Genomic DNA, 113,010 nt, shown 5'->3' with positions numbered 1-113,010 from the left:
GCCATCGCCAACGGCCTGACCATGATTGCGCCGGCATTCAGCAAAAACAAATACGTTTTAGGCGACGAATTTTCGATGATCGACGTTGCCCTTGCCCCGCTGCTGTGGCGCTTGGATCACTACGAAATCAAACTCGGCAAATCCGCTGCCCCGCTGCTGAAGTCTGCCGAGCGCATTTTCCAGCGCGAAGCCTTTATCGAAGCGCTGACGCCGGCGGAAAAAGCGATGCGCCGCTGATACAGCCCCCGACACCCAAAGCAGCCTGAAAAGCCGGATATCGGTTTTTCAGGCTGCTTTTATCTTGGCGCAGTTCATCATTCGGCATATCCCGGATGACAAAAGAAAAGGCAGCCTGAAAAGTTTTCAGGCTGCCTTGCAGCGTTGTGTCTGCCGGGTTTAGTGCACGTCTTTCCAGTATTCCTTTTTCAGGAAGTAGGCCAGCGGCAGCATAATCGCCAGCAGGAAAATCAAGACGCCGTAGCCGATACGTTTGCGCTCGAGCTGGGCGGGCTCGCCCATATAGGAAAGGAAGTTCACCAGGTCGCGGGCATAGTTGTCGTATTCGGTGGTTACGACATTGCCGCTTTTGGTCATGCGGGTCATCGAGCCGGTGCTAACCCAGTAGAGATCAGGCACATGACCGCCGTGACCGTCGTCTTTCATTATCGGCATGCCTTTGTTGTCGAGCTTGACGGCCTGAATGCCCTGCTGCTCCCACAGCGCGTGCGGCATACCGACTTTGTCAAATACTACGTTGTTCCAGCCGGTGGGACGGGTCGGATCCTGATAGAAGCCGCGCAGGTAGGCGTAAAGGTAGTCGGTGCCTTTGGAACGGGCAATCAGGGTCAGATCGGGCGGCGCAGCACCAAACCATTTTTTGGCGTCTGCCGGGCTCATGTGTGCCTGCATCACGTTGCCGACTTTATCGGTGGTGAACATCAGGTTTTTCTTGATTTCGTCTTCGCTCAAGCCGATGTCGCGCAGGCGGTTGTAACGCATGGCGGAAGCGGAGTGGCAGGACAGGCAGTAGTTGACGAAAATCTGCGCGCCGCGCTGCAGGCTGACCTGATCGCCGTGGTTAAGCTCGACATGTTCGTAGTGGCCGCCGCCTGAAGCGGATGCGAAGCCGATGGGTGCCGCCAGCAACAGGGCAGCAAGGTGTTTTTTCCAAGTTTTTTTCATTTTTGCTGCTCCCTTACACATTGACTGCAAACAGATAGGCACCAATCAGGGTAATGGCCGTATAAACGAAGAACAGAATCTTCTGTTTGGCAGTACCCATGGTTACGCGGGTCGGTACTTCGAGATCGCGGTTCCATTTGTCCAAGAAGGGGGTGGCGGCAAAAAATACGGTGTATAGCAGGATAAAGCCTTTCACCAGCCAGTCGCCGAATTTCCAAGTTCTGGGTTCGAAGCCGCCGATGGTGTACAGCAGTATGGCGCAAATAGCCAGAAGCAAGGCGTAAGTGGCGATTCGGGCCAAGAAAACCAGCAGGTTTTTCTGGTCTTTCATCCAGCCTGAAACGGTATAGAGCGGCATACCGAGGAAGAACAGGAAGTAAAAGCCGCTGAAAGCACGTGCGAAGCTGGTGCGCAGATCGTCGGCCACCAAGGCACCGAGAATGCCCAAACCGATAAAGGACACCAAGAACAGCACCAGCATTACTTTGAATGTGGTATTACGGTAGCGCACCGATTTCACCGGAGAGCGATCCAGCCATGGCAGCAGGGCAATCATCACTACAGCGGCGCCCATGCCGATTACGCCCCATACCTGGGTACCCAGGAAAGAGGGAATCGCGCGCAAAATGGCGTAAAACGGAGTGAAATACCATACCGGTGCGATGTGCGGCGGGGTTTTCAGCGGATCGGCCGGTTCAAAGTTCGGCGCTTCCAAGAAGTAACCGCCGCCTTCGGGGGCGAAAAACAGCACCGAGCAGAACACAATCAGGAATACCACCACGCCGAGAATGTCTTTTACGGTGTAGTAGGGATGGAAAGGAATGCCGTCGAGCGGAATGCCATTTTCGTCTTTCAGTTTTTTGATTTCCACGCCGTCGGGGTTGTTGGAACCGACTTCGTGCAGGGCGATCAGGTGGGCAACCACCAAGCCGAGTAGCACCAGCGGCACGGCAATTACGTGAAGGGCAAAGAAACGGTTGAGCGTGGCATCGGAAACGTTGAAGTCGCCGCGTATCCAAGTGGAAAGGTCGGGGCCGATTACCGGAATCGCACCAAACAGGTTAATAATCACCTGCGCGCCCCAGTAGGACATCTGCCCCCACGGCAAGAGATAGCCCATAAAGGCTTCGGCCATCAGCGCCAGGAAAATCAGCGCGCCGAAAATCCACACCAGCTCGCGCGGTTTTTTGAACGAACCGTAAATCAGGCCGCGGAACATGTGCAGATAAACGACGATAAAGAAGAAGGACGCACCGGTGGAATGCATGTAGCGGATAATCCAGCCGCCGGAAACGTCGCGCATGATGTATTCGACCGCGGCAAAAGCCACCGGCAGGTTTTGCGCATTGGTGGTGCCATCGGGCTTGAAGTTCATGGTCAAAAAGATGCCGCTGACAATCTGAATAACCAGCACTAACAAGGCCAGCGAGCCGAAGAAATACCAGAAGTTGAAGTTTTTCGGCGCATAGTACTCGCCGACATGCTCCTTATACATCTTGGTCAGCGGGAAGCGTGCGTCTATCCAGCCGAGCAGCGCTTTTGCTTTGGAATGGTTTTGGTTTGCCATAGGTGTGCCCCTAGTTTTATTCGTCGCCAATCAGAATCAGATTGTCACTCAGATATTTATACGGCGGAACGACCAGATTCAACGGTGCCGGTACGCCTTTGTATACCCGTCCTGCCAAATCGAATTTCGAGCCATGGCAGGGGCAGAAAAAACCGCCCTTCCAACTGCCGCCGCCCAAATCCGCCGCACCAACGTCGGGACGGTAGGTGGGCGAGCAGCCCAAATGGGTGCAGATGCCGATGGCAACCCAGATTTTCGGTTTGATGGCGCGGGCGGGGTTTTGGCAGTCTTTCGGCTGCTGATCCTGCTCGGATTTCGGATCGCTCAGCTGGTCGTCCAGCGTGGCGAGATCTTTGAGCTGCTGGTCGGTGCGGTTGAGCACGAAAATCGGCTTGCCCTGCCATTCTGCGGTAAGTAGCTGGCCGGATTCGATTTTGCTGACATCCACTTCAACCGCAGCACCGGCCGCTTTGGCCTTTTCGGACGGAAACCAGCTTTTGACAAAAGGAACTGCTACGCAGGCGGCGCCCACGGCACCGGCACCGGAAGTAGCAAGAATGAGAAAGCGGCGGCGTCCTTGATTGATTTCTTTATTATCCATTTATTCAGTCATCCGATTATTTAGGAGAGATGAACCATTAAACCCGCAAATTTTACCCGATTTTTATCCGCTTATTAAAGCACTATTTAAAATCAGGTAAAGTTTTTTTGGCGAAAGTTTGATTTTATGTAAGAAAGGATTACGAAATGATAACAATTAACATAAATTAGCGGCTTAGCCGCCAAGCCTGGCGCATAAAAAACGACCGCGGAAAACTCCGCGGCCAGAGTCTGAGCGGCAGATTAATGCAACAGCTGTTCGGCTTGGAACAAAGAGCGGCGGCAAATCGCCAGATTGGCGGTTTTACGATCGGCAATCAGGTAGATCAGGGCATTTTCCTTGCCGCGCGCCGGACAAATCAGATGGTATTGGCTGCTGAGGTTGATTTGGATGTCGTGGATGCTGTCGTTCAGGCCGGTCATCTGCAATACGCGCAGCTTGGCATTGAGGATATTGACGCAGCCGGCGGCCAGCACTTCCAAATCCAATTCGGGGGCATTGCAGCGGCCGCTCATAATCATGCCGCTGCCGTAATCGACAATGGCGGTGGCGAGCACACCTTTGACCCGCGCCAATCCGTCTGCGATTTCGTCTAATGTCATTATGTTCCCTTTTATTAGTTTGTTTTCACTGCGAAAAACGCTTTCAGGCTGCCTGAAAGCCGCTTCGCTACCATTTTACCCAACCGGCCCAATAAGTCAGCAGTATCACCCCGCCGAACACGATGCGGTAATACGCAAACGGCACATAGTTTTTGGCCGAGACAAATTTCAAAAGCGCCCTAACCGCCAGCAGGCCGGCAACGAAAGCGGCGCAAAAGCCGACGGCAATCAGGCCGATATCGGCCAGCGTAAACAGCGCGCGGTGCTTGAACACATCGTAAGCAGTAGCCGCCACCATTACCGGCACGGCAAGAAAAAACGAAAATTCGGTGGCGGCTTTGCGGCTGATGCCCCACCACATGCCGCCCATAATGGTGCTGCCCGAGCGCGAAGTGCCGGGTACCAGCGCCAATACCTGCGCCAAGCCGACCACCAGCGCATCGCGGATACGCATATCGTCAACGCTCTGTACCCGCGCTTCAGTGCGGGCGCTGCGTTTTTCCACCCACAAAATCACCAAAGCACCGACCACCAGCGCCACGGCCACGCTTAGCGGATTAAACAGCTTTTCTTTAATCTGTTTGCTAAACAGCAAGCCCATCACCGCTGCGGGAATAAAGGCCACCGCCAGATTGAGCACAAAGCGGTTGGCCGCCGCATCCCTGCCCAAACCCTTCAGCACCGAAACAAAGCGCTGGCGGTATTCCACCACCACCGCCAATACCGCGCCAAGCTGGATGGCGATTTCAAATACCTTGCCTTTGCTGTGAAAATCCAGCAGCGATTCAAACACTATCAGATGCCCCGTGCTGGAAATCGGCAGAAACTCGGTCAGCCCTTCGATAATGCCCAGCAGCAGCGCTTTCAAAAAAATCAGTACATCCACAATCCAACCGTTCCGGCCGCCTTGCGCAGCCAAGCAATCAATATGCCGAAACCGCTGCGACAGCGGCTTCAGACAAACCGATGCAGCCTGAAACGCACCGGCGTTTTTCAGGCTGCTTCAGTAGGTGCAAACAGCAAAACCGTTAGCGCGCAGCTTCTTTAGACAGGCTCAGCCCTTTGCTTTTGTAGGCGCCTTTGGCGGCCGGCTCGGGCATATTGCGCTCCTTGCGCACTTTGGCGATCAACTCGTCCATGGTTTGCATGCTTTGCTGGGTCAGACCGTGCGAAAACAGCATTTTGTATTTGCCGCCGATGATTACGGTCGGCGTGCCTTCGATATTGTATTTGGTGGTCAGTTCGGCCATCTGCTTGGCTTTGGCGGCATTGCCGCTGTCCTGATAGGCGGCGAGCAGGCGCTTGCCGAAACGCTGGCGGCCGATCCATTCGACGGCGGTGGTCGGATTCCACAGCTCGATATGCTTGTCGAACACCGCAGAGAAAATCGCCGGATTGGCCTGCTGTTTCAAGCCGGACTGGTTCACCGCTACCGCCAGCCGCGCCAAACCGGCATGGCGTGGCGACCACACCACCTGCTCGGTGCGGAAATAAGTGTCCGAAGGCAGCGAGCGCACGTGTTTGAGCAGAATCGGATCAAGATTTTTGCAGTGGATGCAATCGTAGCTGAAAAATTCGACGACTTCGATTTTGTCCTGGTGCAGCGCTTCAACCGGCTGTTTTACCACTTCGTAATCGGTGCCTTCGGTCAGGGCGTGAGCGGAGCCGAAAGCCAGTGCCAGCAGGCCGGTGAACAGGGTGGTTTTGAATTTCATGCGGATTCCTTCAAGTGTTTGCTGTGGATGGGATGATTAGCGGCTCTGCACCGCGATGCCGTTGCTCTGCAACAGTTTGCGCGTGCGTTCGGCTTCTTTGCTGTCCAGCGCGCCGGTTTCTACGCGGTACACGCGGCGGCCTTTGACTTCGGCTTCGACTACGCCGGTGCGCACGCCCAAAAACGCGGCGCGGGCGCGCTGGTCGTCGGCGGCCTGGCGGCTGGAATAGGAACCGAGCCGCAATCTGCTGCGGGCGGCTTTTTCAGGCTGCCCTTCTTCGGTTTTGGCTTTGGCATCGCTTTTCGCTTCGGCTTTGTCTTTGGCGGTTTTGGCCTGGCTTTCGCGTTTGGCGGCCTGCTCGCGCTCAAACTTGCGGCGGGCTTCGCGGATGGCGGTTTCGCGGGCTTTTTCGATGCTGCCGCTTTCCAAAATCTGATCGGCGCTGGGTTTGACCGTTGACGGGTCAAAACGTTGTTCGGCTTTATCGGCTTTTTCCGCTTTATCGGCTTTGGCTTTGCGCTCCTGCTCTGCCCTGTCGGCTTTGGCGGCGGCTTCGCGTTCGGTTTTTTCTTTTTCCCGCTCGCGCCGGCGTTCGCGCTCCTGCTCGCGTTCTCTTTCCGCCTGCTCTTCGCTTAATTCGTCGCGTTCGGCTTTTTCAGGCTGCCGGCGTTTGTCGCGGATTTCTTCGTCTTCCGCTGCGGGGCGGGTTTTCTTTGGTCTGTCGTCCAATATAGTTTCATCGAAACCTTTTTCAGGCTGCCTGCTTTCAGGCTGCTTGGGCGTTTCGGGGCGGAAAGCGGATTCGCCGCGCGCCTGCTCGGGCTGCAGCGCTTCGGGCTTGAGCACCTCGGTGCGGGCGGCTTTGTCGCTGCGCTGACCGGCGGGCTGCTTGAAATCGTGCTGCTTGTTGTTGTTGATGACAAACAGCACGCCAGCCACGGTAATCAGGCTGACGATGGCGCCGATCATAAAGCTGAGCAGGCCTTTGCCGCGCTGGGTGTCGGGATACATAGGGAACCTTTGTCGGATGGAATCGGTGCGCGCGGCTGCCGGTTGCGGCGGCTGTGCGGCGAAAGCGGCGCATTTTAGCAAATCTGGCCGCCGAAATGAATATTGCCGGTTTTGCCTTGCGCCGCCGCCATCGGAAACGCCGCTGCCGCAGGGTTTTCAGGCAGCCTGAAAACCCTGCGACGCCTTAAGCGCCCTCTTCTGCCGCTTCGTCCAGACTTTTCAGCCAGGCCAGTTTTTCGGCAATTTTGCTTTCCAGGCCGCGCGGCACGGGGCGGTAGAAATCCGGTTCGTCCAGGCCTTCGGGCATATAGGTTTCGCCGGCGGCGTAAGCGTGCGGTTCGTTGTGGGCGTAGCGGTAGTCGCGGCCGTAGCCGAGTTCTTTCATCAGCTTGGTGGGGGCATTGCACAGGTGCACGGGTACTTCGGTGCTGCCGGTTTCGCGCACGAAGGCGCGCATTTGGTTGTAGGCGCTGTAGCCGGCGTTGGATTTAGCGGCGGCGGCCAGATACAGTACCGCTTGGGCGAGCGCCAGTTCGCCTTCGGGCGAGCCGAGCCGCTCGTAGGTTTGGGCGGCGTCGTTGGCGATGGTGAGCGCGCGCGGGTCGGCCAGGCCGATGTCTTCCCAGGCAAAACGGACGATGCGGCGGGCGAGATAGTGCGGGTCGGCGCCGCCGTCGAGCATGCGGCAGAACCAGTACAGCGCGGCGTTGGGGTGCGAGCCGCGCATGGATTTGTGCAGGGCGGAGATTTGGTTGTAAAACTGGTCGCCGCCTTTGTCGAAACGGCGCAGCTGGGTGCCCAGGCTTTGGGCGGCAAACTCGGCGCCGATGTCGTTGAGCCCGCTGGTTTTGGCGGCTTGGAGCAGCTGTTCGAGCAGGTTGAGCAGGCGGCGGGCGTCGCCGTCGGCCGCCTGAACCAGCAGGGTGCGGGCTTCGGCGGCCAGTTTGACGCCTTGGTTTTCAGGCAGCCTGAAAACCTTGTCGGCCAGTTTGGCCAGATCGTCGGCAGACAAAGGTTTGAGCGTGTACACCTGGGCGCGGCTCAACAGCGCGGAATTGACTTCAAACGACGGATTTTCGGTGGTGGCGCCGATAAAGGTGATCAGCCCGTTTTCCACATGGGGCAGAAAGGCGTCCTGCTGCGATTTGTTGAAACGGTGGACTTCATCGACAAACAATATGGTGCGCCTGCCCTGCTGCCAAGCCAGCTCGGCCTTCATCACCGCCTCGCGGATTTCCTTAACGCCGGAGAACACCGCCGAAATCGGCAGAAACTGGGCGTCGAAACCGCGGGCGATAATCCGCGCCAGCGTGGTTTTGCCGATGCCCGGGCTGCCCCACAGCAGCATCGAATGCGGCACGCCGCCTTCCAGCGCCACCCGCAGCGGCTTGCCCTCGCCGATCAGGTGCTGCTGGCCGAGTACGTCGTCGAGCGACTGCGGGCGCATCCGTTCGGCCAGCGGGGCTTCGGGCGGGGCGGTAAAAAGATCTTGCATGGCAGGCAGCCTGAAAAGGGAAAAACGGGATTATAGCGGTAGATAGCAAAAAGGCAGCCTGAAAACGGTTTTCAGGCTGCCTTGCTTGTTGGCAAACGCTGCTTTGGTTGATAATGGCGGCCTTAACCAAAACCAAAGGAAACGTGATGAAAAAAGCCGTAGTGATTTTAAGTGCCGCCCTGTTTGCCCTGGGCGGCTGTGCCGAAACCGGCGGCCTGCTCGGCGGCGGCGCGGGGGGCGGCAGCTTCGGCGGCAACCTGATTAAAGCCTATGTGAAAAACCAGTGCAGCGCGGAGTTGAACAAACGCAAAGAATGGCGCCTGATTACGCTGGCGATGAGCGAGCGCCAGCAGCAGGATTGGGAAGACCGCATCTGCGGCTGTGCCGCCGAAGAAGCGCCGCAGCAGATTTCCGCCGCCGATTTGGGGCAGCTGGTCAGCGAAGAAGGCCGCACCCGCGTGGTGGCGGAAGTAACCGCCAAAACCGTTACCGCCTGCTTCAAGCGGCTGTACCGCGACCGCTGATGCCCCGTCAGGCAGCCTGAAAACTTTTCAGGCTGCCTTTTCGCCGCTGCCAGCCAATATTCAAAGGAATCCCCATGCAAACCCGCTCCGGCGACCTGATCGCTTTGGCCAAGGCCGGCGAATTTGATGTGATCGTTCACGGCTGCAACTGCCAGTGCGCCATGGATGCGGGCATTGCCAAACAGATTAAGGCCGAGTTCCCCGCCGCCTACGCCGCCGACTGCGCCACGCCCAAAAGCGCGGACAAACTCGGCCAGATCAGCACCGCGCAGATCGATTGCAACGGCCACGCGCTTACCGTTGTCAATGCCTACACGCAGGCGCACTGGCACGGCAGCGGCGTGCTGGCAGACTACGACGCCATCCGCCTGGCCATGCGCCGGATCAAAACGCAGTTTTCCGGCCGCCGCATCGCCTACCCAAAAATCGGCGCCGGCCTGGCGCGCGGCGATTGGGCGCGCATCGCCCGGATTATCGACGAAGAACTCGCCGGCGAAACGCACACGCTGGTGCTGTACCAGCCGTGTTAAAATTTGTTCAGGCTGCCTGAACGCATCAAACGCACCCAGGCAGCCTGAAAATCCGTCCAACTCCCAACCCGAGACCCCGCCATGAAATACATCAGCACCCGCGGCCAGACCGCACCCAAAACCTTTAGCGAAGTCCTGCTTATGGGGCTTGCGCCCGACGGCGGCCTGATGATGCCCGAAGAATACCCCGCCGTTAGCGAAACCATGCTCGAGCGCTGGCGCGGCCTGAGTTATCCCGAGCTGGCTTTTGAAGTCATCCGCCTGTTCGCCACCGACATCCCCGAAAACGACCTGCGCGAAATCATCAATAAAAGCTACACCGCCGAAGCCTTCGGCAGCGACGACATCACCCCCGTACGCAGCCTGAAAGACGGCATCAAAATCCAAGGCCTTTCCAACGGCCCCACCCTTGCCTTCAAAGACATGGCGATGCAGTTTCTCGGCAATGCCTTTGAATACGTGCTCGAGCGCGAAAACCGCAGCCTGAACATACTCGGCGCCACCAGCGGCGACACCGGCTCGGCCGCCGAATACGCCATGCGCGGCAAACGCGGCATCCACGTTTTCATGCTTTCGCCCGAAGGCCGCATGAGCCCCTTCCAGCGCGCCCAAATGTACAGCCTGCAGGATGACAACATCGTCAATATCGCCGTGCGCGGCATGTTCGACGACTGCCAGGACATCATCAAAGCCGTCCAGTCCGACGCCCGCTTTAAAGAGCAGTACCAAATCGGCACCGTCAACAGCATCAACTTCGGCCGCATCGCCGCCCAAATCGCCTACTACTTCGCCGGCTACTTCCGCGCCACCGAAAGCAACCGCGAAACCGTCAGCTTCTGCGTGCCCAGCGGCAACTTCGGCAACGTCTGCGCCGGCCACATCGCCAAACAAATGGGACTGCCCATCCGCCGCCTGATTGTTGCCACCAACGAAAACGACGTGCTCGACCAGTTCTTCAAAACCGGCGCCTACCGCCCGCGCACCACCGAACACACCTACGTAACCTCCAGCCCGTCGATGGACATCTCCAAAGCCTCCAACTTCGAGCGCTTCGCCTTCGACCTGATGGCGCGCGACTGCGACGCTATCCAAGCCCTGTGGGCGGAAGTCGCCAGCGGCAAAGGCTTCGATCTGCATTTCAAGCTCCAAGAAATCCGCGACGACTACGGCTTCGTTTCCGCCAAATCCACCCACGCCGACCGCCTTGCCACCATCCGCGCCGTCTATCAGGACGGCGACGGCCTGATCGACCCCCACACCGCCGACGGCGTCAAAGCCGCCCGCGAACTGCGCGAGCCCGGCGAAACCGTCGTCTGCCTCGAAACCGCCCTGCCCGCCAAGTTTGAAGACACCATCCGCGAAACGCTCGGCAGCAGCGTCGCCGTCCCCCGTCCCGCCAAACTCGAAGGACTGGAAAGCCTGCCGCAGAAAGTGCTGACTGTGCCCAACAACGCCGAAGCGGTGAAAACCGTGATCCGCGAAAAACTGGCTTAAATATTTTCAGGCTGCCCCGCACTCCGGGGCAGCCTGAAAAGCCAAAGGCAGCCTGAAAACCGGTTTTTCGGTTTTCAGGCTGCCTGCGCCGCGCCACACCAACCATAAGCACAAGGAACACACCATGACCGCCACCCTGCCCTATGCCGAGATGCTGGAACAGATGACCGATTCGATCGTCTATGCCGACTGCGAAGGCATCATCCGCTTTTGGAACCGCGCTTCGGAAGTAATGTTCGGCTTCAGCGCCGGCGAAGCGCTCGGCCAAAGCCTGGACATCATCATCCCCGAATACCTGCGCGCGCCGCACTGGCGCGGGTTTTATGCCGCCATCGAATCGGGCGCAACCAAGCACGGCGGCAAAGCCACGCGCACCAAAGCGCTGCACAAAGACGGCAGCTTTATCTACGCCGAAGTCAGCTTCTGCGTCATCATCGGCGATGACGGCAAAGTCTGCGGCTCGCTGGCTTCGTCCCGCCCCGCGCCACCCAAGCAGGCATAAGCCTGAGCCGGCAAACGTGCCAAAGGCAGCCTGAAAGCCGGTTTTTCAAACTTTCAGGCTGCCTTTGGGCAAATCCAATGCCTGCCAAACTGCCTAAGCCTGCCGGCGCCTGCCCGTCCGTTTTCAGGCTGCCGGCAATGATTGAAAGAACCCCATGAGCAAACCCTTCGTTCTCCACGCCGCCCTATTGACCCTACTGCTGGCCGCCTGCCGGCCGGATGCAACGGGAAGCGGCACCGCCGTCGCCGCATCATCCCAAGCCCAACCACCAAGCTGGCGCGTGGTTTTGCTGGGCGACGAAAGCCGCAAAAACGTACTGCGCGAGTGCGTCGCCCGAAATGTCTGTCCGGCCGGCAGCGAAACGGCGTTTGCACTGCCGCCCGAACAGGCGACCGCCGCCCAAACCGCCGATGCCGCGCAGCAGGCCACGCTCGGCGTGCTGGTGGTCGATTCCAAAACCGGTGCGCTGCCGGTTACCCGTGAACACATACTGATAGCGCGGCAGGCCGATGTGCCGGCGCTGGCAGTGTTGTTCACACAGAGCGATGCGCTGGATGACAAAGATCTGCTGGAACTCGAAATCATGGAAATACGCGATCTGCTCAACAGCTATGAAATGGACGGCGAGCATGCCCGTATCTATGTCGGCGATCAGGGTCTGCAGCAGCTGCTGGCCGATGCTGCCGCGCTGCTACCGCGGCCGCAGTCGTCCGGGCTGGCAGACAGCCGCCGCCTGCACGGCTATATCTACAACCTGAGCCGCGCAGAAGGCGGCCATGCTCTGTCGGCCGGCGACAGTATGGACATCTGGATAGGCGGGCAGACGAGGCGCTGCAGGCTGGTCGCGCCGCAAAGCGTGGCCGCCGGCGAAACGCCCGAAGTGTGGCTGGAAACCGAGATGCTGACGGCGGCCGCCGGCCAGCGCTTTTTGCTGCAGCAAAACGGCAGGCTGATTGCCGCCGGCGTGGTGGAAGACGCCGAATAAAGCGCGCCGACGGCAAAGCAGCCTGAAAACAATCAAGCGTTTTCAGGCTGCTTTCAACTTTCAGGCTGCTGTACCGCCAACTGCCGACGAACCAAATCATCGGGCAGCCTGAAAGGTTTTTCAGGCTGCCCGACGGTTTTTTACGCGCGTACTCAGCGCTTCATCGGCTGCACCGGATGCAGGCGGTGGCTTTGGTCGCGGTTGACGCCTACCACGCCGGCGATGGATGCGAAATGGCGCTCGGCTTCATCCAGGCTTTTGTGCGGCGGGATTTTCAGGGCGACGGCGTTCAGGCTCTGGTAGTTGTACAGCACTTCGGCGCCGTAGTCGCGGGCGGCGGCCAAGAGCGGGGCACGGTCTTTGGCATCGTTGAAAAACACAATCAGATTGTGCGGCTGCGGCAGGCTGTCGGCGGCATCGGGCGCCGGCGGCACGGCGCGTACGGCTTCGGGCGCGGTGCCGGTGCAGGCGGCCAGTGATGCGGCCAGCGCGGCGGCGGCCAGCAGTTGGGGCGTGTTCATGGTTTTATTCGGGTGAAAAATGGTTTTCAGGCTGCCTGCCGGTTCAAACCCTTAAGGCAGCCTGAAAGCCGTGGATGGTTTAGGGTTTGACTTCCTGGCCGTTGATGCTCACCGATTTGAGCGTCAGGTGGTATTTTTTGCTGCCGTCGATGTAGTTGATCACCGCCGGCACGTTGCCCAGCGCGGGGGCGAAGGCGTAGTTTACGGTGTCGTCGCCGCGTTGGACGGTAAACTGGTTGATCTGGGTTTTGCCGCCGGCGATGCTGATGGTTTTGCTGCCGGCCGGGCGCATGCCGCCGACGTTGTAGAGTTTTTTGCCGTTGGTGATTTTCAGGCCGGCGGGCAGTTTGCCGTCGTTAAACGCCAGCTGCCAAGAAAGGGTAAACAAATCCATCACGCTGCCGGCCACGGCTTCGGTATGGACGTCGCCGGCGCGGCCGTAGGTGGCTTTACCGCCGGCAAACTGGGCGGAGGCATAGACTTTGCCGTTGCGTACGTCGCGGTAGTAGCTGGGTTTGAGCTGGTTGCCGACGATGGTGCCGCCGCTTTCAAAACGGATTTTGTAGAGCGGCACGTTGATGTTGGCGCTGACGGTGTAGCTGTTGCCGCTGCGTTTGAAGGTCATGGTGGCGGGAATGCCGTAGCTGCCGCTGTATTTGAGGGTGGCGCTTTGCGGGATTTCGCCGGCCTGTGCCGACAATGCGGCGCAGGCCAGAAAGACGGCGGCGCCGAGTTTGCTCCATGCGTTCACGATTCGTTTCCTTGTTGCGTATTCGGTGAAAAAGCCGTTTCAGGCTGCCTGAAACGGCCGGTCAAAACGGGCGCGAATGTAACACGGCTGTTTGTTAAATTGCCGCCGCTTTTGGTAAGCCTGTGCGCTTTTGCCGCACTCAGTAGCCTAGCCGCTGGCAGATGGTGGAAACCAGGCCGGCCTGGTTCAGGGTGTAAAAATGCAGACCGGGCGCGCCTTCGTGCAGCAGGCGCGAGCACATTTCGGTTACCACATCCAGCGCTAGCGCTTTGATCGACGCGGTGTCGTCGCCGTAGGACTGCAGTTTCAGCCGCAACCAGCGCGGAATCTCGGCGCCGCAGGTATCGGCAAAGCGCGAGAGTTTGGAAAAACTGGCAATCGGCATAATCCCCGGCACAATCGGAATCTCCACGCCGCGGCCGCGCGCATCATCGACAAAGCGGAAATAGGCGTCGGCATTGTAGAAAAACTGGGTAATCGCCGAATCGGCGCCGGCTTCGACCTTGCTGACAAAATGGCGCATATCGTCTTCGGCGCTGCGCGACTGCGGATGGTATTCGGGATAGGCGGCCACTTCGATATGAAAATCGCGGCCGTAGCGCTCGCGGATAAAGGCCACCAGCTCGGCAGCATAGCTCATGCCGCCGCCGGAGAAACCAACGCCGGAAGGAATGTCGCCGCGCAGGGCAACGATATGGCGCACGCCCATGCTTTTGTATTCGTCCAACAGCGCGGCCACTTCGTCGCGGCTCATGCCGATGCAGGGCAGGTGCGGTGCCGCCGGCGTGCCTTCGGCAAGCATGTCGCCGATGGCCTGCAGCGTGCCGCTGCGCGTCGAACCGCCGGCGCCGGACGTGCAGGAAAAGAACGCGGGCTTAAACTGCCCGAGCTGGCGGCGGGTCAGCACCTGCTTTTCGCGCCCTTCGGGCGTGCGGGTGGGGAAGAATTCGAAGCTGAGTTTTTTCTGTGGAAACATGGTCGGACTCTGCGAAAAACGCCGGCGGCAAAAAAAGCGGCAACATAAACCCGCCGCCGCCGCTTGGCAAGGCGCAAAGCGCCCAGGCAGCCTGAAAAATATTCGGCGCCAAGATGAAAGATTTTAACGGCGGATTGCGGCAGCGTTCGGACGATAGCGGCAAACGGCATAGAAAAGGCAGCCTGAAAACCATACAAACCGGCTTTCAGGCTGCTTTTTAAGGACAAAAAAGGCTTTTCAGGCTGCCTTGCTGCCGTTTTGCCCGCGCTCAAATGCCGTTGCGGCGGTAGTGGACAAAATCAAAAGCGGTGCCGTCGGCGGACTGTTGGCTGCTGCGGCTCTCTTCGTGCCACAGGCTGCGCTCGAACGACGGGAAAAAGGCATCACCCGCCGGTGCCAGGCGCACTTCGGTCAGGCGCAGGTCGGTGGCTTTGTCCAGCGCCTGCCGGTAGATTTCGGCGCCGCCCATAACGATGATTTCGCGCTCGCCGGCGCAGGCGGCCAGCGCGGCCTCGAGCGATGGCAGCACTTCGGCGCCGTCGGCCTGATAGCCGTTCTGGCGCGAAACCACGATATTGCGCCGCCCGGGCAGCGGCCGGCGCGGCAGGCTCTCCCAGGTTTTGCGCCCCATCAGCACCGGTTTGCCAAGGGTGTATTGTTTGAAAAAGGCGAAGTCTTCGGGCAGGTGCCAGGGCATGGCGTTGCCGATGCCGATGCAGCCGTTTTCGCCGACGGCGGCAATCAGGGTAATGGTTTGCATAGCGGGTTTTCCAAGTATTGGGGGGACGGCGGCGCTGTTCAGGCAGCCTGAAAACAGCCTGAAACGGGTTGGCCGGCTTTCAGGCTGCCTACAGGCGCTCGGCGGCCACGCGCCAAAACAGCGGGTCGGCCAGCAGGGTGTTGTGGCCGGCGTCGGTTTCAAAGGCGGCGTCGCCCTGTTTCAGCAGCGCGGCCAGACGGCGGCTGTGTTCCACCGGAATCAGGGTGTCTTGGCGGCCGTGAACCAGGGTGATTCGGGTGTGGGCAGCGGCGCGCAGAAATTCGGCGGACGGAATGCGGTATTTGATTAAAAACGGCGGCACGAAAGGCACTTTTTCCTGCTGCAAAACCGCCAAACCCTCATAAGGCGCGGCCAGCAGCAGGCTGTCGGCCCGATACTGCTGCGCGGTGCGGGCGGCCAGCCCGCTGCCAAGCGAGAAGCCGACCACCACCAAACGCCCTTCGCCCTGCGCGCGCACATATTCGGCCATGCGCTCGGCATCGGCATAGAGCTGGTCTTGGTTGTCAATCTGCCCGCCGCTTTTGCCGTAGCCGCGGTAGTCGAACACATAGCTCTCGTAACCCAGCGCGGCAAAACGCTCGGCCACTTCGCCCCAGCTGTCGAGCGCGCCGGCGTTGCCGTGGAAAAACAGCAGCCGGCCTTTGGCGGGCGCGTCGGCGGCAAAATGCAGGCCGTGCAAAACGGTGCCGTCGGCGGCCGGCAGGCGGATTTCTTCAAACGGCCGCGCAAAGCGGAAAGCGTAGTTTTGCGCCAAGACTGCGGGGCGGAACAACAGCCGCTCCTGCGCAAAATACAGCGCCGCCAGCGGCAGCAGGACAAACACCACGGCCAGCGTAGCCAAAACGGTGAGCAGTTTTTTAATGCTGATCATCTTTCAGGCTGCTTCAAACAAAGGTTTTCAGGCTGCCCGCAGCGTGGCAGGCAGCCTGAAAAACGGGGTTTACTTCACGCGGCGCACGGGGGTGAAATACTCGTCGGGCGCGCTTAGGCTGTGCAGCCCTTCGTTGGGGCTGAGCTGGACAAACGAAGTGGCGCCGTCGGCGCAGCTTAAGGCAACAACGATACGCAGGTATTTTTTCTGCGGCTGGATCAGCTTCAGCGATTTTTGCAACGATTGGGCGTATTGTTTGTTCTCCTGCGGCGTGCTGAGACCATCGTCCGCATTGATGCTGTCGCGGATGTCTTTGGCCAGCTGTTTGCCGCTGATCCAACTCGCTTCGTGGACATAGCCCTGCTGTTTATTGCGGCAGCTGGCTTTGACCTTGGCGAATTCTTCAAAGCCGTGCTTGCCGATAAGGAATTTATCGACTCCCTTGCCCTGCCAAGTGCCGTAGCTGGCGCGGTGCGGATTGCCCTCGGCATAAACAGCGCCCGCCAGCAGCAGCGATGCGGCAAGCAGAATGGTTTTCATGCGGTTTGCGGTTTTCATGGTTTCTCCTTAAAACGGATACGGGTTGGCAATATTCAGGCTGCTTATTTGCGGCGACGGCGCTCGCCCGGCAGCCCCATATCCGCCCATTTGACGATATTCGCCACTTCGGCGGGGTTGAGTTCGTAAAACTGGCCGCGCTTTAGGCGGTTGGGCAGGCCGATCGGCCCGAAGCCGACGCGCACCAGACGGCTGACGGTGAGCCCGAAGTGCTCGAAAATGCGGCGTACTTCGCGGTTGCGGCCTTCTTTGATCACCACGCTGTACCATTTGTTGGCGCCCTCGCCGCCCTGCTCGAAAATGCGCTCAACTTTCGCCAAACCGTCTTCCAGCACCACGCCGGTTTCGGTGAGTTCGCGCATCTGCTCGGCCGTGATTTCGCCGAGCACGCGCACGGCGTATTCGCGCTCGACTTCAAAACTCGGGTGGGCGAAACGCTGCACCAGCTCGCCCGAAGTAGTGAGAATCAAGAGACCGCTGGTGTTGATGTCCAGCCGGCCGATGGCGACCCAGCGGCTGCTGGCGGCCTGCGGCAGGCGGTCGAAAATGCTCACGCGCCCTTGCGGGTCGTCGCGCGAGACGATTTCGCCTTCCTGCTTGTAATACAGAATGATGCGCGGCAGACGATCCGCCCATTTGAGCTTGATCACGCTGCCTTTTACCGTTACCTGATCGTCGGGCGTTACTTTGTCGCCCAGGCCGGCGGTTTTGCCGTTTACCTGCACCAGGCCGGCGGCGATCCATTCTTCCATTTCGCGGCGCGAGCCGACGCCCGACGCGGCCAGCACTTTTTGCAGGCGTTCGGGCTCGATGCGCGACAAATCGCTGCGCCGTTCTTTGAGTTCGCGCGCGCTCCATGATTTTCTGGTTGGGATTGCGCACGATGAGTTTTTTCGCCTTGGCGGCGCGCTGTTTGGGCGCGCGGCTGTCGCGGCGGCTTTCAGGCTGCCCCGCATCGCGGCCGGAAAAGCGGTTGCCGGCATCCGCGCCGGCACCTTTGCCGCGGCGCGGGCTTTCAATCTCGGCAGACTGGCGGCGGGCGTTTTCAGGCTGCCTGCGCTCGGGGCGGGTGCTCCATTCGTTTTCAGGCTGCCGCCCTGCCCTGCCGCTGGCGCGGCGGCTTTTTTCAGGCTGCCCTGAAACGGGGCAGCCGCTCCATTCGTCGGCACCGGCACGACGGCTTTCAGGCTGCCTGCGGCCGCCGCGCGGGGTTTTGGCAGGGGCGGCGGCAGCGCCGTCGCGCCATTGGCGTTTGCTGGTTTTTTTCTTCGGCATATCGTTCTCCTAACGCGCCTCCGCGCCGGGCGGCGGGCGGTTCTTCTGCGGTTTGGCAACGGCAGGGGGTGGCGGGCGGGGCGGTTTTCAGGCTGCCTCTTCCCAATAATCAACGTAAAGCTGCAGCTCGGTATTGCCGCGCCATTCGTTTACCGTGGGACGGTAAACGGTGCGGATTTTCGGCGGCAGGCGCTCGCTGCAGCGCCAGAACATCGCCTCGAAGCTGCGGCCTTCTTTTTGCAGCCAGGCTTTCAGGTGGCGGCCTTCGCTGCCCATGCTCTGCTGGCGCAGCACTTCGAATTCGTCGCTGAAGCTGGGCGGCGGAAAGCCCTGCCCCCACACCTGCAGCGACAGTGTGCGCGCGTGCTCGAGCGTGATGTCGGCGGCTTTCAGGCTGCCGTCGGTGATAAAGGTTTGCGCCAGCGTTTCGGCTTCGACCACCGCGGCGGCGGCTTCTTCAAAGGCAGCCTGAAAGCGCGTGAAGTCGGCCTCGGCAATGCTCAGGCCGGCGGCCATGGCGTGGCCGCCGAATTTGATGATCAGCCCGGGATGGCGCTTGGACACGGCATCGAGAATGTCGCGCAGGTGCATGCCGGGAATCGAGCGGCCGGAGCCGCGCAATTCGCCGTTGTCGGCGGGGGCGAACACGATGGCGGGGCGGTAGAAGCGCTCTTTCAGGCGGCTGGCAACAATACCGACCACGCCCTGATGAAAGTCCTCGCGGTACACCGCCAGCGTGGTTTGGCTCGGCGGCAGGGTGTCGGGGCAGGCGGCCAGCGCGTTTTCCAGCATGCCCTGCTCGATTTCCTGGCGCACCTGGTTCAGGCTGTTGAGTTCGCCGGCGATTTCCTGCGCTTCTTCCAGGCTGCCGGCCAACAGGCAGGCGATGCCGACCGACATATCGTCGAGCCGGCCGGCGGCATTGATGCGCGGCGCCAGCGCAAAGCCCATATCGAAAGGCTGGGCTTTGGCCGGATCGCGGCGGGCGACTTCAAACAGCGCGCGCACGCCGTGGCTCATCAGGCCGCTGCGGATGCGCTTGAGCCCCTGCGACACCATGATGCGGTTGTTATGGTCCAGCGGCACCACGTCGGCCACCGTGCCCAGCGCCACCAGATCTAAAAGTTCGCCCAGATTCGGCTCTTTCAGGCTGCCTTGCGGGGCGAAACGGCCGCGCTCGCGCAATTCGGCGCGCAAGGCCATCAGCACGTAAAACATCACGCCGACGCCGGCCAGATTCTTGCTGGGAAAGGTGCAGCCGGGCTGGTTGGGATTGACGATCAGGCAGTCGGGCAGCGTGTCGCCGGGCAGGTGGTGGTCGGTAACGATCACGTCCAAGCCCAGCTCTTTGGCGCGCGCCACGCCGGCGACGCTGGCGATGCCGTTATCAACGGTCAAGAGCAGCTGCGCGCCGCGCCCTGCTGCCTGCTCGGCCAGCGCCGGCGTCAGGCCGTAGCCGTCGGTAAAGCGGTTGGGAACGATAAAATCGGTGCGCGCGCCCAGTGCCTGCAAGCCTTTGATGCCGACCGTGCAGGCGGTGGCGCCGTCGGCGTCGTAGTCGGCGGCAATCAGGATGCGCTCGCCGTTTTCCACCGCGTCGGCCAGGCGGCGGGCGGCGGCGGTGCAGTTGGTCAATTCGGAAAAGGGAATCAGGCTGCTTAGGCGGTCTTCGAGTTCGTGCTCGCCGCTGATCGGGCGGGCGGCAAACAGCCGCGCCAGCAGCGGATCGGCGCCGGCCGCTTGAAGGCGGCGCAGCAGTTCGGGATTGACGGGACGGGTTTGGATGGCTTTGCTGACAGGCATATTCGGGGCTGATGCGGCTTTCAGGCTGCCTGAAAAAGGCAGCCTGAAAGCGCGAAAATCGGAAAAACGGAATCGGCCGCCATTTTATCCTGTAAGTGCCCGCATCAGAAAGGGCGGCGGCAAAATAAAGCCGGCCGCCCGAACACGCCGCCGGCCGCTGGTGCGGGCTTTTGGGCTATAATCCGCGCCGTTTTGCCCCAGCACTTTTTTTGCCGAAAGATCCGCCATGAGCCATCCGAAAATCCGCAAAGCCGTTTTTCCCGTTGCCGGCATGGGCACGCGCTTTCTGCCCGCCACCAAAGCCAGCCCGAAAGAAATGCTGCCCATCGTCGATAAGCCGCTGATCCAGTATGCGGTGGAAGAAGCGGTGGCCGCCGGCTGCACCGAAATCGTGTTTGTAACCGGCCGCAGCAAGCGCAGCATTGAAGACCATTTCGACAAAGCCTACGAATTGGAAACCGAGCTGCAGCTGCGCCACAAGGAAAAGCTGCTCGACCAGGTGCAGAGCATTCTGCCTGCGGGCATCACCTGCATGTATATCCGCCAGGCCGAAGCGCTGGGGCTGGGACACGCGGTGCTGTGCGCGCAGGCGGCGGTGGGCAGCGAACCCTTTGCCGTGGTGCTGGCCGACGACTTAATCGACGCGTCGCGCGGCGCCTTGAGCCAGATGATCGAAATCTACAACCAAACCGGCAGCAGCGTGCTGGGCGTGGAAACCGTCGATCCGGCGCAAACCGCGTCCTACGGCATTATCGAAACCACGCCCTGGCAGTCTTGGCAGCGCATCGCCAGCATTGTGGAAAAACCAAAGCCCGAAGAAGCACCGTCGAATCTGGCGGTGGTCGGCCGCTACATTCTCACGCCGCGGATTTTCGAACTGCTGCACACCGTCGGCCGCGGCACCGGCGGCGAAATCCAGCTTACCGACGGCATCGCCAAACTTTTGGAATACGAGCCGGTGCTCGCGCACGCTTTTGACGGCACGCGCTATGACTGCGGCAGCAAAATCGGCTATCTCGAAGCCACGCTGGCTTTCGGTCTCAAGCACCCCGAAACCGGCGCCGCCTTTAAAGAACTGATCCGGCGCTACGCGGCAGCCTGAAAACGCCGCCCGCCGCGCCAAACCAAGCCCAAACAGGCAACCCAAACAGGCAAACGGTGCGCAGTGCGCACCCTACACCCCTTACCATCGCAAGATATTTTCAGGCAGCCTGAAACGCCGTAGGGTGCGCCCCGCGCACCGAATACACCCCCTTGCCGCCGCAAGATACTTTCAGGCAGCCTGAAACGCCGTAGGGTACGCACCGCGCACCGAATACGCCCAAACCCTACCATCTGCACCCGACACCAACTGCTATCATCGCCACATTCTTTCAGGCAGCCTGCGTAGCGAAGCTACACCCGCCCCGCCCTTTTCAGGCTGCCTTGCCCCGACCACGCATCCACACGCCCACGCCATGACCCAAGCCCGAACCCAAGCCGCCCCGCCCTCGCCCTATGCCGACAAACGCACGCTGACCATGCTGCTGTTGGGCTTTTCCGCCGGGCTGCCGATTATGCTGATTTTCTCCACGCTGTCGCTGTGGCTGTCGGAAGCGGGGGTGGAATTAAAGACCGTAACCATGTTCAGCTGGGCGGGGCTGGGCTATTCCTTCAAATTTATCTGGGCGCCGCTGGTGGACGCGCTGCCGCTGCCGCTGCTGTCGAAACTGCTCGGCCGCCGCCGCGCCTGGCTGCTGCTGAGCCAGCTGCTGCTGGTGGCGGCGATGCTGCTGATGGCCGCGTCCGACCCCGCCGGCGGCGCATTGGGCGCGATGGCCGCCGGCGCGGTGCTGCTGGGCTTCTCTTCCGCCACCCAAGACATCGCCATCGACGCCTGCCGCATCGAAATGGCGCCGGGTGACAGTGCCATGCAGTCGGCCATGTCCGCCACCTACACCGTCGGCTACCGCATCGGCATGATCTGCTCGGGCGCCGGCAGCCTGAAACTCGCTTCTTATCTCGGTTCGACCAAAGAACACTATCTCTACGGCGCCTGGCAACAGTCTTACTGGCTGATGGCGGCGCTGTCGCTGGTAGGCATCGCCACCACGCTGTGGATGCGCGAGCCGGCGGTCAACCAAACCGCCGCCGCGGGCAGCACCGCCGAAACGCAGCTTACCCGCCGCGCCGCCGCAGCCTTTGCCGCCGCCTGCGCCGCGGCAGCCGCCGTTTATTTCGCTCTGAGCACCGCTCTGAGTTTTGCCGGCCGCCACGAAGCCGCTATTGCCGGCGCGGCGGCAGCGGCGGCGATCGTGATGGCCGTTAGCGCCAAACGCGGCGGCGGCGGCAATACCGACGACAAACTGCGCCTGCTGCTGATGTTTGCCATCTGCATATCGCTGTTTGTGATGGTGTTCCGCGCCGTCGGCGCTGCCGGCAAGGATTTCTCGCCGCTCGCGCTCTTGGGCTGGGAATGCCTGCGCTTGGGCGCCGCGCTGGCCGCCGCTGCCGTTGCCGGCCGCCTGCTGGTGGCGCTGGGCGCGGTGCCGGCGCAGGCAGTCGCCGCCACTTGGATCGAACCCTTAACCGACTTTTTCCGCCGCTACGGCAAAAACGCGCTGCTGCTCTTGGCGCTGATCGGGCTGTACCGCATTTCCGATATCGTTGCCGGCGTGATTTCCAATGTGTTTTACAGCGACTTGGGCTATTCCAAAGACGATATCGCCAACGCGGTCAAAACCTTCGGCGTGGTGATGTCGATTGCCGGCGGCCTGCTCGGCGGCGTGATGGCGCAGCGTTTTGCGGTGATGAAAATGATGATGTTCGGCGCGGTGCTCGCCTCGCTGACCAATCTGTTGTTTGTGCTGCTGGCCAACTCCGGCCACGGCCTGCCGCTGCTGTATGCGGTGGTCGGCTTCGACAATCTGGCGGCGGGGCTGGCTTCTACGGTATTCGTTGCCTTTCTCTCGGCGCTGACCAATATCCGCTTCACCGCCGTGCAGTACGCGCTGTTTTCCTCGCTGATGACCCTGCTGCCCAAAACGCTGGGCGGCTATTCGGGCACCATCGTCGAGAAGGTCGGCTACGGCTACTTTTTCACCTTTACCGCCGCCATCGGCCTGCCGGTGCTGCTGCTGATCTGGCTGGCGCAAAAACGGCTGGCGGTGGGGCAGTCGCAGCCGGAGTGATGCGCCCGATCTGCTTTCAGGCTGCCTGAAAACTGCGTTTTGCGGATTTTCAGGCAGCCTGAAAGTTTGCACGCCAATAAAGCGAAACCCGAATCCCGGTATAAGTAACAAATTTACTGCTGAAAATTTATTTTTCAGAAAAATAATCCTGAATAAACTTTATCTTGTTAGCCTTACTCAGGCCGTGATGGCACTCCAAATACCGCTTTAATCCGGCAAATACGCCGTCAAGCAGATTGGTGGTGTTTGGGATGTCTAACTCGGGATGTTCCTCAAACACAAACAGATTACCCATGTTCCGTTTCAGGCTGAAATAGGCTTACAGAGATTCTTAGCACCTTTTTTGTTACTTATGCCCGACACTTATAAGAGTGTTGGAGATGAATTTGGAACTGTGCCGCAGCGCTTTACGCGGATTAGACCAGCCATTACTGCCGCTTGCCGATCCGGCTTTGCGCTGGGAAGTGATGGTGCAGGCGCAGCAGGAATATAAGAGCGAGAGTTTTAAATTTTTTATTTATATTTTATTGGGTAAGCACTTTTGTTGATAAACTGGGGGAATTCTTGTTTACAATGCCGCCGTTTTTCCCCGATTTAAGGAGCGTTCATGACCCAGCACCACCGCCTGATTATTCTCGGTTCCGGCCCTGCCGGTTATACCGCCGCCGTTTACGCCGCCCGCGCCAATCTGCAGCCCGCGCTGATTACCGGCCTGGCGCACGGCGGCCAGCTGATGAACACCACCGAAGTGGACAACTGGCCGGCCGATGCCGACGGCGTGCAGGGGCCGGATCTGATGGCGCGCTTTCTCGCCCACGCTGAGCGCTTCGGCACCGAGATGATTTACGACCACATCCACAGCGTTAATCTGCAGCAGCGCCCCTTCGTGCTGAAAGGCGATGCCGGCGAATACAGCTGCGATGCGCTGATTGTCGCCACCGGCGCTTCGGCCAAATATCTCGGCCTGCCTGCCGAAGAAGCGCTGGCCGGCCGCGGCGTATCGGCCTGCGCCACCTGCGACGGCTTTTTCTACAAAGGCCAAGACGTCGCCGTGGTCGGCGGCGGCAACAGCGCGGTGGAAGAAGCGCTGTATCTGGCCAATATCGCCGCCCACGTTACCCTGATCCACCGCCGCGACAGCTTCCGCGCCGAGAAAATCATGGTCGATAAACTGATGAAACGGGTGGCCGAAGGCAAAATCAGCCTGAAACTGAACGCCCAGATCGACGACATCCTGGCCGACGATGCCGGCGTGTGCGGCGTGCGCCTCAAAGGGGCGGACGGCAGCGAAGAAATTGCCGTCAAAGGCGTGTTTATCGCCATCGGCCACCAGCCGAACACCGATATTTTCAAAGGCCAGCTCGAAATGGACGAAGCGGGCTATCTGAAAACCCGCGGCGGCAGCGGCGACAACGTCGGCGCCACCAATATCGAAGGCGTATGGGCGGCGGGCGACGTCAAAGACCACACCTACCGTCAGGCGATCACCAGCGCCGCTTCCGGCTGCCAGGCCGCCCTGGATGCCGAACGCTGGCTCGACAGCCAAAACTGATGGTGTTTGCCCCCGCAGGCAGCCTGAAAACCTTTCAGGCTGCCTGTTTTTGCGCCCGAAGAAGCTGTTGCGCAAGATCTGATTGGCCGCACGGCAAGGCGCAAAACGCCGGCAATCGCGGCAAGCCGCGCGCCCAAGATGCGCTATCGGCGGCACAAACCGGCGCTAAGAGATGCACGGACGGCGGAAACAGGCTAGAATACGGCCTTAACAAAACCCAACACAGTTTGACAATGCAAAAAGTTCCCGACATCGGCGAGTGCATCGAGAAAAACCTCGCCCAGTATTTCCGCGACCTGCACGGCGCCGAAGCCGGCGGCGTGTACGATATGGTGCTTATGCGCGTGGAAAAACCGATGATCGCCTACGTGATGGCGCAGTGCAAAGGCAACCAGAGCAAGGCCGCACAGGTGCTCGGGCTCAACCGCAATACCCTGCGCAAAAAACTCGCCCTGCACGGCTTTCTCGACACCCCGTCTTCCTAATCCCGTTTTCCGTTCCGTCCGCCGCCCGCGCCGCCTCCGGCTTCGGGCGCTGCGTTTTCAGGCAGCCTGAAACGCCTTTTCCCGCCGCCGCCCATGTTCTACCAAATCACCGCCCTGTTTATCTGGAGCAGCGCCTTTGTCGCCGCCAAATACACCTACGGCATGATGGATGCCGTGATGATGGTGCAGATGCGGCTGGTCATTTCCGCGCTGGTGGTGCTGCCGGTATGCCGCCGCTATCTGGGGCGCATCCCGCGCCAAAGCTGGCGGCCGCTGGTTCTGCTCTCGTTTCTCAACTATATCGGCGTGCTGATGTTTCAGTTTGTCGGCCTCAAATACACTTCCGCCGCCAGCGCCATCACCGTTGTCGGCCTTGAGCCGCTGATTACCGCCTTTATCGGCCACTTCTTTTTCCGCGACCCCGCCCGCTGGTACCACTGGCTGTGCGGCCTGCTCGCCTTTGCCGGCGTCGGCCTGATGATTGCCGGAGGCAGCGAAGGCGGCGGCGACATCACCTGGTACGGCTGCCTGTTGGTGCTGCTGGGCGGCGCGGTGTTCTGCGCCACCCTGCGCCCCACCCGCAAACTGATCGACGACATCGGAGCACCCGCCTACACCTCGGTATCGCTGGCGCTCGCCGCCCTGCTGTGCCTGCCCTTCACCCTGCTGCTGGCGCAGGACTACGCCATCCGCTGGAGCGGCAGCGGCACCCTCGCCCTGCTGTATCTGGGCATCGGCGCCGGCTGGTTTGCCTACCTGCTGTGGAACCGCGGCATGAAGCAGGTGTCCGCCAACACCTCCGGCCTGCTGCTGCCGCTGGAGCCGGTATTCGGCGTGATTTTGGCGGTGCTGCTCTTGGGCGAACAGATTTCCGCCCTGTCGTGGAGCGGCGTGCTGCTGGTGATGCTTTCCACCGCCGCCGCCATCCTGCTGTCCGAAATGGCCAAACGCAAACGCACCAAAGCAGCCTGAAAACCATAAAACCGGCTTTCAGGCTGCTTTTGCCAAACCCTGATTTAACCCGATTTAATCCAACCCCACCCCAAAGGAAACCCATGTCCACCGCAAAAATCCAACGCGCCCTGATTAGTCTGTCCGACAAAAACGGCGCAGTCGAATTTGCCCGCGCCCTGCACGAAGCGGGCGTAGAAATCCTCTCCACCGGCGGCACCGCCGCGCTTTTGGCCGATGCGGGCATCCCCGTTATCGAAGTGGCCGACTACACCGGCTTCCCCGAAATGCTCGACGGCCGCGTGAAAACGCTGCACCCGAAAATCCACGGCGGCATTCTCGGACGGCGCGACTTGGCCGAACACACTGCAAAAATGGCCGAACACGGCATCGGCAACATCGATTTGGTGGCGGTAAACCTCTACCCCTTTGCCGCCACCATCGCCAAACCCGGCTGCACGCTCGAAGACGCGATTGAAAACATCGACATCGGCGGCCCCACTATGGTGCGCTCGGCGGCGAAAAACTGGAAACACGTCGCCATCGTTACCGACAACGCCGACTTTGCCGCCGTGATTGCCGAATTGAAAGATTCAGACGGCCTCAGCGACAAAACCCGTTTCAACCTCGCCCGCAAAGCGTTCAGCCACACCGCCCAATACGACGGCATGATTTCCAATTATCTGACTTCGCTGTCAGACGACAAACTCGCAGGCGAGCCCGAAATCGGCGAGTTTCCGCAGCAGTTCAACCAAAGCTGGCTTAAGGTGCAGGAAATGCGCTACGGCGAAAACCCGCACCAGCGCGCCGCGTTCTACCGCGACGTTTATCCGTTTTCAGGCAGCCTGTCGAACTACACCCAGCTTCAAGGCAAAGAGTTGTCCTACAACAACATCGCCGATGCCGATGCCGCGTGGGAAGCCGTCAAATCCTTTGACGCGCCCGCCTGCGTGATTGTGAAACACGCCAACCCCTGCGGCGTGGCCGTGGCCGACAACACGCTGACCGCCTACCGCCTGGCCTACGCCACCGACACCACCAGCGCATTCGGCGGCATCATCGCGTTTAACCGCGAAGTCGATGGCGAAACGGTGAAACAGATTACCGACAATCAGTTTATGGAAGTGTTGATGGCGCCCAAGTTCACCGCCGAAGCGCTGGAAATCGCCGCCGCCAAGAAAAACGTGCGCGTGCTGGAAGTGCCGATTGACAGCGGCGCCAACCGCTTCGAGCTCAAGCGCGTCGGCGGCGGCCTGTTGGTGCAAACGCCCGACATCCACCGCATCCGCCGCGAAGATTTGAAAGTCGTGTCCAAACGCCAACCCACCGAGCAGGAATGGCACGATTTGCTCTTCGTGTGGAACGTAGCCAAATATGTGAAATCCAACGCCATCGTGTTCGGCAAAGGCGGCCAAACCTACGGCATCGGTGCCGGCCAGATGAGCCGCGTGGATTCCACCCGCATTGCCGCCCGCAAAGCGCAAGACGCAGGCTTGGATTTAAACGGCGCGTGCGCGGCATCGGACGCCTTCTTCCCCTTCCGCGACGGCGTGGACGTGATCGCCGCGCAGGGCATTAAAGCCGTTATCCACCCCGCAGGCTCGGTGCGCGATGAAGAAGTGTTCACCGCCGCCGACGAACACGGCATGGCAATGGTGGTAACCGGCGTGCGCCATTTCCGCCATTAAACGCCCCGTCCAATGGCTTTCAGGCTGCCTTGTTAAACGACAAGGCAGCCTGAAAACGCAATCAGCCGTCTGAAAGCAGCCTGAAAACATGGCTGCTGAAATCGGTGCGAATGGAAAAACCGGCAGCGGCAAAAGTTTCAGGCTGCCATTTGTTCCAATGCCCGCAGCACCGGCGGCAGTTCGCTAAAGCCCTCGCGGTCGAGAAAATGGCCGCCGTTGGGGATAATGTGCAGGCGGCCGTCGAGCACTGCGGCCAGGCGGCGGGTGTTGTCGGGCGGCACGATGCTGTCGTTGTCGGCGGTAAACAGCTCGATATGCGGGCTCATGCGGCGGATAGCGGCAAAGTCGATATGGCAGCGGGCAACGTAGGCATCGACGTCAAAACCGTTGATTTCAGGCAGCGTCGGAATCGGCGCGCCAAAGGCGGACACCAGCACCAAGCCGCCGATACGTGGCGGATTGGCGGCGCTCAGATAGTGCAGCAGCGAAACCGTGCCCAGGCTGTGGGCAACGAAAAAATCGCGCGCGCCTGGCCGGCCGACATACTGCGCCAGCGTCTGCTGCCAGCGCGTAAAATCGGGCGCCTCGCTGTCGGGCAGCGGCACGGAAACGGCGCAGATGCCCTGTTTCCTTAATTGGGCGTGCAGCCACGGAAACCAGTGGTTTTCGGGCGTGGCGCCGTAGCCGTGGATAATGTAAACGGTTTTTTCAGGCTGCCCTGCCGTGCCCGCACAAGCGGCCAGTACGCCTGCCGCCGCAGCGGCGCAGAATTGTCGTCGGTTCATGTTTTGCCCCCGTGGGAAAAAAATGCCAGCATAGAGGCTGACACGCTGTCAGAGTCAAGAGCGGTGGCGCTTGCAACTCGGCTTATCCGGTGCCAATGGCGGCATAAAGATTGGGCGGCGCAAAATCCGCCGGCACCTTGAACAGCAAAATATGGAAAACAAAAAATGAAAATCGGCGATTTTTCGCAAAGCAGCGGCGTGAGCGTGCGGATGCTGCGCTTTTACGAAACGGCGGGCGTGATTGCGCCGCAGCGCACGGCGGCGGGCTACCGCGAATACGATGCGGCAGACGCGGCCTTTGTGCGCAAAGCGGCCATGCTCAACCGCGCAGGCGTGCCGCTCAAAGACCTTGCCCTAATGCGCGACTGCCTGCGCGACGAGCCGCAAGACTTCTGCCCCGAACTGCGCGGCCGCCTGCATGCCGTGCGGGAGAAGCTGGCGGCGCAGATTGCCGATTTGCAGCAGTCCGAACGGCTGTTGGCCGAACTGCTCTCGGCAGGAAACGGGCAGTAAACACAAAAAGCAGCCTGTAGCGAAGTGAAGTTGCGAAGCTAAAACGCGTTCGCCAGTTTTTGCAAAAGCAAAACCCAATCCCCCGAGTAACAACCATGACCCCCATCTACGATCTCCCCGCCCTGCAAGCCGCCTTCAAGCGCAAAGCCAAGCTCAAATACGTCTTCTTCTGGGGGCACACCCCCAAGCAACAAGGCATCGCCGACAAAGCCGTGTTCAGCCAATGGTATCCCGCCGCGTTTGAAGTAGACGGCGAACGCTACGCCACCGCCGAACACTACATGATGGCGGAAAAAGCCCGCCTGTTCGGCGCAGACGGTATCCGCCGCCAAATCCTGCAAGCAGGCAGCCCCAAGCAAGCCAAAGCACTCGGGCGGCAAATTGTCGGCTTTAAAGATGAAGTTTGGAACGCGCACCGCTTTGACATCGTTTGCCGCGCCAATTTTGCCAAATTTTCCCAACACGCCGATCTAAAAGCCTTTTTGTTGCAAACAGGCAATCGCATCTTGGTAGAAGCCAGCCCTGTGGACAGCATCTGGGGCATCGGCTTGGCGCAAGACGACCCGCACGCCGAAAATCCGTTGCAATGGCAAGGCTTAAACCTGCTGGGCTTCGCGCTGATGAAAGTGCGCGACCAAATGCAGGCAGCCTGCAACACACCGGCATCAAAACCCATATTGCCAAACTTTCTTTATTAGGAGACAAAAATGACCGACGCACACAAAATCTACACCGCATGGACACAGATGTGGAACGGCCATCTCGATATTGCCGACGAACTGTTGTCGCCCCATTTCAAAGCGCACCTGACCGCCGACTCCACCCCGCCGCCCGCGCCCGTTACCGACATCGCCAGCGCGAAGGCTTGGATTGCCACCATCCGCGCCAAAGCCGATTTGCATTACGAACTCGTGCTCGGCCCATTTTGCGACGGCGACATGATTTCCGCCTATTGGCGCGTTACCGCCACGCTCGGCGGCAAAACTGCCGTCAAAGTCGGCACGGATTTCCTGAAAATCCAAGACGGCAAAATCACCGACTGCTGGACGATGAACAACAACGCCGCATAAAGCGAAGCCTGATGGGTTTCAGGCAGCCTGAAACCATGTTCAGGCTGCCTTCCAAACATCAAAAGCAGTCCGCAGGGCGCGCACCAACCGCCATAGTGGATTAAAAGTGTTACGGCGGCTTTTGCGCTGGAAAGCGACATCTGCCGCGTTGCAAATCCTCGCAAGGTGTCCAACCTTGCTGCGGTTTGCGCCTTGCATCTGTCGCTTTCCAGCGCAAAATTCGCTTCGTAAACCAAATGCAAACAGACCCTAAACCTTCTGGGCTTCGCGCTGATGAAAGTGCGCGACCAAATGCAGGCAGCCTGAAAAGGAAATCGGCAAAAAAGCAGCCTAAAACCGTAAAACCAACTTTCAGGCTGCTTTGCCTGAGATGATGTTTGGTTTCAACGGGGGAAATAGCGGCACTCGGGCGCCGCTTTGGCGATAAAGGGGAAATCGGGCGTGATGCAGTTCCAGCCGAAGATAGCGCCGCTGGGAACATCCACATCGGGAATCAGGCTGACGCTGCCTTTGAGCCCGTCCGCGGCAAAATGCAGCACGATGCGGCCACCGGCACTGATTTCGGCTTTGGCCACTGCCGGCGGCGGTGTCAGGCCGTCGATGGCCAGCTCGCCGATATCGGCAGGCAGGCGGCCGTGTTCGGCAAGAAACACCGCTATCTCGGTGCGCAGCACATGGGAAAAGCCGATGCCATCGCGCAGCTGCTGCTGTTGGCGCAACTGCTCCACGCTTGCCTGCGCGTCTGCCGGTGCCGGCGCTGATACGGCGGCAGACGCGGTACTTTGGCTGCTCTGCGGCGGGTCGGATGCTTCGCGCGCCAGCGGCGGCACAGCGCTCTGTTGCTGCACCTGCTGTTCGATTTCGGCGATGTGCGAGCGTTCTTGTTCGGGCAGCACAAACAGGAAATAGCCCGCCTGTCCGATAACCAGAACGGCCAGCACGGCGATAATCCATGTTTTAACGGGGGTTTGCTGTCGGGGCATGGCGGTACTCCGATAAGGTTTGGGGGGTATGAAACAGGAAAACTGCACGGCGCAGCTGCCAGGCTAAAGCCTTTACGGCAGGGCTTTCAGGCTGCCTGCCTAACGCGGCAGCCTGTGCAGACGGACGCTAAAGTCCTGCGTAAAGGTGCGGGCAGCCGGCACGTCGATGGCGGTGCGGCTTTCCGCATAACGCTTGGGGTCGCAGGCCACGATCAAGGTTTGCCGCCCGGACGGGACGGCGGCATCGAACGTTCCGTCTGCGCCGCTGACGATGGCGTATTCCTTATCGTCGCCGTCGATGCGGATCAGGCAGCCTGAAAGCGGGGCGCCGTTTTCGTCCAGCACCCGCCCCAGCAAGGTGCTGCCCTGCGGCGCGGTTTGGGGCGTTTGGCTGCTGCTGACGGCCGATGCCGCCGTTGCGCCCGAGTGCTCCGAGCCGGCCGTCCCGCCGGAGCAGGAAGCCGCCAGCGCGGCCGCGCCGGATACGGCGGCGGCCAGGATGGTCTGTTGCCAGCTTGTCATTTGTGCGCTCCTTTCGGTCTCAAACGGTTTTCAGGCTGCCTGAAAGCCGTTTTTTGCTTTTCAGGCAGCCTGAAATAGTGTTACAGCGCCGCAAGCACCGCGTCGCCCATTTCGGAGCAGGAAGCGAGCGTGCAGCCTGCTTCAAAAATATCGGCGGTGCGGATGCCCTGCTGCAAGACTTTTTGCACGGCGTTTTCGACTTGGCGGGCGCGGGTTTCGTCGTTCAGGCTGTAGCGCAGCAGCATGGCCAGCGACAAAATGGTCGCCAGCGGGTTGGCTTTGTCTTGCCCCGCGATGTCGGGCGCGGAGCCGTGCGAAGGCTCGTACAGGCCTTTACCGCTTTCGTTGAGCGAAGCCGAGGGCAGCATGCCGATGGAGCCGGTGAGCATGGAGGCCTGGTCGCTCAAAATGTCGCCGAAGATGTTGCCGGTGGCAATCACGTCAAACTGCTTGGGCGCGCGCACCAGCTGCATGGCGGCGTTGTCCACATACATATGGGTGAGCGTTACGTCGGGATAATCTTTGGCAACGTCATTGAAAATTTCTTTCCACAATTCAGTGGTTTCCAATACATTGGCTTTATCGACTGAGCAGAGTTTTTTGCCGCGTTTTTGCGCCGCTTCAAAGGCGATTTTGGCGATGCGGCGGATTTCGCTCTCGCTGTATTTCATGGTGTTGTAGCCTTCGCGCTCGCCGTTTTCCAGCGTGCGGATGCCGCGCGGTTCGCCGAAATAAATGTCGCCGGTGAGCTCGCGCACGATGAGGATGTCCAAACCGGCCACCACTTCGGGCTTGAGCGTGGAAGCGTCGGCCAGCTCTTTGTACAACACGGCAGGGCGCAGGTTGGCAAACAGATTCAGGTCTTTGCGAATCGCCAGCAGGCCGCGCTCGGGGCGCAGGGGGCGATCGAGCGTGTCGTACTGCGGACCGCCGACGGCGCCGAGCAGCACGGCATCGGCGGCGCGGCACAGCTTTTGCGTAAACTCGGGATAGGGGTGGCCGTATTCGTCGTAGGCCGCGCCGCCGAGCGGGGCGTATCGGTAGGCGGCGTCCAAGCCGCCGGCAATCAGCTTGTCGAGTACGCGCACGGCTTGGGCGGTGATTTCGGGGCCGATGCCGTCGCCGGGCAGGATGGCGATTTGGTGGGTCATTTGGTTCTCCTTCGGTTGGTTGAAAACAGACAACAGGCAGCCTGAAAGGGTTTCAGGCTGCCTTAATGCTTAATGGGGCAGGACTTCGTCGAGCAGAGTGATTTCGCCGTCTTTCCTGCGGTAAAAATATTGCGACACCCGATAGGGCGAGCGCTCGGCAATCTCTGCCGCCGCTTCGCGCATCAGCGCCAGCGCAGCGGCATCGTCGGCGGCACAGGCCAAAACGGCATCGCGGGTGGGCACGGCAAAAGCGCAGTCGTCGGCAAACGGCAAACCGGCGCTCTCCAGCAGTTCGCGCAGATAAAGCAGCAGCGTGGCTTCGTAGTTGCCGTCCAGCGAAAACAGCACCAAAGAGCTGCCGTCAAAGCTTTTCAAACCGACTTTATCGCCGGCGTAGGCAAGAAAATTCTGCTCGGCAAGCGCGTGCACGTCGTTAAGGTCGAGCGCTTGGTCTACAAAATCGTTGCGGGTGAAATAGCGCATGCTGTTATCCATATCCAGCACGTAAGTGAGCACCAGATCGCCGGCCAGCGGCATGAAAACCAAAACATTTTCGATATCGCCATCCGGATAGGCCTGCCGCATCTGCTCGCGGCTTTGCGCCACCCATTCGGTATTTTTGATCACGGGAAAAAGATGGGCGCTCACGTCTTCCAATTCATCGGCGCCACGCGCTTCCAGCAGGCTGGCAAAAGTTCCGGCAACGATGCCGTCCAAATCGTCCGGATTTTGGCAGTAGAGCGCATAAAAATTGCCCAGATAAGTGGCATGCGAGCCACCGTTGCCGTCGCTAAGGCGCATAACTGTATTGTCAATGCTGTCGCCCCAGTCGATATCGGCCGGCTGACCCAGCTGTCCGGCGGCGTAGTCGGCGTAATGGCTGACGAAATCCTGCCACGCCATCGGTTTTTTACCGCCGAATATTTTGTTGAAAAAAGACATAATCGCCCTTTCCATCAAGGTAAAACGGTTGCTGAAGTTTTTTCAGGCTGCCTGAAAGCAGCCTGAAAAACGATTACAGCTCGGTGCAGAGAATATTGCGCTCGGCACACAGGATGCTGTTGCCCTGCTCTTCGCGGCAGGCGGATTTGGCGGCGGCGCGGGCGGCGTCTTGGCTGCGATTGCGCGCTTCGTAGCGCTGGCCCTGCACATACACGCCGCATTCAAACAAACCGCTGCCTTGTTTCAGCACCGGCGCGGCGGCGGGAGTGCGCGGCGTTTGCGCTTGGGCGGCAGGGGCTTCGACTGCTTTTTCAGGCTGCCGGTAAACCGGCTGCGGTGCGGCGGCGGGAGCGGGGGCAGCGGCGGGAGTGCGCGGGGCGGCAATGCCCTGCTGTTTTTCCAGCACGCTGATACGCTGTTTCAATTCTTGGATTTCGGCTTCCAAGCGGCTGATGCGGTCGTTGCCGGCGGCGGATGCGGAAGCGGCGGCAGCGGCCAGCAGGGCGGTCAGAATCAGTTTTTTCATCGTTTGTCTTTCGTGGTAGTGCGGGGAAAACGGCGCGCCTGCTCGGCGCAGCGGCTACTGCGGATTATATACGAATGCCGCGGCCTGGATAGCGCGCAAAACGCCGCAAAACGCCTCTTCGCTATATAATCGCCGCTTTTTGCAGAAAGCGATCGCCATGACCGATTTCATCCGCCTTGAAGCCCGCCGCATCGGCGCGGCCGCCGTTACCATGCCTGGCTCGAAAAGCATCAGCAACCGCACCCTGCTGCTGGCGGCGCTGAGCGACAACGATTGCGAAATCCGCTCGCTGCTGAAGTCCGACGATACCGACCGCATGCTCGATGCGCTGCGGGCTTTGGGCGTCAAACTGGAAACCCTGCCTTCAGGCAGCCTGAAAGTTTACGGCGGCGGCGGGCGTTTTGCCGTGCGCGAGGCGGATTTGTTTCTCGGCAATGCGGGCACCGCCTTTCGCCCGCTAACCGCCGTTTTGGCGCTGCTGGGCGGCCGCTACCGCCTGCACGGGGTGGAGCGGATGCACGAGCGGCCGATCGGCGATTTGGTCGATGCCCTGCGCTCGGCCGGTGCGCAAATCAACTATCAGGGCAAGGAAGGCTATCCGCCGCTCTTGATTGGCGAGCGGCAGGATCAGGGCAAACGCAGCCTGAAAATCAAAGGCAGCGTCTCCAGCCAGTTTCTGACTGCGCTTTTGATGGCGCTGCCGCTGACCGGCGAGGCGTTTGAGATTGAAGTGGAGGGCGTGCTGATTTCCCGCCCCTATATCGACATCACGCTGAATCTGATGGCCAAATTCGGCGTGCAGGTGGCAAACGAAGATTACCGCCGTTTCAGGCTGCCTGCCGCCGCCCGCTACTGCGCGCCGCAGGTGGTGCAGGTGGAAGGAGACGCTTCGAGCGCATCCTACTTCCTGGCCGCCGGCCTGCTCGGCGGCGAAGCGGTGCGGGTAAACGGCGTGGGCAAAAATTCGATTCAGGGCGACGCGGCCTTTGCACTTGAGTTGGAAAAAATCGGCGCCCAAGTGCGGTGGGGCGAGGACTTTATCGAAGTGTCGCGTCCGGCAGGCCAGACCGTGCGGGCTTTCGATATCGATGCCAACCATATTCCCGATGCGGCGATGACGCTGGCGGTGGTGGCGCTGGCGGCCGACGGCAGCAGCACGCTGCGCAATATCGCTTCGTGGCGGGTGAAGGAAACCGACCGCATTGCCGCCATGGCGGCGGAATTGCGCAAACTCGGCGCAACGGTGGAAGAAGGGGCGGACTTTATCCGCATCACGCCGCCGGCCAAGCTGAATGCCGACGCGCTGATCGCCACCTACGACGACCACCGTATGGCCATGTGCTTCTCGCTGGTCAGCCTACTCGGCGTGCCGGTGCGGATCCTCGATCCGAAATGTACCGACAAAACCTTTCCCGGCTATTTTGACGTGTTCAACAGCCTGTAAGCTGCCTGAAAAACAAAACGGCCGCCGGTTGCTTCCGGCGGCCGTTTGTTTTGCATTTCGTCTTGCCTGCGTTTATTCGGCGCCCTGCTCTGCTTGGGCGCTCTCCGCGGCGGGAGCGGTTTCGACGGCTGCGGCGTTTTCAGGCTGCCCTTGAGTTTCAGGCTGCCCTGCGGCCTGCTGCTGGCGGCGCTGTTCGCGTTTTTCCTGCTGTTTTTCCAAACTTTCGCGGATACCGGGATGCGTCAGCGCATGCTGCTGCTCTTCGGGCGTGATTTCGCCCTGCGGGCGGTTGGCCAAATTGAAGCGCTTGCCGCCTTTGGCCACCGCCAGCAGGTATTTGGGACGGCGGCAGTGGTTGGACAGGGCGCGGACAATCAGGGCGGGATCAAACTGCGGCAAGGCCTGCTGCAATTCTTGCTCGATGCCCAGTGCCAGCGGTTTGAAACGCTTGAAAACATCGTATTTGCCGTAGATATGGTCGGCAATCATTTTGGTCTGCTTGGTTTTGCTCATGGACTGCATGGCGCTTTTCAAAGCGTTGCCCAATGCGGTTTCGTTGCTCATGGTACTTCCTTGGTTCGGGTTTGCGGGTTTGGCCGGCATCAGGCCGGCAGAAATTCTTTCAGGCTGCTTTCCAGCAGGGCTTCGTCGTCGATATTGGTAATAACGGCCTGCCCCAGGCGCTCAAGCGTGATAAAGCGCATGCGGCCGTTTTGCACTTTTTTGTCGTGGCGGATATGGGAGAGCCAGCGCTCGAAAGCGAATACCGGCGGACGGTCGGGTAGGCCGGCCAGTCTGAACAGGGCCGCCACCCGTTCGGTATCTTCTGCTTTCAGGCTGCCTAAACGCTCGGACAAACAGCAGGCGGCAACGGTACCGGCAGCCACGGCTTCGCCATGCAGCCACACGCCGTAGCCCATCTCGGCTTCGATGGCATGGCCGAAAGTGTGCCCCAAATTCAAAAGCGCCCGCCTGCCCTGCTCGGTTTCATCTTCGGCAACAATGTCGGCCTTCATCTGGCAGCAATGGGCAACGGCCTGCGCCAGCAGTTCTTTATCGCGCTGCATCAGAGCGGGCATATGGGCTTCCAGCCACACCAAAAACTGCTCGTCGCCCAATAAGGCGTATTTGATCACTTCTGCCATGCCGGCGGAAAACTCGCGCGGCGGTAAAGTATCAAGCACATCCAAATCGGCGATGACCAGCTGCGGCTGGTAAAAAGCGCCGATCATGTTTTTGCCTAAGGGGTGGTTGATGGCCGTTTTACCGCCCACCGAAGAATCGACCTGGCTCAGCAAAGTGGTCGGAATCTGGATAAAGGGCATGCCGCGCTGGTAGGTGGCGGCGGCGAAACCGGAAATATCACCCACCACGCCGCCGCCCAGCGCAATCAGCGTGGTCGAGCGTTCGGCATGATGCTCCAGCAGTTCGTCATAAATCTGGTTGAGCGACTGGTGGTTTTTGTATTGTTCGCCATCGGGCAAAATAATTGAAAAAAATTCAACTCCCGCCTGCTCCAGCATATTTTCGACGGTTCTGAGATACAGCTTAGCCACCGTGGTATTGGTAACAATTGCTGCTTTCTTGCCAAGATGCGGACGGATAATGTCGGAATCTTGAATCATCCGCCTGGCAATGCGGATGGGATAAGAATGTGATGATGTAGCGACAACAACGGTTTTCATGGTGATATAAAAAGAGAACTAACTGGAAAATACTTAGCGGATGGCTTCCATTATTTGCTGCAGTGCCTGCGCATGGTTGCGCTGTCCGGCTTCGATAACAAAATCTGCCGTTTCGCGGTACAAACTATCACGCTGCGCATAAAGGGCATTTAATTTTTCCAGGGGGTTTTCCACCTGCAGCAAAGGGCGGTTTTTATCATAGCGGACACGCTCGAATAATACTTCAGGCTGCGTATGCAGATAGATTACCGTGCCATTCCTTTTTAAACATTGCCGGTTTTCTTCTCTTAGCACACTGCCACCGCCAGTAGCCAAAACGATTTTGGATAAGGCACACAAATCTCGGATAACTGCAGCTTCACGCATACGAAAACCATCTTCTCCCTCAAGCTCGAAGATGGTTGGTATCGAAACGCCGGTGCGCTCGCAAATTACGGCATCGCTGTCATAAAAAGTATAGTCCAGTTGCTCTGCCAATTGCCGACCCAAAGTGGTCTTTCCTGCTCCCATCAATCCGATGAGAAAAAAATTGCCTGCTATGTTTTCCATAGCAGGCATTTTAACCTATCAAATAAGGTTACAGTCAGTTTTTTTAGTAGCGCAATACGCTGGTTTCGCCACCCATAATACGCGGGGTAATGAAGAACAGCAGCTCGTTACGCTCATGCTTGCGACCGCGTGATTTGAACAGATTACCCAATACCGGCAGGTCACCCAATACCGGAACTTTTCTTACGGTATTAGCAAAAGTTTCCTGATAAACACCACCTACTACCAAGGTACCGCCATCTTCAATCATGGCTTGGGTTTTCACCTGCTTGGTAGAAAGAGCCGGTTCACCATCAATATTGGTGTAGTTGGCAGCAATGTCATCTTTGTTAATTGTAATATCCAAGATTACTTTGCTGTCCGGAGTAATGCGCGGAGTAACTTTCAGACTTAATACGGCATCTTTAAAGTCTGTTTTATAAGCACCGCTACCATCTCTGGTCTGATAAGGAATTTGGAAACCTTGTTTGATTTCAGCTTCTTTACGGTCTTGAGTCAGAACACGCGGATTAGAAATCACTTTAGTGCGGTTCTCAGTTTCCAAAGCAGAAATTTCCAAGCCCAGCGCACCTGAAGAGAATGCACGAACTAGAGCAATGGAATTCACTGCGGCAGTTGCCGGCAAGTTCACGTTAGGTCCAGCCAAAACGCTACCTTGACCAATCGTATCACTCAAAGAAGAGCCGAAAGAGGTACGACCACGCGAGCCATTAACACCAAATTTAACACCCAAATCACGAGATACACCATCGGCAGCTTCAACGATACGAGCCTCAACCATAACCTGCTTAGCAGGAACATCCAACTCCGCAATTAAACGTTGAAACTTTTCAATTACCAACTGGTTGTCAGTAATAATCAAAGTATTGGTTGAAGGATCAAGTAGAGCACTACCTCTCTCGCTCAAAATTGTATTTTGCGTATTAGTAGATGAGTTATTATCTTCAATTTTCAGAATTTTCTTAAACTCATCAACATTTTTATATTTCAACTGAAAACTCTGAGTGATTAAAGGTCGCAATTTCTCCAATTTTTGCTGTGCAGCCAAGGCATCTTCTGTTTTCTTATCAATCTCTTCATTTGGTAACACATTGATGATATTACCATGCTGGCTTTTACCCAAATTACGCGCATCGAGAACCAAATCCAAAGCCTGATCCCAAGGTACATCACGCAAAGACAGCGTAATTTTACCCTGAACTGTATCACTGGCTACGATATTCATACCGGACTCTTTTGCCAAAATTTGCAATACAGTACGTACATCTACATTTTGGAAGTCAAGGGAAATACGCTTACCTTTATAGGATTTAGCAGCTTTTCGACCAATCTGAGCGGTAGTAACATTACGCACAGGAGTAATCTGCACCACGTTACGACCATTTGATTGGGTAATCTTATGCTCCCAATTCCCCTGGTTACGGATAGTAATCTGGGTATCGTTACCCAGACGTTTAACATTTACATCACGAACCGGGGTAGAAAAGTCCGTTACATCAAAAGTCCTTTGATCCTTAGCAGCCAAAGGATAATTTTTCAAAGTAATAACCAAGCGGTCATTCTGTACCTTTACTTTAGGCTGACCGGGATATCCAGATGAATATTCCACGATACCAGAATTATTGCTTCCTTTTTTGAAGTCAATATTTACAGCAGAGCTGTTACCAGTATAAACCGGCTCAGACTGCTGGGCAGGAGCAGCTGCTCTGTTGACTGCAGTATTGGTTACGGGAGCCTCATTAACATAAATCCAAACTTCATTCCCTTTCACTTGGGCATTATATTGTCCGTCTTGTGAAAGAGTAAGCAGAACCCGAGCATTGCCGTTTCCTTGAGCCGCAGCCAATTGGCGCAGGAAAGTATCGTTAAACGATTGTGAAGGCTGAGCCAATTGGATGCCTGTAGCAGGGAAATCCAACGCAATACGAGAAGGGTTACTGGTAACAAATCCTGTAGGCTCAACAGCACCGCTATCAAATTTAACCTTAATGACTCGTTGCTGGTTCGGCAGCACAGAGGCATTGATACCAACAATATTACCTGCATTTGATACTTGGAACATCACTCCTAAAGCAGCAGCAGACAACAATTTAATTGCATTCGTTTTCATAATTATTCAACCCTAACTTTATCAAATTTAAACTTCTTACTTGGTAGCTTGGTTACTACTTTGTGCATCACCCGTACTCAGCAGTAACTCAGCTGGACGGTTTACCCAATTACCAAATGTATCCTCGACGACCTCGACAATATCGATTTTATCAGGCGTGATTCTAGAAACTCTGCCAAAATTTTGTCCGAGATGCTTACCTGGGGTTACCGTATAAACATGCCCATCAACTTCTATCAAAGCAGACAATGATCTGGCAGTGCCGATAGACCCCACATACTTAAGGTTTTCCAAGCTGTAGTTTTCAAGCAGCTCTTTAGGTCGATTTAAATCTGGCGCATTACTATTTTGGTAAGCTGCCTTCATCCTCTGCACAGAGTACGCATTCGGGCCAGAGAATTGCGGAGGGAAATATGTAACACGCTCTACTGGCGCAACTGGCTCTGGAGGACGAATTTTAGATTTTGCCTCTTGTCTGGTCTGCTGCATCCATGAATTTAAATCATCGTGCTCACCCGAACAAGCAGACAATATAAACAAAGATGCCAATAACAATCTGACTTTCATTATGTTTCCTATCTTACTTGATCAAATTTATTGAACGGATGATGCAGCCACACCACTAGCAACATCAGAGGCGGTCTCAGAAACATCCAATGCCTTATAAGTGTTTGCTAAAGCATAGAAAGACAACTTTCCTTTGTTCTTTTCATCATTACTACTCAAAGTAATATTAGACAAAGTAACAATCCTAGAAACATGTCCTACGTCTCGTGCAAATTGAGCGATCTGGTCGTAGCTACCAGTTACCGAAATAGAAAATGGCAGTCTTTGGATTGGTCCATCAGTATCAGGAGCCTGCGGCGTAACCTTATCCATTACCAAACCATTCTTAGACGCAGCCTGATGTAACTCCTGAATCAGATTGGGCACTTCTGCATTTGTCGGCAATTGTTTCAACAATACCGCAATTGCTTTTTCCAACTCTTCCAGCTCTATTTTCAGGTTATCCAGATTAGCAGCTTTTAGGGCTTTAGTTTCATACTCTTGCCGCAATTCAACTTCTTTGGCACTAGCAGTCTGATATTCTTCCCACTGATCTTTAAATACAACCAAATAACCCAGCACAAGCAAAACGACTATTAAAACAAGAGCAAATAAAATTTGGGTTGGTTTATTTTGCAAATGCAATCTATTGATATCAAAACCTTTACTCATCATTGACCCCCTACTGTTGATGCTTCAGCTGCAGACGCAGGACTCGAAGCGGGCAAAGTCGCCTGATCATTATTACTTCTAATAATCTGATTCTCAACTAAAACAGACTTCAAAGTGAATTTCTGTCCATCATCGCTTTTCTCAATTCCAACCAATTCCGGCTGTTCAAAAACACCAGTACTAGGCAGTGCATTCATAAACATGGCAACTTTATTATCGCTTATTGCCTTTCCGATCAGAATATATTCTTTGCTTAACTGACCGTTATTGCTGTCGCCACCTTTCAATTCCGTTAGATAAGCACCATCGGGAACCAATTGGTTTACGCTGTCAATAATACGCGCACCCTCAAACCGCTTATTGTCTAATTCCTCAACCTTTTGCTTACGCTGAAGGAAATTATTCTTGATTTCGGTTAGCCTATTAATTTCCTCGATTTCTTTATCTAAGGCTTGGATACCGGTTGTTAAGGTCTCGTTCCGATTGTTTTGATCGGAGATCATGGCAGTAAGCCCCAAGTAAACTAAGACACAAAGAGCCACACCTATGATGCCGGCCAAAACCATAAGGCTTTGAAATTGTTTCTTCTGTTTCTGCTCCTTCAGCTCTCTATACGGAAGCAGATTAATTTCAATCAGTTTCATTTATACCAACCCCCTCAACGCCAAACCAAATGCTTTTGTTAGTGAATTTTCATCGCTAGCAAATTGGGCACCATCTTTAATTTTGCTTATTGCAAATGAAATCGGAGCAATCTGCTGAGTCATTACGCCTGTTTGGGCATATACCGATTCAGTTAGACCTGACTGCGGAATACATCCGCTACCACTAATGAAAATCTGTTTTATGACCTCAGACTGGCCAACATTTCGCGTTGCAAAGAAGAACTGCATGGTACGTTGCACTTCTTGAGCAATTTGCATATTAAAGTTATCCATTACGGAAACTTGATAATCTGCAGGACGATTTCTACCGGACAGAGCCATATTTAACGCTTCAGACTCACTTACCTGATAAGTCCGTTGAATCAGTTGCAAAAGCTGTTCCAAACCAAAGTTCATTTCATGTTTATAAAGAATTTGGCCATTCTCCATAATCAAGGCTTTGGTGTTAACGTCACCTACGTCAAACAATGCAATTCTTTCATGAGCAAACTCTCCGGAATCAATAGAGTCTGCATAAGAAAAAGCATTAGCGATTGCAAACAGATCCACATCGACGTTAATAGCTGTCAGACCAATTTCATCCAGCAAATCGGAATAACGGTTCACATCATCCGTTTTGGCAGCCACCATCAATACGCTCTGCTCACCACTTCGGCCGTCTTGCGAAAGAACCTGCCAGTCGTAATTCATCTCATCCAAAGCGCCAATACGGGAAACCTCAGCTTCAATCAGATTCTGTAAAGAGATATCGCCGTCATTCGGATTAAAACGGATACCTTCATCAATAGTAACCGCGCCTGCGGGTAAAGCTAAGTTAACCCGCTTACAGCTCGTTTTCAACTTGTTGTAACATTGTTGCAAGTGAGCGACAAGCTGATCAAAATCAACTATCTCGTTACCGCTGACAACATTTGCCGGCAACCGCACAATCGCATACTTATCCACTTGGGCTTGTCCTGCTCCCTTACCCGAGAGCTGCACCATCCTAACGGCTCCCTGATCGATGTCCAAGCCGATAACAGTACGACCAGACAAGCTGGATGTATTGTTACTGCTTGTATTTTTTGATTTTTTCATACGCATGATTTTAAATCCTTACCGCTTGCTAAAACATTTATAATAGCTGGCTGAAATTCCCGTCTAATCCGGAATAACAAAACACATGAGTTATTTTACTTTATTTTAAAAATAGAGATATCCCTTTCTTAACTTTTACCGACAATCATGATTAAAAAACTGATTACTACCCTACTCGGTCTGACCTTCGGTCTATTTTTATTTGCCGTTGGTTTGTTAACCGTAGCCGTACTGGTAACTTACCCAAAACTGCCTGCATTAGATGCAGTTAAACACTATCAGCCCAAGGAGCCACTGACTATTTATTCAGCAGATGGAGTGGTCATCGGCACCTATGGCGACGAGCGTCGCGCCTTTACAACAATTGACCAGTTCCCAAAAATTTTGACGAATGCCGTGATTGCAGCGGAAGACAAACGCTTCTACGAACACTGGGGTGTGGACTTAACCGGTATTGCGCGCGCTGCGTTGAATAACATCAGAGGCGGCAACCGCCAGGGTGCCAGTACGATTACCCAGCAGGTTGCCCGAAACTTCTATCTCACCAACGAACGTACGCTGACACGAAAATTCAACGAAGCGCTTCTGGCTTACAAAATCGAGAAGAACCTGACCAAAGACCAGATTCTCGAGCTTTACTTCAACCAGATTTATCTCGGCCAGCGCGCCTATGGTTTTGCCGCCGCGGCCAGAATCTATTTCAACAAACCGGTACAGGATCTGACGCTGGGCGAAGCCACCATTTTGGCCGGCCTGCCCAAAGCGCCCTCATCCTTTAATCCGATTGTGAATCCCGAGCGTGCCAAACTGCGCCAGAAATACATTCTCGACAATATGGTCGAACTCAACATGATTACGCCGGCCCAGCGGGAAGCGGCTTTGCGCGAAGAGCTGCACTATGAGCGCTACCGCATGGCAATCGACCAAAACTCGCTGTATGTAGCCGAAATGGCGCGGCAAAACCTTTACGACCGTTACGGCGAAGACGCCTATACCCAAGGTTTCAAGGTATACACCACCGTTAGCATCGCCCACCAGAAAGCCGCCACCGCCGCGCTGCGCAAGGCCCTGTCGAATTTCGACCGCGGCCGCGCTTACCGCGGTGCCGAGCAGCAGTTTGACCTGGCCGGCGTTCCCGCGGAAGAGCTGGACGACGAAATCGAACAGTATCTGGAAAACACCTATACCGTTGAAGGCATGATCCCGGCGATTATTTCGCAGGCCGGCGGCAACGGCATTACCGTGCAGATGCAGGGCGGCAGAAAAGCCAAACTCAGCACCGCGGAAATGGGCATTGCCCGCGGTGCCGTCAACAGCAAAAAACTCGGCGATCGCGCCTTAAAAGTCGGCTCGCTGATCCGTGTGGCCAAAACCAAAAACGGCCGCTTTACCGTTGTGCAGCAGCCTAATGTCCAAGGCGCTCTGGTATCGCTCGACGCCGAAACCGGCGCCATCCGCGCCATGGTCGGAGGCTACGACTACCACAGCCGCAGCTTCAACCGTGCCACCCAAAGCATCCGCCAGCCCGGTTCCACCTTCAAACCCTTCGTTTATTCCGCCGCCCTTTCCAAAGGCATGACCGCGGCAACGCTGGTCAACGACGCGCCGATCAACATCCGCGGCTGGCAGCCGAAAAACTCCGACGGCAGCTACGCCGGCATGATTACCCTGCGCCAGGCGCTGACCCGTTCCAAAAACACCGTATCGGTGCGCATTGCCCAAGCGATGGGTGTGGACTACACCCGCAACTACGCCATGCGCTTTGGCTTCAAATCCAACCAGCTGCCGACCACCCTTTCCATCGCCCTCGGCTCCGGCTCCGCCACCCCCCTGCAGATGGCCGAAGGCTACGCGGTATTCGCCAACGGCGGCTATAAGGTTTCCGGCTACGTTATCGACAAAATCTACGACAGCCAAGGCAATCTGCGCGCCGAAATGCACCCGCTGGTGGCCGGACAAAACGCCCCGCAGGTTATCGACCCGCGTAACGCCTATGTGATGACCTCCATCCTGCGCGACGTCGTCCTGCACGGTACCGCCCGCCGCGCCACCGCGCTCGGCCGCAGCGACATCGCCGGCAAAACCGGTACCACCAACGACTTTAAAGACGCCTGGTTCGTCGGCTACACCCCCAAAATCGTTACCGCCGTTTATATCGGCTACGACAAACCCGTCAATATGGGTCGCGGCGCCTTCGGCGGCACCCTGGCGCTGCCGGTATGGGTGGACTACATGCGTTTCGCCCTCAAAGGCAAGCCGGTAGAGCGCTTCAAAACACCTTCCGGCGTCGTCCAACGCGACGGCGAACTCTTCCTGCGCGAGCAGCAGAGCACCAGCAGCAGCGTAGCCCTGGACAACAGCACGCCCAATCCGGAAATGGTGCAGCCGCCCAAGCCGAAACCGGCAGTAATCGAAAACGACAGCGAAGAAAGCCTGCCCGCCCTGCCCGACACCACCGGCGAGCGCCCGCTGACTCCGCAAAACCCCAAACGCGGCGGCGACGGCGGCGGCGACAGCATCGACGATTTGTTCTAAACATCTTTCGTCCGCACACAGGCAGCCTGAAAACTTTTTCAGGCTGCCTTGATTCAAACGCCGCGCCCCGTTTGCCGGCACGCAAGCAAAGCGCCGCAGTTTCGCCCGCCCATATCCGCCGGACGGTTTTTCAGGCTGCCTTCAAGCAACAGGCAGCCTGAAAAACCGTCTGCCGTATCGACAGGCTATAATCCGCCCTTTTTCTCTCCCGCCCGCCATGAAACTTTCCGATTTCGACTTCCACCTGCCCGAAGAGCTGATCGCCCAATACCCGCCGCCGCAGCGCGGCGGCAGCCGTCTGCTCGCCGCCCTGCCCGATACCCCGCTGCAGGATGGCGTGTTCGCCGACATCACCGATTACATCACCGCCGGCGACCTTCTGATATTCAATAACACCAAAGTCATCAAAGCCCGGCTGTTCGGCAGCAAAGAAAGCGGCGGCCGCATCGAAGCGCTGATCGAAAGAGTGCTCGACGAGCACACCGCGCTGGCGCACATCCGCGCGTCCAAACCGCCCAAACCCGGCACCCGCCTACTGTTTGACGGCGGCATCGAAGCCGTGATGCAGGAGCGCGCCCAAGAGCTGTTCCAAATCCGCTTTACCGGCAGCCTGAACGTTTACCAGCTGCTCGAAGAACACGGCCGCCTGCCGCTGCCGCCCTATATCCGCCGCGAAGCCGGCGCCGACGACGAAGCGCGCTACCAAACCGTCTATGCCAAACACCAGGGCGCCGTCGCCGCCCCCACCGCCGGCCTGCACTTTACCGACGAAATCCTGCGCAAGCTGCGCGACAAAGGCGTGCGGTTTGCCGAAATCACCCTGCATGTGGGCGCCGGTACCTTCCAACCGGTGCGCGGCGACGACATCGCCGGCCACAAAATGCACAGCGAGCTTTACGAAGTGCCGCAAAGCGTGGTCGATGCCGTCGCCCGAACCCGCGAACGCGGCGGCCGCGTATGGGCGGTCGGCACCACTTCCGTGCGCGCACTTGAATCCGCCGCCCGTTCAGGCAGCCTGAAAGCCGGCGAAGGCGACACCGACATCTTCATCACCCCCGGCTACCGCTTCCGTGTGGCCGACCGCCTGATCACCAACTTCCACCTGCCCAAATCCACGCTGCTGATGCTGGTTTCCGCCTTTGCCGGCAGCAATCGCATCCGCGAAATCTACCGCCACGCCGTCGAGCAACGCTACCGCTTTTTCAGCTACGGCGACGCCATGCTGCTGGGCTTGGCGGATGAAACGCAAAAGGCAGCCTGAAAAACCATGAACCCGCTCAAAACCGCCGTCGTCGGCCACACCAATACCGGCAAAACCTCCCTGCTGCGCACCCTGCTGCGCGACGATGCCTTCGGCGAAGTGCAAAACGCCGCCGCCACCACCCGCCACGTTGAAGAAGCGGCCATCGGCGCCGGCGGCGAAACCCTGCTGCTGCTCTACGACACCCCCGGCCTGGAAGACGCCGGCGGCCTGCTCGACTGGCTGGAAGAGCACACCTCCTCGCGCGAAGAAGGCATCGACCGCATCCGCCGCTTTCTCGATTCGGATGCCGCCGCCGAAGCCTTTTCGCAGGAAGCCAAAGTGCTGCGCCAGCTGCTGGCCAGCGACTGCGGTTTGTATGTTATCGACGCCCGCGAGCCGGTGCTGCCCAAATACCGCGACGAACTCACCGTACTCTCATGGTGCGCCAAACCGCTGATGCCGGTGTTCAACTTTACCCGCGGCAGCGATACCGACGCCTGGCGGCAGATGCTCGCCCGCCGCAACCTGCACGTCAGCAGCAGTTTCGACACCGTTGCCTTCGATTTCGAAGGCGAGATGCGGCTGTGGCAGAACCTGGCGACCATGCTGCCCGGCCGCGACAGTCTGAGCCGTCTGGCCGCCAGCCGCCGCGACGACTGGCAGGCGCTCGACCGCCAAGCGCGCCAAAGCATCGCCTCGTTTTTATTGGACGCCGCCGCCTGCCGCCGCGTACTCGACGACCCGCTGCAGGCAGAAAGCGCGCAGGCGCAGATGCAGCAGCAGGTGCGTGACGGCGAAGCGGTGCTGCAGCGCGAGCTGCTCGACCTCTACCGCTTCTACCGCAGCCGCACCGACAGCAGCCACGCGCCGCTAAACGCCTTTCGCCGCGACCCTTTCGACAGCGAGCTGCTCAAAGAATACGGCATCCGCACCGGCACCGGAGCCGCCGCCGGCGCCCTGATCGGCTTGGGCGTCGATGCCCTCACTCTCGGCACCTCGCTGGGCATGGGCGCCGCCATCGGCGGGCTGATCGGCGGCGTGCTGCCCAACTGGCAAACCCTGTCCGACAAAATCAGCGGCACCGAAACCCTGTATATCGACGCCGCTGCGCTCACCCTGCTCGCCGCCCGCAGCCTTGAGCTGCTGGCGCAACTGCAGTCGCGCGGCCATGCCGGCAGCGGCGACATCCCGCTGGAAGGCGGCCGCGCACCGTGGCAGCCTGAAAAACTGCCCGCGCCGCTACAGCGTGCCCGCCGCCATCCCGAATGGTCATCCTGCAATCCCGAAGGCGACGGACACTCGTCCTCCCGCGCCGGCGCCCAAGCCGATCTGGCCGCCGTTTTGAAAAACGCCGCCGCAGCCTGAAAAACGCTTCGCCATCTTGGCGCGCGGCGGCGGCGCCGGAAACATCGAAACGCTGCCGAGTCTTAGCCAAAGCAGCCTGAAAGCCGTTTCAGGCTGCCGCTTTTCCCATCTTTTCAGGCAGCCTGAAAGGCTTTCAAGCTGCCGGCACCCCGCAACCATGATCGATCTGCACTGCCATTCCACCGTATCCGACGGTACCCTCGAGCCGCAGGAAGTCGTGCGCCTGGCCGCCGCCAACGGCTGCCGCCTGCTGGCGCTCACCGACCACGACCACACCGGCGGCATCGCCGCCGCCCGCGCCGAAGCCGCGCAACACGGCATCCGCCTAATCAGCGGCGTCGAAATCTCCACCAGCTGGCGCGGCAGCACCGTCCACATCGTCGGCCTCGATTTCGACGAAAACAACGCCGCTCTACAGGCTCTGCTGGCCAGACTGCGCGGCGGCCGCGAAGAGCGCCTGCGCCAAATCGCCGCCAAGCTCGAGAAAAAAGGCATTTTCGGCGCCTACGAAGGCGCGCTGGCGCTCAGCTCCAGCCCGGAAACCGTGTCGCGCACCCATATCGCCGAATTTCTGCGCCAGCAGGGCGTCGTCAGCCGCACCCAGCAGGCCTTCGACAAATATCTGGGCGAAGGCAAAGCCGCCTACGTCCGCCACCAGTGGGCGGAGCTGGCCGAAACCGTACAGGCCGTTAGCGGCGCCGGCGGGCTGGCGGTGATCGCCCACCCGATGCGCTACGGTTTTTCCGCCACCGCCAAACGCCGGCTGATCGAAGAATTCAAGGCCGAAGGCGGCGTCGGCATCGAAGTGCACAGCGGCCGCTCGCCGATGAACGAGCGCATGAACTACGCCCTGATCGCCCGCCGCTACGGCCTGCTCGCCAGCAGCGGCAGCGACTTCCACCGCCCGCAGGGCTACGGCGGCACCCTCGGTGTACTGCCCGAGCTGCCGCCGGACTGCGACCCGATCTGGCAACACCTGCGCCCGCCTTTCAGGCAGCCTGAAAACCATACGGCACAGTAAAGCCGTTTGCCGCAGCAAAAAGCAGCCTGAAAGCCGTTTGGGGCGTTTTCAGGCTGCTTTTGATTTGCACACGGTCTGCTCTTGCCTGCCCCAAGCAGCCTGAAAGGATTTCAGGCTGCTTTGCTGCGTTTTTTGCCACAGGCGCGGCCAAAGTGCCGCCCTGCCGTTGCCCGCGGGCGCCACACTGCGTAGAATGCGCCGCGCTGCCTTTGTTTCAGGGCTGCAAGCGTGTCAGCCGAGCGGCCGGCAGTTTTTATTTTCGACCAAGGAATCAGACATGAAAAAAGTACTCGTATTGGTTTTGAGCGCCGGCCTTTCTGCCGCCGCTTTTGCCGGCAGCCCCGGCTTTTACGTGCAAGGCGATGTCGGCTATGCCGGCGTGCACGCCAAAGAAGACGGCGAAAAACTCTCCGAAAAAGGCTTCAGCCCGCGCATTTCCGGTGGTTATGACTTCGGCAGCGTGCGCGTTGCCGCCGACTACACCCACTATAAAAACCTGAATGCCAGCGGCAGCGACGGCAACGAGCGCTACCACCTGCGTCTGAAAAACCGCAGTCTCGGCGTATCCGGCATCTACGATTTCGACATCGACGCGCCGGTCAAACCCTATGTCGGCGCCCGTTTGGCTCTGAACCGCATCTCTTCGGACTACAGCGAATCCGCTCCCGGCTATTCCTATAGCGATCACAACAGCAAAACCAAGCTGGGCGTGGGCGCGATGGTCGGCGCCAGCTACAACGTCAGCGACAATATCGCCGTGGATGCCGGCTACCGCCGCAACTACTGGGGCAAATTCGACGGCGTCAAAGTCCACAGCAACGAATTGCACGGCGGCGTGCGCGTGAAGTTCTAAGCGCCCTTAGCCCAAAGCAGCCTGAAAAGCATTTTCTGCTTTTCAGGCTGCTTTTTTGCGCCGGCGTTTGGCTGCCGTTCAGGCTGCCGGATCGTTCTGCGGCGTCCACTGCCGGTAGCGCCACAGCATCGCGCCGGTGGCCAGCGCCAGCAGCACGGCGGTTTGGTAAACACTGGCATAGCCCCAGTTTTGCGCCATACGCAGGGCGGCGAAACCGGCGGCGTAGCTGCCCACGAGTATCACCGAAAACTGCAGGCTGCTGTCGAGCGCGGCGGTTTGGCGCTCGGACTTGTCCATCAAAAGCGCCAGCAGCACCGGCATCATCAGGGTGTAGGCCAGGCTCAGGGCGATGATTTGGGCGGGCGGCAGCCAGCGGGCAAACTGTAGCGCCTGCGCCGGCAGGGTCATCGACACCAGCAGCGGCAGCTGCAGCGCATACAGCACGAAAAACAGCCGCCGACGCGGGATGCGGCGCGCAAGCGCCCCCGCCAGCGGGGTAACGATCAGGCAGGCGGCGGGAATGCCGATGCTGAGAATATTGGCGCTTTGCACCGGTGTAAAACCGAAATCGGCAAGCATCGTGACAAAAGTCGCCGCGCAAAAAGCGTAAGGCAATGTGAGCAGAAACAGCAGCGCGCACCATTGCCAGCCGGTGTGCGGCTGGCGCCAGAACTTCCAAAAACGTGCCGCCAGCGCCGTCAGCCCGCCGCCGCTGTGTCCGCCTGCCGGTTCGCGGTAGTGCCACACCAGCGCCAGCACCGCCAGCGTCAGCACCAGCATCAGGCCGCAGGCAGCCTGAAAACCGGCCAGCTGGGACACCCACGTCACCGCCGCGCCGCCGATTACTTTGCCCGTGCGCGCGGCCATGGTCTGCACCACGCCGCCGAAACCGCGCTCGCGCGGCGGCAGCACCACGCAGCTCAAACCGAGCATGGCGCAGCCGTACACCGTGCCCGATGCGCTCAGCACCACACACAGCACCAGCAGCAGCGGGAAGTTTTGGCGCACGTCATACGCCGCCATCAGCGCAAAGGCGGCCGAGAGCGCCAGTGCCGCGCCCAGCAGCCACGGGCGAAAACGCCCGCCCGCGCTGCGGCGGCCGTCCATCAGCGCGGCAAACAGCACTTTGGCCGCTTCGATGCCGCCGATCAGCTGCACCCAACTGAGCTGCTTCAGGGTGTAGTCGCCGTGTTTGAGCACCGTCATCAGCGTGATCAGATAAAAGGCGACCAGCGTGAATTTGTAGATGCTGCCCACGGCCAGCAGCAGCCAGTCGCTGCGGGCAGGGGCGCGGGCGGGAGCGGATTCGGACATGGGCTTTCCTTGCGGTAAAGGCAGCCTGAAACTTTCAGGCTGCCTGTTTTTCTGCCTTTCAGGCTGCCTGAAAGGCTTGTTTCAGGGCGGCTTCGGCGCGTTCGAGTGCGGCGGTTTCGTCGGCTTCGACGATATAGTTCACCCCCAGCGAAGGCGCGAGTTTGGACGACTGCTCGCGCATCAGATCAAGCTGCGGCGGGTCGGGCTCGATCAGCAGCATGGCGATGCAGCGCGCCCCCAACTGCGGCTGGCGGGCTTTAATCCAGGCCAGATAGGTTTTGCGGTCGGCAATGCGCTGCTCGTCACTCTTTTGCAGGCGCATCGGTGCGCAGACGGTGGCAAACAGACTGTCTTGGTGCTTGTCCAACAGGACGTCGAACTCGGCCAGCCAGTCGGCAAAATCGCGCACGGGAGTGAGATCGGTAAAGTAAACCGTGCCTTCGGGCAGGGTTTTGACGGGGGTGAAAAAGGGCATATGGGTTTCCTTGTGCGGGTTGGCGGTCGGGCAGGTTTCAGGCTGGTTTGGCTTGGAAGCTGTCTGCAACGCATCGGGCTGCTGCGTCCCCTCTCCCGCCTGCGGGGGAGGGCTAGGGTGGGGCGGTGGCTGCTGCGGAAACGTTTGCGGGCTTCGGCGGCAAGCGCAGTTCTGCGAACTGCCACCCCCTCCCCAACCCTCCCCCGCGCTTAGGCGCAGGAGAGGGAGTGCGACATAGGCGGTTTCAGGCTGCTTTGGCTTTTTTCAGGCTGCCCTGCCCGACTGGGTTTCAGGCAGCCTGAAAACGGCGGCTAAAACTTCACTTCCGTGCTGACGCCGATGCTGCGCGGGCGCTGGTAGAGCGCATCGAGGCGGTCGGCGGTGGAGATAAAGACCGGGCGGCGGCTGTTGAAGACGTTGTCGGCATACAGCGAGACGCGACCGTGTTTAAAGTTGTAGGCGGCGTAGAGGTTGGTTTGGCTGTAGGCGCCGATTTTGCCGCTTTCGGCGTTGTCGGCAGCGGAGTAGTAGCGGCCGGTGAAGCGCACGTCGCCGCCGACTTCCCAGCCGCTGGGATGCTGGTAGCTGGCGCCGAGGTTGGCGGTGTATTTGGGGGCGCGGCCGAGATTGCGCCCTTCGATGCCGCTGCCGGGGTAGCGTTTGATTTTGCTGTGCAGCAGGCCGAGCGCGGCGTGCAGTTTCAGGCCGTCCAGCGGCTGCCAGTCGGCGGAAAACTCGGCGCCGTGGGTGTGGACTTTGTCGGCGTTGCGGATCACGACTGAGTTGGGCCCGAGATAAAACGGCAGCTGCATGTCTTTATATTGGTTGAAAAAGACGTTGCTGCCGAGTGTCAGCCGTTTGTCGGCGCTGCGCCAGCGGGCAAACCATTCGAGATTGGTAACGTATTCGGGTTTGTAGATATAGGTTTGGACCGGTCGGCCGAAGGTGATGCCGGCGCCGCCGGGGTTGTAGCCGCGCGCGGCTTTGATGCCGGTGTTGAACTGATCGTTTGGCCGGTAGGCGATTTCGGCTTTGGGCAGAAACACGGTCTGGCCTTTGTCCAAATCCAGATGCAGGGCGCCGCTGCCGCCGCGGCGCTGATGGCTTTCGTGTTCGACGCGGCCGGCCAGCGTCAGCCGCCATTGCGGGGCAAGGCGGATGTCGGTTTCGGCAAACAGGGCGGCGACGCGGTTTTTGTCGTTAAAGCTGTTGTGGCCGCCGACGGCGCGGATATCCACCCATTCGTCCTGCGTGCTGCGGAAGAAATACAGTCCGGCCAGGCCTTTCAGGCTGCCTGAAGATGTTTTCCAATGCAGGCTGGGCTCCCATTGGATTTCGCGGCCTTTGAGTCCGGCGGGCACGCCCTGCGGATGGACGGCCATCGGCAGGTGCAGGCGCTCGTTGGTATAGCGGGTGTAGATGAGTTTGTTTTCCAGACGCAGATTGTCGGCGGCCTGCCACGAAGTGTCCCAAATCACGGCGTTGGAGCCGGTTACGAATACCGGTTTTTCCTTAAGGAAACGGCGGCTGGCGGTGTTGCCGAGAATTTCGTTCTGCGGCGCGCGCGAACGGATGTGATTGTAGGTCAGGCGGCTGTGGAATTCGGGATGCGCGGCCGGGGCGTAAAGCAGTTTCAGCCGCACATTGGTGTTTTCCACGCGGCGCGGGTTGCCGGTGGGCTCGTAGCGCACAAACGGCTCGTAGCTTTCGCGCTGCTGGCGCTCGGCGCTCAGGCGGAAAGACAGATTGTCTTGCACAACCGGGCCGGAAATGACGGCGGCGGCGTTGCGGGTTTTCTGGTTGCCCAATCCCAGCCGCAGCGCGCCTTCCCAATACGGCGTCGGGTCTTTCGAGCGCATGCTTACTGCCCCAGCCACCGCGTGCTGGCCGCGCACATTACTCTGCGTCCCGCGCAGCACTTCCACCTGCTGCATATCCCACAGCGACTGCGTGCCGAAAGCGTATTCGTTATAGGTTGCCGAACGTCCGTCGATGGAAAGGTTCAAACGCGGCCGCGTGCCGGCAAAAAACGCTACCGCGCCGACAGCCGGCCCCGAGCCGTCCACACCGCGCACAGTGGGCAAATCGTTGCCGCTGCCCAAATCGACGGTATTGACCGTCTGCTTGAGCACGTCGGTGGCGGAAAGATTGTGGCCGCTGCGGTCGATATCGGGCGTGGTAAACACGCGGTGGCCGGTGGCGGTTTCAAAACTGCTGCGGCGGGTGCGCTCGCCCGAGACTACGATTTCCGGCAATTCCTGCGTGTATTCCTGCGCCGCCGGCGCACTCGCGGCATCGTCCGCCAGCGCCGGCAGCGCCGCAGACAGCGCCCCGGCCATCAGTGACAAACGTTTCAAAGCAGTTTTCGACATAGCGCTCCCCTTCTGAAAATTTACAAATTAACACAATACAAACAAATTTTGTAAATTATAGACAGAGCCGGCGCCACGATGCAAGCGATTCGCATTTTTTAAACAGCAAAGGCAGCCTGAAAGCGCAGCTTCAACGAAGTTAAAACCCGTTTCAGGCTGCCTTGCCACGTCCGCGCAAAACTGCTACAAGCCCGCTATTTGCCCGCCCTGCCCCACCATGACCAAACCGAGCAAACCCGAACTGCTGGCCGACACCGCCCGCACCCTGTTTCACGCGCACGGCTTTGCCGCCGTAACCGTGGACAAAATCTGCCGCGCCGCCGCCGTCAGCCGCCCCACTTTCTACAAATACTACGCCGACAAAAACGAGCTGATCCGCAGCGTGTTCACCCGCCAGAAAGAGCAGGTGCGCCAGACGCTGCAGGCTCTGGCCGAAAGCGGCGGCACGTTGGCGGCGATACTCGAAGGCTTTCACGCCCTGCAACAGCAGTCGCTGGCCGAGCTGTATTCCGAAGCGGTGCTGCGCGACATTCCCGCAGCCGTCGATTTGGAGCTGATCGCTTTTTTCCGCGAGATGGAAGAAGAAAAATACCGCTTTATGCGCGGCTTTTTCCACACCCTGCAACAGCGCGGCCTGATTGCCGCCCAACTGCCGGCCGAACTGATCGAACTCTATATCCGCGAAATGGACGCACTAATCCGCCACCCCGCCCTGGCCGCGCACTACGCCGGCCAGTCGCAGCAGCTGCGCCGCGACGTGCTGCATCTGGTGCTTTACGGTTTGTCGCAGCACGGCGCAAGCGGATAGGTTTTCAGGCTGCTTTTAGAGAATGGCAGCCTGAAAACGCTTTGTGTTATTTGACAAAAAAAGGCAGCCTGAAAACCGCTTTCACGGTTTTCAGGCTGCTTTTGCTAGGGTGTATAGCCGGATTAAGCGGCGGCAGGCAGCTCGAAGATTTCGCGCAGCAGGACTTTATAAAAGGCGAAAGCTTCCAATGCGCCTTTGAGCGCGGTTTCGCGGTCGGCGCCTTCGATGCCCAGATCGTTGAGCTTGGCGGCAAATTCGCGCCAGTGTTTGCCGCGGCCGTCGGCATGCGGACCCAGGTGGCGGGCGCCATGCTCGGCGTTGTAGCCCAGGTTTTTCTGCGCGTCTTTAAACAAGAAGGCGGCGCCGAGATTAGAGCCTTCGGCGCAGTAAAGCCAGCCCAAGCGTTCCATGCCTTTGGGTTCGGGAATCGCGGTGCTGATGGCTTTTTCGCTGCCGCCGATGTCTTTCATGTCCAGCAGCACGTCGTCGTAACGCGCCAGCTCGGCCAGGCCGGGGATTTTTTCGTTGAGCGCGGGGTCTTTGTAGATGTCGTCAACGATCTTGTGGAACACCGCCTGCAGCTGCAAAAAGCGGATGTAGTTTTCGCGGGTATCGAAGGGTTTGACCGACATCACCAGGTTGTCCACGCTGTCGTGGGTGGTGCGGCAGTTTTCTTTCAGATAGAGGGCGAAAGGTTGCTCAGTTGTCATTGAAAATCCTTTTTAATATCGGTTAGTTAATGTTTCAGGCAGCCTGAAACGCAAAACGGCGCCATGATACCCGATTTTGCATTTTTACGCTTCCTTTACATGATTTTTTCAGGCTGCCACCAGTTTGAACAGCATCTGGCTGGCAATCACAAACATCAGCATTCCGAGCGCGGCTTTCAGAACATCGGCCGGCAGACGGTGGGCGGCACGCACGCCCAGCGGGGCAAACAAAACGGTACACGCCGCCAGCGCGGCCACGGCGGGCAGGTAGAGAAAGCCGACGCTGCCGGCAGGCAGATCGGCCAGCCCCCAGCCGGAGAGCAGGTAGCCGATTGCGCCGGAGAGCGCCATTGGCCAGGCCAGGCCGGTGGAAGTGGCGGTGGCGCGCAAAACGGGAACATTGCAGTAAAGCATAAACGGCACCGACAGCGAGCCGCCACCGATGCCGACCCAGCTCGAAAGCACGCCGATGGCGGTGCCGACGGCGCCGGTGGCGGCGCGGCCGGGCATTTCGCGGTTGGGCTTGGGTTTGAGGCGCAGCATCATCTGCAGCGACATCACATAAAGAAACACAATAAACACCAGCTTCAGATGCCAGGCGGGAATATAGCGGGCGGCGAGAGAACCGAGTATGCCGCCGGCCACCATCGCCGGTGACATCCGCCGCAAAATGCGCCAGTCAATCGCACCGCGGCGGTGCTGCGCCAGCGCGCCGGAAAAGGTGGTAAACACCATCACCGCAAAGGAAGTGCCGACCGCCAGATGCTGGCTGTGGGCGGTATCCGGCTGCTGTTTGGCCAGCAGCCACAGCACGATCGGCACAATCAAAGTGCCGCCGCCCACGCCGAGCAGGCCGGCCATAAAACCTGCCGCTGCGCCCACGGCGAACAGCGGCAGCAAAATATCCAAAGTCCACATATCTCTATTTCCCGGCGGCGGCTTTCAGGCTGCCTGCCGCATGCAAAACCATCGGCGCCGCCCTACCCTGCGGCGGGGAAGCGGAAAGTGCCGATTATACGCCGACAACAAAATAGAGATAGCCGCCCATGGCCAGGGCGAACACCAGCGCAAACAGCAGGGCCGGCACGATGCTGCCGCGCGGTTCGGAATCGGATTGGGGATCGAGAAGCAACGGCGGCATTTCGTCGTCTTCTTCGTCGGAGAAAGGATGTTTGGTCATATCTTCAGTAAAAATCATTGTTATTGACTTTAATCATAGGGTTGGATGTGATGTATTAAGCAAAGCGCGTGCCTAATGCCAAACATAAATTTACGTTATGGCAATAATAGTTAAATTTCGCTAAATTGTAAAGATTAATTTACACTATAAGCAACCGGCGCCAAGACAGCCTGAAAACGTTTTTTGCTTAAGTGCCTTAGCCGGCAGCCCCCGCGCTTGGGCCCCCGCTTCTGGCAGCCGTTTGTGTAAAGTTTCAGGCAGCCTGAAACGGGTACGGACAAACAAAAACCGCAGCGGCATGGTGCCGGCTGCGGTTTTTTCAGGCTACTTTTTATTTGCGGTTGCCCAGCTTCTGCCACAGGAAGGAGAAAGACAGGGCGTTCATATGGGCGCGCTGGCGGTTGTTGGCCGCGCCGCCGTGGCCGCCTTCGACGTTTTCATAATAGAGCGCGTCTTTGCCCGCCGCTTCCATTTTCGCCATCATCTTGCGCGCGTGGCCGGGATGGACGCGGTCGTCGCGGGTGGAAGTGGTAAACAGCACCGGCGGGTATTTTTTTGCCGCGTCAAACAGATGATAAGGCGAGAAGGTGCGGATATACGCCCATTCTTCCGGTTTGTCGGGATTGCCGTATTCGGCCATCCACGACGCGCCGGCCAAGAGTTTGTTGTAGCGCTGCATATCCAGAAGCGGCACCTGCACCACCACCGCGCCGAACAGCTCGGGATACTGGGTGAGCATATTGCCGGTCAGCAGACCGCCGTTGCTGCCGCCCTGCGCGCCCAGATGTTCGGGCGAAGTGATTTTGCGTGCCACCAGATCGCGGGCGACGGCGGCAAAGTCTTCATAGGCTTTGTGGCGGTTTTCCTTGAGCGCGGCACGGTGCCAGGCGGGGCCGTATTCGCCGCCGCCGCGGATATTGGCCAGCACATAAACGCCGTGGCGGCCGGTTTCATCAGTGCGCTGCAGCCAGGCGCGGCCGATGCTGCCCGAGTAGTGCGGCGTGAGCGACACTTCAAAGCCGCCGTAGCCGTAAAGCAGGGTCGGGTTTTTGCCGTCGGCCTTCAGGTTTTTGTGGGCGACAACGAAATACGGAATGCGGGTGCCGTCTTTGCTGCGGACGAAATATTGCTTGGCGGTGTAGTCGGCGGCGGGGAAGAAGGCAGGGGCGCTTTTGAGTTTTTCAGGCTGCCTGCCGGCTTCAGCCAGATATAGGGTATCGGGCTCGGTAAAGCTGCCGACGTCTATCCACAGCGCGTCGGACTCTTCGGCATCGACGGCGGCAACGCTGATTTTGCCGTTTTCAGGCAGCCCTTGGATGGTGCTGCGCTGCCAACTTTTGCCCTTGGGCGTCAGCACCACCAGCCGGTTTTTCACGTCTTGCAGCAGGTTCAGCACCAGGCGGTTTTTCGTCCACACCGCATCGTCGAGCGAAGTATCGGCAGTCGGCTCGAACAGCACGCTGATTTCGCGCTTGCCCTGCATCCAGTTTTTAAAATCGGCAATCAGATAGGAGCCGGATTTGTAGGTTTTTCCCTGAAAATTCCAGTCTTCCCGCGGGCTTAACACCAGCCATTGGCGCACCACGCTCTTTTTCACCGAATCGGGCACGCCTTCGATTTTTTTCAGGCTGCCGTCGCTGTCGCGCAGATAGAGTTCGTCGCGGTAAAAGTCGATGGTGCGGGCAATGAAATCGCGCTCATAGCCTTTGGTGTGGCTGCGCACGCCGCCAACCACCATATCGGTTTTCTCGCCGGCAAACACTTTTTCCGCCGCTGCCAAAGGCGTGCCGCGCTTCCACACGCGCACTTCGCGCGGGTAGCCCGAATCGGTCATGCTGCCGGCGCCGAAATCGGTGGAAACGTACACGCTGTCTTGGTCGATCCAGCCCAGCGAGCCTTTGGCTTCGGGGCGGTAGAAGCCGTTTTCGACAAAGCGCTTGCTTTCCAAATCAAATTCGCGGGTAACGTCGGCATCCGAGCCGCCGCGCGACAGGCTGACCAGGCAGCGCCGGTAATCGGGTTTCAGGCAGTTTGCGCCGTGCCATACCCAGTTTTCCTTTTCCTGGCGGTTTAGTTCGTCCACATCCAGCAGCACTTCCCATTTAGGCTGCGGCTTGCGGTATTCGTCTAAAGTGGTGCGCCGCCACACGCCGCGCTGGTGCTGCTGATCCGTCCAAAAGTTGTAGTAATAATTGCCGCGCTTGGCAACGTGCGGGATTTTGTCCTGCGAATCGAGCACCGCCAGAATATCGTTTTCAATCGCCTGAAACTGCGGCGACGACAGCTGTTTTTCCGCTGCTTCGTTGTGGCTGCGCACCCATTGCAGCGCTTTTTCGCCGCCAACATCTTCCAGCCACAGGTGCGGGTCGTCCTGCGCGGCAGGCTCTTGCGGCGCGGCCTGCACGGCGGCGGCCAATACGGCCAGGCTTACGGCGGATAAGGTCTTTTTCATCGTCTCTCCAAATCATTGCGGGGGGCGGGGCGGCGAGTATAACAAAATTTTACCCGCCGCCGTTTCAGGCAGCCTGAAAAGCCCATGCCGCAAAGCATGCTGCCTGATGCCGCTTGCTGCTATAATCGTTAAACTGTGCAAACCCGAAACCTGAAAAAGCAGCCTGAAACCGCCATGCCGCAAGCCGAAACCCACCCTTTCCCGCCGCTTCTGCCACCCTCGGCGCGCGTGATGCTGATGGGCACCTTCCCGCCCAAGGCCGACAAACACGCGATGGCTTTTCACTATCCCAATTTCCAAAACGATATGTGGCGCATTTTCGGCCTAGTATTTTTCAACGATGCCGCCCATTTCCAAAAGCAGCCTGAAAAGGCCTTCGATGCCGACAAAATCAAAGCCTTTTTGCACGAGCGCGGCATCGCATCCTGCCCCACCGTGCTCAAAGCCGTGCGCGAGCGCGACAACGCTGCCGACCAGTTTCTCACGCCGGTGGAATTGGTCGATCTGGAAGCCGTGCTCGCACAAATGCCCGACTGCCGCGCCATCGGCGCCACCGGCGGCAAAGCGGCGGAAATACTGGTATCGATGCTGCCGCAGAAAACCGCCGCGCCCAAAACCGGCGAAACCATCGCCTTTCCCTACGCCGGCCGCGAACTGACACTCACCCGCCTGCCCTCCACCTCCCGCGCCTACCCGCTGGCTTTGGAAAAGAAAGCCGCCGCCTACCGCGCATTTTTTCAGGCTGCCGGATTGGCGGATTAAAGTTTTCAGGCTGCCTTCATCCCCCATACCCAAGGATTCCAATATGCAAAACTACCAAGCACCAAACGATCAAGGCTTTTTCGGCGAACACGGCGGGCTTTATGTTTCCGAAACCCTGATTCCCGCCCTGAAAGAACTGGCCAACGCCTACCGCGCAGCCAAAAACGATCCCGCGTTTTGGGCGGAATTCCATCAGGATTTGCGGCACTACGTCGGCCGCCCCAGCCCCGTTTACCACGCCGAACGCCTGTCCGAGCACCTTGGCGGCGCGCAAATCTGGCTCAAACGCGAAGACCTGAACCACACCGGCGCCCACAAAATCAACAACACCATCGGACAAGCCCTGCTCGCCCGCCGCATGGGCAAAAAGCGCGTGATTGCCGAGACCGGCGCCGGACAACACGGCGTCGCCAGCGCCACCGTCGCCGCCCGCTTCGGCATGGAATGCCATGTTTACATGGGCGCCGACGACATCATCCGCCAAGCCCCCAACGTCTTTCGCATGAAACTCTTGGGCGCCAACGTCGTCAGCGTAGAAAGCGGCAGCCGCACGCTCAAAGACGCGATGAACGAAGCCATGCGCGAATGGGTCGCCCGCGTGGACGACACCTTTTACATCATCGGCACCGCCGCCGGCCCCGCGCCGTATCCCGAAATGGTGCGCGATTTCCAATGCGTGATCGGCAACGAAGCCAAAGCGCAGATGCAGGAAGCCATCGGACGCCAACCCGATGTTGCCGTCGCCTGCGTCGGCGGCGGCTCCAACGCCATCGGGCTGTTCCACCCCTATATCGCCGAAACGCAAACCCGCCTGGTCGGCGTGGAAGCGGGCGGCTTGGGCGTCGATACCAAAAACCATGCCGCGCCGATTACCAGCCGCGCCCCCATCGGCGTGCTGCACGGCTTTCGCAGCTATTTGATGCAGGACGACAACGGGCAAATCCTCGGCACCCACTCTGTTTCCGCAGGCTTAGACTACCCCGGCATCGGCCCCGAACACAGCCATCTGCACGACATCAAACGCGTGGAATACACCGCCGCCAACGACGATGCCGCCCTTGAAGCCTTTGATCTGCTCTGCCGATACGAAGGCATCATCCCCGCACTGGAAAGCTCGCACGCGCTGGCCTGGGCGGTGGAAAACGCGCCGAAAATGGGCAAAGACCAAGTGATTCTGGTCAATCTCTCGGGACGCGGCGACAAGGACATCAACACCGTGGCCAAACTGAAAGGGATTGAGCTTTAATCTCGCGCAAAAAGGCAGTCTGAAACGTATAAACCGCGTTTCAGGCTGCCTCAACATTAAGGAGCACCATACGATGACAACATGGCACACCACCTACCGCGACAACCACCTGCTCTTAAAACGCGTGCATATCGGTTGGGCAATTTTTTACACGCTGTTTCTGCTGCTTACGCTGTTGCTGATGCAAAAAAACGCCGGCAATGCTCCCGCGCAATTTGTGATCATGGTTTTTTTCGCGTTTCCCATTTGCCTGCACGCGCTGCTGGCTTACGGTGCGGCGCAAAAATACGAATGGTCGCGCAAGGTTTCTGAGATTGTGTTTGCCATTATGCTGCTGGGCTTTCCCATCGGCACATGGCTGGCGCTTTACTTTTTCCTTCCCAAAACGCGATGGCAGATTCCCGATCAAACCAAGGCAGCCTGAAAGTTTGAAAGCAGCACAAAAAGGCAGCCTGAAAACCGAAAAACCGGTTTTCAGGCTGCCTCTGGTTTGATACGCAGCGGTTTAGTTGGTGCGTTTGCCGCCGATGCCGATACTGTGGGAAGTGTTCTGGTTAAGATCCCGTATGTTCACACGGCCGGCAACTTCATCGGCTTTGGGGCCGAAAAGATTCAGATGATATTCGCCGCGGTTGTTGCCGTTTATCTTGGCATCGCCCGAAAGGCCGTAATAATTGCTGGAACGTTTGGTCAGATCAGCCTGAGCCAACTCGATGGTTTGCTTGTGAAACTCACCTTTCAAGCCGGTAATCGTGCCCGAGCCGGTATTGTTGCCAAAATTGATGTTGTAGTTCAAACGACCTTGGTTATCCTGACCGGCAAAAGCAATGCCCTGGTAATTGACAATGCCGCTTTTCGGCTTCTCGGCTTCTTTGGTAAAGCGGCCTTGCACGGACTCAACCGTGGAATAAGGGTTAAAGTTTTTGATTTCCTCCCCAGTAGTGCCATCAAAACGTTTTTGGATACGTTTGCCAACCACTGCGGAATAGCTCAGTTTGTAAATATCCAACTCGCCGCTTTCCACTTTCTGCTTATTGGCATTGAGCAATTCAAAACCTAAAGAAGTAATTTTGTTTTGCTTTTTGTGGCTGATATCGAATTTGTCGTTTGCGTTATAAGACTTGGTTCCGCCTTTTTCCGCATCATGGATCCTGATGGTTTCATCCTTCTTAATAATGGCATTGCCATTATCGCCGCCCAAATTCAACGTGGCATAACCGCCCGGTTTCGGATCAAACGGGCTAAGCAAAGCACCGCCCAAACCTCTGCCCGCGCTGCCGCAGGCACTCAGAACCAAAGCAACAGCAATCATGCCGAGCGTGTGACTGGTTTTCATCGAAAACTCCTTTCAATAAACGACGGATAACGCATTACAGTATAACGAGCGCATGATATTTTTTTCATGACCCAGGTCAAAAAAATTCATACAGCAAGCGCAAACTTATTACCAAAAAGAATTTTTCATCTGCGTTTGGGTTATAAAGTGCCAAACCGGCTATTTCTGACGGCGCATAAGGTAAATTTACGTTAAGCCCCGTTTTCAGGCTGCCTGAAAACGGGGCTTATCTGCCAACACGCTTTTAACTATCACGAAGCGCTTGCGGCAAATTCCGCCATCTTGCGCTGCAGCTCACGCAAGGCCAGCGCGCGGTGGCTGATTTCGTTTTTGCGCTCTGCCGCCAATTCCGCTGCCGTGCAGCCGTATTGCGGCAGGTAAAAATGCGGGTCGTAACCAAATCCGCCCGCACCCGCCGGCTGCTGCTGCCACACGCCGTGCCACAAACCCTCGGCAATCAGCGGCTGAGCGTCATCGGCATGGCGCACCAGCACCAGCAGGCAGACGTAATAACAGCGCCTATCGTCCTGCCCCGCCATTTCGGCCGACAATTTGGCATTATTGGCCGCATCGGATTTCGCCTCGCCCGCATAACGCGCCGAGCGCACCCCGGGCGCCCCGCCCAAAGCCGGCAGACAGATGCCGCTGTCGTCCGCCAGCGCCGGCAGGCCGCTGATGCGCGCCGCATGCCTCGCCTTTGCCAGCGCGTTTTCGACAAAAGTGCCGTAAGGCTCGGGGCAATCCGGCACCGCAAACTGCGACTGCGGCAGCACTTCGATGCCCTGTCCGGCAAACAAAGCGGAAAACTCACGCAGCTTGCCCGCGTTGTTACTGGACAAAACGATTTTGGAAAACATGGTCTCTCTCTTTCAATCTGACTTTCAGGCAGCCTGAAAACCGTTTTCAGGCTGCTTTGGTGTCGATTTGCCCAATACGGAAAACGCGCATTGTAGCGTGCCGGCCCAGCGCCCCAAAGCGCTGCCGCCACAAAAAGCGCCCGACGGTTGGCAAAGCCGCCGCCCTTCCGTATAATCCGCCGCTTTTCACAGCGGACGTGGCGAAATTGGTAGACGCACCAGATTTAGGTTCTGGCGCCGAGAGGTGTGAGAGTTCGAGTCTCTCCGTCCGCACCACGGAATAAAAACAAAGCAGCCTTTTCAGGCTGCTTTTGTGATTTTTGCCTTAGCTGCGGTCTTGATTTCCATCTGCCAAAGGCAGCCTGAAAGCCCTTTCTTTCGCTTTCAGGCTGCCTTTGGCTTACAATGCGCCCCTTTTGTTTCCCGTTTCCCAAGCAAAGCAGTATGAATCCGAAAACGCAGCACTACACCGAATCGAGCATCAAGGTACTCAAAGGGCTGGAGCCCGTGAAAGAGCGGCCGGGGATGTACACCCGCACCGACAGCCCCACCCATATCTGCCAGGAAGTCATCGATAACGCCGCCGACGAGGCGCTGGGCGGTTTTGCCGACACCATCGCCGTCGAAATCCATGCCGACGGCTCGCTGTCGGTGCGCGACAACGGCCGCGGCATTCCAACCGGCCTGCATCCGGAGGAAGGCGTGCCGGTGGTGGAATTGGTATTCACCCGCCTGCATGCCGGCGGCAAATTCGGCAAAACCGAAGGCTCGGGCGCCTACGCCTTTTCCGGCGGCCTGCACGGCGTGGGTGTTTCGGTAACCAATGCGCTTTCGACGCGGCTGGAAGTTACCGTCAAACGCGAGGGCAAAATCCACCGCATTACCTTTGCCGGCGGCGAAGTGGCCGAGCCTTTGGCGGTGGTGGGCAAATGCGCGGTGCGCGATACCGGCACCGAAGTGCGGGTGTGGCCGGATGCGCGTTATTTTGAAAGCCCGAACTACAACCTGGCCGAGCTGGAGCGGCTTTTGCGCGCCAAAGCGGTGCTGCTCAAAGGCGTGCAGGTATCGCTGTCGCGCCCGGCTAAAAAAACCGAACAGATGCAGCCTGAACACAAAATCAGAAGCTGGCACTATCCCGACGGCCTGCGCGGCTATCTGAACGATCTTTTGGCCGAAGCCGAGCCGGCGGTGCCGGTGTTTGCGGCGGAAAACTACATCGGTGCCGGCCACGACGATTTCCGCGCCGGCGAGGGCGCCGCTTTTGCGCTCACCTGGCTGGAAGACGGCGCCTGCGGTGGCGAAAGCTATGTCAACCTGATTCCCACGCCGCTGGGCGGCACCCACGAAGCCGGGCTGAAACAGGCGGTGTTTCAGGCGGTGAACAACTTTATCAGCCACCACAACCTGTTGCCGCGCGGCGTGAAAATCCAAAGCGACGATGTCTTCTCGCGCGTTGCCTTCGTGCTTTCCGCCCGCGTGCTCGACCCGCAGTTCCAAGGCCAGACCAAAGACAAGCTCACCAACCGCGACGCGCTCAAATTGGTTGCCGCCGTCTGCGCCGATCCGCTCGAATTGTGGCTCAACCAAAACGTCGAAGCCGGCAAAAAAATCGCCGAGCTGGCCATCCGCCAGGCACAGGCGCGGCTGCGTTCGGTGAAGAAAATCGAAAAGAAAAAAGGCAGCGGCGTGGCCGTACTGCCCGGCAAACTCACCGACTGCGAAAGCGAAGACATCCGCGAAAACGAGCTGTTTTTGGTCGAAGGCGATTCGGCCGGCGGCTCGGCCAAACTCGCCCGCGACAAAGCCTTCCAAGCCATCCTGCCCTTGCGCGGCAAAGTGCTCAACAGCTTTGAAGTGCACCGCGACCAGCTCTTTGCCAACGCCGAAATCCACGACATCGCCGTCGCCATCGGCGTCGATCCCCACGGCGAGGGCGACAGCCCCGACCTTTCCGGCCTGCGCTACGGCAAAATCGCCATTTTGTCGGACGCCGATGTGGACGGCTCGCACATCCAAGTGCTGCTGCTCACCCTGTTTTACCGCCACTTCCCCGCCCTTATCCGCCACGGCCATATCTACGTTGCCCAGCCGCCGCTGTTCCGTGTGGACGTAAACGCCCAAGGCAAAAGCCGCCCCGCGCGCAAATTCTACGCGCTCGACCAAGGCGAACTGGAAGGCATTTTGGAGCGGCTCGCCGCCGAAAAAGTCAAAGAATCCGCCTATTCCATCAGCCGCTTCAAAGGCCTGGGCGAAATGAACCCCGACCAGCTCAAAGACACCACCATGAACCCCGACACCCGCCGCCTGCTGCGCGTGGGCATTCCCGAGCACGATAGTGAAACCACGCTCGCAGCCTTCACCCGCCTGATGGGCAAAGGCGAAGCCGCCGCCCGCCGCAGCTGGATGGAAGCCGAGGGGGATCGGGTGGAAGCGGATGTTTAGCTAGGGTCTGTTTGCAAGCAAAGCAGCCTGAAAGCCGGTTTCTAGGTTTTCAGGCTGCTTTTTGCTTTCGGTATGGCGGCATTACGGCAGAATACTCACCCGCTCATAAGGGCGGATGCTTTGCATGCTGATACCGACCATCGGGCCGGCGCAGGAGGCTAGGAGCCGAGCAGGGCTGCGCGGGCGGGGAAGCGGGGGTTCATGTCGGTTTCCTTTATTTGGGTAAGGTATTTTCAGGCCGCCTTTCAGTGGACGGGGCAGCACCTTGCTGTAGGTCGGATACTCGTATCCGACATTGCTTTTTCCGAGCTGAGTGTTGCCGTTGCGATCGGCCGTCGGATTCAAGAATCCGACCTACGGAAGTTTTTCGTTTTCAGGCTGCCTGAAACGGCAAAACGGTTTTAACTCCGTTGAAGCTTCGCTTTCAGACGGCCTGTTGGTTTTTCAGGCTGCTTTGAGGCAGTCTGAAAACAGGTTTACGGGACGATATTTACTTGGTCGCCGCCGAAGATGAGGGTAGTGTCGATGTAGATTTCGTCTTTGCTGGTGCAGGCGGCGTAAGCGCCTGTGGGATTGCCTTCTATTGTGTTGTTTTTGAACCGAAACATTTTGGTCTGCCAGCCGGTGTAGCCGCCGTAGGCGTTTTTGGCATTGACGTCGGCGCAGGCCAGGTAGAAGGCGTCCCAGCCGGCGCGGCCGCTGCCTTGCACGCCCTGGTTGCTGAGGCGGAGCACTTTGCGCGGCGGGGTGATGATGCGGATTTTCACGCTGCCGGCATCGCGCAGGTTTTCGTCCAGATAGCTGCGGATGTGCTGTTGGTAGTCTTTGGGGTAGCGACCGTAGTCGGCGTTGCGCGCGGCCTGCATGCTGACTTCGATGGGTTTGGCGGCGCAGGCGGCCAGCAGGCAGAGGCTGCTGATCAGGGCGGCATGGGTGGGAAGTTTCATATTGGTTTCCTTGTATGGGGTTGGTGGATGTTTTCAGGCTGCTTTAAGGCTGAAGTTCGTCTGAAACCCAATTTCAATAAAGTAAAAATGCCCGAACAAAAATTTCAGACGACCTTCTGCCCATACCGCATCAGTGTCATGCCGCCGACCGCTGCCGCGCAGCCCGCAACCAGAGAAATATGCAAAGGTTCGCCCAAAACCCACGCCGAGCTGAGCATGCCGAAAATCGGCACGAGCGTAATATACGCCGCTGCGCTGCCTGCGCCCAAAATCTTCACGCCTTCAAAATACCACGCGTAAGCCAATACCGTCGCGCCGATGACCAGCCACGCCAATGCCGTCCAACCGCGTGCATCCATCGCCGCCATCGCCTCAAACGGCAATCCGTCCGTCCACAATGCCACCACCGTCAACATCAACGCGCCGATAAGCGAAGTTGCCGCCGTTACCGTCAGCGCGTCTATCCCGCGCAAAACCGCGCGTCCGATTAAGGTATAAACCGCCCAGCAGACCACGCAGCCGAAAATCAGCCACTCCCCCGCCTTGATGCCGCCCGACAATACCGCCAACGGCTGCCCTTGCGTTACCGCCGTTATCGCGCCACAAACCGCCAACAGCATACCCGCCAAAATTTTCGCATTTAAACGTTCGCTGAAAAGCCAAGCCGCCAGCAGCAGCGTCAGCACGGGATTTACCGCCACAACCACTGCCGCCTTACCCGCCGGCATTGCCTGCAAACCCAGCATGAAAAACACCGCATAGCCGCACACCCCGACGGAAGCGGCTACCGTCAAGCCCAGCCATTGCCGTGCCGACAAAGCCGCCAAGGTTACAAACCTGCTGCGCGCAAACAACCAGCCCAACAGCAAAACCGAAGCCAATACAAACCGAACCGCCCCGCCCGTCAGCGGCAGCAGCGACTGCCCCAGCATCCGCCCCATCGGCCAAGACGCGCCCCACAACACCGCCATTCCCAGCAGTTTCAAATGTACGGAATAACGTTCCATCTCAATCCTTTATCAACAAAGGCCGTCTGAAAACCGAATTTCAAGTTTTCAGACGGCTTTTTAGTGCAGCTGCTGCAAACAGATTACTTGGGCTGCCAAGAATCTTTCAGCGTTACTGTGCGGTTGAACACGGGTTGCTCGGGGCGGTGGTCTTTGCGGTCGGTAACGAAATAGCCCAGGCGTTCAAACTGCCAACGGCTTTCGGGCGGCAAATCGTTGGCGGATGCTTCGACCCAGGCTTGGATTTCGCGCACGGATTCGGGGTTGAGAAAGTTAGTGAAGGGCAGGTATTCGCCGTCTGCGCCGCGCACGGCGTCGGGGCGCGGTTCGGTGAACAGTCGCTCGTACAGGCGCACGGTGGCGGGTACGGCGTGTTCGGCGGAGAGCCAGTGGATGACGCCTTTGACTTTGCGGCCTTCGGGGTTTTTGCCCAGCGTGTCGTAATCAAGGCTGCATTTGAGTTCGACTACATGGCCGTCTGAATCTTTGACGACTTCGTCGCAGCGCATCACGTAGCTGTGGCGCAGGCGCACTTCGCCGCCGGGGACGAGGCGTTTGAAGCCTTTGGGCGGGTTTTCGGCGAAGTCGTCGGTTTCGATGTAAAGCGTTTGCGAAATCGGCAGTTCGCGGCCGCCCATTTCTTCGTGGTTGGGGTGGTAGGGGGCGTAGCGGCTTTGCGCTTGGGCGGGGTCGAAGTTGGTCAGGGTGACTTTGAGCGGGTTGAGCACAGCAATCATGCGCGGGGCGGAGTTTTCCAGCTCTTCGCGGATGGCACCTTCGAGTACGCTCATGTCGATCACGTTTTCGGATTTGGAGATGCCGGCGCGTTTGGCAAACAGGCGCAGGCCTTCGGGGGTGTAGCCGCGTCGGCGCATACCGGAGATGGTGGGCATGCGCGGGTCGTCCCAGCCTGAAACGTGGCCGTCTGCAACGAGCTGGTTGAGTTTGCGTTTGGACGTGATGGAGTACAGGAGTTCCAAGCGCGAAAATTCGTACTGGCGCGGGCGGGTGGCATGCGGCGCAGGGATGTTGTCGAGCACCCAGTCATACAGCGGGCGGTGGGCTTCAAATTCGAGCGTGCACAGGGAATGGGTGATGCCTTCGATGGCGTCGGAGATGGCGTGGGTGTAGTCGTACATCGGGTAGATGCACCATTTGTCGCCGGTGTTGTGGTGGTGGGCGCGACGGATGCGGTAGATGACGGGGTCGCGCATATTGATGTTGCCTGATGCCATGTCGATTTTCAGGCGCAGGGTTTTGCTGCCGTCGGGGAATTCGCCGTTTTTCATGCGTGTGAACAGGTCGAGGTTTTCTTCGATGCTGCGATCGCGGTAAGGGCTGTTTTTGCCCGGCTCGGTGAGCGTGCCGCGATATTCGCGCATTTCTTCGGCGGTCAAATCATCGACATAGGCTTTGCCGTCTTTAATCAGGCCGACGGCGTAATCGAACAGGCGGTCGAAATAGTCGGACGCGTAATGCGGCTCGCCCGCCCACTCGAAACCCAGCCAGTTGACATCTTCTTTAATCGAATCAACGTATTCCTGATTTTCTTTTTCGGGGTTGGTGTCGTCAAAGCGCAGGTTGCACAGGCCGTCGTACACGTAGGCGAGGCCGAAATTCAGGCAGATGGATTTGGCGTGGCCGATGTGCAAATAGCCGTTGGGCTCGGGCGGGAAACGGGTTTGGATGGCGGTGTGTTTACCGCTTTTGAGATCGTCTTCGATGATGGTGCGGATGAAGTGGTTGTCGGCGAATTGGTCTTTGTTGAGCATGGCGGTATCCGTTCAGGCAGCCTGAAAAATCAAACGGCGGATTTTACCCGAAACCGCAGCCCTTGTGCGACGGCGCGTCCGGCAAAACTTTACCCTGCGGCGCAAGACTTTTACCCTGCCGCTAGTCGATAGCGGCGCCCGTGTGAAATCTTTGCCAGAATCCTTGCGGCTAATGTAAACTTACGCCCTTTAAACGCTAGCCGCGGCACCGCCCGCGCCAGCACCCGCCAACCAACCGAGAAACGGAACCCAACCATGAGCAATATCCCCGCCGATTTGAAATATGTTGCCAGCCACGAATGGCTGCGTTTGGAAGCCGACGGCAGCGTAACCGTGGGCATCACCCACCACGCGCAAGAGCTGTTGGGCGACATCGTGTTTGTCGAACTGCCCGAAGTGGGCGCCGAGCTGGCCGCCGAAGAGCAGGCCGGCGTGGTCGAATCGGTGAAAGCCGCTTCCGACGTGTACGCGCCGATTGCCGGCACCGTATTGGAAACCAACCAAGCGCTGGTAGATGCCCCTGACACCGCCAACAGCGACCCCTACGGCGACGGCTGGTTCTTCAAAATCAAACCGGCCAATGAGCGTGATCTCGACGGCCTGATGAGTGCCGAACAATACGCCGCCGAAATGTCCTGATTTTCGCGCCACGGTTTGAAACAGGCAGCCTGAAAAGTTTTCAGGCTGCCTGTTTTTTAACTTTTCAGGCTGCTTGGCGGCAGATGGGGTGCAAAGCGTATTTCGGCTTACCCGAATCCACCCAACGGTGCGCGGGGCGCACCCTACGCAGCTAAAAGACGGCAGGTAGGGTGCCGCCCCGCGCACCAAAAGGCAGCCTGAAAACGGAAAACCCCGTTTTCAGGCTGCCTTGTTTGCGGTGCGGGCAAAAATCAGACCACAACTTCTTCTTTCTGTTTTTTCTGCTTGAACGCGTTGTTGCGGGTCAGGCCGAACATCAACAGCAGCGGGCTGGCAACCAGTACGGAGGAGTAGATGCCGAAGACGATGCCGATGGTCAGGGCGATGGCAAAACCGTGCAGGGCGCCGCCGCCGAATACCAGCATGGAAAGCACCATCGCTTCGGTGGAGCCGTGTGTAATCACGGTACGGCCGGCGGTGGCGGTAATGGCGTTGTCGATCACCTGATGGACGGTTTTGTTGCGCATTGCCGGCTTGCGGAAGTTTTCGCGGATACGGTCGAACACCACCACCGATTCGTTTACCGAATAGCCGAGCACGGCGAGCACGCCGGCCAGTACGGTGAGCGAGAACTCCCAGCGGAAAAAGGCGAAGCAGCCGAGGATAATCACCACGTCGTGCATATTGGCGATAATGGCGGAAACGGCAAAACGCCATTCGAAACGCATCGATAGATACAGAATGATGCCGGCGACCACCATGCCCAGCGCAATCAGGCCGTTGCGCGCCAAGTCTTCGCCGACGGCCGGGCCGATAAATTCGACCTGGCGCAGCGAGGCGTCGGCATTACGCTGTTTGAGCACTTCCATTACTTGGTTGGAGAGCTTGGCGGTTTCGGCTTTCTGGCCGTCGGCGCTTTGGGCGGCGGAAGTTTTGTTGGGCAGGCGGACCATAATGTGCTTGTTGGTGCCCAGCGCCTGCACTTGGATTTCGCCCAACTGCAGTTTTTCCAAATCCTGCCGCACCTGGTCGATATTGGCGCCCTGCTGCTTGTATTCGACTTCCATCAGCGTGCCGCCGGTAAATTCCACCGACAGGTTCAGGCCGCGGGTAGCCAGGAAAAATACCGCCAGTATGAAGGTGGCAAGCGAGATAAAGGTAGTGAGCTTGCCATAGCTCATAAAGGGGATGTCGCGTTTGAAGTGGAACAGTTCCATGAGTTATTCCTTTTCCAGTGCCACGTTGTCGTCGCGGTCGATTACCGGCGGATAGTGTACGCCGATGGAAATGCGGGTCAGCTTGCGGCGGCGGCCGTACCACAGATTAACCAGGGCGCGCGATACCACTACCGACGAGTAGATGGAAGTCATAATGCCAAGGCAGTGGACGATGGCGAAACCGCGCACGGGGCCGGAGCCGAATACCAGCAGGGCGATACCGGCGATCAGCGAAGTCAGGTTGGAGTCGAGAATGGTGTCCCAAGCATGGTCGTAACCTTCTTTAATCGCCACCTGTGGTTTTTTGCCGGCACGTAATTCTTCACGTATTCGCTCGTTAATCAATACGTTGGAGTCGATGGCCATACCCAGCGTCAGCGCGATGGCGGCGATGCCCGGCAGCGTCAGCGTGGCCTGCAGCGCGGAAAGAATGGCAAACAGGAACAACAGGTTGGCACTGAGCGCCAGCGCCGAGAAGATGCCGAACAGGCGGTAGTAAATCACCATAAACACCGCCACCACGGCAAAGCCCCACACGGTTGAGTTCACGCCTTTGGTGATGTTTTCCGCACCCAGCGACGGGCCGATGGTGCGCTCTTCGATAATGTCCATCGGCGCGGCAAGCGAGCCGGCGCCCAGCAGAAGGGCGACGTCGTTGGCTTCGGCGGTGCCGGCCATGCCGGTAATGCGCACGCGGCCGCCGGGAATCGGCTCTTGGATGCGCGGCGCGGTAATCACTTCGGACTTGCCCTGGTCGATCAGCACCATCGCCATGATTTTGCCGCGGTTGGCGGCGGTCAAGTCGGCAAACACGGTGGTGCCGACGCTGTCCAGATTCAGATTGACGGTGGGGCGCTTGCTTTCTTCGTCGATGGCCGACTGGGCGGCGTTGATGTTGTCGCCGGTCAGCTCGACTTGTTTGCTGACCAGATAGGGATTGCCGTCTTTATCGCTCAAAAGCTCGTAGCCTTCAGGCACGTTGCCGCCGACAGCCTGCTGGATCAGATCCAAGTCTTCGCTCACCATCCGCACTTCCAGCGTGGCGGTGCGGCCGATAATGTCTTTGGCCTTGGCGGTATCGGTCATACCCGGCAGCTGCACCACGATGCGGTCGGCACCGGCCTGCTGGATCACTGGCTCGGCGGTGCCCAATTCGTTTACGCGCTTGTGCAGGGTGGTGATGTTCTGCTCAACCGCTTTTTTGCGGATTTGGTTGAGCTGCTGCTCGGGCAGCGTCAGCTTCAGGGTATTGCCCTCGCTGGACATCTCCAAAGAGGGCTGGCCGGTCATATTGTCGGTAAACAGCTTTTGCAGCTCGGGATAGGCTTTGTCCAGATCGGCCTGGTCTTGGAAGGGCACCAGCAGGCTGTTGCCCGATTTGCGGATGGTGCCGGAGCGGATTTTCTGCTCACGCAGGGTGCGGCGCACGTCGCCGGCGTTGCGGTCGAGCGCTTTTTCCAGCGCGGCTTTCATGTCCACCTGCATGGTGAAATGCACGCCGCCGCGCAAGTCGAGACCCAGGAACATCGGGTTGGCGCCGATTTTCGCCAGCCAGTCGGGGCTGTTGGCGATTTGGTTTTGGGCAACGATATAGCCCTCGCCCAAAACATTGTCGATGGCATCGCGCGCATTGATTTTGTCGGCGTCGCTCACCCGCACTTTCAGGCTGCCGCCGGCGATAAACATGCCGTCGGTTTTGATATTGGCCTCTTGAAGCGCCTGGGCGACGCGGCGCTCGGTTTCCTGATTGATAACCACCGACTGGCGGTTGGTCGAAATCTGGATGGCGGGGGTTACGCCGTAAAGGTTGGGCAGGGCGTAAATGGCTGCCACCGCCAGCGTTAGGGCGATCAGCAGGTATTTCCAAAGCGGGTAACGGTTCATAGGGGGAGCCTTGTGTTAAGGGCAAACAAACTGCCGACGGCATGGGGCGGTGTCGGCAGTGATCCGGCTTTCAGGCAGCCTTATTCGGATTTGGCATCAGCAGCGGCAGGCTGCTCGACTTTCTGGGCGATGGCGTTGCGGTCGATTTCCACCTGCACGCCTTTGCCGATTTCAACGGTAAACACGGTTTCGCCGGGCTTGATGATGCGGGCGTAGAAGCCGGAAACCAAAAGCACGCGGTCGCCTTTTTGCAACTCGCTGATCATTGTCTGACGCTGTTTCTCGCGCTTTTGCTGCGGACGGAACAGCATAAAGTAAAACAGGGCGAGAATCGCAATCAGCGGAATATAGCTCATCAAACCGCCGGGGGCGGGCGCCGGATCCGCTGCGGCAAATACGCTTCCAATCATAGCTGGGCTTTCCTAATCAAAAGGGGGTGTATCTGAAAAACGAAAGGCGCGATTCTAGCAGACAATCAGGCAGCCTGAAACCGTTTCAGGCTGCCTCAAAGCATGGCAATCGGCGGGCGGGCGCAGCGTTTTCAGGCTGCCTCGGCGCCGCATCGCGCGGTGCGGCGTTTATTTTTTCAGCGAATCGCGGATTTCGCGCAGCAGCAGCACTTCTTCGCTGGGTCCGGCCGGCGCTTCCGGCTCGGCGGCGGCAGGCGCGCCTTTGAGTTTGTTGATCAGTTTCACCACCACGAAAATCGCCGAAGCGACAATCATAAAGCTCACCAGCGCGTTGATAAACACACCCACGTTCAGCGTTACCGCACCGGCAGCTTTGGCGGCGGCCAGCGTTTCGTAGCCGGCTTCGGGCGGGTTGGCGCCGGATTTGAGCGTTAAAAACAGATTGGAAAAGTCCACCCCGCCCAGAATCAGACCGATGGGCGGCATAATCACGTCGTCCACCAGCGATTTGACGATACCGGAAAAGGCGGTGCCGACCACCATACCGACGGCCAGATCGATCACATTGCCGCGCATAATGAAGTCTTTGAATTCTTGTTTGATTGACATTTTGCTGTCCTTTCTGTGTGTTTGCGAAGTGTAAATTTGACGGGCAAGCGCCCATAAAAAAATTCAGGCTGCCCTGAACGTGCGGCATCATAACCGAAAACCGCCGCATCCGCCACGCAGGCGGCAGGCAGCCTGAAAACGCCTGCCTGCAATTCCGCCGATAGCACCCAGCGCCTTTTCAGGCTGCCTGCACCGCATGTTAAAATGCGTAATCCCAACACCAGGCCGCCGTTTTCAGGCTGCCGCACCGGAACACACACATGTTTAAAACCGCCAAACAATTCACCTTCGACATGGCGCACATGCTCGACGGCCACGACGGCAAATGTAAAAACCTGCACGGCCACACCTATATCCTGCAGGTAGAAGTTTCAGGCAGCCTGCACGAAACCGGCCCCAAGCGCGGCATGGTCATCGACTTTGGCGACCTGAAAGACTGCGTGCAGCGCCATGTACTCGATCTGATGGACCACGCCTTTATTTATGACAGCGGCAGCGAGCGTGAAAGCCGCGTCGCCGAGCTGCTGCAGAGTCTCGATTCCAAAACCTACGCCCTGCCCTGCCGCAGCACCGCCGAAGCGATGGCCGAGCACATTTTCGGCCTGCTCAAACACCGCGCCGGCCTGCCGGTCAGCCTGATCCGCCTGTGGGAAACTCCGTCGTCCTACTGCGAGTACCGCGAATGAAGCCGTCCTACCGCATCGTCGAAATCTTCCGCTCGCTGCAGGGCGAAGGCTGGAACACCGGCATGGACGCCGTTTTCATCCGCTTTGGCAAATGCAATCTCGCCTGCCACTGGTGCGACACCGACTACCACCGCTACGGCATGCGCGGTCTCGACGACATCCTTTCCGAAGTGCTCGCCCACAACACCCGCAACATCATCATTACCGGCGGCGAGCCGACCATCCAGCCCAAGCTCGAAGTGCTGCTGGACGAACTCAAACGCGCCGGCCGCTATCTGGCCATCGAAACCAACGCGCTGAAAAAAATTCCGCCGCAAATCGACTATATCGCCGCCAGCCCCAAGCGTCTCTACCGCGAAGCCTACGCCAAGCGCTGCATCAGTCGCGCCGACGAAGTGCGCATCGTTGCCGACGACGATTCCATTCCCGAGTTCTGCGCCGAAATCGAAGGCCGCATCCGCGCCGAGCGCTACTACCTTTCCCCCTGCGAGCAAAACGGCCAAATGAACCTGCTGCCAACCCTGCGCCTGCTCGGCGAACTCAACGAGCGCCCCGGCAAACCGCACTGGCAGCTCAGCATCCAAACCCACAAACTGGCCGGCATCGAATAAAGCCCCGCCCTTTTCAGGCTGCCTGAAAACCAAAAGCAGCCTGAAAGCCATCCGCCGTAGAGTACGCACCGCGCACCAAAACACCAGAGCGCAACCAATGGTGCACGGTGTGCACCCTACAGCCGAAACCCCAAAAGCAGCCTGAAAACCACCCGCCGTAGGGTGCGCACCGCGCACCAAAACACCAAAACCCGAAAAACAAGGCAGCCTGAAACCCCGCACACGCCATGAATCCAGACGAATCTTCCTGCTTCCACTGCGGCCTGCCCGTTCCCGCCGGCAGCCGCTATCCCGTACGTTACGAAGGGAACGAACAGCCGACCTGCTGCGCCGGCTGCCAGGCCGTTGCCCAGGGCATTATCGACGCCGGACTGGGCAGCTATTACAAGCACCGCACCGCCGAAGCCGAACGCGCGGTGCTGCCGCCGCCGGAAGTGCTGGCACAGCTCAAACTGTACGACCTGCCCGAAGTGCAGGCCGAGTTTGTCGAAATCCAGCCCGACAACCGCCGCGAAGCGGTGCTGATGCTCGGCGGCGTTACCTGCGCCGCCTGCGTGTGGCTGATCGAGCAAAAACTGATGCGCCTGGCCGGCGTCGAACGCGCCGAACTCAATTACAGCACCCAGCGCGCGCGGGTATGCTGGGACGAAAGCCGCGTCCGCCTGTCCGACATCCTGCTTGCCGTGCGCGAAACCGGCTACAGCGCCGCGCCCTACGACGCCCAAAAACACGAAGCGCAAACCCAGCGCGAGCGCAAAAAAATGCTGATCCGGCTGGCGGTGGCCGCACTCTCGAGCATGCAGACCATGATGTTCGCGCTGCCGACCTATCTTTACGCCGACATCGAGCCGCAATACCTGCTGCTGCTGCACTGGGGCGCGTTTTTTATGGTGCTGCCGGCGATGTTCTACTCCGCCACCCCGTTTTACCGCGGCGCGTGGCGCGACTTTAAAAACGGCCGCACCGGCATGGATACGCCGGTGGCTATTGCCATCGTGATGACCTTTATCGCCGGCATCTACGCGCTGCTCTCCAACGCCGGACAGGGCATGTATTTCGAGAGCATCGCCATGTTTGTGTTCTTCCTGCTGCTCGGGCGCTTTATGGAGCAGTCGGCACGGCGCAAAGCCGGCGATGCCGCCGAGCGGCTGGTTAAACTGGTGCCGGCGTTCTGCCATCTGCTGCCGGCCTATCCCGACCCCAAAAGCGAAGAAGCCGCCGTAGCCAGCCTGAAAGCCGGCGATGTGCTGCTGGTGCGCGGCGGCGAAACCATCCCCGCCGACGGCGTGGTGCTCGAAGGCGAAAGCGAAATCAACGAAGCGATGCTCACCGGCGAAAACCTGCCGGTGCCCAAGTTTTCAGGCTGCCGTGTTACCGCCGGCACGCTCAATACCGCCGGCCCGCTGACCATCCGCGTCGAGCAGACCGGCAGCGCCACCCGTCTTGCCCACATCGTGCGCCTGCTCGATCGCGCGCTGTCGCAGAAACCGCGCTTGGCCGAGCAGGCCGAACGCTATGCCGCCACCTTTACCCGCAGCCTGATCATCACCGCCGTACCCACCTTTATTGGCTGGTGGTGGTTTGCCGATGCCGGCACCGCGCTGTGGATTACCGTGTCGCTCTTGGTGGTTACCTGCCCCTGCGCGCTGTCGCTGGCCACCCCCGCCGCGCTGGCCGCCGCCACCGGCAATCTGGCCGCCCGCGGCATTCTGGTGGCGCGCGGGCATGCGCTGGAAACGCTCGCCGCCGTCGATACCGTGGTTTTCGACAAAACCGGCACCCTGACCCACGGCCGCCTGCAGGTTGTCCGCACCCTGGCGCTGGCCGGCAATCCCTATGCCAATGCCGCCGCTCAGGCGCTGGAAGAGCATTCCGAACACCCCGCCGCCCGCGCCATCGCCGCCCTGCCGGTGGCAGGCAGCCTGAAAAACGCCGTTGCCGCCCGCAACCGCGTCAGCCGCGTCGGTCACGGCGTCTGCGCCCTGCTCACCATTGCCGGACGCGAACAAAACTGGGCGCTCGGCCGGCCGGAATTTGTTGCCGAAACCGCCGGCGGCATCCCGCCGGAATTGGCCGAACTGGAGCAGCAGGGCAGCGTGATCGCGCTGGGCAATGCCGACGGTTTTCAGGCTGCCTATCTGCTGGCCGACGAAAACAAAGCCGGCTTCGATACCGTGATTGCCCAGCTACAAAACCGCGGCCTGGCCGTCCACATTCTCAGCGGCGACCGCCGCGCCGCCGTCGCCGCGCTGGCGCAAACGCTCGGTATCAGCGACATCCGCGCCGAAGCCACGCCCGAAGACAAGCTCGCCTATGTGCAGACCCTGCAGCGGCAGGGGCGGCGCGTGCTGATGCTCGGCGACGGCATCAACGATGCGCCGGTGCTGGCCGCCGCCGATATTTCGGTGGCGGTGGCCGGCAGCGCCGACGTCGCCCGCGACGGCGCCGACATCCTGCTGCTCAACGACGACCCCACCGCCCTGCCCCATCTGTTTGCCCTTGCCGCTCGCACCCGCGCCGTTATCCGCCAAAATCTGATTTGGGCCAGCGTTTACAACCTGATCGCCGTACCGCTGGCGCTGGCTGGTTTCGTTACCCCGTGGCTGGCCGCGCTGGGCATGAGTTTCAGCTCGCTGCTGGTGGTGTGGAACGCCCTGCGCCTGCGCCGCTGACGGCTGTTTTTTTTCAGGCTGCCTGCAAATACTCAGGCAGCCTGAAAAACCGGCCGACAAAACTTAACAAAAACACGCCGCCACTACGGCCGCCACACAGAAAAAGCAGCCTGAAAGCGTGCAAAAGCACTCCTGCCCTGCTTTCAGGCTGCTTTGCCGGAATGTAAATTTTTGCGTATTTACATGAATTTCTGTCTGATTTCCCTTTGTCGGTCGCGCCAATAATGGTATGATTGCCGCCGTTTTTTATCCCAAAACGGATTAAACATTAGTTTTCAATCTGTTATCGCACACAAGGACGCCGCCATGAATTTTACCCGTTTCAGCAAAAAACTTTGTTGCAGCACCCTTATCGGCCTGAGCCTGTGCTCCAGCGCCTTCGCCTTGGACGACGAAGACCTGATCGGCCAGCTTCTCGAACAAAAACAAATCGCTCCCGCCGTTGCCGCCAACGATGCCGACCCCCTGAAACAAATCATCGAAAACAGCACCATCGAAGAGCAGGCCAACTACTACGGCCCGCAGCTCAACGCCCGCTCCGCCCTGATTATGGATGCGCGCAACAACAAAATCCTTTACCAGAAAAACATCGACAACGTCCGCTCCATCGCTTCGATTTCCAAAATGATGTCGGCCATGGTGCTGCTGGATGCCCGTTTGAACATGAACGAGCAGATCACCATCACCGAAGCCGAAATCGACCGTCTCAAAGGCACCGGCAGCCGCCTGTCCATCGGCACCACCCTGACCCGCGAAAAACTGCTGCATCTGGGTTTGATGAGCAGCGAAAACCGCGCCATCCACGCCCTGGCCCGCACCTATCCGGGCGGCATGAGCGCTTTTGTTGCCGCAATGAACGCCAAAGCGAAAAGCCTGGGCATGAGCAACACCCGCTTCTTTGAACCCACCGGCCTGGATCCGCGCAACGTTTCCACCGCCCGCGATTTGAGCCGCATGGTCAAAGCCGCCACCAACTATCCGAAAATCCGCCAACTAAGCACCGCCAACAGCGGCTCGGCCTACACCAGCGCCGGCAAAGTGCAAAACTATAAAAACTCCAACGCTTTAGTGCGCGAAGGCCAGTGGGACATCACCGTACAGAAAACCGGCTACATCCGCGAAGCCGGCAAATCAATGGTGCTGCAGGCCAAACTCGGCCGCGATCCGGTGATTATCGTGGTACTCGGCGCCAACAGCTCCGCCAACCGCGTCAGCGACGTGCGCACGCTGGGCAATATCGTCAAACAAACCCAGCTGTAACCCATCCCGATACAAAAAAACGACGGCAGAAGCCGTCGTTTTTTTATTACTTGCGGCGCCGCCAACACACCGCAGGCAGCCTGAAACGCCGTTTCTTACACTATATCAATTTCTCTGCAAACATTATCTGCTATCATTTGGCTTCCCATTTTGACGAAATGAAGGAGAACGCCATGAGCGAAGCACAAAAAAGCAAAAAAGAATCCGTCACCGATTTTCTCAACAACATTCTCAACGGCACGGCCATCGCCATTGTCGTCGCCCTGATTCCCAACGCCATTCTGGCCACCCTGCTCAAACCCCTGCTCGGCCATCCCACCTTCGGCGGCTTTGCCAACGAATTTCTCCACGTTCTCCAAGTTTTCCAATTCTTCACGCCGATTATGGCCGGCATTCTCATCGGCCAGAAATTCCAGCTCGCGCCGATGCAGCAGCTGGCGGTTGGCGGCGCGGCCTATATCGGCTCGGGCGCGTGGAAGTATGTGGAAGTGGTGAAAGACAATATCGAACAAAGCATTTTCCAGCTTGCCGGTATCGGCGATCTGATCAACACCATGTTCACCGCCGCGCTGGCGGTGCTGGCGGTGCGGCTGGTCGGCAAACGCTTCGGCGCACTCAACATTATCTGCCTACCGATTTTCATCGGCGCCGGCGTCGGCTTTCTCGGCTGGAAAATCCTGCCTTTCACCGCCCACATCACCACCGTGATCGGCCACGGCATCAACACCTTTACCGAACTGCAACCCTATCTGATGAGCGTGCTGATTGCCGCCTCCTTTGCCGTGATTATCGTCAGCCCCGTTTCTACCGTTGCCATCGGCATCGCCATCGGTCTGGACGGACTGGCGGCGGGCGCGGCCTCGATGGGCATTGCCGCCACCACCGCCGTGCTGGTGTGGGGCACCGGCCGCAAAAACGAATCGGGCATCCCCATCGCCATTGCGCTGGGCGCGATGAAAATGATGATGCCCAACTTCTTAAAACGGCCGCTGATTGCCGTGCCGATGGTGCTTACCGCCGCCGTTAGCGCCCTGTCCGTGCCCTTTTTCAACCTGGTCGGCACGCCCGCCTCATCCGGCTTCGGCCTGGTCGGCCTGGTCGGCCCCATCGCCTCGCTGGCGGGCGGCTGCGGCATACTGGTGATGCTGCTGGCTTGGCTCGTCATCCCCTTTGCCGTCGGTTTCGTCGCCTACAAAATCTGCCGCGACCTGTTCAAACTCTATACCGACGACGCTTTCGTCTTTAAAGAATAAACCCCTTTCCTTTCCGGCCGTGCGCCCGCACGAGCACGGCCGGGCTTTCCCACCGCAACCCTACAAGGAGCTGTCCTATGAAAACCAACAAACTCGCCGTTATCGGCGTCGGCCATGTCGGATCGGAAGTACTGGAAAACGCCGCCCTCTCCGGCCTGTTCGGCGAAATCGTCGCCATCGACACCCGCAGCGAACGCGCCGCCGCCGAAGCCCTCGACCAAATGCACGCCGCCGGTATGCTCGGCCGCGCCAACGTCAATATCTACGGCGGCAGCTACGACGACATCGCCGATGCCGACGCCATCGTGATCGCCGCCACCCACATCTGGCCGCACGGCGAAGTCCCCGCCGACCGCCAAGCCCTGCTCGGCAACAACGCCGCCATCATCCGCCAAATCATGGGCGACATCAGCCGCGTTACCCGCGACGCCGTTCTCGTCTTCATCACCAACCCGCTCGATACCGTCGTTTACATCGCCGCCACCGAGTTCGGCTACCCAAAAGAAAAAATCATCGGCACCGGCTGCACCCTCGATTCCTCCCGCCTGCGCTTTCTGCTCGGCCGCCGCTACGGCCTAGACCCCAAAGCCGTCAACGCCTTTATGATGGGCGAACACGGCTACACCGCCTTCCCGCTGTTGGGCAGCGCGCAAATCGCCACCGTGCCCTACGCCGAGCTGCCCGAATATTTCGGCCAAGACAACTGGAGCGCGGATGAAGTCAAAGACAAAGTCGTTCAGGCTGCCTACGAAGTCTTCCACCCCAAAGACGGCGTAACCGACGCCGCCGTCTCCCAAGCCGCCACCGAAATCCTGCGCAGCATCGTGCTCGACGAAAAAGCCGTCTTCTCCGCCGCCACCTACATTGACGGCGAACTCGGCCAGCACGACATCGTATTCAGCATTCCCGTCGTCATCGGCGCAAACGGCGTCGAGAAAAAGCTGCCGCCCAAACTCAACGCCTGGGAGCAGGCCAAACTCGCCGAATCCGTCGCCGCCATCCGCGCCAACATCGATTTGGCGAAAAAGCTGAAACAGGGGTGATGGGGATTGGGTCAAACCCGTAGCAGCCCCCGAATGCAAAAGCAGCCTGAAAACCGTTTGTCCAGTTTTCAGGCTGCCTTTTTATCGCCGCTTAGGCACTGTCTGCCTGCTTTCAGGCTGCTTTTGGCATGCGGTAACGACGCTATTCCTGCCGCACCAGAATTTGGCGGGCGCCGCCGGCATCGGGCGGGGAGACGATGCCGCCGTCTTCCAGCGCCTGCATCAGGTTGGCGGCGCGGTTGTAGCCGATGCGCAGGTGGCGCTGCAGCGAGGAAATCGAGGTTTTGCGGCTGCTGGCGATAAAGGCGACTGCCTGGTCAAACAGCTCGTCGCCGCCGCTGCCGGCAACTTCGGGGTTGATAAAGCTGTTGGTTTCGCCGGCGGCTTCGCCGCTGAGGATGCCTTCAACGTAATTCGGCTCGGCCTGCTCTTTGATAAACGACACCACACGGTGCACTTCGTCGTCGCTCACAAACGCGCCCTGCAGGCGGGTGGGTTCGGCGTTGCCCGGCTGCAGGAACAGCAGATCGCCGTATTTGAGCAAATCTTCGGCGCCCATCTGGTCGAGGATGGTGCGGCTGTCGATGCGGCTTTGCACGGTGAAGGCCATGCGGGTGGGCACGTTGGCTTTAATCAGGCCGGTAATCACGTCCACGCTGGGGCGCTGGGTGGCGATAATCATGTGGATGCCGGCGGCACGGGCTTTTTGGGCAAGGCGGGCGATTTGGGTTTCGACCGCTTTTTTCTCGGTCATCATCAAATCGGCCAGCTCGTCGATCACCACCACAATCTGCGGCAACTCTTCCAGCGGCTCGGGATCGTCGGGCGTGAGGGTGAAGGGGTTGGACAGCGGTTTTTCGGCAGCACGGGCGGCGGCGATTTTTTCGTTGTAACCCGCCAGGTTGCGCACGCCCACATGCGAGAGCAGCCGGTAGCGTTTTTCCATTTCGGCCACGCACCAGTTGAGCGCGTTGCCGGCGGCTTTCATATCGGTAACCACCGGACACAGCAGGTGCGGGATGCCTTCATAGACCGAGAGTTCGAGCATTTTCGGATCGATCATAATAAAGCGCACTTCGTCCGGCCGCGCCTTGTAGAGCATCGACATAATCATGGCGTTCACACCCACCGATTTGCCCGAACCGGTCATGCCGCCCACCAAAAGGTGCGGCATTTTCGCCAGATCGCCCACCACCGGCACGCCGGCAATGTCTTTACCCAGCGCCACGGTGAGTTTGGACGGGGCGTCGGTAAACACCGGCGAAGTGAAGATTTCCTGCAGCAGCACTTCCTGGCGCTCTTCGTTCGGCAGCTCGATGCCCATGGTGCTGCGGCCGGGGATGGTTTCGACCACCCGCACCGACTGCACCCGCAGCGAGCGTGCCAAGTCTTTGGACAGATTGACAATCTGGCTGCCCTTCACCCCCTGCGCCGGCTCGATTTCGTAGCGGGTGATCACCGGCCCGGCGGTGGCGCTGACCACCTGCACCTGAATGCCGAACTCGGCCAGTTTGGTTTCGATGCTCAGCGCGGTGCGTTCGAGCTTGGCCGGATCAATCGAAGCCGGACCGGCTTCTGGCGTTTTCAGGCTGCCGATATCGGGCAGGCGGTATTCGCCCACTTCCTGCGGCTGCGGCTTAGGCGGCGCCACCGGCACCTGCGGCTGCGCCACCTGCACCGACATTTTGCGGTTGCTTTTGCTGCCGGCCACCGGCGTAACCGGCTCGGCAACGATTTCTTCCGCCCCGCTACGCTGCGGCTTGGCGCGCGGTTTTTCAGGCTGCATCGCCGCAGCGGCCTTATTGCGCACAAACAGCTTGCGAAACACATATTCGCAGGCGCGGCCGATGTTTTCGGAAACGTCCATCGGCGACACCTGCAGCAGCAGCGACAAACCGACAAACACCAGCATCACCGACAAACCGACGCTGCCGGCCAGCCCCAGCACATGGCGAAGCCCCGAAGCCACCAGCGAGCCGACCAGCCCGCCGGCACCGATCGGCAGGCTGTCGTCCAGCGTTTTGCCTGCGCTCAAAGTTTCCAGCACCGGGCTGGCAAACAGCAAGAGCCCCAGCCCCAAACCGGCCACCCAGCCCTGATAGCGCGCCTGGCCGCTGAAGCGGCGGGTGTTGCGGTAGAGCCAGGCAACCGTGGCGCTCAGCAGCCACCACGCGGAAAAGCCGAACAGATAATAAAAAATGTCGGCCAGATAGGCGCCGAGCAGGCCGGCGGGATTGTGGATGTCGCCCTGCTTGGGCACGCTGCGCGACCACGCCGGATCCAGCATATTGAAGCCGGCCAGCAGCAGCATCAGGTAAATCGCAGCCACCGCCATCACAAACCAGCGCACATCCGCCCACAACCGCCTGATCTGCGGATTGTCGACAGGCAGCGGGGTGCGGATAAGGGCGGACTTGGCGGTTTTAACGGGCTTGGCCGCCGTTTTGGTTTTCGGGCGGGCGGGTTGGGGATTCTTTCGGCTCATAAGCGGCTAAATCGGAAAACGGATGCGGTATTTTGTTTCGGGCAGCCTGAAACCCTGTGAAACGGGAAAAAACAGGAAAAAGCGCTTTTCAGGCTGCCTGCCGGTAGCGCAACAGCAGGTTGCGGAAGGCTTTGGGGTCTTTGATAAAGGTCATCTCGCCTTCGGCAGGGAAATGGTAATCGAGCAGGCGCGACACCCAAAAGCGCAGGCAGCCGGCACGGCAGGCGGCCGGCAGCACGGCGGTTTCTGCGGCGCTCAAGGGGCGCACGCTTTGGTAGCCGGCAACAAAAGCATCGCGCAGGGTTTCGTCGATGCTGTCGTCGGCATGGCGCGCCCAGTCGTTCAGGGCGATGGCCAGATCGTAAACAAAGGTGCCGTTGCAGGCATAGTAAAAGTCGATAAAACCGGCAACTTCATTGCCGGCGAGCAGCACGTTGTCTTTAAACAAATCAGCGTGGATGATGCCCTGCGGCAGGCTGCCGTAGTCAACAGCAGCCTGAAAACGGATTTCATCGCGCAGAAGTTCGGCATCGGCGGCATCGAGCAGCGGATACAGGCGCTCGGCTTCGCGCGTCCACCAGGCGGCGTGGCGCGGGTTGGGCATCTGCTGCGGGAAGTCGGCACCGGCCAGGTGCATGGCGGCGAGCATGGCGCCGGTGGCACGGCACTGCTCGGCGGTGGGGCAGGAAGTGTCGCCGCCGGCCAAACGGCTGACAATACACGCCGGCTTGCCCGCCAGCGTGCCGTCCATGCGGCCGTCGCGCCGCGCCACCGGCTGCGGGCAGGCCACGCCGCGGCTGCTCAGATGGCGGGTGAGTTCCATAAAAAACGGCAGCTCCTGCTGCGTCAGCACTTCGAACACCGTCAGTACATAGCTGCCGCTGTCGGTATCGAGAAAATAATTGCTGTTGGTAATCCCCTGCGCGATGCCGTGCAGCGCTTTGAATGCGCCCAGAGAATAGTCGGCAAGGAAAACGCGCATTTCGTCGTCGGAAACGCTGGTATAGACGGACATGGCAGGCAGCCTGAAAATCGCAAAAGCGCGGATAATAGCAAATTTCCGCTTTTCAGGCAGCCTGAAAGCGTGCGCGGCGGCTTTCAGGCTGCTTTTTTGCCGGCTGCCGGCGCGCCTGTTTTTTCAGTATCGCCGTACACAAGCCGCACCGCCGGTTTGCGCGCACACGCCGCCCTGCCGGCAAAAGCAGTCTTCAGGCAGCCTGAAAACCACTATTTGCGCCGTGATGGCGGCGGCGTTTTGTGCTACATTTGCCGCCTTTTGCCTTTGGCGCTTTTTCTTTTTTCCGCTATGTCCGCCCAGCCCGCCCCTACCCGTCCCCTGCTTCACGCCGATACCCGCCGCAGCCTGCGCGATGCGCTGCCGGTGTGCATCGGCTTCGCTTCCTTCGGCACCATTCTCGGCGCGCAGGCGGCGCAAAAGGGCATGAGTCCGCTCGAGAGCGTGCTGATGGTGGCGGTGAATTATGCCGGCGGCTCGGAATTTGCCGCCGTCAATCTGTGGGCCAGCCCGCTGCCGGTGCTGCTGATTTGGACGATGACGCTGATGATCAACAGCCGCCACATTCTGATGAGCGCGGCAATGATTCCCCATCTGCGCGGCCTGCCGCTGAAAAAACTACTGCCGACGCTGTTTGTGATGTGCGACGAAAGCTGGGCGCTGGGGCTGGCCGACGCCAAAAACCGCAGCACGCCGGACAAACCGGCGCCGCTGAACCTGCGCTACTACGGCGTGCTGGCCGCCGCGCTGTATGCCAGCTGGCTGCTGTCGGTGTGGGTCGGCACCTTGGCCGGCCCGCTGTTGGGCGACATCAGCCGCTACGGTTTCGGCATGGCCTTTCCCGCGGTCTTTTTGGTGCTGCTGCGCGGCATGTGGCGCGGCAGCCGCGCCGCCCTGCCCTGGCTGGCCAGCCTGATTGCCGCCGGCAGTCTCTATCTGCTGCTGCCCGCTTCCGGCTGGTATGTATTGGCCGGCACCGCCGCCGGCCTGCTGACCGCCTTTTTCGCCGGCAGCGGCAAGCAGCCTGAAAATGCCCCGTCCGCCAAACAAGGAGCGCAGCATGATTGATTTTACTTCCGCGCTTACCATCGTCGGCATGGGCGTGATCACCTATTCCACCCGTCTGATCGGCTATTTCGCCCTGCGCAACCGCCGCTTCGGCCCGCGCGCAGTGCGGGTGATGGATGCCGCCCCCGGCTGTGTGATCGCCGCCGTTATCGCCCCGCATTTCGTTTCCGGCAAACCCGACGAACTGATCGCCATGCTGCTGACCGCCGCTGCCGCCTGCCGCCTGCCGATGCTGCCCACCGTCGGCATCGCCGTGTCTTCCTACGCCCTTTTGCACTGGCTGCTGCAGGCAGCCTGAAAATCCCGCGTGGCGTGTTAAGTGCTGAAAAGATACAGATTCAATTCCACTTTTTCCCGCAGGCTTCTTCCCGCAAAATTCAGAATTTATCCAATCCAATCAAAAACTCAAACCCGATTGGCGTCTGCGTTCCGTGTAAAGGCCGCGGCCGCTTTCTTTACCCAAATTACACAAAACTGCCCTTGTCCCGCAGATTCTTTGCCTGTTTTTGCACCAAAGTTGTAAAATGGCAGCAAAATATTATCGGCGAATCCGGCAGCTGCTATCCGCGGACAGCCGGCAAAACGCCGCGAAACGCCGTTTCCGGCCACACGCCGCATCAACCCACAAGGACAAGGAACCCACAATGACTGGCACTTACATGCTGACCGCCTTTATCTTAGGCTTCTGGTGCATCTGGTCGGCCAACCGCGACGTCAAATCGCTGGCCGAGGCTTTAGTTTTTATCGTTATCACCTTAGTTACCAAAGCCCTGATGGAATGGTCGGGTATGCCGAATTTGGATGGTTTGTTCTGGATTACTTGGGGCGTACTGTTTATTTATGTGGCGGTGGTATTGGAAGCGGTGGAGCGCTTTTCCAGCAGCATGGGGGTAAATATGACCATCGCCATCGGCGGCGCCATCGGCTGGTATTTCTTGGCGCAATATGTTTTTAGCGAAAGCGGTTCAACTTATCTGGCCAGCTTTCTATCTTAATTTTTCTGTACTTTTGCCCTTGCCGGTACCGCGCGTACCGGTTTTTTTTGCCCGATACCCGCGCTGCATCCGATCCGGCGCAGCCAAGCAAACAGGCAGCCTGAAAACTTTCAGGCTGCCTGTTTTGATGCCGGACAAACGCAGTTTACAAAGCCAGAACCGCCGTCATCATCGCCGGATCGTCGGGATGCTTGGCCAGCGTGAAACCGAGTTTGGCGGCGAGCTTCTGCATCGGCAGGTTTTCGCTGAGGATTTCCGCGCGCATGCGGCGGTAACCCTGCTGGCGGGCGCGGGCAATCAGTTTTTCCATCAGCAGACTGCCGATGCCCTGCCCCTGCAGGCCGTCGGCAATCAGGATGCCGAATTCGCAGCTTTCGTCATTATCGGCATTGTAGGCGGCGGTGGCCAGCGGGGTGTTGTCACCGGTGGTGAGCAGCAACGCAAATTCGCGGCGGTAGTCGAAACTGCTCAGGCGCAGCAGCTGGGCGGGCGGCAGGCTGCCGCTGCGCTGCATAAAGCGGCGGTAGCGGCTTTCGGCGCTCAAACCGTCGGCCAGCCGGCCGATCAGCGCCGCATCTTCGGGGCGCACCGGCCGCAACCAGGCGCTGCCGGCAGCCAGTTCCACCTGCTGCTCTTCTTCCGCCGGATAGGGGGCGAACAGATTGGCGGCGCCGGAAAAACTGTCGGGCTCTTGCAGATTGAGCTTCAGCTCGCTGTAGGCGATGCCGCCGCGCGTTTCGTCGCGGTGCAGGCGCAGGCGGCAGCTGTGGATTTCCGGCAGGCGCGAGAAAATTTCCAGCGCGTCGGCCAGCCATTCCTGCCACAGCGCATATTCGAGACCAAGCGTATCGAGTGCGCGTTCGAGCGACACCGCATCGGGCGGCGGCAGCAGGACGGTGCGGACGCCGTCGCATTCGAGCGCCATCACCGCGCCGAAAGCCGGATGTTTTTCCCATTGCAGCAGCACGCCGCCGGCCGGCTCTTTGCGCGCGGCGTGTTTTTCCAGGCGCAGCGCTTCGGTCAGGCGGGCGGCGGCGCTGCGGCCGGCGGGCAGCACCGCCATCGGAATCATCGGCTTCAAGTGCTTGTGCAGGCTGTCGGCGGCCTGCGCGGCGGCGCGGTAGTCGTAAAACTGGGGCAGACGGTCGTGGCGCAGGCGGTGGCTGCGGTATTCGTTGAGCTGCATCAGCGCGTGCAGCGCCGATTCAGGCTGCCTGAAATGCAGATTGCGCCGGCTGCCGAACAAACGCCGCACGGCATCGTTATCGGCGCTGCCCAGCCACACCAGCAGCAGCGGCTTGCGGCTGGCAGCCTGCAATTCCGACACCATCTGCGCGGTCAGCAGGCTGTCGCCGCCGCCGGAGCCGACATACACCAAAAGCAGCGCATCGTTGTTTTCGTCTTCCAAACAGGCGGCTGCGGCAGCCTGAAACACCGCCGGCGCGCTGTCGGCCGGCAGATACAGCGGATTGGTGGCGGCCGGCTTGTGCGGCAGGATGCGGGCGAAGGCGCGGGCGGTGTGGCTGCCGGTGGCCGCCGCTTCCAGTCCGTAGTCGCCCAGCGTTTTAAACGCCAGCGCGCCGATTTGCGGCGAATTGGCAATCAGCGCCAGCCGCGTGCCGCCGCCGATGATGCCGGTGTGGATCAGCTTGGCGGCGATGAAAAAATCGGTCAGCCCCGGCACCCGCAGGATGTGGCAGCGGCGCAGCGCCTGCATCAGCAGCGCTTCTTCGTCTTCGTTATCCAGCGTGCCGAGCACCACCACCGGCTTGCGGCGGGCGGCTTCGGCCAGCGCGCCGACCAGCTCGGCGGCGTTATCGATGCGGCTGATGTGCACCAAGAGCGCGGCATTGTTTTCTTCGGCGGCGGCCAGGCGGATCAGGCGGCCGGTACTCACCGGATAGTGGCGCGGGTTCAGGGTGATGAAACGGCTGAAGGCGATGCCGCGCTCGGCAGCGTAGCTGGCCATGCAGTCGGCAATGCCGGCGGACTGGCCGATATAGGCCGCCGCATGTTTGCCCGCGCCGCAGCTCTCGGCGCGGCGGTAGAGCGCGGCCGCGCCGTCGGTCGGCACCGCAAACAGGCCGACTCCCGCCTTGCGCGCGGCTTCGGCGGCCTTGTCGAGTTTGGCCGCCGTTGCCGGCGCCGGCTGCTCGATGTCGCTGACAAACACCAGATAGCGGATGTTCAGCCGCCCCGCTTCGCGCACCAGCGCCGCCAGCTTGTCGGCCGAGAGCACCACCACCGCGGTATCTACTGCATGCTCGGCACAGGCGGCGGCCAGATCGGGATACGCCTTGCAGGCACCGACGGTTTTGTGGCGGGAATTGACCGGCAGCACCAGCGGCGCGGCACGCTCGGCTACCAGGCGGGCGAACACCTTGCGGCCGACGCTGCCGTAGCGGTCGGACGCGCCGACCACCGCAATCACCTGCGGGCGGAACAAATCGGAAAAATCGTGCGGCATGGCGGTTTCCTTTTGTGGGTTCAAAAGCAGCCTGAAAACGGCGGCGGCAGCCTGAAAAACCTTTCAGGCTGCTTGGGGCTGGTTTGTGCCGCGCCAAACGCAAGTGTAACGCGCTTGGCACGGACGCCTTGCAGGCAGCCTGAAAGCGGCGACGCAGTCAAACGGTTGCAAAGGCTTTCAGGCTGCCTGCGGGCTAGTCGTCAAACACTTCTTCTTCGCTGATCCGCACTTCGCCTTCCACGCCGATATACAGCGCGGGGGCGCCGAAAGCGGGAACGGCGGCAAAATCGGCGGCATAACGGCGCGGCTGATGCTGCGTTTCCTGCGCTTGGGCGGCGGCCAAGGCAGCCTGAAAGCCGTCGGCGGCGGGATAGGTCAGGTAGTGCTGCGGCGGCAGCCACACTTCGGCAGCAGCGGCGGGCAGTTCGGCATCGTTTGGCAGCAGGCAGCCGGCGGTTAGGGTGAAGCGGCGGCGATCGTCCGAATAGGCGTGGCAGACGGCGTAAAAACTGCGGCTGAACGCGGCCAGCTCGGTTTTCAGGCTGCCTTCAAGCCACAAGCGGCGCATTTCTTCGATGTCGGCAGCCAGCGTGTCGCTTGCAGAGTCGCGGCTCAAACCGGCCACGCGGAACACGGGAAGCTGTACGGTGGTGTCGTTCATAATCGGCCCTGAGCAAAAGCGGCGATTGTATAGCAAAGCGGCGGGCGGGCGTACTTGCGATATAATCGCTGCTTCGTTTTCCCTTTCCGCCCGCGCGCCATGTTCAGCCATCTCACCCCTTATGCCGGCGACCCGATTTTGAGTCTGGTCGAAGCCTTTTCCCAAGACCCCCGCAGCGACAAAACCAATCTTGCCATCGGCGTGTACTGCGACGAAAACGGTCGCCTGGTGCTGCCCGAAGCCGTGCGCCGCGCCGCCGAAGCCCTGCCGGCAGCGGCGCTTTCCTATGCGCCGATGGAAGGCTATGCGGCTTTTCGCCAGGCGGCGGCGCAAATGCTGTTCGGCAGCGCTCATGCCGTTATCCGCGAAGGGCGGCTGGCCACCGCGCAAACGCTCGGCGGCTCGGGCGCGCTCAAACTCGGCGCCGACCTGCTGCGCGAAACGCTCGCCGACGCCCGCGCCTATGTCAGCGACCCGACTTGGGACAACCACCGCGGCATTTTCGCCGGCGCCGGCTTTAGCGTGGCCGACTACCCCTATTACCGCGCCGAAACCGCCGAGCTGGATTTTGCCGCGCTCACCGCCTTTCTCGACACCCTGCCCGCGCACAGCGTGGTGCTGCTGCACCCCTGCTGCCACAACCCCACCGGCATCGACCCGACACCGGCGCAATGGGACGAAATTCTCGATCTGATGGCGCGCCGCCGCCTGATTGCCTTTATGGACTTGGCCTATCAGGGCTTCGGCAGCGGTTTTGACGACGACGCCTACGCCGTGCGCCGCGCCGCCGACATCGGCCTGCCGCTGCTGGTGTCCTATTCGTTTTCCAAAAATATGTCGCTCTACGCCCAGCGCATCGGCCTGCTGGCGGTGGTCTGCCCCGACCGCGCCCAAGCCGAACTGGTGCAGGGGCGGCTCAAAGCCGCGGTGCGCCGCATCTACTCCAGTCCGCCGGCCTACGGCGCGCTGCTGGCGCAGGCGGTGCTGACCGACGACGCGCTCAAACGGCAATGGCAGGACGAAGTCGCCGCCATGCGCGGCCGCATCGGCGCCATGCGTCAGGCGCTGTACGACGCACTCGCCGGCAACGCGGCCTGGCAGCAGGACGCGGCACGCTTTGTGCGCCAGCGCGGCATGTTCGGCTACACCGGCCTGAACGCCGAGCAGGTGCAGCGCCTGCGCCGCGACTACGGCATCTACCTGCCCGCTTCCGGCCGCCTGTGCATCGCCGGCCTGAATCCCGACAATCTGGAAAACACCGCCGCCGCACTGAAAGCGGTTAAAGCAGCCTGAAAGTTCAAAAGCAGCCTGAAAATCCGTAGGGTGCGCACCCTACAGCCGAAATCCTGTAAATTACAGAGTATACCGACAGCCTGAAAGGCTTCAGGCTGCCTGAAAAACCCCAAGCAGTCCGCGCCGCGCCGCGAAACTGCCCACACCCCAAACCACAACCACAAGGAACCCACCATGCGCCTACTCCACACCATGCTGCGCGTCGGCAATCTCGAACGCTCGCTGGCCTTTTACACCGAAGTGCTGGGCATGAAACTGCTGCGCCGCAAAGACTACCCCGAAGGCCGCTTCACGCTAGCCTTTGTCGGTTACGGCGAAGAACACGACAGCACCGTGCTCGAACTCACCCATAACTGGGACACCGACGGCTACGATTTGGGCAGCGCCTACGGCCACATCGCCATCGAAACCGACAACGCCGCCGCAGCCTGCGATGCCGTGCGCGCCAAAGGCGGCAAAGTGGTGCGCGAAGCCGCGCCGATGAAGCACGGCAGCACGGTAATCGCCTTTGTCGAAGACCCCGACGGCTACAAAATCGAATTTATCGAAAAAGCCAGCGGCAGCGACAGCTACGCACCCAAAGCAGCCTGAAACGCTGCAAAGTGCTAAAATCGCGCCCTTTGCCGCTTTCAGGCTGCCCAACGGCGCCTGTGCCGACAGCGGCAGCCTGAAAACCACCCCATCCGTTTTGCCCGCCTTTGCCATGTCCGTTACCAGCACCACCATCGTCCGCCCGCAGCTGATTTCCTTTGACGAGCCTTTTGCCCTGCAAAACGGCCGCTCGCTGCCGCGCTTCGATCTGATGGTGGAAACCTACGGCAGCCTGAATGCCGACAAAAGCAATGCGGTACTGATCTGCCACGCGCTCTCCGGCAACCACCACGTTGCCGGCCGCCACCACGCCGACGACAAACACCCGGGCTGGTGGGACAATATGGTCGGTGCGGGCAAGCCCATCGACACCGACCGCTTTTTCGTCGTCGCCCTCAACAATCTGGGCGGCTGCGACGGCAGCAGCGGTCCCGCTTCGGCCAATCCCGAAACCGGCGAAGCCTACGGCGCCGATTTCCCGCTGGTTACGGTGTCCGACTGGGTGCGCTCGCAGGCGCGGCTGGCGGATTATTTCGGCATCGGCCAATGGGCGGCGGTGGTCGGCGGCAGCCTTGGCGGCATGCAGGCGCTGCAATGGAGCATCGAGTTTCCCGAGCGCCTGCGCCACGCGCTGGTTATCGCCTCCGCGCCGCGCCTGAGCACGCAGAACATCGCTTTTAACGACGTCGCCCGCCAGGCCATCATTACCGACCCCGATTTTCACGGCGGCCACTACGCCCGCCACCAAACCAAACCGCGCCGCGGCCTGCGTATCGCCCGTATGATGGGGCACATCACCTATCTGGCCGAACACGGCCTGGGCGCCAAGTTCGGCCGCAGTCTGCACGAAAACCGCTACCGCTACGACTACGGCGTCGATTTTGAAGTCGAAAGCTATCTGCGCTATCAGGGCGACAAGTTCTCCGAGCGTTTCGACGCCGATACCTATCTGCTGATGACCAAAGCGCTCGACTATTTCGACCCCGCCGCCGCGGCCGGCAACGATTTGCGCGCCGCGCTGCGTAAAGTTCAGGCTGCCTTTTTCGTTGCCAGCTTCAGCAGCGACTGGCGCTTCTCGCCCGAGCGCTCGCGCGAACTGGTGCGCGCGCTGGTGGCCGAGCGCAAAAGCGTGTGCTACGCCGAAATCCAGTCCACCCACGGCCACGACGCCTTTCTGATGGAAGACGCCGACTACATCGCCGCCGTGCGCACCTATATGGCCAATATCGCGGTGTAAACCATGAAACAGACCCTTGCCGGCATCGCCGCCATCATCCTTATCGCCCTGGCCTACACCTACATGCCGCTTGAATGGCGCCGCCACAAAGACATCGAATTGGGCGAGCGCATCAATGCCAATATCGAGCGCTACCGCCAAGAGCACGGCCGCCTGCCCGACCAGAACGACACCGCCGGCCTCAAAGCACTCGGTTTTCTGCACACCAAAGCCCAAGGCTGGCAGCCCAACTACCGCCCCGACGGCCGCGGCGGCTACCGCCTGATCTACGACGACGGCTACGACCCGCCCTATCTGCTGTGGGATTCGCAGGAACAACAATGGCATCTTGAGCAAAGCAGCCTGAAAACCACCCAAGAGCAGCAATGAAACTACGCGACGACTTACAACTGATTTACGACTGGATCCCCGCTGGCTCGCACGTACTCGATTTGGGCTGCGGCGACGGCGAACTGCTGGCCGCGCTGATGCGCCACAAAAACTGCAGCGGCTACGGCATCGAAATCGACCCCGCCGGCGTTCAGGCTGCCATCGGCCGCGGCGTCAACGTGATACAGGCCGATTTGGAGCAGGGTCTTTCCGCCTTCGACGACCACAGTTTCGACCTCATCGTCTTAAGCCAGACCATCCAGGCGATGCAGAACACCGAAACCATCCTGCGCGACCTGACCCGCATCGCCGGGCAGGCGATTGTAAGCTTTCCCAATTTCGGCTACTGGAAAAACCGCCTGCAAATCGCGCTGGGCGGCCATATGCCCGTGTCCGAGCGCATGCCCTACCAATGGTACAACACCCCCAACATCCACTGGTGCACCCTGCAGGACTTCGACGCGCTGTGCGCCAAAAACCGCATCCGCGTGCTCGAGCGCGCGGTAATGACCGCCGGCCGCCGCGTCAGCATCCTGCCCAATCTGTTGGGCAGTCTGGCGTTTTACCGCGTCGGCTAAAGCGTTTCTCCCACTATTACAAGTTGAATTGATGATGGAAAAGGATTACCTGAAAACGCCGAAAGTGTGGAAATCGTATGAGGAGCAACTGGAGATTCTAAAAAGCCGGGGATTGCAAATTGGCGACGAGAAAAAAGCTCTGGCGTATTTAAGAACGATAGGATACTACCGGTTAAGCGGTTATCTTTATCCGTTTCGCCAATTTGATCCCCAAAACCCGCAAAATCGGTTAGACAACTTCATACCCGACAGCAGTTTTGAAGATGTCAAAAAACTATACATGTTTGACAAGCGGTTGTGGCAATTGGCATTGGATGCTTTAGAACGGATTGAAATTGCACTGAGAGTCAATATTGCATACACTTTGGGCAAATATTGCCCGTTAGCTCATAAGAATGTCCAACATTTTGACTCCTGCTTTAACCATGCAGAATGGTTGGAAAGATACGACAACCTGGTAAATCGAGAAAAAGAAACCAGCTTTGTCAAACATCATCTGGAACATTATCCTGATTTGCCCATATGGGTGGCCTGTGAAGTATGGGATTTCGGTACGATGTCCATGCTTTATAAAGGCATGAAAAAAGAAGATAAGAATCGAATTGCTAGGTTTTATCGTCTCCAAGACGGCCGCCATCTGCAAACTCACCTGCACGCTTTCAATATCATCCGAAATATATCAGCGCACCACAGCCGCTTATGGAATCGGGACATTACCATTAAAGCCAGTTTGAAAGGTTTGGGCGATGAAGAATGGAAAATTCTGCCTGTAGGCCGCTCGTTTGTTTATTTTTGTCTGATGAAACGAATGCTGGATATTATTTGCCCCGAATCTCAATGGGGTGAGAGATTTTTATCATTGCTGGCCGACTTCCCATCCGTTGAGAATTCAGCAATATCCCTTGAACAGATGGGCGTGACCACCACCCCCAAAAATTGGCGGTTGTGGCACAGAAGATAGGCAAAAGAAAGCCCCCAGCCTTGTCGATCCAACCACATCGGGTTGGCAAAGCCGGGGGAGTTGTTGGCAGTAATTATACCGAAAAGCCAAATTAAGGCAAAAATTTTACATTCAAGCTTGAATTGGAACATGCCTTTAATATTTTTCAGGCTGCCGGCAAAGCCTTGAAATCCCGCCGACAGGCGCGCCGGCAAAGGCCGCGCCGCCGCCCGATAATTTTCACTATCGCGCCATAAATAGAATAAATTGTCATTTGTCGGCGACTGTCCTTATAATCCGCCCCGTCAATAAGTTTCCCAACCCAAACACGGAGTTTTCAGATATGTCAGTCAACATCAAAACCGAACAAGAACTGGTAGGCCAAAACGTTCCTGCCGTCGTATTCCACACCCGCCAGGGCGATGCCTGGGTGGACGTTTCCACCGACGATTTGTTCAAAGGCAAAAAAGTCGTAGTCTTCTCCCTGCCCGGTGCCTTCACCCCCACCTGCTCTTCCACCCACCTGCCCCGCTACAACGAACTGGCCAAACAGTTCTTCGCCCGCGGCATCGACAGCATCCTGTGCGTATCGGTAAACGACACCTTCGTAATGAACGCCTGGCTGGAAGACCAGGAAGCCGAAAACATCACCGTGGTACCCGACGGCAACGGCGAATTCACCCGCGGCATGGGCATGCTGGTAGGTAAAGAAGGCCTGGGCTTCGGTGATCGTTCTTGGCGCTACTCCATGCTGGTGAACGACGGCAAAATCGAAAAAATGTTCATCGAGCCGGTTAAAGAAGGCGACCCCTTTGAAGTATCCGACGCCGACACCATGATCAAATACATCGATCCGAACTGGAAAGACCAGGATTCCATCACCCTGTTCACCAAACCCGGCTGCCCCTTCTGCGCCAAAGCCAAAGCCCTGCTGAAAGAAAAAGGCCTGAGCTACGAAGAAATCGTTTTGGGCAAAGACGCCACCGTTACTTCCGTGCGCGCCATCACCGGCAAAACCGCCGTACCGCAGGTTTTCATCGGCGGCAAACACATCGGCGGCAGCGACGAATTGGCCGCTTACCTGAAATAATCATTCGGGTTGAACATCTCTAGGGCGGAAGGGTTTTCTCCTCCTTTTCCCGGCCGCCCCCTGAATAGCCTGCGGGTTATTCAGGCAGCTTTCCTTTCGCAGGCAGGCTGCCTGAATAACTCGTTAATTTTAGTCCGACTCCGCCGTAACCCGCGGCGGCTTTTTCACAGAAAGAGAAGAGAGCATGATGAAACAGATCCAAGCAGACGTACTGGTTATCGGCGGCGGCACCGCCGGCATGGGCGCCTTCCGCCACGCCCGCCAATTCACCGACAAGGTTTATCTGGTTGAGAGCACCGTTTTCGGCACCACCTGCGCCCGCGTCGGCTGCATGCCCTCCAAACTGCTGATCGCCGCCGCCGAAGCCCGCCACCACGCCCTGCACACCGCCCCTTTCGGCATCCATCTCGATACCGCCAGCGTGCGCACCGACGGCCGCGAAGTGATGGCGCGGGTCAAAGCCGAGCGCGACCGTTTCGTCGGTTTCGTGCTGGAAGATGTCGAAGCCTGGCCGGCCGAGCGCCGCATTATGGGCGAAGCCAAATTTATCGACGAGCACACCGTCGAAGTCGGCGGCCACACCCGCATCAGTGCCGAGCGCATCGTGATTGCCACCGGCTCGCGCCCGCTGATTCTGCCGCAGTGGCAGCCTTTGGGCGACCGTCTGATTGTCAATGACGACGTTTTCTCCTGGGACGATCTGCCCGAAAGCGTTGCCGTGTTCGGCCCCGGCGTGATCGGTCTCGAACTCGGACAGGCGCTGTCGCAGCTGGGTGTTAAAGTCGAAATCTTCGGCGTCAGCGGCAATCTGGCCGGCTTGGCCGATCCGGTTGTCCGCCGCGAAGCCGTTGCCAGCTTCAGCCAGGAGCTGACCCTGCATCTGGACAGCCGCACCCAGGTTTCGCTCGATGAAAACGGCAAAGTGGTGGTGGACTGGGAAGAAAACGGCCAAAGCGGCCGCTTTGTTGCCGACTACGCGCTGGCTGCCGCCGGCCGCGTGCCCAATACCGACAACATCGGCCTGGAAAACCTGAATATCGTTACCGACGCGCGCGGCGTGCCGGTGGCCGACCCGCACACCATGCAGACCAGCATTCCGCACATCTTTATCGCCGGCGATGCTTCCAACCAGCTGCCCCTGCTGCACGAAGCCAGCGACCAGGGCAAAATCGCCGGCGACAATGCCGGCCGCTACCCCGACGTGCGCCCCGGCCTGCGCCGCAGCCCCATCGGCGTGGTCTTCACCGACCCGCAGATAGCCAGCGCCGGCGAGCGCTACACCGCCCTGCAGCAGCGCTACGGCGAGCGCTTTGACAGCGCCGTCGCCATCGGCGAAGTTTCCTTCAAAAACCAAGGCCGCAGCCGCGTGATGCTGAAAAACCAGGGTCATTTGCGCGTTTATGCCGAACAAGGCAGCGGCCGCCTGCTCGGCGCCGAAATGTTCGGCCCCGCCGCCGAACACATCGCCCACCTGCTCGCCTGGTCGCACCAGCAGGGGCTGACCGTGGCGCAGATGCTCGACATGCCCTTCTACCACCCCGTCGTCGAAGAAGGCCTGCGCACCGCCCTGCGCGACGTGCAGTCCAAGCTGCGCTACGACCATCAGGCAGCCTGAAAGCGCTGAGCAGTCAAACTCAAACCAAAAATAAAACGGCACCGCGTTTCCACGGTGCCGTTTTTGCCTTTCAGGCTGCCTGCGCCCTTGCGATTCGCAGCAGACTTACCGCTTTCCCCTACTCCCGCACCCAAGCAGCCTGAAAACACTCCGCCCTTTCAGGCTTCCGTAATAATAAAAAAACGGGCAGTCGTCCGATGGGGGCAGTCTGGTAGGATTCAGGCGAACAGCCTGCGCTACAGCGCTTCAGGCAGCCTAAAAACACTTTTCAGGCTGCCTTAATGCCGTTTTCAGGCTGCTTGCGCCAATTCTTTCTGCAGCAGCTCGACAAACGCTGCCACGCTCATGCTGCCCAGATCTTCGCCTTTGCGGCGTACGGCGACTTGGCCGTTTTCTTTTTCCTTGTCGCCGACGACGACTTGGTAGGGGTAGCGGTATTGGCTGTTGTCGCGGATTTTGTAGCCGATTTTTTCGTTGCGCAAATCCAGTTCGGCGCGCAGGCCGGCGGCTTGCAGTTGGGCGGCGACATCGCGGCAGTAGTCGGCCTGTTTTTCGGTGATGTTCATCACCACCATCTGCACGGGGGCGAGCCACAGCGGGAAGGAGCCGGCGTGCTCTTCGATCAGGATGCCGATAAAGCGTTCCATCGAGCCCAAAATCGCGCGGTGCAGCATTACGGGGCGGGCGCGGCCGTTGTCTTCGGTTACGTATTCGGCGCCGAGGCGTTCGGGCAGCACAAAATCAAGCTGGATGGTGCCGCACTGCCAGGAGCGGCCGAGTGCGTCTTTGATGTGGTATTCGACTTTGGGGCCGTAGAAGGCGCCTTCGCCGGGCAGCTCTTCCCATTGGATGCCGCAGGCAGTGAGCGCGTCGCGCAGGCCTTGTTCGGCTTTGTCCCAGATTTCGTCGGAGCCGGCGCGTTTTTCGGGGCGCAGCGAGAGTTTGACGCTGACGTTTTCAAAACCGAACTGTTTATAGATTTTCATCACCAGCTGGTTGAAGTCGCGGGCTTCGGCGGTAATCTGCTCTTCGGTGCAGAAGATGTGGGCGTCGTCCTGAACGAAGCCGCGCACGCGCATCAGGCCGTGCAGGGCGCCGGAAGGTTCGTTGCGGTGGCAGGAGCCGAATTCGGCCAGGCGCATGGGCAGATCGCGGTAGGAGCGCAGGCCGTGGTTGAAGATTTGCACGTGGCCAGGGCAGTTCATCGGTTTGACGGCGTATTCGCGCTTTTCCGACTGGGTGGTGAACATATTGTCTTTATAGTTTTCCCAGTGGCCGGATTTTTCCCAGAAGGTTTTGTCGAGAATCTGCGGGGTTTTGACTTCACGGTAGCCGGCGGCGTCGAGCTCGCGGCGCATGTGCTGCTCGATAATCTGCCACAGCGTCCAGCCGCGCGGGTGCCAGAACACCATGCCGGGGGCTTCGTCTTGCAGGTGGAACAGGTCTAATTGCTTGCCGAGTTTGCGGTGGTCGCGTTTTTCGGCTTCTTCGATGCGCTGGATGTAGGCGGCCAGCTCTTCTTTGCTCGCCCAGGCGGTGCCGTAGATGCGTTGCAGCATTTCGTTGTTGCTGTCGCCGCGCCAGTAGGCACCCGCCAGCTTGGTGAGCTTGAAGTTTTTCAGGAAACGGGTGTTGGGCACGTGCGGGCCGCGGCACATATCGACGTATTCCTGATGGTGGTACAGCCCCATTTCCTGCACGTCGGGCATGTCTTCAATCAGGCGCAGCTTGTATTCTTCGCCGCGCTCTTGGAAGGTTTGGATGGTTTGGGCGCGCGGGGTCATCACTTTGATGACGTCGTAGTTTTGGTTGATCAGCTCTTTCATCCGCGCTTCGATGGCGGCGACATCTTCGGGCGTGAAGGGTTTGTCGGTGGCGATATCGTAATAAAAGCCGTCTTCAATCACCGGCCCGATCACCATTTTGGCATCGGGATACAGCTGCTTGACGGCGTGCCCGACCAGGTGGGCGCAGGAGTGGCGGATGATTTCCACGCCTTCGGGGTCTTTGGGGGTGATGATCTGCACGGCGGCGTCTTCGCTGATCGGATCGGAAGCGTCGCGCAGAATGCCGTTTACCCTGCCCGCCACCGTGGCTTTGGCCAGACCCGTGCCGATAGATGCGGCAATCTGGGCAACGGTAACAGGGGCTTCGTATTGGCGGACTGAGCCGTCGGGCAGGGTGATGTTGATCATGGTGTGGCTCCGATAAACGGTGTTTAGGTTTTCAGGCTGCCTGACAGATCACAAGCAGCCTGAAAGCGGTTAGCAAACAAAAAACAGCAAAAGTTCCAGAAACCTCTGCTGTCCAATGAATCTGGTAGGCACGATTGGACTCGAACCAACGACCCCCACCATGTCAAGGTGGTGCTCTAACCAACTGAGCTACGTGCCTGTGTGAAAGCGCGCGATTATACGGGCGCCGCCGCTTTTGGGCAAGCCTTGGCCGCAGCTTTTTTCAGGTTGCCTGCAAAGGGTTTTTGTTTAGGTTTTCGGTCTCAGATATGCTAGAATCCGCCCCGTTTTTCAACCCGCCCGCACGCCCGAAACCCTAACCATGCACATTTCAGGCTGTCGCACAGTGTGCATCATTAGAGTTTTAGCGGCGGGCACTTCCATACAAAGGAATCCGCATGTTTAACAAACACGTTAAAACCTTCCAATACGGCCAGCACACCGTAACCCTCGAAACCGGCGAAATCGCCCGCCAGGCCGCTGCAGCGGTGAAAGTGTCTATGGGCGACACCGTGGTTTTGGTGGCCGTTACCGCCAACAAGGAAGTCAAAGCCGGGCAGGACTTCTTCCCACTGACCGTCGATTATCTCGAGCGCACCTACGCCGCAGGCAAAATCCCCGGCGGCTTTTTCAAGCGCGAAGGCAAGCAGAGCGAAAAAGAAATCCTCACCAGCCGCCTGATCGACCGCCCCATCCGCCCGCTGTTCCCCGAAGGCTTTTATCACGACATCCAAATCGTGGCGATGGTGGTGTCCGTCGATCCCGAAATCGATTCCGACATCCCCGCGATGATCGGCGCGTCCGCCGCGCTGGTGTTGAGCGGCGTGCCCTTTGCCGGCCCCATCGGCGCAGCGCGCGTGGGCTATTTGGACGGCGGCTATGTGCTGAACCCGACCAAAACCCAGCTGGAAAAATCGCAGCTGGATTTGGTGGTGGCCGGCACCGCGCAGGCCGTCTTAATGGTGGAATCCGAAGCCGACATCCTGCCCGAAGACGTGATGCTCGGCGCGGTGGTGTACGGCCACGAGCAGATGCAGGCTGTGATTAAAGCCATCAACGAGCTGGCCGACGAAGTGAACCCCGAAGTGTGGGACTGGAAAGCGCCCGAGCCGAACGCCGAGCTGGTGGCCAAAGTGAAAGAAATCGCCGGCGACACTATCGCCGAAGCCTTCAAAATCCGCTCGAAACAGGCGCGCGGCGCGAAAATCGCCGAAGCGTGGGCTGCGGTTCAGGCTGCCTTAATCAACGAAGACACCGATACCCTCGCCGCCAACGAAATCAAGGGCATTTTCAAACATCTGGAAGCCGACGTTGTCCGCAGCCAAATCCTTAACGGCCAGCCGCGCATCGACGGCCGCGACACCCGCACCGTGCGCCCCATCAATATCCAAACCGGCGTGCTGCCGCGCACCCACGGCTCGGCGCTGTTTACACGCGGCGAAACCCAGGCGCTGGCCGTCGCCACCCTCGGCACATCGCGCGACGAGCAAATCATCGACGCTCTCTCCGGCGAATACACCGACCGCTTTATGCTGCACTACAACTTCCCGCCCTATTCCACCGGCGAATGCGGCCGCATGGGCGCACCCAAACGCCGCGAAATCGGCCATGGCCGCCTGGCCAAACGCGCCTTGTTGGCCGTATTGCCTGAGCCGGAAGAGTTCAGCTACACCATGCGCGTGGTCTCCGAAATTACCGAGTCCAACGGCTCGTCTTCGATGGCTTCCGTCTGCGGCGGCTGTCTGAGTCTGCTCTCTGCCGGTGTACCGCTGAAAGCCCATGTGGCCGGTATCGCCATGGGCCTGATTTTGGAGGGCAACAAATTCGCCGTGCTCACCGACATCCTGGGCGACGAAGACCACCTCGGCGACATGGACTTCAAAGTAGCCGGTACCACCGACGGCGTAACCGCGCTGCAAATGGACATCAAAATCCAAGGCATCACCAAAGAAATCATGCAGATCGCACTGGCACAGGCCAAAGAAGCCCGCCTGCACATTCTCGGCCAGATGAAAGAAGCGGTACAGGGCCCGCAGGAATTGTCGCAACACGCGCCGCGCCTGTTCACCATGAAAATCAACCAGGACAAAATCCGCGACGTGATCGGCAAAGGCGGCGAAACCATCCGTGCGCTGACCGCCGAAACCGGCACCGAAATCAACATCGCCGAAGACGGCACCATCACCATCGCCGCCGTCAGCGCCGATTCGGTGGAAGCGGCGAAAAAACGCATCGAAGAAATCACCGCCGAAGTCGAAGTGGGCAAAGTTTACGACGGCACCGTGGTGAAAATCCTCGACAACAACGTCGGCGCGATCGTTTCCGTCATGCCCGGCAAAGACGGCCTGGTACACATCAGCCAAATCGCCCACGAGCGCGTGAAAGACGTTAATGACTACCTTAAAGTCGGCCAGAGCGTCAAAGTAAAAGCGCTGGAAGTGGACGACCGCGGTCGCGTGCGCCTGTCGATCAAAGCCCTGATCGAAGCGCCCGCGCAGGACAACCCCGCGCAGTAATCCCTGCACCGTAAAAAGCAGCCTGAAAACCGAGTTGTGGTTTTCAGGCTGCTTTTTTGTCTGCGGCAGCAGCCGTTTACCTTTTGACCGTTGCAAAAAGCCTGCAGCAATACAGGCTTTTTTCTCTTTCGTTTACCCCAAAGGCAGCCTGAAAAAGCAGCCTGAAAGGCGGAAAACGGCTTTTCAGGCTGCTTTTCCCGTCAGGCGGCGATGGTGGCGCGGATGGCGGCGATGGTAGCGGGTTTGCGCTCGAGCGCTTCGATGCTGACGGCCTGCACGTCGGCGCGCTGCCGGTATTCGGCAAACGCCGCGCGGCTGGCGGCACTAAGTTGGTCAAACAGCGCGGGATGGCGCAGTTCGGCATAGGAAAAGGCCATGCCCAGCAGATGGTGGGCGAACTCATTGCTGCGCGGATCAAGCGCGGGCGCCTGCTGCAGGCCGCGGACCACGGCTTCGCGAGCACGCGGGATATGCGGGTGTTCGGCCATGCCATCGGGCAGGAATTTGGCCAGCGAATAGGCTTTGACCACCTGGTCGAGCAGCGCCTGCGCATAGCCGGCCAGCGCCGCCTGCTGCGCGTCGTGCAGCGGATGGCTGAACAGGTAGTCGGCAACAAAGGCCGTGCCGCAGATAACGGTACCGTCGTCGGCAAGCAGCGCCGGCACCTGCGAGAGCGGATTGACGGCGGTCAGCTCCGGCGGCGTCGCCCACGGATCGGCGTAAGCCAATGCCAAGCCGTCCATGCCCTGCGAGAGCGCGGTCAGCATAATGGCGCGGGAATACGGGGAAGTGATGCTGGTGTACAGTTTCATTGCCTGCTCCTTGCCTGTTTGAGCAGGAACGTGCCGCGCAGGTAAGCGATCATGGTGTTATCCGATGACTTGTGCCAGGGAAATTCTGTTGCCGTCCGGGTCGTGCAGGTCGCAGCACAGAACGACCTCCCAATCGACAATGTCGCCGGCGGCAATTCCCGCCGTCAGCAAGGCCGCACGGCAGGCGGCAACATCATTCACGCCGATAACGACGGCAGCGGGATGGGCAGCGCCTTCGCTGGCATCCAGTTGCAGCCAGGCATTATCGGCAATGCGCCATTCCGCCATGCCATCCATCGGCACTTCGTCCGGCTCGCCCAGCCAGGCGCCGTACCAAGCCAGTGCGGCGGCATAGTCGGATACTTTAATCACGGAAATCAGGCTGTTTGTGGGAAAGAGCTTTTTCATGTGTTTCTCCATAGGTCGTATTGACGGGTGGGAAAACGGCCATTCTACACGCGCGCGGCGCTTTCCGATAAGGGTGCTTTAGGCGGATAATGGCGGCCTTTTTGTTTTCAGGCTGCCCGATACCATGCACACGTTGAACCTTAGCGGCAACAACAAATCCGAGCGCTATGCCGAGCTGCTGCCGCAAATCGTCGCCCTAATCGCAGGCGAAACCGACCTAACCGCCAATCTTGCCAACACCGCCGCCGTGCTCAAAGAAGCCTTCGGCTGGCTGTGGGTGGGCTTTTATCTGGTGCGCGACAACGATTTGGTGTTGGGGCCGTTCCAAGGGCCGCTGGCCTGCACCCGCATTGCCTACGGCCGCGGCGTGTGCGGACAGGCATGGCAGCAGCGCGCCACGTTGGTGGTAGCCGATGTCAATGCCCATCCCGACCACATCGCCTGCTCCTCGCGCGCGCAGTCGGAAATCGTCGTCCCGCTTACCAACCGTCACGGCAAAGTGTGGGGCGTGCTTGATGCCGATGCCGAAGAGCTTGCGGCTTTCGACGACACCGACGCCGCCGGCCTGCAGCAAATCGCCGCCCTGCTTTCAGGCTGCCTGCCGCCCAAATAGCGCCGGCCGCAGGCAGCCTGAAAATACCGTCTCCCTCCCCCAAGCAAAAAAACCGACTTCCGATGACAAACAACGATTTCAACCCCTACCAAACCCCGCAGGCTGCCGAAGAGCAACTGTTTAACCAACACGAATGCTGGCGCGACGGCAAAACCGTCTATCTGCCGCCCGAGAGCGATCTGCCCCACTGCTGCGTGCGCTGCGGCGAAGCGGCGCAGCCGCCGGCCAGGCCGAGCAAGCTCTACTGGCATTCGCCGCATGTGTATTGGGTGCTGCTGCTGGTATTTATTACCGGCGGACTGGCGCTGCTGCTGTATGCCGTTCTGGCGCTGCTGCTGCGCAAAAAAGTGCTGCTTACGCTGTGCTACTGCCCCAAGCACATCTGGCGCCGCCGCCTGAATCTGGCGCTGGCCATCGTTTTTCTGGTGCTGTTGCTGCTGCCGTTTTTGGTGATATTCTCCGGCGAATACCGCGAAATCAATGCCCTGCTGGTTATCGTGCCTTTGGCGCTGCTTCTGCTGATGGCGCTCTTTAATTCGATTATCCGCATCCGCGCCACCCATATCGACGAAAACCTTGCCTCGATCAAAGGCTTCGGCAAAGGCTTTCTCCAACAGATTCCCGAAGACCCGCTGCGGGCGTCGCAATACCGGCAGTAACCCCGCTTGCCAAGCAGCCTGAAAGCGCCAAACCGGCTTTCAGGCTGCTTTGCTCTGTGCCTTCGGCATACAGGCAGCCTGAAAAATATCCGCCGCCGCTTTTCAGGCTGCCGGCGCCTGCCGTTATAATCGCGGCTTTTCCCGACCAGTCCCCCGCCATGAAAAACCGTTTCCGCCTTCTGCTGCTGGCCGCCGTTTTTGCCTGCACCGCCGCGCATGCCGAAAACGAGAGCGAGCGGCTCGACAGCGTGCAGCAGGCCATCGGCCGTGCCCAGCAGGAGCTGCAGCAGAAAGAAAACGCCCGCCGCCGCGCCGATGCCGCCCTGCAGCGCGCCAAACTGCGCCTGCAGCAGCTCAAACGCGAGCTCGAAGCCATCACCCGCCGCCAAAACGCCGCCTGGAGCAGCCTGCAGAAGCTGCAAACCGATCTCGAAAGCCTGAAAACCGACATCGCCGCCACCAAAGCGCAAGTGGCGCGCCTGATCAACGGCAACTACCGCAACCGCCAAAGCCACGCCCTCGTGCTGTTTCTGAAAAACGCCGATGCCGCGCAAAAAAGCCGTTTTCTGCGCTACAGCCGCCATATCAGCCAGGCCAACGACAAAGTGCTGCAGCGGCTGGCCGAACAGCAGCGCGAATTAAACCGCCAAGAAACGGCGGTCAATGCCGAGCTGGCGCGTCTGGAAAAACTGGCCGCCGCCAGCCGCAGCAAACTCAAACAACTCGGCCAGGAAGAAAGCAAAGCCCAAAGCGACAGCCGCCGCCTGAGCGCCGACATCGACAAACAAAACCGCCGCCTGGCCGGCCTGCGCCAAGACGAAAAACGGCTCAACCAAATCGTCGCCCAAATTGCCGCCCGCGAAGCCGCCCAGCGCAAAGCCGAAGCCGCCCAGCGGGAAAAAGCCGCCCGCGCCAAAGCCGAGCAGGCAGCAAAAAAACCTGCCGCCAAAACCCCGCCGCCGGCAGCCAAAAACCCAGCCGGCAGCCAAAACGCCGGCAAGCGCGACCAACAGCGCGAACGCTCGACGCTGACCGCCGAAGATTTGGCGCTGGATGAAAACAGCGCCCACACCGAACCGTCCCGCGACAACACCACGTCCGACCAAGCCCGCCCCGCCGCCAAAGCCCCCGAAGGCAGCGGCTTCGGCCGCAAACAAGGCGCCCTGCTGCGGCCGGTATCCGCCGGCGTCAGCGGCCGCTTCGGCAGCGCCCGCCCCAGCGGCGGCGTCTGGCGCGGACTGTTTTTCGCCGCCGACCACGCCGTCGTGCGCAGCGTCGCCGCCGGCCGCGTCGAATACGCCGCCGACCTGCGCGGCTACGGCAACACCGTCATCATCAGCCACGGCGACGGCTACCTTTCGGTTTACGGCGGACTCTCGTCGCTGGCCGTCGGCAACGGCAGCAGCGTCGCCGCCGGCCAAAGCATCGGCAGCAGCGGCACCCTGCCCAGCGGCGAACAGGGCCTGTATTTCGAACTGCGCTACCGCGGCCGCACCATCAACCCGCAGTCCTGGCTGCGCTAAACGGCAGCCTGAAAACGCCGTCTGCCCAAACAAAAAGCAGCCTGAAAGCCGGTTTGCCGCTTTCAGGCTGCATCAGCGCAGGCTAAATGGGCGGTAGGGTGCGCACCGCGCACCGTTTGGCAGATACGGCGGGCAACGCTTTCAGGCTGCCTGTCTGCCCACCCAAACCAAACGCCCGTTTCAGGCTGCCTGAAACGGGCGTTTTGTTGATTGCAAAAACGGATTTAGCGGCCGGCCATGCGCTGCAGCAGTTTTTCGCCTTTAAGCTGGTGGACAAGCGCCATGGCAATATGGCCGAGGGCGAAAGCCATCAGCAGCCAGCCCAGTTTGCCGTGGGCGGCGTTGCCGAGATTGGACATCCATTCGATTTTCTCTGCCGCCTGCGGCATGGTGAACGGGCCGATTTCCAAAGGATGGCGCGCCGCGCCGTACTGGCGGATCAGGCCGACGGCCGGCACCGCCAGCATCAGCAGATACAGCGCCAGATGGCCGAGTTTGACCACCAGCGAGCCGTGCGGGCGCTTTTTCAGATTGGCCAGCATCCACACCACGCGCAGCAGAATCAGCAGCATCAGCAGCAGGCCGGTGGCTTTGTGGTAGGGCATCAGGTCGAAGTTTTCCTGCGAAAACAGCACCGCGCTGTAGTACATAAATACAAACAGCAGCGCCATCGACCAATGGAAAAAACGGCTCACCGAGCCGTAGCGTTCGAAAGTATCGGGTTTCATGTTTTTGTCTTTATTTAAGTGGTTTGCGAAGGCGCGGAGTATAACGGCTTTGCCGCCGCGCACAAAGAGCAGTTGCTCCAGCGGCGTTTCGGGTTGCTTGGGGGTGCTGGCAGCCTGAAAGCTGGGCGGCATTGACGGGAATAAGGGGGTTGTTGCCTTTTCAGGCTGCCTGTTGCGCCTCGCCCTTTACGCGCGCTTTTTGCGCACAAAGGCGCGGACGATTTCCACCGCCATCGGCAGCACCGATACCACGATAATGCCGATAACCAGCAAGCCGAAATTCTGTTTAACCAGCGGCACGTTGCCGAAGGCGTAGCCCAGATAGGTCAGAAGCAGCACCCACGCCAGCGCGCCGATGATGTTGTAGCGGATAAAGGTGGCGTAGTGCATCCGCCCCATGCCGGCCACAAAGGGGGCGAAGGTGCGCACCACCGGCACGAAGCGGGCGAGGATAATGGTTTTGCCGCCGTATTTTTCGTAAAAGGCGTGGGTTTTTTGCAGGTATTCGGGTTTGAACAGGCGCGAGTTCGGGCGCGAAAACAGCCGCGCGCCGAAGGCTTTGCCGATGGCGAAATTGACGGCGTCGCCCAGTATCGCCGCCGCCAGCAGCAGTGCGGCGATCAGGTGCACATTCAGGCTGCCGCCGGAAGACGCGGCCACCGCACCGGCGGCAAACAGCAGCGAATCGCCGGGCAAAAACGGGGTGAACACCAGCCCGGTTTCGCAAAAAACGATCACAAACAATACGGCGTAAATCCACACGCCGTATTCGCCGGCCAGCGCCGCCAGATGTTGGTCGATGTGCAGCACGATATCAATTAGGGCGGAAAAATACTGGGAAGCGGCACTTATCATTTCAGGCTGCCTGAAGTGGTTGGGGGCGCGCATTTTATCGGCAAAACCGCAGCTTGACCATTTTCAGGCTGCCGGCGCTTGAAAGCGGCGGCAAAAGGCGTTATTTTCCGCCATCACAAATTGTTTCACCGGAAAGGAAACTTTTAACATGTCTGCCAGCACCCTGCCCTTTTTTGCCGTTATCCGCGCTGTCGGCGACGACCGCCACAGCTTTTTGCACGGCCAGTTTTCCAACGACATCAACAACCTTCCCGCCGGTCATGCCTGCTATGCCACCTACAACACCCCCAAAGGCCGCGTGATCGCCAACCTTTTGGCCTACAACGCCGGCGACGAAATCCTGCTGGCGCTGGCCGCCGATCTGGCGGAAACCGTGCTCAAGCGGCTGCGGATGTTTGTAATGCGCGCCAAAGTGCAGTTTGAAATCCTGCCCGACTACGGCGTGGCCGGCCTGCTGCCCGACGGCGCCGCGCCGCTGTTTCCCGCCGAGCCGCAGCACCAGTTTCCCGCGCCCGACGGCCGCGCCCAGCTGCCGCACGGCGGCGTGATGCAGATTGCGCCCGCCGCCGAGCTGCCGCCTTACGACGCCGCCGCCGAAACGCGCTGGCAGCAGCACGAAATCGCCAGCGGCTATCCGTGGATCTGCGCCGCCACCAGCGAAAGCTGCGTCGCCCAGATGCTCAACCAGCACACCATCGGCGGCATCCATTTTCGCAAAGGCTGCTACCCGGGTCAGGAAGTCATCGCCCGCGCCCAATACCGCGGCCAGGTCAAACGCGGGCTGGCGATTGCCGAAAACGCCGCGCCGCAGCAGGCCGGCGGCAAAGTGCTTAAAGACGGCGAAGACGCCGGCAGCGTGCTCAACAGCGCCGGCAGCCTGAACCTGCTGGTAATCAAACATTCGGCTGCCGGCGCCGAACTGGCCGACGAACAAGGTAATCCGTTCACCGCCAGCCATTATTTCTTCGCCACCGGCGAGACGGAAGAATAAGATGCCGCTGCGCCTGATCCGCCGCCGGCGCCAACGCCCCAAAAGCGCACGGCGCACGCAAAGGATGCTCAATTTGTGGCCGCCGCTCTTGTTCAGCGGCATCCGCATCACCCATCTGGCCGACGATTTCACCCGCATCCGCGCCAAGCTCGCCGGCTGGCGCAGCACGCAAAACCTGCACGGCAGCCAGTTTGGCGGCAGCCTGTTTGCCATGACCGACCCGATCTACTCGCTAATGCTCAACGGCATTTTCCACGGCCGCTGCTATGTGTGGGACAAAGCCGCCGAAATCGAGTTCGTCAAACCCGGCCGCGGCGCCGTTTATCTCGACTGCAGCATCAGCCGCGAAGAAATCGCCGCCATCGAAGATGCCATCGCCGGCGGCGGCAAACACCTGCCCGAGTTCACCGTGCGGGTGTACGACGATCACGGCGACACCGTCGCCCTGGTGCGCCGCGTGGTTTATGTGCGCCTGAAAAAAGAACTACGCCCGCCGCCGCAAGAAGAAACGTCCTAAACCCCTTTTCAGGTAGCCTGAAAGCCTTTCAGGCTGCTTTTTTCAGGCTGCTTTTTTCAGGCTGCCTTTTGGCAAACCGGGCAGCCTGAACAGCCACCGTCTATAATCCGTCCTGTCCCAAGCAGCCTGAAAGCCGTTTTCCGCCGCTTTCAGGCTGCTTTTTCATTCACGGAGTATCGCTAATGAACTGGTCGGACATTCTGATTCTCAGCCACTTTGCTTTAACCCTAACCGTCGCCCTGCGCGTGATTTACGCCCGCCGCTCCGGCAGCGCCGCGCTGGCGTGGCTGGCGCTGTTGTTTGCCTTTCCCGTGTTCGGCGTGCTGCTCTACCTTTTAATCGGCGAGCCGCGGCTCGGGCGCGGGCGGGCGGTGCGCCAGGCCGAGCTTCTGGCCTTTCACGACGCCTTTGCCGACCGCTTTATGCCGCCGCAGACCACCGAGCCGGCGGAAAAACGCTTTGCCCAGCTTGCCCATCTGGTACGCACCAGCAGCGGCCATCCGGTTACCGGCGGCAACCGCGTGCGCCTTTTGTCCGATACCGACGAAATCCTGCAGTCCTTTCGCGCCGACATCGACGCCGCGCAGCACTGCTGCCTGATGGCCTTTTACATTATCGACGGCAGCGGCCGCGTCGCCGCCGTGCTCGAAGCGCTGATGCGCGCGGCACAGCGCGGCGTGCGCTGCCAGCTCTTGGCCGATTCGCTGGGCAGCGCCGCCTTTTGGCGCTCCGGCTGGCCGGCACGGCTGCGGCAGGCCGGCGTCGAAGTTACCCCCGCCCTGCCCTTTGCCCTGTGGCGCTCGCTGTGGGTGCGCAGCGATTTGCGCAACCACCGCAAGATTCTGGTTACCGACTACCGCACCGCCTACACCGGCAGCTACAACCTGGTCGATCCGCGCCTGTTCAAGCAAAGCGCCGGCGTCGGCGAATGGGTCGATGCCGTGCTGCGCTGCGAAGGTCCCGCCGCCCAAGAGCTGGCAGCGGTGTTCTACGGCGACTGGGCGGGCGAAACCAACCGCAATCTCGACGAAACCATTACCTATTTGAGCCACTACACCGCCGAAATGCCCGATTTCGCCCCCGCCGCCGGCAGCACCGCCAGCGGCCGCCAGCTGCAGGTGCTGCCCTCCCACCCCGGCGGCGATACCTCGCTGGTTTACGACGTGCTGACCAACGCGCTCAATATCGCCCAAGAAAGCGTACTGATCAGCACCCCCTATTTCGTACCCGACGAAGCCCTGCTCAACACCCTCACCACCACCGCCCGCCGCGGCGTGGACGTTACCCTGATTATGCCGCGCCGCGTTGATTCCCGGCTGGTGCGCTACGCCGCCGCAGCCTACTACCAGCCGCTGCTGGCCGCTGGCGTCAAACTGCGGATGTTCGACGGCGGCCTGCTGCACACCAAAGCCGTGCTGGTGGACGGCCGCTTCGCCCTGTTCGGCACCGTCAATATCGACATGCGCAGCTTCTATCTCAATCTCGAAGTCAGCCTGATGGCCTACGGCAGCGACACCGCCGCCGACATCGCCGCGCTGCTGCAAAGCTATCTGGCGCACAGCGAAGCGCTCGACCCCCAGCGCTGGCAGCAGCGCCGCCCCCTGCGCCGCTTCGCCGAACGCTGCGTACGGCTGGTCAGCCCGTTGTTGTAATTGCCGGCGGCAAGGGCAGCAAAAAGGCGGCCTGAAAATAAACCAACCACCTGAAAAGCAGCCTGAAGCCCAAAGCAGCCTGAAAACCGCAAAATACCCCGTAGGTCGGATTCTCGAATCCGACAGCCGGCCGCAAGGGCGGCATGCGGTAAGAAACGGGAAATGTCGGATACAAGTATCCGACCTACACTCTGCAACGCACTCCCTACACGCCCCCAGGCAGCCGACAAATCGGACGAAGAAAGGCTGCCTGAAATTTCAGGCAGCCTTTGCGTTGCAGACAAGCGCGGCGGTTTAAAAGCGCAGGCCGGCGCGGATGCCGAAGCTGTGCGCGTGGCTGGTGGACGAATCGAAATGGACGCCGGCATGGTCGTAGGCATGGGTTTTGGAATGGTCGTAGCGGTAGTAGGGGCCGAAGGTCAGCGCCAGATTCGGGGTGAATTGTTTCTGCGCGTCCACGCCCAAACTAATGACGTAGCTGCTGTCCTTGTGCGTTTCATCCGGCACATGTGGATAAGCCTGTGACCATTTGGTTTCAGTTCTTTCACGCAGGCTGACCTGCGCTTCGCCCCACGGGGTGATGCTCCAGCCGCCGCCCAAATCCTGCTCGTATTCCACCTGCGCTTTCAGGTATAGGCCGCTTGAATCGTTGTCCACGATATTCGGGGCGTGGACGGTGCGGTGTGCGCGGGCGTTGCTATTGTTGGAAAAGTAACCCAGCCCGCCACCCACGCGCAGGCCGCCCTGCTTGAAGCCGGACGGGGAATACAAATAGCCCGCATATAGGTCGATTTCATCGGTCTTGCCGCCGTCCACTAAGGTTACGCCATTTGCTTTTGCATCATAACTGCGGTGGGCATAGCCCAATTCGGCACGGATGGCGTGCTGCTGCGCCAGCGGGATATCGGCACGGCCGCGCAGAGTAAAGCTATCACGATTGATTTTGCTTTCGCTGATACCGCTTTTTATATTGCTATGTTCGTAGCCGGTGGTAACGGTATATCTCCCGTCTTTAATCGGGTGCAGCGGGGTTTCTTGGGAGTCGGGCGCGGCGGATGCGGCGGCGGCGAAGGAAAGGATGGAAAGGGCGAGTAGGGTTTTCTGCATAATTCGGTCTCCTTGTTTGGAAAATGAACGATGCTGCAAAAGCCCGAAAAAAAGGGCTGCACAGCGGGGGCTGCACAGCGGGGGCTGCACAGCGGGGGCTGCACAGCGGGGGCTGCACAGCGGGGGCTGCACAGCGGGGGCTGCACAGCGGGGGCTGCACAGCGGGGGCTGCACAGCGGG

108 protein-coding genes, 2 tRNA genes and 1 pseudogene (1 of these 111 only partly in view) are annotated in these 113,010 nt (G+C 59.3%); 53 read left to right on the top strand and 58 right to left on the bottom strand.

From position 1 onward, the window contains the following. Positions 1-237, top strand: partial view of a glutathione S-transferase N-terminal domain-containing protein gene (locus tag OP500_RS06470; protein ID WP_274070520.1) — the end only. 369 nt of this gene lie to the left of the window's left edge; the window shows 237 of its 606 coding nt (coding positions 370-606); the start codon falls outside the window, past its left edge; it ends in the stop codon at positions 235-237. Between the two features lie 159 nt (positions 238-396). Here OP500_RS06470 and OP500_RS06465 read toward each other — a convergent pair whose 3' ends face one another. The 8 genes from OP500_RS06465 to OP500_RS06430 all read right to left on the bottom strand — a co-directional run bounded on the left by OP500_RS06465 (position 397) and on the right by OP500_RS06430 (position 8,173). Then, positions 397-1,182 (bottom strand): cytochrome c1, encoded by a 786-nt coding sequence (locus tag OP500_RS06465; RefSeq protein ID WP_274070519.1) that lies wholly within the window; start codon positions 1,180-1,182, stop codon positions 397-399. 13 nt (positions 1,183-1,195) lie between these two features. After that, on the bottom strand, positions 1,196-2,749 hold the full coding sequence (locus OP500_RS06460; RefSeq protein ID WP_274070518.1) for a cytochrome b: 1,554 nt from the start codon (positions 2,747-2,749) through the stop codon (positions 1,196-1,198). A 16-nt stretch (positions 2,750-2,765) separates the two neighbouring features. After that, on the bottom strand, positions 2,766-3,350 hold the full coding sequence (gene petA, locus OP500_RS06455) for a ubiquinol-cytochrome c reductase iron-sulfur subunit (protein ID WP_238748457.1): 585 nt from the start codon (positions 3,348-3,350) through the stop codon (positions 2,766-2,768). A 242-nt stretch (positions 3,351-3,592) separates the two neighbouring features. Then, positions 3,593-3,952 (bottom strand): hypothetical protein, encoded by a 360-nt coding sequence (locus tag OP500_RS06450; RefSeq protein ID WP_238748458.1) that lies wholly within the window; start codon positions 3,950-3,952, stop codon positions 3,593-3,595. 67 nt (positions 3,953-4,019) lie between these two features. Beyond that, entirely contained in the window at positions 4,020-4,838 is an 819-nt protein-coding gene (locus OP500_RS06445) for an undecaprenyl-diphosphate phosphatase (RefSeq protein ID WP_274070517.1), read from the bottom strand. Between the two features lie 142 nt (positions 4,839-4,980). After that, the gene (locus tag OP500_RS06440; protein WP_238748460.1) at positions 4,981-5,667 is read right to left on the bottom strand and encodes a thiol:disulfide interchange protein DsbA/DsbL; all 687 of its coding nucleotides are present in this window, start codon (positions 5,665-5,667) and stop codon (positions 4,981-4,983) included. Positions 5,668-5,703: 36 nt separating this feature from the next. Then, a complete protein-coding gene (locus OP500_RS06435; protein WP_238748462.1) occupies positions 5,704-6,678 on the bottom strand; it encodes an SPOR domain-containing protein in 975 nt (324 codons plus the stop codon). 184 nt (positions 6,679-6,862) lie between these two features. Then, on the bottom strand, positions 6,863-8,173 hold the full coding sequence (locus OP500_RS06430) for a replication-associated recombination protein A (RefSeq protein WP_238748463.1): 1,311 nt from the start codon (positions 8,171-8,173) through the stop codon (positions 6,863-6,865). A 146-nt stretch (positions 8,174-8,319) separates the two neighbouring features. On the opposite strand from OP500_RS06430, the gene OP500_RS06425 reads away from it, so the two are divergent. The 5 genes from OP500_RS06425 to OP500_RS06405 all read left to right on the top strand — a co-directional run bounded on the left by OP500_RS06425 (position 8,320) and on the right by OP500_RS06405 (position 12,208). Continuing rightward, positions 8,320-8,697: a hypothetical protein gene (locus OP500_RS06425; protein WP_238748464.1), complete on the top strand. Its 378-nt coding sequence runs from the start codon at positions 8,320-8,322 to the stop codon at positions 8,695-8,697. Positions 8,698-8,771: 74 nt separating this feature from the next. Then, on the top strand, positions 8,772-9,227 hold the full coding sequence (locus OP500_RS06420) for a macro domain-containing protein (protein WP_274070516.1): 456 nt from the start codon (positions 8,772-8,774) through the stop codon (positions 9,225-9,227). An 81-nt stretch (positions 9,228-9,308) separates the two neighbouring features. Then, positions 9,309-10,721 (top strand): threonine synthase, encoded by a 1,413-nt coding sequence (gene thrC, locus OP500_RS06415; protein ID WP_274070515.1) that lies wholly within the window; start codon positions 9,309-9,311, stop codon positions 10,719-10,721. A 124-nt stretch (positions 10,722-10,845) separates the two neighbouring features. Further along, complete coding sequence (locus tag OP500_RS06410) at positions 10,846-11,223, top strand: PAS domain-containing protein (RefSeq protein WP_274070514.1); 378 nt, start codon at positions 10,846-10,848, stop codon at positions 11,221-11,223. A 154-nt stretch (positions 11,224-11,377) separates the two neighbouring features. Next, positions 11,378-12,208 carry a GTP-binding protein gene (locus tag OP500_RS06405; protein WP_274070513.1) on the top strand — a complete coding sequence of 277 codons (831 nt, stop codon included), beginning with the start codon at positions 11,378-11,380 and terminating at the stop codon, positions 12,206-12,208. A 152-nt stretch (positions 12,209-12,360) separates the two neighbouring features. On the opposite strand, the gene OP500_RS06400 is transcribed toward OP500_RS06405, so the two are convergent. The 8 genes and pseudogenes from OP500_RS06400 to recJ form a co-directional block, all read right to left on the bottom strand. Next, positions 12,361-12,729, bottom strand: coding sequence for a hypothetical protein (locus OP500_RS06400; protein WP_238748469.1), 369 nt, complete (start codon positions 12,727-12,729; stop codon positions 12,361-12,363). A 79-nt stretch (positions 12,730-12,808) separates the two neighbouring features. Continuing rightward, positions 12,809-13,480, bottom strand: a complete 672-nt coding sequence (locus OP500_RS06395; RefSeq protein WP_407659235.1) for a DUF3108 domain-containing protein — start codon at positions 13,478-13,480, stop codon at positions 12,809-12,811. A gap of 139 nt (positions 13,481-13,619) precedes the next feature. Further along, on the bottom strand, positions 13,620-14,456 hold the full coding sequence (gene metF, locus OP500_RS06390; RefSeq protein WP_238748471.1) for a methylenetetrahydrofolate reductase [NAD(P)H]: 837 nt from the start codon (positions 14,454-14,456) through the stop codon (positions 13,620-13,622). Positions 14,457-14,724: 268 nt separating this feature from the next. Next, entirely contained in the window at positions 14,725-15,216 is a 492-nt protein-coding gene (locus OP500_RS06385; protein WP_238748472.1) for a dihydrofolate reductase, read from the bottom strand. A gap of 88 nt (positions 15,217-15,304) precedes the next feature. Beyond that, positions 15,305-16,108: an alpha/beta hydrolase gene (locus OP500_RS06380; protein ID WP_274070512.1), complete on the bottom strand. Its 804-nt coding sequence runs from the start codon at positions 16,106-16,108 to the stop codon at positions 15,305-15,307. 69 nt (positions 16,109-16,177) lie between these two features. Next, on the bottom strand, positions 16,178-16,666 hold the full coding sequence (locus OP500_RS06375) for a transcriptional regulator (protein ID WP_274070511.1): 489 nt from the start codon (positions 16,664-16,666) through the stop codon (positions 16,178-16,180). A 44-nt stretch (positions 16,667-16,710) separates the two neighbouring features. Next, positions 16,711-17,941 (bottom strand): annotated as a pseudogene (locus OP500_RS06370) (pseudouridine synthase). 87 nt (positions 17,942-18,028) lie between these two features. Then, positions 18,029-19,744, bottom strand: coding sequence for a single-stranded-DNA-specific exonuclease RecJ (recJ, locus tag OP500_RS06365; RefSeq protein WP_274070510.1), 1,716 nt, complete (start codon positions 19,742-19,744; stop codon positions 18,029-18,031). 226 nt (positions 19,745-19,970) lie between these two features. On the opposite strand from recJ, the gene galU reads away from it, so the two are divergent. After that, the gene (galU, locus tag OP500_RS06360; RefSeq protein ID WP_274070509.1) at positions 19,971-20,846 is read left to right on the top strand and encodes a UTP--glucose-1-phosphate uridylyltransferase GalU; all 876 of its coding nucleotides are present in this window, start codon (positions 19,971-19,973) and stop codon (positions 20,844-20,846) included. A gap of 355 nt (positions 20,847-21,201) precedes the next feature. Next, positions 21,202-22,914, top strand: a complete 1,713-nt coding sequence (locus OP500_RS06355) for an AmpG family muropeptide MFS transporter (protein WP_274070508.1) — start codon at positions 21,202-21,204, stop codon at positions 22,912-22,914. Between the two features lie 127 nt (positions 22,915-23,041). Here OP500_RS06355 and OP500_RS06350 read toward each other — a convergent pair whose 3' ends face one another. Further along, positions 23,042-23,209: a hypothetical protein gene (locus tag OP500_RS06350; RefSeq protein WP_407659236.1), complete on the bottom strand. Its 168-nt coding sequence runs from the start codon at positions 23,207-23,209 to the stop codon at positions 23,042-23,044. A gap of 85 nt (positions 23,210-23,294) precedes the next feature. Between OP500_RS06350 and OP500_RS06345 the strand changes: the two genes are divergently transcribed. From OP500_RS06345 to purH, 5 genes are all read left to right on the top strand, one after another. Further along, on the top strand, positions 23,295-23,462 hold the full coding sequence (locus OP500_RS06345; protein ID WP_238748479.1) for a hypothetical protein: 168 nt from the start codon (positions 23,295-23,297) through the stop codon (positions 23,460-23,462). Positions 23,463-23,521: 59 nt separating this feature from the next. Further along, complete coding sequence (gene trxB, locus OP500_RS06340; protein ID WP_238748480.1) at positions 23,522-24,466, top strand: thioredoxin-disulfide reductase; 945 nt, start codon at positions 23,522-23,524, stop codon at positions 24,464-24,466. Between the two features lie 233 nt (positions 24,467-24,699). Continuing rightward, positions 24,700-24,951, top strand: a complete 252-nt coding sequence (locus tag OP500_RS06335; protein ID WP_238748481.1) for a helix-turn-helix domain-containing protein — start codon at positions 24,700-24,702, stop codon at positions 24,949-24,951. A 93-nt stretch (positions 24,952-25,044) separates the two neighbouring features. Beyond that, positions 25,045-25,923 (top strand): DMT family transporter, encoded by an 879-nt coding sequence (locus tag OP500_RS06330; protein ID WP_238748482.1) that lies wholly within the window; start codon positions 25,045-25,047, stop codon positions 25,921-25,923. A gap of 83 nt (positions 25,924-26,006) precedes the next feature. Continuing rightward, positions 26,007-27,590, top strand: coding sequence for a bifunctional phosphoribosylaminoimidazolecarboxamide formyltransferase/IMP cyclohydrolase (purH, locus tag OP500_RS06325; RefSeq protein WP_238748483.1), 1,584 nt, complete (start codon positions 26,007-26,009; stop codon positions 27,588-27,590). 137 nt (positions 27,591-27,727) lie between these two features. Here the strand turns inward: purH and OP500_RS06320 are convergent, their stop codons facing one another. Further along, positions 27,728-28,375: an RBBP9/YdeN family alpha/beta hydrolase gene (locus OP500_RS06320; protein WP_274070507.1), complete on the bottom strand. Its 648-nt coding sequence runs from the start codon at positions 28,373-28,375 to the stop codon at positions 27,728-27,730. Positions 28,376-28,540: 165 nt separating this feature from the next. Here OP500_RS06320 and OP500_RS06315 point away from each other — a divergent pair, with 165 nt between their 5' ends. From OP500_RS06315 to OP500_RS06305, 3 genes are all read left to right on the top strand, one after another. Beyond that, positions 28,541-28,888, top strand: coding sequence for a MerR family DNA-binding transcriptional regulator (locus tag OP500_RS06315; protein WP_238748485.1), 348 nt, complete (start codon positions 28,541-28,543; stop codon positions 28,886-28,888). Positions 28,889-28,983: 95 nt separating this feature from the next. Beyond that, positions 28,984-29,586 (top strand): NADAR family protein, encoded by a 603-nt coding sequence (locus tag OP500_RS06310; protein ID WP_238748486.1) that lies wholly within the window; start codon positions 28,984-28,986, stop codon positions 29,584-29,586. Between the two features lie 9 nt (positions 29,587-29,595). Beyond that, on the top strand, positions 29,596-29,958 hold the full coding sequence (locus tag OP500_RS06305) for an ester cyclase (RefSeq protein ID WP_274070506.1): 363 nt from the start codon (positions 29,596-29,598) through the stop codon (positions 29,956-29,958). 383 nt (positions 29,959-30,341) lie between these two features. On the opposite strand, the gene OP500_RS06300 is transcribed toward OP500_RS06305, so the two are convergent. The 5 genes from OP500_RS06300 to OP500_RS06280 form a co-directional block, all read right to left on the bottom strand. Then, on the bottom strand, positions 30,342-30,941 hold the full coding sequence (locus tag OP500_RS06300) for a pilin (RefSeq protein WP_238748488.1): 600 nt from the start codon (positions 30,939-30,941) through the stop codon (positions 30,342-30,344). A gap of 99 nt (positions 30,942-31,040) precedes the next feature. Next, the gene (locus tag OP500_RS06295) at positions 31,041-31,463 is read right to left on the bottom strand and encodes a carboxypeptidase-like regulatory domain-containing protein (protein ID WP_238748489.1); all 423 of its coding nucleotides are present in this window, start codon (positions 31,461-31,463) and stop codon (positions 31,041-31,043) included. Between the two features lie 80 nt (positions 31,464-31,543). Next, positions 31,544-32,614: a 3-isopropylmalate dehydrogenase gene (gene leuB, locus OP500_RS06290; protein ID WP_238748490.1), complete on the bottom strand. Its 1,071-nt coding sequence runs from the start codon at positions 32,612-32,614 to the stop codon at positions 31,544-31,546. 69 nt (positions 32,615-32,683) lie between these two features. Next, entirely contained in the window at positions 32,684-33,556 is an 873-nt protein-coding gene (locus OP500_RS06285; RefSeq protein ID WP_238748491.1) for a hypothetical protein, read from the bottom strand. 73 nt (positions 33,557-33,629) lie between these two features. Continuing rightward, a complete protein-coding gene (locus OP500_RS06280) occupies positions 33,630-34,082 on the bottom strand; it encodes a hypothetical protein (protein ID WP_238748493.1) in 453 nt (150 codons plus the stop codon). Between the two features lie 157 nt (positions 34,083-34,239). Between OP500_RS06280 and aroA the strand changes: the two genes are divergently transcribed. Continuing rightward, the gene (aroA, locus tag OP500_RS06275) at positions 34,240-35,526 is read left to right on the top strand and encodes a 3-phosphoshikimate 1-carboxyvinyltransferase (protein ID WP_238748494.1); all 1,287 of its coding nucleotides are present in this window, start codon (positions 34,240-34,242) and stop codon (positions 35,524-35,526) included. 72 nt (positions 35,527-35,598) lie between these two features. On the opposite strand, the gene OP500_RS06270 is transcribed toward aroA, so the two are convergent. The 8 genes from OP500_RS06270 to pilM are packed head-to-tail and all read right to left on the bottom strand — an operon-like array spanning position 35,599 to position 42,836. Continuing rightward, positions 35,599-36,090, bottom strand: a complete 492-nt coding sequence (locus OP500_RS06270) for a ProQ/FINO family protein (RefSeq protein ID WP_238748495.1) — start codon at positions 36,088-36,090, stop codon at positions 35,599-35,601. 38 nt (positions 36,091-36,128) lie between these two features. Next, on the bottom strand, positions 36,129-37,211 hold the full coding sequence (gene aroB / locus OP500_RS06265) for a 3-dehydroquinate synthase (RefSeq protein WP_238748496.1): 1,083 nt from the start codon (positions 37,209-37,211) through the stop codon (positions 36,129-36,131). 33 nt (positions 37,212-37,244) lie between these two features. Further along, positions 37,245-37,769 carry a shikimate kinase gene (locus tag OP500_RS06260; RefSeq protein ID WP_238748497.1) on the bottom strand — a complete coding sequence of 175 codons (525 nt, stop codon included), beginning with the start codon at positions 37,767-37,769 and terminating at the stop codon, positions 37,245-37,247. A 34-nt stretch (positions 37,770-37,803) separates the two neighbouring features. Further along, on the bottom strand, positions 37,804-39,870 hold the full coding sequence (pilQ, locus tag OP500_RS06255) for a type IV pilus secretin PilQ (RefSeq protein WP_238748498.1): 2,067 nt from the start codon (positions 39,868-39,870) through the stop codon (positions 37,804-37,806). A gap of 36 nt (positions 39,871-39,906) precedes the next feature. Continuing rightward, positions 39,907-40,437 (bottom strand): pilus assembly protein PilP, encoded by a 531-nt coding sequence (locus tag OP500_RS06250; RefSeq protein WP_238748499.1) that lies wholly within the window; start codon positions 40,435-40,437, stop codon positions 39,907-39,909. Positions 40,438-40,464: 27 nt separating this feature from the next. Then, positions 40,465-41,088 (bottom strand): type 4a pilus biogenesis protein PilO, encoded by a 624-nt coding sequence (locus OP500_RS06245; RefSeq protein ID WP_238748527.1) that lies wholly within the window; start codon positions 41,086-41,088, stop codon positions 40,465-40,467. Further along, positions 41,088-41,732 carry a PilN domain-containing protein gene (locus OP500_RS06240; RefSeq protein WP_238748501.1) on the bottom strand — a complete coding sequence of 215 codons (645 nt, stop codon included), beginning with the start codon at positions 41,730-41,732 and terminating at the stop codon, positions 41,088-41,090. The genes OP500_RS06245 and OP500_RS06240 overlap by 1 nt, the downstream gene beginning before the upstream one ends. Next, a complete protein-coding gene (gene pilM, locus OP500_RS06235; RefSeq protein ID WP_238748503.1) occupies positions 41,733-42,836 on the bottom strand; it encodes a type IV pilus biogenesis protein PilM in 1,104 nt (367 codons plus the stop codon). A 141-nt stretch (positions 42,837-42,977) separates the two neighbouring features. Between pilM and OP500_RS06230 the strand changes: the two genes are divergently transcribed. The 5 genes from OP500_RS06230 (at position 42,978) to OP500_RS06210 (ending at position 49,847) form a co-directional block, all read left to right on the top strand. After that, entirely contained in the window at positions 42,978-45,365 is a 2,388-nt protein-coding gene (locus OP500_RS06230; protein ID WP_238748504.1) for a penicillin-binding protein 1A, read from the top strand. 217 nt (positions 45,366-45,582) lie between these two features. Further along, positions 45,583-46,626, top strand: a complete 1,044-nt coding sequence (gene queA, locus OP500_RS06225) for a tRNA preQ1(34) S-adenosylmethionine ribosyltransferase-isomerase QueA (RefSeq protein WP_274070505.1) — start codon at positions 45,583-45,585, stop codon at positions 46,624-46,626. A gap of 6 nt (positions 46,627-46,632) precedes the next feature. Beyond that, positions 46,633-47,973 (top strand): GTPase/DUF3482 domain-containing protein, encoded by a 1,341-nt coding sequence (locus OP500_RS06220; protein WP_274070504.1) that lies wholly within the window; start codon positions 46,633-46,635, stop codon positions 47,971-47,973. Between the two features lie 157 nt (positions 47,974-48,130). Next, a complete protein-coding gene (locus tag OP500_RS06215; RefSeq protein ID WP_274070503.1) occupies positions 48,131-48,994 on the top strand; it encodes a PHP domain-containing protein in 864 nt (287 codons plus the stop codon). A gap of 277 nt (positions 48,995-49,271) precedes the next feature. Next, positions 49,272-49,847, top strand: coding sequence for an opacity family porin (locus OP500_RS06210; RefSeq protein WP_238748508.1), 576 nt, complete (start codon positions 49,272-49,274; stop codon positions 49,845-49,847). A 78-nt stretch (positions 49,848-49,925) separates the two neighbouring features. On the opposite strand, the gene OP500_RS06205 is transcribed toward OP500_RS06210, so the two are convergent. The 3 genes from OP500_RS06205 to OP500_RS06195 all read right to left on the bottom strand — a co-directional run bounded on the left by OP500_RS06205 (position 49,926) and on the right by OP500_RS06195 (position 54,008). Further along, entirely contained in the window at positions 49,926-51,161 is a 1,236-nt protein-coding gene (locus OP500_RS06205) for an MFS transporter (protein ID WP_274070502.1), read from the bottom strand. Between the two features lie 58 nt (positions 51,162-51,219). After that, positions 51,220-51,636 (bottom strand): extensin, encoded by a 417-nt coding sequence (locus OP500_RS06200; RefSeq protein ID WP_238748511.1) that lies wholly within the window; start codon positions 51,634-51,636, stop codon positions 51,220-51,222. 311 nt (positions 51,637-51,947) lie between these two features. Then, positions 51,948-54,008 (bottom strand): TonB-dependent receptor, encoded by a 2,061-nt coding sequence (locus OP500_RS06195; RefSeq protein ID WP_238748512.1) that lies wholly within the window; start codon positions 54,006-54,008, stop codon positions 51,948-51,950. A gap of 217 nt (positions 54,009-54,225) precedes the next feature. Here OP500_RS06195 and OP500_RS06190 point away from each other — a divergent pair, with 217 nt between their 5' ends. Beyond that, a complete protein-coding gene (locus tag OP500_RS06190; RefSeq protein ID WP_238748513.1) occupies positions 54,226-54,816 on the top strand; it encodes a TetR/AcrR family transcriptional regulator in 591 nt (196 codons plus the stop codon). A gap of 122 nt (positions 54,817-54,938) precedes the next feature. Here OP500_RS06190 and OP500_RS06185 read toward each other — a convergent pair whose 3' ends face one another. The 4 genes from OP500_RS06185 to OP500_RS06170 form a co-directional block, all read right to left on the bottom strand. Further along, positions 54,939-55,526, bottom strand: a complete 588-nt coding sequence (locus OP500_RS06185) for a biliverdin-producing heme oxygenase (protein ID WP_238748514.1) — start codon at positions 55,524-55,526, stop codon at positions 54,939-54,941. A 108-nt stretch (positions 55,527-55,634) separates the two neighbouring features. Further along, on the bottom strand, positions 55,635-56,444 hold the full coding sequence (locus OP500_RS06180) for a sulfite exporter TauE/SafE family protein (RefSeq protein WP_238748515.1): 810 nt from the start codon (positions 56,442-56,444) through the stop codon (positions 55,635-55,637). A 94-nt stretch (positions 56,445-56,538) separates the two neighbouring features. Then, positions 56,539-56,706 (bottom strand): hypothetical protein, encoded by a 168-nt coding sequence (locus OP500_RS06175; RefSeq protein ID WP_238748516.1) that lies wholly within the window; start codon positions 56,704-56,706, stop codon positions 56,539-56,541. A 331-nt stretch (positions 56,707-57,037) separates the two neighbouring features. Then, positions 57,038-59,158, bottom strand: coding sequence for a prolyl oligopeptidase family serine peptidase (locus OP500_RS06170; protein WP_274070501.1), 2,121 nt, complete (start codon positions 59,156-59,158; stop codon positions 57,038-57,040). 174 nt (positions 59,159-59,332) lie between these two features. On the opposite strand from OP500_RS06170, the gene OP500_RS06165 reads away from it, so the two are divergent. The 3 genes from OP500_RS06165 to OP500_RS06155 all read left to right on the top strand — a co-directional run bounded on the left by OP500_RS06165 (position 59,333) and on the right by OP500_RS06155 (position 61,590). Beyond that, positions 59,333-59,920, top strand: coding sequence for a uracil-DNA glycosylase family protein (locus OP500_RS06165; protein WP_274070500.1), 588 nt, complete (start codon positions 59,333-59,335; stop codon positions 59,918-59,920). Positions 59,921-59,963: 43 nt separating this feature from the next. Further along, the gene (trpB, locus tag OP500_RS06160) at positions 59,964-61,166 is read left to right on the top strand and encodes a tryptophan synthase subunit beta (protein ID WP_274070499.1); all 1,203 of its coding nucleotides are present in this window, start codon (positions 59,964-59,966) and stop codon (positions 61,164-61,166) included. Between the two features lie 73 nt (positions 61,167-61,239). After that, positions 61,240-61,590, top strand: coding sequence for a hypothetical protein (locus OP500_RS06155; RefSeq protein ID WP_238748522.1), 351 nt, complete (start codon positions 61,240-61,242; stop codon positions 61,588-61,590). Positions 61,591-61,671: 81 nt separating this feature from the next. Here the strand turns inward: OP500_RS06155 and OP500_RS06150 are convergent, their stop codons facing one another. Together OP500_RS06150 and rdgB are read right to left on the bottom strand one after the other, a co-directional pair. Further along, complete coding sequence (locus OP500_RS06150; protein WP_238748523.1) at positions 61,672-62,502, bottom strand: factor H binding family protein; 831 nt, start codon at positions 62,500-62,502, stop codon at positions 61,672-61,674. Between the two features lie 251 nt (positions 62,503-62,753). After that, positions 62,754-63,359 carry an RdgB/HAM1 family non-canonical purine NTP pyrophosphatase gene (gene rdgB / locus OP500_RS06145; protein ID WP_238748524.1) on the bottom strand — a complete coding sequence of 202 codons (606 nt, stop codon included), beginning with the start codon at positions 63,357-63,359 and terminating at the stop codon, positions 62,754-62,756. 191 nt (positions 63,360-63,550) lie between these two features. Here rdgB and OP500_RS06140 point away from each other — a divergent pair. Continuing rightward, a tRNA-Leu gene (locus OP500_RS06140) sits at positions 63,551-63,635 on the top strand. A gap of 168 nt (positions 63,636-63,803) precedes the next feature. Further along, entirely contained in the window at positions 63,804-65,801 is a 1,998-nt protein-coding gene (locus OP500_RS06135; RefSeq protein WP_274070498.1) for a DNA topoisomerase IV subunit B, read from the top strand. A gap of 476 nt (positions 65,802-66,277) precedes the next feature. Here OP500_RS06135 and OP500_RS06130 read toward each other — a convergent pair whose 3' ends face one another. From OP500_RS06130 to OP500_RS06120, 3 genes are all read right to left on the bottom strand, one after another. Then, complete coding sequence (locus OP500_RS06130; RefSeq protein ID WP_238748209.1) at positions 66,278-66,748, bottom strand: hypothetical protein; 471 nt, start codon at positions 66,746-66,748, stop codon at positions 66,278-66,280. Between the two features lie 104 nt (positions 66,749-66,852). Further along, positions 66,853-67,755 (bottom strand): DMT family transporter, encoded by a 903-nt coding sequence (locus OP500_RS06125; protein WP_274070497.1) that lies wholly within the window; start codon positions 67,753-67,755, stop codon positions 66,853-66,855. Positions 67,756-67,838: 83 nt separating this feature from the next. Beyond that, entirely contained in the window at positions 67,839-69,527 is a 1,689-nt protein-coding gene (locus OP500_RS06120) for a glutamine--tRNA ligase/YqeY domain fusion protein (RefSeq protein ID WP_238748207.1), read from the bottom strand. Positions 69,528-69,782: 255 nt separating this feature from the next. On the opposite strand from OP500_RS06120, the gene gcvH reads away from it, so the two are divergent. After that, on the top strand, positions 69,783-70,166 hold the full coding sequence (gene gcvH, locus OP500_RS06115) for a glycine cleavage system protein GcvH (protein WP_238748206.1): 384 nt from the start codon (positions 69,783-69,785) through the stop codon (positions 70,164-70,166). 251 nt (positions 70,167-70,417) lie between these two features. Here gcvH and secF read toward each other — a convergent pair whose 3' ends face one another. The 4 genes from secF to mscL all read right to left on the bottom strand — a co-directional run bounded on the left by secF (position 70,418) and on the right by mscL (position 74,286). Next, positions 70,418-71,383 (bottom strand): protein translocase subunit SecF, encoded by a 966-nt coding sequence (gene secF / locus OP500_RS06110; RefSeq protein WP_274070496.1) that lies wholly within the window; start codon positions 71,381-71,383, stop codon positions 70,418-70,420. Between the two features lie 3 nt (positions 71,384-71,386). Continuing rightward, on the bottom strand, positions 71,387-73,267 hold the full coding sequence (gene secD, locus OP500_RS06105) for a protein translocase subunit SecD (protein ID WP_274070495.1): 1,881 nt from the start codon (positions 73,265-73,267) through the stop codon (positions 71,387-71,389). Between the two features lie 80 nt (positions 73,268-73,347). After that, on the bottom strand, positions 73,348-73,677 hold the full coding sequence (yajC, locus tag OP500_RS06100) for a preprotein translocase subunit YajC (RefSeq protein ID WP_274070494.1): 330 nt from the start codon (positions 73,675-73,677) through the stop codon (positions 73,348-73,350). Between the two features lie 168 nt (positions 73,678-73,845). Then, positions 73,846-74,286 (bottom strand): large conductance mechanosensitive channel protein MscL, encoded by a 441-nt coding sequence (gene mscL, locus OP500_RS06095; RefSeq protein WP_274070493.1) that lies wholly within the window; start codon positions 74,284-74,286, stop codon positions 73,846-73,848. A 260-nt stretch (positions 74,287-74,546) separates the two neighbouring features. Between mscL and queD the strand changes: the two genes are divergently transcribed. From queD to OP500_RS06065, 6 genes are all read left to right on the top strand, one after another. Then, the gene (gene queD, locus OP500_RS06090) at positions 74,547-74,972 is read left to right on the top strand and encodes a 6-carboxytetrahydropterin synthase QueD (protein ID WP_238748200.1); all 426 of its coding nucleotides are present in this window, start codon (positions 74,547-74,549) and stop codon (positions 74,970-74,972) included. Continuing rightward, on the top strand, positions 74,969-75,583 hold the full coding sequence (locus OP500_RS06085; protein WP_274070492.1) for a 7-carboxy-7-deazaguanine synthase QueE: 615 nt from the start codon (positions 74,969-74,971) through the stop codon (positions 75,581-75,583). The genes queD and OP500_RS06085 overlap by 4 nt, the downstream gene beginning before the upstream one ends. A gap of 227 nt (positions 75,584-75,810) precedes the next feature. Beyond that, positions 75,811-78,255, top strand: a complete 2,445-nt coding sequence (locus OP500_RS06080; protein WP_274070491.1) for a heavy metal translocating P-type ATPase — start codon at positions 75,811-75,813, stop codon at positions 78,253-78,255. A gap of 306 nt (positions 78,256-78,561) precedes the next feature. Beyond that, positions 78,562-79,515 (top strand): serine hydrolase, encoded by a 954-nt coding sequence (locus tag OP500_RS06075; protein ID WP_238748197.1) that lies wholly within the window; start codon positions 78,562-78,564, stop codon positions 79,513-79,515. Between the two features lie 173 nt (positions 79,516-79,688). Then, on the top strand, positions 79,689-80,768 hold the full coding sequence (locus tag OP500_RS06070; RefSeq protein ID WP_238748196.1) for a PTS transporter subunit IIC: 1,080 nt from the start codon (positions 79,689-79,691) through the stop codon (positions 80,766-80,768). A gap of 77 nt (positions 80,769-80,845) precedes the next feature. Further along, positions 80,846-81,811: a lactate/malate family dehydrogenase gene (locus OP500_RS06065; protein WP_238748195.1), complete on the top strand. Its 966-nt coding sequence runs from the start codon at positions 80,846-80,848 to the stop codon at positions 81,809-81,811. A 142-nt stretch (positions 81,812-81,953) separates the two neighbouring features. Here the strand turns inward: OP500_RS06065 and OP500_RS06060 are convergent, their stop codons facing one another. After that, positions 81,954-84,296, bottom strand: a complete 2,343-nt coding sequence (locus OP500_RS06060; protein WP_274070490.1) for a DNA translocase FtsK — start codon at positions 84,294-84,296, stop codon at positions 81,954-81,956. A gap of 88 nt (positions 84,297-84,384) precedes the next feature. Further along, on the bottom strand, positions 84,385-85,311 hold the full coding sequence (gene thrB, locus OP500_RS06055) for a homoserine kinase (RefSeq protein ID WP_274070489.1): 927 nt from the start codon (positions 85,309-85,311) through the stop codon (positions 84,385-84,387). Positions 85,312-85,602: 291 nt separating this feature from the next. On the opposite strand from thrB, the gene OP500_RS06050 reads away from it, so the two are divergent. From OP500_RS06050 to OP500_RS06040, 3 genes are all read left to right on the top strand, one after another. Beyond that, positions 85,603-86,379, top strand: a complete 777-nt coding sequence (locus OP500_RS06050; RefSeq protein WP_274070488.1) for an AzlC family ABC transporter permease — start codon at positions 85,603-85,605, stop codon at positions 86,377-86,379. After that, positions 86,372-86,677, top strand: a complete 306-nt coding sequence (locus tag OP500_RS06045) for an AzlD family protein (protein ID WP_274070487.1) — start codon at positions 86,372-86,374, stop codon at positions 86,675-86,677. Before OP500_RS06050 ends, OP500_RS06045 begins: the two co-directional genes overlap by 8 nt. Before the next feature lie 346 nt (positions 86,678-87,023). After that, on the top strand, positions 87,024-87,374 hold the full coding sequence (locus tag OP500_RS06040) for a phosphate transporter (RefSeq protein WP_238748186.1): 351 nt from the start codon (positions 87,024-87,026) through the stop codon (positions 87,372-87,374). 145 nt (positions 87,375-87,519) lie between these two features. Here the strand turns inward: OP500_RS06040 and OP500_RS06035 are convergent, their stop codons facing one another. Both OP500_RS06035 and OP500_RS06030 read right to left on the bottom strand, forming a co-directional pair. Further along, positions 87,520-89,841: a bifunctional acetate--CoA ligase family protein/GNAT family N-acetyltransferase gene (locus OP500_RS06035; protein ID WP_274070486.1), complete on the bottom strand. Its 2,322-nt coding sequence runs from the start codon at positions 89,839-89,841 to the stop codon at positions 87,520-87,522. A gap of 193 nt (positions 89,842-90,034) precedes the next feature. Continuing rightward, positions 90,035-90,502 carry an effector binding domain-containing protein gene (locus tag OP500_RS06030; protein ID WP_238748182.1) on the bottom strand — a complete coding sequence of 156 codons (468 nt, stop codon included), beginning with the start codon at positions 90,500-90,502 and terminating at the stop codon, positions 90,035-90,037. 99 nt (positions 90,503-90,601) lie between these two features. Between OP500_RS06030 and OP500_RS06025 the strand changes: the two genes are divergently transcribed. The 8 genes from OP500_RS06025 (at position 90,602) to OP500_RS05990 (ending at position 98,215) form a co-directional block, all read left to right on the top strand. Next, on the top strand, positions 90,602-91,795 hold the full coding sequence (locus tag OP500_RS06025; protein WP_238748180.1) for an amino acid aminotransferase: 1,194 nt from the start codon (positions 90,602-90,604) through the stop codon (positions 91,793-91,795). A 174-nt stretch (positions 91,796-91,969) separates the two neighbouring features. Next, positions 91,970-92,386: a lactoylglutathione lyase gene (gene gloA / locus OP500_RS06020; protein WP_238748177.1), complete on the top strand. Its 417-nt coding sequence runs from the start codon at positions 91,970-91,972 to the stop codon at positions 92,384-92,386. 112 nt (positions 92,387-92,498) lie between these two features. Further along, a complete protein-coding gene (gene metX / locus OP500_RS06015) occupies positions 92,499-93,623 on the top strand; it encodes a homoserine O-succinyltransferase MetX (RefSeq protein ID WP_238748176.1) in 1,125 nt (374 codons plus the stop codon). Positions 93,624-93,626: 3 nt separating this feature from the next. After that, positions 93,627-93,992 (top strand): hypothetical protein, encoded by a 366-nt coding sequence (locus OP500_RS06010; protein WP_238748175.1) that lies wholly within the window; start codon positions 93,627-93,629, stop codon positions 93,990-93,992. After that, positions 93,989-94,570 (top strand): methionine biosynthesis protein MetW, encoded by a 582-nt coding sequence (gene metW, locus OP500_RS06005; RefSeq protein ID WP_238748174.1) that lies wholly within the window; start codon positions 93,989-93,991, stop codon positions 94,568-94,570. The genes OP500_RS06010 and metW overlap by 4 nt, the downstream gene beginning before the upstream one ends. Before the next feature lie 34 nt (positions 94,571-94,604). Beyond that, positions 94,605-95,531 (top strand): Abi family protein, encoded by a 927-nt coding sequence (locus tag OP500_RS06000; RefSeq protein WP_274070530.1) that lies wholly within the window; start codon positions 94,605-94,607, stop codon positions 95,529-95,531. Between the two features lie 322 nt (positions 95,532-95,853). Next, positions 95,854-96,600, top strand: a complete 747-nt coding sequence (locus OP500_RS05995) for a glutathione peroxidase (protein WP_274070485.1) — start codon at positions 95,854-95,856, stop codon at positions 96,598-96,600. A 187-nt stretch (positions 96,601-96,787) separates the two neighbouring features. Then, the gene (locus OP500_RS05990) at positions 96,788-98,215 is read left to right on the top strand and encodes a dihydrolipoyl dehydrogenase (protein ID WP_274070529.1); all 1,428 of its coding nucleotides are present in this window, start codon (positions 96,788-96,790) and stop codon (positions 98,213-98,215) included. A gap of 290 nt (positions 98,216-98,505) precedes the next feature. On the opposite strand, the gene thrS is transcribed toward OP500_RS05990, so the two are convergent. Then, positions 98,506-100,410, bottom strand: a complete 1,905-nt coding sequence (thrS, locus tag OP500_RS05985) for a threonine--tRNA ligase (RefSeq protein WP_274070484.1) — start codon at positions 100,408-100,410, stop codon at positions 98,506-98,508. Positions 100,411-100,532: 122 nt separating this feature from the next. Continuing rightward, positions 100,533-100,609 (bottom strand) — tRNA-Val (locus OP500_RS05980). Positions 100,610-100,847: 238 nt separating this feature from the next. On the opposite strand from OP500_RS05980, the gene pnp reads away from it, so the two are divergent. Further along, on the top strand, positions 100,848-102,965 hold the full coding sequence (pnp, locus tag OP500_RS05975) for a polyribonucleotide nucleotidyltransferase (RefSeq protein WP_274070483.1): 2,118 nt from the start codon (positions 100,848-100,850) through the stop codon (positions 102,963-102,965). Positions 102,966-103,165: 200 nt separating this feature from the next. Here pnp and OP500_RS05970 read toward each other — a convergent pair whose 3' ends face one another. Then, positions 103,166-103,777, bottom strand: coding sequence for a glutathione S-transferase N-terminal domain-containing protein (locus tag OP500_RS05970; RefSeq protein WP_274070482.1), 612 nt, complete (start codon positions 103,775-103,777; stop codon positions 103,166-103,168). Positions 103,778-103,834: 57 nt separating this feature from the next. After that, positions 103,835-104,185: a VOC family protein gene (locus tag OP500_RS05965; protein WP_238748169.1), complete on the bottom strand. Its 351-nt coding sequence runs from the start codon at positions 104,183-104,185 to the stop codon at positions 103,835-103,837. A 124-nt stretch (positions 104,186-104,309) separates the two neighbouring features. Between OP500_RS05965 and OP500_RS05960 the strand changes: the two genes are divergently transcribed. The 3 genes from OP500_RS05960 to OP500_RS05950 all read left to right on the top strand — a co-directional run bounded on the left by OP500_RS05960 (position 104,310) and on the right by OP500_RS05950 (position 106,980). Further along, positions 104,310-104,798 carry a GAF domain-containing protein gene (locus OP500_RS05960; RefSeq protein WP_238748168.1) on the top strand — a complete coding sequence of 163 codons (489 nt, stop codon included), beginning with the start codon at positions 104,310-104,312 and terminating at the stop codon, positions 104,796-104,798. A 62-nt stretch (positions 104,799-104,860) separates the two neighbouring features. After that, positions 104,861-105,457 (top strand): hypothetical protein, encoded by a 597-nt coding sequence (locus OP500_RS05955; protein ID WP_238748167.1) that lies wholly within the window; start codon positions 104,861-104,863, stop codon positions 105,455-105,457. 158 nt (positions 105,458-105,615) lie between these two features. After that, the gene (locus OP500_RS05950) at positions 105,616-106,980 is read left to right on the top strand and encodes a murein hydrolase activator EnvC family protein (RefSeq protein ID WP_274070481.1); all 1,365 of its coding nucleotides are present in this window, start codon (positions 105,616-105,618) and stop codon (positions 106,978-106,980) included. A gap of 224 nt (positions 106,981-107,204) precedes the next feature. Here OP500_RS05950 and OP500_RS05945 read toward each other — a convergent pair whose 3' ends face one another. Both OP500_RS05945 and OP500_RS05940 read right to left on the bottom strand, forming a co-directional pair. Beyond that, entirely contained in the window at positions 107,205-107,708 is a 504-nt protein-coding gene (locus OP500_RS05945) for a cytochrome b (RefSeq protein WP_274070480.1), read from the bottom strand. A 186-nt stretch (positions 107,709-107,894) separates the two neighbouring features. Continuing rightward, positions 107,895-108,563 carry a DedA family protein gene (locus tag OP500_RS05940; protein ID WP_238748270.1) on the bottom strand — a complete coding sequence of 223 codons (669 nt, stop codon included), beginning with the start codon at positions 108,561-108,563 and terminating at the stop codon, positions 107,895-107,897. A 148-nt stretch (positions 108,564-108,711) separates the two neighbouring features. On the opposite strand from OP500_RS05940, the gene ygfZ reads away from it, so the two are divergent. The 3 genes from ygfZ to cls all read left to right on the top strand — a co-directional run bounded on the left by ygfZ (position 108,712) and on the right by cls (position 111,723). Continuing rightward, on the top strand, positions 108,712-109,554 hold the full coding sequence (gene ygfZ / locus OP500_RS05935) for a CAF17-like 4Fe-4S cluster assembly/insertion protein YgfZ (RefSeq protein ID WP_274070479.1): 843 nt from the start codon (positions 108,712-108,714) through the stop codon (positions 109,552-109,554). 1 nt (position 109,555) lies between these two features. After that, entirely contained in the window at positions 109,556-110,071 is a 516-nt protein-coding gene (locus tag OP500_RS05930; protein ID WP_274070478.1) for a DUF4442 domain-containing protein, read from the top strand. A 182-nt stretch (positions 110,072-110,253) separates the two neighbouring features. Continuing rightward, a complete protein-coding gene (cls, locus tag OP500_RS05925) occupies positions 110,254-111,723 on the top strand; it encodes a cardiolipin synthase (protein WP_274070477.1) in 1,470 nt (489 codons plus the stop codon). A gap of 294 nt (positions 111,724-112,017) precedes the next feature. On the opposite strand, the gene OP500_RS05920 is transcribed toward cls, so the two are convergent. Beyond that, positions 112,018-112,830, bottom strand: a complete 813-nt coding sequence (locus tag OP500_RS05920; RefSeq protein WP_274070476.1) for an autotransporter domain-containing protein — start codon at positions 112,828-112,830, stop codon at positions 112,018-112,020. Between the last annotated feature and the right edge of the window lie 180 nt (positions 112,831-113,010).

The sequence above is a fragment of the Kingella sp. SNUBH-2017 genome, assembly GCF_028680565.1.
Lineage (GTDB): Bacteria > Pseudomonadota > Gammaproteobacteria > Burkholderiales > Neisseriaceae > Kingella_D > Kingella_D pumchi.
Note: the sequence above shows the minus strand (reverse complement) of the source record. Positions and strands in the feature narration are given on the sequence as shown.

Coding starts and splice junctions, on each gene's coding strand:
- OP500_RS06465 (WP_274070519.1), bottom strand. CDS start 1,182: ATGAAAAAAACTTGGAAAAAACACCTTGCTGCCCTGTTGCTGGCGGCA.
- OP500_RS06460 (WP_274070518.1), bottom strand. CDS start 2,749: ATGGCAAACCAAAACCATTCCAAAGCAAAAGCGCTGCTCGGCTGGATA.
- petA (WP_238748457.1), bottom strand. CDS start 3,350: ATGGATAATAAAGAAATCAATCAAGGACGCCGCCGCTTTCTCATTCTT.
- OP500_RS06450 (WP_238748458.1), bottom strand. CDS start 3,952: ATGACATTAGACGAAATCGCAGACGGATTGGCGCGGGTCAAAGGTGTG.
- OP500_RS06440 (WP_238748460.1), bottom strand. CDS start 5,667: ATGAAATTCAAAACCACCCTGTTCACCGGCCTGCTGGCACTGGCTTTC.
- OP500_RS06435 (WP_238748462.1), bottom strand. CDS start 6,678: ATGTATCCCGACACCCAGCGCGGCAAAGGCCTGCTCAGCTTTATGATC.
- OP500_RS06430 (WP_238748463.1), bottom strand. CDS start 8,173: ATGCAAGATCTTTTTACCGCCCCGCCCGAAGCCCCGCTGGCCGAACGG.
- OP500_RS06425 (WP_238748464.1), top strand. CDS start 8,320: ATGAAAAAAGCCGTAGTGATTTTAAGTGCCGCCCTGTTTGCCCTGGGC.
- OP500_RS06420 (WP_274070516.1), top strand. CDS start 8,772: ATGCAAACCCGCTCCGGCGACCTGATCGCTTTGGCCAAGGCCGGCGAA.
- thrC (WP_274070515.1), top strand. CDS start 9,309: ATGAAATACATCAGCACCCGCGGCCAGACCGCACCCAAAACCTTTAGC.
- OP500_RS06410 (WP_274070514.1), top strand. CDS start 10,846: ATGACCGCCACCCTGCCCTATGCCGAGATGCTGGAACAGATGACCGAT.
- OP500_RS06405 (WP_274070513.1), top strand. CDS start 11,378: ATGAGCAAACCCTTCGTTCTCCACGCCGCCCTATTGACCCTACTGCTG.
- OP500_RS06400 (WP_238748469.1), bottom strand. CDS start 12,729: ATGAACACGCCCCAACTGCTGGCCGCCGCCGCGCTGGCCGCATCACTG.
- metF (WP_238748471.1), bottom strand. CDS start 14,456: ATGTTTCCACAGAAAAAACTCAGCTTCGAATTCTTCCCCACCCGCACG.
- OP500_RS06385 (WP_238748472.1), bottom strand. CDS start 15,216: ATGCAAACCATTACCCTGATTGCCGCCGTCGGCGAAAACGGCTGCATC.
- OP500_RS06380 (WP_274070512.1), bottom strand. CDS start 16,108: ATGATCAGCATTAAAAAACTGCTCACCGTTTTGGCTACGCTGGCCGTG.
- OP500_RS06375 (WP_274070511.1), bottom strand. CDS start 16,666: ATGAAAACCGCAAACCGCATGAAAACCATTCTGCTTGCCGCATCGCTG.
- recJ (WP_274070510.1), bottom strand. CDS start 19,744: ATGCCTGTCAGCAAAGCCATCCAAACCCGTCCCGTCAATCCCGAACTG.
- galU (WP_274070509.1), top strand. CDS start 19,971: ATGAGCCATCCGAAAATCCGCAAAGCCGTTTTTCCCGTTGCCGGCATG.
- OP500_RS06355 (WP_274070508.1), top strand. CDS start 21,202: ATGACCCAAGCCCGAACCCAAGCCGCCCCGCCCTCGCCCTATGCCGAC.
- OP500_RS06350 (WP_407659236.1), bottom strand. CDS start 23,209: ATGGGTAATCTGTTTGTGTTTGAGGAACATCCCGAGTTAGACATCCCA.
- OP500_RS06345 (WP_238748479.1), top strand. CDS start 23,295: ATGAATTTGGAACTGTGCCGCAGCGCTTTACGCGGATTAGACCAGCCA.
- trxB (WP_238748480.1), top strand. CDS start 23,522: ATGACCCAGCACCACCGCCTGATTATTCTCGGTTCCGGCCCTGCCGGT.
- OP500_RS06335 (WP_238748481.1), top strand. CDS start 24,700: ATGCAAAAAGTTCCCGACATCGGCGAGTGCATCGAGAAAAACCTCGCC.
- OP500_RS06330 (WP_238748482.1), top strand. CDS start 25,045: ATGTTCTACCAAATCACCGCCCTGTTTATCTGGAGCAGCGCCTTTGTC.
- purH (WP_238748483.1), top strand. CDS start 26,007: ATGTCCACCGCAAAAATCCAACGCGCCCTGATTAGTCTGTCCGACAAA.
- OP500_RS06320 (WP_274070507.1), bottom strand. CDS start 28,375: ATGAACCGACGACAATTCTGCGCCGCTGCGGCGGCAGGCGTACTGGCC.
- OP500_RS06315 (WP_238748485.1), top strand. CDS start 28,541: ATGAAAATCGGCGATTTTTCGCAAAGCAGCGGCGTGAGCGTGCGGATG.
- OP500_RS06310 (WP_238748486.1), top strand. CDS start 28,984: ATGACCCCCATCTACGATCTCCCCGCCCTGCAAGCCGCCTTCAAGCGC.
- OP500_RS06305 (WP_274070506.1), top strand. CDS start 29,596: ATGACCGACGCACACAAAATCTACACCGCATGGACACAGATGTGGAAC.
- OP500_RS06300 (WP_238748488.1), bottom strand. CDS start 30,941: ATGCCCCGACAGCAAACCCCCGTTAAAACATGGATTATCGCCGTGCTG.
- OP500_RS06295 (WP_238748489.1), bottom strand. CDS start 31,463: ATGACAAGCTGGCAACAGACCATCCTGGCCGCCGCCGTATCCGGCGCG.
- leuB (WP_238748490.1), bottom strand. CDS start 32,614: ATGACCCACCAAATCGCCATCCTGCCCGGCGACGGCATCGGCCCCGAA.
- OP500_RS06285 (WP_238748491.1), bottom strand. CDS start 33,556: ATGTCTTTTTTCAACAAAATATTCGGCGGTAAAAAACCGATGGCGTGG.
- OP500_RS06280 (WP_238748493.1), bottom strand. CDS start 34,082: ATGAAAAAACTGATTCTGACCGCCCTGCTGGCCGCTGCCGCCGCTTCC.
- aroA (WP_238748494.1), top strand. CDS start 34,240: ATGACCGATTTCATCCGCCTTGAAGCCCGCCGCATCGGCGCGGCCGCC.
- OP500_RS06270 (WP_238748495.1), bottom strand. CDS start 36,090: ATGAGCAACGAAACCGCATTGGGCAACGCTTTGAAAAGCGCCATGCAG.
- aroB (WP_238748496.1), bottom strand. CDS start 37,211: ATGAAAACCGTTGTTGTCGCTACATCATCACATTCTTATCCCATCCGC.
- OP500_RS06260 (WP_238748497.1), bottom strand. CDS start 37,769: ATGCCTGCTATGGAAAACATAGCAGGCAATTTTTTTCTCATCGGATTG.
- pilQ (WP_238748498.1), bottom strand. CDS start 39,870: ATGAAAACGAATGCAATTAAATTGTTGTCTGCTGCTGCTTTAGGAGTG.
- OP500_RS06250 (WP_238748499.1), bottom strand. CDS start 40,437: ATGAAAGTCAGATTGTTATTGGCATCTTTGTTTATATTGTCTGCTTGT.
- OP500_RS06245 (WP_238748527.1), bottom strand. CDS start 41,088: ATGAGTAAAGGTTTTGATATCAATAGATTGCATTTGCAAAATAAACCA.
- OP500_RS06240 (WP_238748501.1), bottom strand. CDS start 41,732: ATGAAACTGATTGAAATTAATCTGCTTCCGTATAGAGAGCTGAAGGAG.
- pilM (WP_238748503.1), bottom strand. CDS start 42,836: ATGCGTATGAAAAAATCAAAAAATACAAGCAGTAACAATACATCCAGC.
- OP500_RS06230 (WP_238748504.1), top strand. CDS start 42,978: ATGATTAAAAAACTGATTACTACCCTACTCGGTCTGACCTTCGGTCTA.
- queA (WP_274070505.1), top strand. CDS start 45,583: ATGAAACTTTCCGATTTCGACTTCCACCTGCCCGAAGAGCTGATCGCC.
- OP500_RS06220 (WP_274070504.1), top strand. CDS start 46,633: ATGAACCCGCTCAAAACCGCCGTCGTCGGCCACACCAATACCGGCAAA.
- OP500_RS06215 (WP_274070503.1), top strand. CDS start 48,131: ATGATCGATCTGCACTGCCATTCCACCGTATCCGACGGTACCCTCGAG.
- OP500_RS06210 (WP_238748508.1), top strand. CDS start 49,272: ATGAAAAAAGTACTCGTATTGGTTTTGAGCGCCGGCCTTTCTGCCGCC.
- OP500_RS06205 (WP_274070502.1), bottom strand. CDS start 51,161: ATGTCCGAATCCGCTCCCGCCCGCGCCCCTGCCCGCAGCGACTGGCTG.
- OP500_RS06200 (WP_238748511.1), bottom strand. CDS start 51,636: ATGCCCTTTTTCACCCCCGTCAAAACCCTGCCCGAAGGCACGGTTTAC.
- OP500_RS06195 (WP_238748512.1), bottom strand. CDS start 54,008: ATGTCGAAAACTGCTTTGAAACGTTTGTCACTGATGGCCGGGGCGCTG.
- OP500_RS06190 (WP_238748513.1), top strand. CDS start 54,226: ATGACCAAACCGAGCAAACCCGAACTGCTGGCCGACACCGCCCGCACC.
- OP500_RS06185 (WP_238748514.1), bottom strand. CDS start 55,526: ATGACAACTGAGCAACCTTTCGCCCTCTATCTGAAAGAAAACTGCCGC.
- OP500_RS06180 (WP_238748515.1), bottom strand. CDS start 56,444: ATGTGGACTTTGGATATTTTGCTGCCGCTGTTCGCCGTGGGCGCAGCG.
- OP500_RS06175 (WP_238748516.1), bottom strand. CDS start 56,706: ATGACCAAACATCCTTTCTCCGACGAAGAAGACGACGAAATGCCGCCG.
- OP500_RS06170 (WP_274070501.1), bottom strand. CDS start 59,158: ATGAAAAAGACCTTATCCGCCGTAAGCCTGGCCGTATTGGCCGCCGCC.
- OP500_RS06165 (WP_274070500.1), top strand. CDS start 59,333: ATGCCGCAAGCCGAAACCCACCCTTTCCCGCCGCTTCTGCCACCCTCG.
- trpB (WP_274070499.1), top strand. CDS start 59,964: ATGCAAAACTACCAAGCACCAAACGATCAAGGCTTTTTCGGCGAACAC.
- OP500_RS06155 (WP_238748522.1), top strand. CDS start 61,240: ATGACAACATGGCACACCACCTACCGCGACAACCACCTGCTCTTAAAA.
- OP500_RS06150 (WP_238748523.1), bottom strand. CDS start 62,502: ATGAAAACCAGTCACACGCTCGGCATGATTGCTGTTGCTTTGGTTCTG.
- rdgB (WP_238748524.1), bottom strand. CDS start 63,359: ATGTTTTCCAAAATCGTTTTGTCCAGTAACAACGCGGGCAAGCTGCGT.
- OP500_RS06135 (WP_274070498.1), top strand. CDS start 63,804: ATGAATCCGAAAACGCAGCACTACACCGAATCGAGCATCAAGGTACTC.
- OP500_RS06130 (WP_238748209.1), bottom strand. CDS start 66,748: ATGAAACTTCCCACCCATGCCGCCCTGATCAGCAGCCTCTGCCTGCTG.
- OP500_RS06125 (WP_274070497.1), bottom strand. CDS start 67,755: ATGGAACGTTATTCCGTACATTTGAAACTGCTGGGAATGGCGGTGTTG.
- OP500_RS06120 (WP_238748207.1), bottom strand. CDS start 69,527: ATGCTCAACAAAGACCAATTCGCCGACAACCACTTCATCCGCACCATC.
- gcvH (WP_238748206.1), top strand. CDS start 69,783: ATGAGCAATATCCCCGCCGATTTGAAATATGTTGCCAGCCACGAATGG.
- secF (WP_274070496.1), bottom strand. CDS start 71,383: ATGGAACTGTTCCACTTCAAACGCGACATCCCCTTTATGAGCTATGGC.
- secD (WP_274070495.1), bottom strand. CDS start 73,267: ATGAACCGTTACCCGCTTTGGAAATACCTGCTGATCGCCCTAACGCTG.
- yajC (WP_274070494.1), bottom strand. CDS start 73,677: ATGATTGGAAGCGTATTTGCCGCAGCGGATCCGGCGCCCGCCCCCGGC.
- mscL (WP_274070493.1), bottom strand. CDS start 74,286: ATGTCAATCAAACAAGAATTCAAAGACTTCATTATGCGCGGCAATGTG.
- queD (WP_238748200.1), top strand. CDS start 74,547: ATGTTTAAAACCGCCAAACAATTCACCTTCGACATGGCGCACATGCTC.
- OP500_RS06085 (WP_274070492.1), top strand. CDS start 74,969: ATGAAGCCGTCCTACCGCATCGTCGAAATCTTCCGCTCGCTGCAGGGC.
- OP500_RS06080 (WP_274070491.1), top strand. CDS start 75,811: ATGAATCCAGACGAATCTTCCTGCTTCCACTGCGGCCTGCCCGTTCCC.
- OP500_RS06075 (WP_238748197.1), top strand. CDS start 78,562: ATGAATTTTACCCGTTTCAGCAAAAAACTTTGTTGCAGCACCCTTATC.
- OP500_RS06070 (WP_238748196.1), top strand. CDS start 79,689: ATGAGCGAAGCACAAAAAAGCAAAAAAGAATCCGTCACCGATTTTCTC.
- OP500_RS06065 (WP_238748195.1), top strand. CDS start 80,846: ATGAAAACCAACAAACTCGCCGTTATCGGCGTCGGCCATGTCGGATCG.
- OP500_RS06060 (WP_274070490.1), bottom strand. CDS start 84,296: ATGAGCCGAAAGAATCCCCAACCCGCCCGCCCGAAAACCAAAACGGCG.
- thrB (WP_274070489.1), bottom strand. CDS start 85,311: ATGTCCGTCTATACCAGCGTTTCCGACGACGAAATGCGCGTTTTCCTT.
- OP500_RS06050 (WP_274070488.1), top strand. CDS start 85,603: ATGTCCGCCCAGCCCGCCCCTACCCGTCCCCTGCTTCACGCCGATACC.
- OP500_RS06045 (WP_274070487.1), top strand. CDS start 86,372: ATGATTGATTTTACTTCCGCGCTTACCATCGTCGGCATGGGCGTGATC.
- OP500_RS06040 (WP_238748186.1), top strand. CDS start 87,024: ATGACTGGCACTTACATGCTGACCGCCTTTATCTTAGGCTTCTGGTGC.
- OP500_RS06035 (WP_274070486.1), bottom strand. CDS start 89,841: ATGCCGCACGATTTTTCCGATTTGTTCCGCCCGCAGGTGATTGCGGTG.
- OP500_RS06030 (WP_238748182.1), bottom strand. CDS start 90,502: ATGAACGACACCACCGTACAGCTTCCCGTGTTCCGCGTGGCCGGTTTG.
- OP500_RS06025 (WP_238748180.1), top strand. CDS start 90,602: ATGTTCAGCCATCTCACCCCTTATGCCGGCGACCCGATTTTGAGTCTG.
- gloA (WP_238748177.1), top strand. CDS start 91,970: ATGCGCCTACTCCACACCATGCTGCGCGTCGGCAATCTCGAACGCTCG.
- metX (WP_238748176.1), top strand. CDS start 92,499: ATGTCCGTTACCAGCACCACCATCGTCCGCCCGCAGCTGATTTCCTTT.
- OP500_RS06010 (WP_238748175.1), top strand. CDS start 93,627: ATGAAACAGACCCTTGCCGGCATCGCCGCCATCATCCTTATCGCCCTG.
- metW (WP_238748174.1), top strand. CDS start 93,989: ATGAAACTACGCGACGACTTACAACTGATTTACGACTGGATCCCCGCT.
- OP500_RS06000 (WP_274070530.1), top strand. CDS start 94,605: ATGGAAAAGGATTACCTGAAAACGCCGAAAGTGTGGAAATCGTATGAG.
- OP500_RS05995 (WP_274070485.1), top strand. CDS start 95,854: ATGTCAGTCAACATCAAAACCGAACAAGAACTGGTAGGCCAAAACGTT.
- OP500_RS05990 (WP_274070529.1), top strand. CDS start 96,788: ATGAAACAGATCCAAGCAGACGTACTGGTTATCGGCGGCGGCACCGCC.
- thrS (WP_274070484.1), bottom strand. CDS start 100,410: ATGATCAACATCACCCTGCCCGACGGCTCAGTCCGCCAATACGAAGCC.
- pnp (WP_274070483.1), top strand. CDS start 100,848: ATGTTTAACAAACACGTTAAAACCTTCCAATACGGCCAGCACACCGTA.
- OP500_RS05970 (WP_274070482.1), bottom strand. CDS start 103,777: ATGAAACTGTACACCAGCATCACTTCCCCGTATTCCCGCGCCATTATG.
- OP500_RS05965 (WP_238748169.1), bottom strand. CDS start 104,185: ATGAAAAAGCTCTTTCCCACAAACAGCCTGATTTCCGTGATTAAAGTA.
- OP500_RS05960 (WP_238748168.1), top strand. CDS start 104,310: ATGCACACGTTGAACCTTAGCGGCAACAACAAATCCGAGCGCTATGCC.
- OP500_RS05955 (WP_238748167.1), top strand. CDS start 104,861: ATGACAAACAACGATTTCAACCCCTACCAAACCCCGCAGGCTGCCGAA.
- OP500_RS05950 (WP_274070481.1), top strand. CDS start 105,616: ATGAAAAACCGTTTCCGCCTTCTGCTGCTGGCCGCCGTTTTTGCCTGC.
- OP500_RS05945 (WP_274070480.1), bottom strand. CDS start 107,708: ATGAAACCCGATACTTTCGAACGCTACGGCTCGGTGAGCCGTTTTTTC.
- OP500_RS05940 (WP_238748270.1), bottom strand. CDS start 108,563: ATGATAAGTGCCGCTTCCCAGTATTTTTCCGCCCTAATTGATATCGTG.
- ygfZ (WP_274070479.1), top strand. CDS start 108,712: ATGTCTGCCAGCACCCTGCCCTTTTTTGCCGTTATCCGCGCTGTCGGC.
- OP500_RS05930 (WP_274070478.1), top strand. CDS start 109,556: ATGCCGCTGCGCCTGATCCGCCGCCGGCGCCAACGCCCCAAAAGCGCA.
- cls (WP_274070477.1), top strand. CDS start 110,254: ATGAACTGGTCGGACATTCTGATTCTCAGCCACTTTGCTTTAACCCTA.
- OP500_RS05920 (WP_274070476.1), bottom strand. CDS start 112,830: ATGCAGAAAACCCTACTCGCCCTTTCCATCCTTTCCTTCGCCGCCGCC.